General features: G+C 52.2%; 95 protein-coding genes and 1 tRNA gene. 44 read left to right on the forward strand and 52 right to left on the reverse strand.

The features are described 5' to 3' along the window. Window positions 1–917 precede the first annotated feature (917 nt). From FOE74_RS19115 to FOE74_RS19140, 6 genes are all read right to left on the reverse strand, one after another. Window positions 918–3,899, reverse strand: coding sequence for a PAS domain-containing sensor histidine kinase (locus tag FOE74_RS19115; protein ID WP_149100247.1), 2,982 nt, complete (start codon window positions 3,897–3,899; stop codon window positions 918–920). A gap of 351 nt (window positions 3,900–4,250) precedes the next feature. Next, window positions 4,251–5,549 (reverse strand): amidohydrolase family protein, encoded by a 1,299-nt coding sequence (locus FOE74_RS19120; RefSeq protein WP_149100248.1) that lies wholly within the window; start codon window positions 5,547–5,549, stop codon window positions 4,251–4,253. 57 nt (window positions 5,550–5,606) lie between these two features. Beyond that, window positions 5,607–8,660, reverse strand: a complete 3,054-nt coding sequence (locus tag FOE74_RS19125; protein ID WP_149100249.1) for an amidohydrolase family protein — start codon at window positions 8,658–8,660, stop codon at window positions 5,607–5,609. 212 nt (window positions 8,661–8,872) lie between these two features. After that, window positions 8,873–10,423 carry an amino acid permease gene (locus tag FOE74_RS19130; protein ID WP_149100250.1) on the reverse strand — a complete coding sequence of 517 codons (1,551 nt, stop codon included), beginning with the start codon at window positions 10,421–10,423 and terminating at the stop codon, window positions 8,873–8,875. A gap of 279 nt (window positions 10,424–10,702) precedes the next feature. Then, window positions 10,703–11,218, reverse strand: a complete 516-nt coding sequence (locus tag FOE74_RS19135) for a hypothetical protein (RefSeq protein WP_225840894.1) — start codon at window positions 11,216–11,218, stop codon at window positions 10,703–10,705. 360 nt (window positions 11,219–11,578) lie between these two features. After that, window positions 11,579–12,163, reverse strand: a complete 585-nt coding sequence (locus FOE74_RS19140; protein ID WP_188687003.1) for a hypothetical protein — start codon at window positions 12,161–12,163, stop codon at window positions 11,579–11,581. Window positions 12,164–12,346: 183 nt separating this feature from the next. Between FOE74_RS19140 and FOE74_RS19145 the strand changes: the two genes are divergently transcribed. The 4 genes from FOE74_RS19145 to FOE74_RS19160 all read left to right on the forward strand — a co-directional run bounded on the left by FOE74_RS19145 (window position 12,347) and on the right by FOE74_RS19160 (window position 18,293). After that, window positions 12,347–13,615, forward strand: a complete 1,269-nt coding sequence (locus FOE74_RS19145; protein WP_225840895.1) for an exonuclease SbcCD subunit D C-terminal domain-containing protein — start codon at window positions 12,347–12,349, stop codon at window positions 13,613–13,615. Window positions 13,616–14,297: 682 nt separating this feature from the next. Beyond that, window positions 14,298–15,905 carry a catalase gene (locus FOE74_RS19150; RefSeq protein WP_149100253.1) on the forward strand — a complete coding sequence of 536 codons (1,608 nt, stop codon included), beginning with the start codon at window positions 14,298–14,300 and terminating at the stop codon, window positions 15,903–15,905. A gap of 212 nt (window positions 15,906–16,117) precedes the next feature. Further along, window positions 16,118–17,053 carry a pyridoxal-phosphate dependent enzyme gene (locus FOE74_RS19155; protein WP_149100254.1) on the forward strand — a complete coding sequence of 312 codons (936 nt, stop codon included), beginning with the start codon at window positions 16,118–16,120 and terminating at the stop codon, window positions 17,051–17,053. 181 nt (window positions 17,054–17,234) lie between these two features. Then, a complete protein-coding gene (locus tag FOE74_RS19160; protein ID WP_149100255.1) occupies window positions 17,235–18,293 on the forward strand; it encodes an NAD(P)-dependent alcohol dehydrogenase in 1,059 nt (352 codons plus the stop codon). A gap of 106 nt (window positions 18,294–18,399) precedes the next feature. On the opposite strand, the gene FOE74_RS19165 is transcribed toward FOE74_RS19160, so the two are convergent. Both FOE74_RS19165 and FOE74_RS19170 read right to left on the reverse strand, forming a co-directional pair. Continuing rightward, a complete protein-coding gene (locus tag FOE74_RS19165; protein ID WP_149100256.1) occupies window positions 18,400–19,362 on the reverse strand; it encodes a WD40 repeat domain-containing protein in 963 nt (320 codons plus the stop codon). Window positions 19,363–19,622: 260 nt separating this feature from the next. After that, on the reverse strand, window positions 19,623–20,477 hold the full coding sequence (locus tag FOE74_RS19170; protein WP_225840896.1) for a M28 family peptidase: 855 nt from the start codon (window positions 20,475–20,477) through the stop codon (window positions 19,623–19,625). Between the two features lie 177 nt (window positions 20,478–20,654). Here FOE74_RS19170 and FOE74_RS19175 point away from each other — a divergent pair, with 177 nt between their 5' ends. Further along, window positions 20,655–21,446 carry a transporter gene (locus tag FOE74_RS19175; RefSeq protein ID WP_188687005.1) on the forward strand — a complete coding sequence of 264 codons (792 nt, stop codon included), beginning with the start codon at window positions 20,655–20,657 and terminating at the stop codon, window positions 21,444–21,446. A gap of 169 nt (window positions 21,447–21,615) precedes the next feature. Here FOE74_RS19175 and FOE74_RS19180 read toward each other — a convergent pair whose 3' ends face one another. The 4 genes from FOE74_RS19180 to FOE74_RS19195 form a co-directional block, all read right to left on the reverse strand. Beyond that, window positions 21,616–22,467, reverse strand: a complete 852-nt coding sequence (locus FOE74_RS19180) for a universal stress protein (RefSeq protein ID WP_149100258.1) — start codon at window positions 22,465–22,467, stop codon at window positions 21,616–21,618. Window positions 22,468–22,559: 92 nt separating this feature from the next. Then, window positions 22,560–22,958: a hypothetical protein gene (locus tag FOE74_RS19185; RefSeq protein ID WP_149100259.1), complete on the reverse strand. Its 399-nt coding sequence runs from the start codon at window positions 22,956–22,958 to the stop codon at window positions 22,560–22,562. 138 nt (window positions 22,959–23,096) lie between these two features. Continuing rightward, complete coding sequence (locus FOE74_RS19190; RefSeq protein ID WP_149100260.1) at window positions 23,097–24,155, reverse strand: DUF6687 family protein; 1,059 nt, start codon at window positions 24,153–24,155, stop codon at window positions 23,097–23,099. Between the two features lie 107 nt (window positions 24,156–24,262). After that, a complete protein-coding gene (locus tag FOE74_RS19195; RefSeq protein ID WP_149100261.1) occupies window positions 24,263–24,571 on the reverse strand; it encodes an HNH endonuclease in 309 nt (102 codons plus the stop codon). 125 nt (window positions 24,572–24,696) lie between these two features. Here FOE74_RS19195 and FOE74_RS19200 point away from each other — a divergent pair, with 125 nt between their 5' ends. Next, a complete protein-coding gene (locus FOE74_RS19200) occupies window positions 24,697–25,926 on the forward strand; it encodes an MFS transporter (RefSeq protein WP_149100262.1) in 1,230 nt (409 codons plus the stop codon). Window positions 25,927–26,052: 126 nt separating this feature from the next. On the opposite strand, the gene FOE74_RS19205 is transcribed toward FOE74_RS19200, so the two are convergent. Next, a complete protein-coding gene (locus FOE74_RS19205) occupies window positions 26,053–26,739 on the reverse strand; it encodes an ABC transporter ATP-binding protein (protein ID WP_149100263.1) in 687 nt (228 codons plus the stop codon). Window positions 26,740–27,427: 688 nt separating this feature from the next. Here FOE74_RS19205 and sucC point away from each other — a divergent pair. Beyond that, window positions 27,428–28,624 (forward strand): ADP-forming succinate--CoA ligase subunit beta, encoded by a 1,197-nt coding sequence (sucC, locus tag FOE74_RS19210; RefSeq protein WP_149100264.1) that lies wholly within the window; start codon window positions 27,428–27,430, stop codon window positions 28,622–28,624. 189 nt (window positions 28,625–28,813) lie between these two features. Here sucC and FOE74_RS19215 read toward each other — a convergent pair whose 3' ends face one another. The 6 genes from FOE74_RS19215 to FOE74_RS19240 form a co-directional block, all read right to left on the reverse strand. Next, window positions 28,814–29,497 (reverse strand): hypothetical protein, encoded by a 684-nt coding sequence (locus FOE74_RS19215; RefSeq protein WP_149100265.1) that lies wholly within the window; start codon window positions 29,495–29,497, stop codon window positions 28,814–28,816. A 148-nt stretch (window positions 29,498–29,645) separates the two neighbouring features. Further along, the gene (locus FOE74_RS19220; RefSeq protein WP_149100266.1) at window positions 29,646–30,833 is read right to left on the reverse strand and encodes a circularly permuted type 2 ATP-grasp protein; all 1,188 of its coding nucleotides are present in this window, start codon (window positions 30,831–30,833) and stop codon (window positions 29,646–29,648) included. Next, window positions 30,830–31,657, reverse strand: a complete 828-nt coding sequence (locus FOE74_RS19225) for a type 1 glutamine amidotransferase (protein ID WP_149100267.1) — start codon at window positions 31,655–31,657, stop codon at window positions 30,830–30,832. Before FOE74_RS19225 ends, FOE74_RS19220 begins: the two co-directional genes overlap by 4 nt. 85 nt (window positions 31,658–31,742) lie before the next feature. Beyond that, window positions 31,743–32,846, reverse strand: a complete 1,104-nt coding sequence (locus tag FOE74_RS19230; protein WP_149100268.1) for a carboxylate-amine ligase — start codon at window positions 32,844–32,846, stop codon at window positions 31,743–31,745. A 33-nt stretch (window positions 32,847–32,879) separates the two neighbouring features. Then, on the reverse strand, window positions 32,880–33,878 hold the full coding sequence (locus tag FOE74_RS19235) for an ATP-grasp domain-containing protein (protein WP_149100269.1): 999 nt from the start codon (window positions 33,876–33,878) through the stop codon (window positions 32,880–32,882). 17 nt (window positions 33,879–33,895) lie between these two features. Then, window positions 33,896–34,600 (reverse strand): esterase family protein, encoded by a 705-nt coding sequence (locus FOE74_RS19240; protein WP_149100270.1) that lies wholly within the window; start codon window positions 34,598–34,600, stop codon window positions 33,896–33,898. Between the two features lie 153 nt (window positions 34,601–34,753). On the opposite strand from FOE74_RS19240, the gene FOE74_RS19245 reads away from it, so the two are divergent. Continuing rightward, entirely contained in the window at window positions 34,754–35,566 is an 813-nt protein-coding gene (locus tag FOE74_RS19245) for an alpha/beta hydrolase (RefSeq protein WP_149100271.1), read from the forward strand. Between the two features lie 245 nt (window positions 35,567–35,811). Here the strand turns inward: FOE74_RS19245 and FOE74_RS19250 are convergent, their stop codons facing one another. Next, on the reverse strand, window positions 35,812–36,231 hold the full coding sequence (locus FOE74_RS19250) for an organic hydroperoxide resistance protein (RefSeq protein ID WP_149100272.1): 420 nt from the start codon (window positions 36,229–36,231) through the stop codon (window positions 35,812–35,814). A 174-nt stretch (window positions 36,232–36,405) separates the two neighbouring features. Between FOE74_RS19250 and FOE74_RS19255 the strand changes: the two genes are divergently transcribed. From FOE74_RS19255 to FOE74_RS19280, 6 genes are all read left to right on the forward strand, one after another. Continuing rightward, window positions 36,406–36,477 (forward strand) — tRNA-Arg (locus tag FOE74_RS19255). A gap of 554 nt (window positions 36,478–37,031) precedes the next feature. Further along, window positions 37,032–37,403, forward strand: coding sequence for a hypothetical protein (locus FOE74_RS19260; protein WP_149100273.1), 372 nt, complete (start codon window positions 37,032–37,034; stop codon window positions 37,401–37,403). Between the two features lie 104 nt (window positions 37,404–37,507). Further along, window positions 37,508–37,831: a hypothetical protein gene (locus tag FOE74_RS19265; protein WP_149100274.1), complete on the forward strand. Its 324-nt coding sequence runs from the start codon at window positions 37,508–37,510 to the stop codon at window positions 37,829–37,831. A gap of 462 nt (window positions 37,832–38,293) precedes the next feature. After that, window positions 38,294–38,626, forward strand: coding sequence for a hypothetical protein (locus FOE74_RS19270; protein WP_149100275.1), 333 nt, complete (start codon window positions 38,294–38,296; stop codon window positions 38,624–38,626). 371 nt (window positions 38,627–38,997) lie between these two features. Beyond that, complete coding sequence (locus FOE74_RS19275; protein WP_192576639.1) at window positions 38,998–39,312, forward strand: hypothetical protein; 315 nt, start codon at window positions 38,998–39,000, stop codon at window positions 39,310–39,312. A gap of 291 nt (window positions 39,313–39,603) precedes the next feature. Continuing rightward, window positions 39,604–39,855: a hypothetical protein gene (locus tag FOE74_RS19280; RefSeq protein WP_149100277.1), complete on the forward strand. Its 252-nt coding sequence runs from the start codon at window positions 39,604–39,606 to the stop codon at window positions 39,853–39,855. A 110-nt stretch (window positions 39,856–39,965) separates the two neighbouring features. Here FOE74_RS19280 and FOE74_RS19285 read toward each other — a convergent pair whose 3' ends face one another. After that, a complete protein-coding gene (locus FOE74_RS19285) occupies window positions 39,966–41,060 on the reverse strand; it encodes a PAS domain-containing sensor histidine kinase (RefSeq protein WP_149100278.1) in 1,095 nt (364 codons plus the stop codon). 163 nt (window positions 41,061–41,223) lie between these two features. Between FOE74_RS19285 and FOE74_RS19290 the strand changes: the two genes are divergently transcribed. Beyond that, window positions 41,224–41,658, forward strand: a complete 435-nt coding sequence (locus tag FOE74_RS19290; RefSeq protein WP_149100279.1) for a response regulator — start codon at window positions 41,224–41,226, stop codon at window positions 41,656–41,658. Window positions 41,659–42,478: 820 nt separating this feature from the next. Further along, window positions 42,479–42,970 (forward strand): ankyrin repeat domain-containing protein, encoded by a 492-nt coding sequence (locus tag FOE74_RS19295; RefSeq protein WP_149100280.1) that lies wholly within the window; start codon window positions 42,479–42,481, stop codon window positions 42,968–42,970. Window positions 42,971–43,156: 186 nt separating this feature from the next. Here FOE74_RS19295 and FOE74_RS19300 read toward each other — a convergent pair whose 3' ends face one another. The 5 genes from FOE74_RS19300 to FOE74_RS19320 all read right to left on the reverse strand — a co-directional run bounded on the left by FOE74_RS19300 (window position 43,157) and on the right by FOE74_RS19320 (window position 47,257). After that, complete coding sequence (locus FOE74_RS19300; protein ID WP_149100281.1) at window positions 43,157–44,491, reverse strand: NAD(P)/FAD-dependent oxidoreductase; 1,335 nt, start codon at window positions 44,489–44,491, stop codon at window positions 43,157–43,159. A gap of 218 nt (window positions 44,492–44,709) precedes the next feature. Continuing rightward, complete coding sequence (locus FOE74_RS19305; RefSeq protein WP_149100282.1) at window positions 44,710–45,618, reverse strand: YihY/virulence factor BrkB family protein; 909 nt, start codon at window positions 45,616–45,618, stop codon at window positions 44,710–44,712. A gap of 89 nt (window positions 45,619–45,707) precedes the next feature. After that, a complete protein-coding gene (locus tag FOE74_RS19310) occupies window positions 45,708–45,989 on the reverse strand; it encodes a hypothetical protein (RefSeq protein ID WP_149100283.1) in 282 nt (93 codons plus the stop codon). A 292-nt stretch (window positions 45,990–46,281) separates the two neighbouring features. Then, complete coding sequence (locus tag FOE74_RS19315; protein ID WP_149100284.1) at window positions 46,282–46,692, reverse strand: hypothetical protein; 411 nt, start codon at window positions 46,690–46,692, stop codon at window positions 46,282–46,284. A gap of 364 nt (window positions 46,693–47,056) precedes the next feature. Continuing rightward, a complete protein-coding gene (locus tag FOE74_RS19320) occupies window positions 47,057–47,257 on the reverse strand; it encodes a hypothetical protein (RefSeq protein WP_149100285.1) in 201 nt (66 codons plus the stop codon). 577 nt (window positions 47,258–47,834) lie between these two features. Between FOE74_RS19320 and FOE74_RS19325 the strand changes: the two genes are divergently transcribed. The 3 genes from FOE74_RS19325 (at window position 47,835) to FOE74_RS19335 (ending at window position 51,356) form a co-directional block, all read left to right on the forward strand. Beyond that, entirely contained in the window at window positions 47,835–49,064 is a 1,230-nt protein-coding gene (locus FOE74_RS19325) for a DUF2382 domain-containing protein (RefSeq protein WP_188687010.1), read from the forward strand. Between the two features lie 531 nt (window positions 49,065–49,595). Beyond that, the gene (locus FOE74_RS19330) at window positions 49,596–50,069 is read left to right on the forward strand and encodes a YsnF/AvaK domain-containing protein (RefSeq protein ID WP_149100287.1); all 474 of its coding nucleotides are present in this window, start codon (window positions 49,596–49,598) and stop codon (window positions 50,067–50,069) included. A gap of 81 nt (window positions 50,070–50,150) precedes the next feature. Further along, window positions 50,151–51,356 (forward strand): DUF2382 domain-containing protein, encoded by a 1,206-nt coding sequence (locus FOE74_RS19335; RefSeq protein ID WP_149100288.1) that lies wholly within the window; start codon window positions 50,151–50,153, stop codon window positions 51,354–51,356. A 336-nt stretch (window positions 51,357–51,692) separates the two neighbouring features. Here FOE74_RS19335 and FOE74_RS19340 read toward each other — a convergent pair whose 3' ends face one another. After that, the gene (locus FOE74_RS19340; protein ID WP_149100289.1) at window positions 51,693–52,832 is read right to left on the reverse strand and encodes a glycoside hydrolase family 26 protein; all 1,140 of its coding nucleotides are present in this window, start codon (window positions 52,830–52,832) and stop codon (window positions 51,693–51,695) included. A gap of 41 nt (window positions 52,833–52,873) precedes the next feature. On the opposite strand from FOE74_RS19340, the gene FOE74_RS19345 reads away from it, so the two are divergent. The 3 genes from FOE74_RS19345 to FOE74_RS19355 all read left to right on the forward strand — a co-directional run bounded on the left by FOE74_RS19345 (window position 52,874) and on the right by FOE74_RS19355 (window position 54,414). Then, window positions 52,874–53,188, forward strand: a complete 315-nt coding sequence (locus FOE74_RS19345) for a hypothetical protein (RefSeq protein ID WP_149100290.1) — start codon at window positions 52,874–52,876, stop codon at window positions 53,186–53,188. Window positions 53,189–53,405: 217 nt separating this feature from the next. Then, window positions 53,406–53,864, forward strand: coding sequence for a hypothetical protein (locus FOE74_RS19350; RefSeq protein WP_149100291.1), 459 nt, complete (start codon window positions 53,406–53,408; stop codon window positions 53,862–53,864). A 76-nt stretch (window positions 53,865–53,940) separates the two neighbouring features. Continuing rightward, complete coding sequence (locus FOE74_RS19355) at window positions 53,941–54,414, forward strand: hypothetical protein (protein ID WP_149100292.1); 474 nt, start codon at window positions 53,941–53,943, stop codon at window positions 54,412–54,414. A gap of 3 nt (window positions 54,415–54,417) precedes the next feature. Here FOE74_RS19355 and FOE74_RS19360 read toward each other — a convergent pair whose 3' ends face one another. Continuing rightward, window positions 54,418–55,311 (reverse strand): sulfotransferase domain-containing protein, encoded by an 894-nt coding sequence (locus tag FOE74_RS19360; protein ID WP_149100293.1) that lies wholly within the window; start codon window positions 55,309–55,311, stop codon window positions 54,418–54,420. A 205-nt stretch (window positions 55,312–55,516) separates the two neighbouring features. Here FOE74_RS19360 and cysC point away from each other — a divergent pair, with 205 nt between their 5' ends. From cysC to FOE74_RS19375, 3 genes are all read left to right on the forward strand, one after another. Next, a complete protein-coding gene (gene cysC / locus FOE74_RS19365) occupies window positions 55,517–56,143 on the forward strand; it encodes an adenylyl-sulfate kinase (RefSeq protein ID WP_149100294.1) in 627 nt (208 codons plus the stop codon). A gap of 82 nt (window positions 56,144–56,225) precedes the next feature. After that, a complete protein-coding gene (cysQ, locus tag FOE74_RS19370; protein WP_149100295.1) occupies window positions 56,226–57,017 on the forward strand; it encodes a 3'(2'),5'-bisphosphate nucleotidase CysQ in 792 nt (263 codons plus the stop codon). A 166-nt stretch (window positions 57,018–57,183) separates the two neighbouring features. Next, the gene (locus FOE74_RS19375; RefSeq protein ID WP_149100296.1) at window positions 57,184–58,653 is read left to right on the forward strand and encodes a M28 family peptidase; all 1,470 of its coding nucleotides are present in this window, start codon (window positions 57,184–57,186) and stop codon (window positions 58,651–58,653) included. Window positions 58,654–58,823: 170 nt separating this feature from the next. Here FOE74_RS19375 and FOE74_RS21505 read toward each other — a convergent pair whose 3' ends face one another. Both FOE74_RS21505 and FOE74_RS21510 read right to left on the reverse strand, forming a co-directional pair. Then, complete coding sequence (locus FOE74_RS21505) at window positions 58,824–59,021, reverse strand: hypothetical protein (RefSeq protein ID WP_225840897.1); 198 nt, start codon at window positions 59,019–59,021, stop codon at window positions 58,824–58,826. Continuing rightward, complete coding sequence (locus FOE74_RS21510) at window positions 58,976–59,233, reverse strand: hypothetical protein (RefSeq protein WP_225840898.1); 258 nt, start codon at window positions 59,231–59,233, stop codon at window positions 58,976–58,978. The genes FOE74_RS21505 and FOE74_RS21510 overlap by 46 nt, the downstream gene beginning before the upstream one ends. Window positions 59,234–59,514: 281 nt before the next feature. On the opposite strand from FOE74_RS21510, the gene FOE74_RS19385 reads away from it, so the two are divergent. Further along, window positions 59,515–60,360, forward strand: coding sequence for a universal stress protein (locus FOE74_RS19385; protein WP_149100297.1), 846 nt, complete (start codon window positions 59,515–59,517; stop codon window positions 60,358–60,360). Between the two features lie 417 nt (window positions 60,361–60,777). On the opposite strand, the gene hemA is transcribed toward FOE74_RS19385, so the two are convergent. The 5 genes from hemA to FOE74_RS19410 form a co-directional block, all read right to left on the reverse strand. Next, window positions 60,778–62,046: a glutamyl-tRNA reductase gene (hemA, locus tag FOE74_RS19390; protein WP_149100298.1), complete on the reverse strand. Its 1,269-nt coding sequence runs from the start codon at window positions 62,044–62,046 to the stop codon at window positions 60,778–60,780. 646 nt (window positions 62,047–62,692) lie between these two features. Then, window positions 62,693–63,754 (reverse strand): response regulator, encoded by a 1,062-nt coding sequence (locus FOE74_RS19395; RefSeq protein ID WP_149100299.1) that lies wholly within the window; start codon window positions 63,752–63,754, stop codon window positions 62,693–62,695. 2 nt (window positions 63,755–63,756) lie between these two features. After that, window positions 63,757–64,983, reverse strand: a complete 1,227-nt coding sequence (locus FOE74_RS19400) for a hybrid sensor histidine kinase/response regulator (RefSeq protein ID WP_149100300.1) — start codon at window positions 64,981–64,983, stop codon at window positions 63,757–63,759. Window positions 64,984–65,293: 310 nt separating this feature from the next. Further along, window positions 65,294–65,743 (reverse strand): response regulator, encoded by a 450-nt coding sequence (locus FOE74_RS19405; protein ID WP_149100301.1) that lies wholly within the window; start codon window positions 65,741–65,743, stop codon window positions 65,294–65,296. A 9-nt stretch (window positions 65,744–65,752) separates the two neighbouring features. Next, window positions 65,753–67,300 carry a sensor histidine kinase gene (locus FOE74_RS19410; protein ID WP_225840899.1) on the reverse strand — a complete coding sequence of 516 codons (1,548 nt, stop codon included), beginning with the start codon at window positions 67,298–67,300 and terminating at the stop codon, window positions 65,753–65,755. Between the two features lie 643 nt (window positions 67,301–67,943). On the opposite strand from FOE74_RS19410, the gene FOE74_RS19415 reads away from it, so the two are divergent. The 9 genes from FOE74_RS19415 to fbp all read left to right on the forward strand — a co-directional run bounded on the left by FOE74_RS19415 (window position 67,944) and on the right by fbp (window position 77,674). After that, on the forward strand, window positions 67,944–68,780 hold the full coding sequence (locus FOE74_RS19415) for a universal stress protein (RefSeq protein ID WP_149100302.1): 837 nt from the start codon (window positions 67,944–67,946) through the stop codon (window positions 68,778–68,780). 167 nt (window positions 68,781–68,947) lie between these two features. Then, complete coding sequence (locus FOE74_RS19420; protein WP_149100303.1) at window positions 68,948–69,823, forward strand: universal stress protein; 876 nt, start codon at window positions 68,948–68,950, stop codon at window positions 69,821–69,823. 42 nt (window positions 69,824–69,865) lie between these two features. Continuing rightward, entirely contained in the window at window positions 69,866–71,038 is a 1,173-nt protein-coding gene (locus tag FOE74_RS19425; protein ID WP_149100304.1) for a L,D-transpeptidase family protein, read from the forward strand. 517 nt (window positions 71,039–71,555) lie between these two features. Beyond that, window positions 71,556–72,143: an RNA polymerase sigma factor gene (locus FOE74_RS19430; RefSeq protein ID WP_149100305.1), complete on the forward strand. Its 588-nt coding sequence runs from the start codon at window positions 71,556–71,558 to the stop codon at window positions 72,141–72,143. Beyond that, window positions 72,130–72,756 carry a carboxypeptidase regulatory-like domain-containing protein gene (locus tag FOE74_RS19435; protein ID WP_149100306.1) on the forward strand — a complete coding sequence of 209 codons (627 nt, stop codon included), beginning with the start codon at window positions 72,130–72,132 and terminating at the stop codon, window positions 72,754–72,756. The genes FOE74_RS19430 and FOE74_RS19435 overlap by 14 nt, the downstream gene beginning before the upstream one ends. 24 nt (window positions 72,757–72,780) lie before the next feature. Beyond that, a complete protein-coding gene (locus FOE74_RS19440) occupies window positions 72,781–73,419 on the forward strand; it encodes an HD domain-containing protein (protein ID WP_149100307.1) in 639 nt (212 codons plus the stop codon). Window positions 73,420–73,521: 102 nt separating this feature from the next. Then, window positions 73,522–74,511, forward strand: coding sequence for a Gfo/Idh/MocA family protein (locus FOE74_RS19445; RefSeq protein ID WP_149100308.1), 990 nt, complete (start codon window positions 73,522–73,524; stop codon window positions 74,509–74,511). A 351-nt stretch (window positions 74,512–74,862) separates the two neighbouring features. Further along, window positions 74,863–76,509, forward strand: coding sequence for a UxaA family hydrolase (locus FOE74_RS19450; RefSeq protein ID WP_149100309.1), 1,647 nt, complete (start codon window positions 74,863–74,865; stop codon window positions 76,507–76,509). A gap of 175 nt (window positions 76,510–76,684) precedes the next feature. Further along, window positions 76,685–77,674: a class 1 fructose-bisphosphatase gene (gene fbp, locus FOE74_RS19455; protein ID WP_149100310.1), complete on the forward strand. Its 990-nt coding sequence runs from the start codon at window positions 76,685–76,687 to the stop codon at window positions 77,672–77,674. Window positions 77,675–77,828: 154 nt separating this feature from the next. Here fbp and FOE74_RS19460 read toward each other — a convergent pair whose 3' ends face one another. The 16 genes from FOE74_RS19460 to FOE74_RS19535 all read right to left on the reverse strand — a co-directional run bounded on the left by FOE74_RS19460 (window position 77,829) and on the right by FOE74_RS19535 (window position 102,464). After that, entirely contained in the window at window positions 77,829–78,506 is a 678-nt protein-coding gene (locus tag FOE74_RS19460; protein ID WP_149100311.1) for a LamG domain-containing protein, read from the reverse strand. 132 nt (window positions 78,507–78,638) lie between these two features. Beyond that, window positions 78,639–79,397 carry a rhamnogalacturonan acetylesterase gene (locus FOE74_RS19465; RefSeq protein WP_149100312.1) on the reverse strand — a complete coding sequence of 253 codons (759 nt, stop codon included), beginning with the start codon at window positions 79,395–79,397 and terminating at the stop codon, window positions 78,639–78,641. 226 nt (window positions 79,398–79,623) lie between these two features. Beyond that, the gene (locus FOE74_RS19470) at window positions 79,624–80,022 is read right to left on the reverse strand and encodes a VOC family protein (RefSeq protein WP_149100313.1); all 399 of its coding nucleotides are present in this window, start codon (window positions 80,020–80,022) and stop codon (window positions 79,624–79,626) included. Then, window positions 80,019–82,019: an alpha/beta hydrolase family protein gene (locus tag FOE74_RS19475; RefSeq protein ID WP_149100314.1), complete on the reverse strand. Its 2,001-nt coding sequence runs from the start codon at window positions 82,017–82,019 to the stop codon at window positions 80,019–80,021. Before FOE74_RS19475 ends, FOE74_RS19470 begins: the two co-directional genes overlap by 4 nt. A 588-nt stretch (window positions 82,020–82,607) precedes the next feature. Continuing rightward, the gene (locus tag FOE74_RS19480) at window positions 82,608–84,302 is read right to left on the reverse strand and encodes a FlgD immunoglobulin-like domain containing protein (RefSeq protein ID WP_149100315.1); all 1,695 of its coding nucleotides are present in this window, start codon (window positions 84,300–84,302) and stop codon (window positions 82,608–82,610) included. Window positions 84,303–84,481: 179 nt separating this feature from the next. Next, window positions 84,482–85,270, reverse strand: coding sequence for a rhamnogalacturonan acetylesterase (locus FOE74_RS19485; protein ID WP_149100316.1), 789 nt, complete (start codon window positions 85,268–85,270; stop codon window positions 84,482–84,484). 64 nt (window positions 85,271–85,334) lie between these two features. Further along, complete coding sequence (locus FOE74_RS19490) at window positions 85,335–87,101, reverse strand: glycoside hydrolase family 28 protein (protein ID WP_149100317.1); 1,767 nt, start codon at window positions 87,099–87,101, stop codon at window positions 85,335–85,337. Between the two features lie 277 nt (window positions 87,102–87,378). Further along, window positions 87,379–89,049, reverse strand: coding sequence for a glycoside hydrolase family 43 protein (locus tag FOE74_RS19495; protein WP_188687013.1), 1,671 nt, complete (start codon window positions 89,047–89,049; stop codon window positions 87,379–87,381). 154 nt (window positions 89,050–89,203) lie between these two features. Continuing rightward, window positions 89,204–90,190: a pectinesterase family protein gene (locus FOE74_RS19500; protein WP_149100318.1), complete on the reverse strand. Its 987-nt coding sequence runs from the start codon at window positions 90,188–90,190 to the stop codon at window positions 89,204–89,206. A gap of 8 nt (window positions 90,191–90,198) precedes the next feature. Then, window positions 90,199–91,446, reverse strand: a complete 1,248-nt coding sequence (locus FOE74_RS19505) for a glycoside hydrolase family 88/105 protein (protein ID WP_149100319.1) — start codon at window positions 91,444–91,446, stop codon at window positions 90,199–90,201. A 59-nt stretch (window positions 91,447–91,505) separates the two neighbouring features. Further along, window positions 91,506–92,453, reverse strand: coding sequence for a pectinesterase family protein (locus FOE74_RS19510; protein ID WP_188687018.1), 948 nt, complete (start codon window positions 92,451–92,453; stop codon window positions 91,506–91,508). Between the two features lie 6 nt (window positions 92,454–92,459). Further along, complete coding sequence (locus tag FOE74_RS19515; RefSeq protein WP_225840900.1) at window positions 92,460–93,890, reverse strand: pectate lyase family protein; 1,431 nt, start codon at window positions 93,888–93,890, stop codon at window positions 92,460–92,462. A 242-nt stretch (window positions 93,891–94,132) separates the two neighbouring features. Then, window positions 94,133–95,422 (reverse strand): DUF4861 domain-containing protein, encoded by a 1,290-nt coding sequence (locus tag FOE74_RS19520; protein ID WP_225840901.1) that lies wholly within the window; start codon window positions 95,420–95,422, stop codon window positions 94,133–94,135. A 190-nt stretch (window positions 95,423–95,612) separates the two neighbouring features. Further along, window positions 95,613–97,256, reverse strand: a complete 1,644-nt coding sequence (locus FOE74_RS19525; protein ID WP_149100320.1) for a DUF4957 domain-containing protein — start codon at window positions 97,254–97,256, stop codon at window positions 95,613–95,615. Between the two features lie 32 nt (window positions 97,257–97,288). Next, window positions 97,289–99,184, reverse strand: a complete 1,896-nt coding sequence (locus FOE74_RS19530) for a RagB/SusD family nutrient uptake outer membrane protein (RefSeq protein WP_149100321.1) — start codon at window positions 99,182–99,184, stop codon at window positions 97,289–97,291. 19 nt (window positions 99,185–99,203) lie between these two features. Then, window positions 99,204–102,464, reverse strand: a complete 3,261-nt coding sequence (locus tag FOE74_RS19535) for a SusC/RagA family TonB-linked outer membrane protein (protein WP_149100322.1) — start codon at window positions 102,462–102,464, stop codon at window positions 99,204–99,206. 306 nt (window positions 102,465–102,770) lie between these two features. Between FOE74_RS19535 and kduI the strand changes: the two genes are divergently transcribed. The 9 genes from kduI (at window position 102,771) to FOE74_RS19580 (ending at window position 114,650) form a co-directional block, all read left to right on the forward strand. After that, window positions 102,771–103,613 carry a 5-dehydro-4-deoxy-D-glucuronate isomerase gene (gene kduI / locus FOE74_RS19540; RefSeq protein WP_149100323.1) on the forward strand — a complete coding sequence of 281 codons (843 nt, stop codon included), beginning with the start codon at window positions 102,771–102,773 and terminating at the stop codon, window positions 103,611–103,613. A gap of 4 nt (window positions 103,614–103,617) precedes the next feature. Then, window positions 103,618–104,406, forward strand: coding sequence for a gluconate 5-dehydrogenase (locus FOE74_RS19545; RefSeq protein WP_149100324.1), 789 nt, complete (start codon window positions 103,618–103,620; stop codon window positions 104,404–104,406). Between the two features lie 61 nt (window positions 104,407–104,467). Further along, window positions 104,468–105,508, forward strand: coding sequence for a LacI family DNA-binding transcriptional regulator (locus FOE74_RS19550; protein WP_149100476.1), 1,041 nt, complete (start codon window positions 104,468–104,470; stop codon window positions 105,506–105,508). A 100-nt stretch (window positions 105,509–105,608) separates the two neighbouring features. Continuing rightward, window positions 105,609–107,033, forward strand: coding sequence for a tagaturonate reductase (locus FOE74_RS19555; protein ID WP_149100325.1), 1,425 nt, complete (start codon window positions 105,609–105,611; stop codon window positions 107,031–107,033). 155 nt (window positions 107,034–107,188) lie between these two features. After that, a complete protein-coding gene (gene uxaC, locus FOE74_RS19560) occupies window positions 107,189–108,586 on the forward strand; it encodes a glucuronate isomerase (RefSeq protein ID WP_149100326.1) in 1,398 nt (465 codons plus the stop codon). A gap of 3 nt (window positions 108,587–108,589) precedes the next feature. Then, complete coding sequence (locus FOE74_RS19565; RefSeq protein ID WP_149100327.1) at window positions 108,590–109,621, forward strand: sugar kinase; 1,032 nt, start codon at window positions 108,590–108,592, stop codon at window positions 109,619–109,621. Continuing rightward, window positions 109,611–110,270, forward strand: a complete 660-nt coding sequence (locus FOE74_RS19570) for a bifunctional 4-hydroxy-2-oxoglutarate aldolase/2-dehydro-3-deoxy-phosphogluconate aldolase (RefSeq protein WP_149100328.1) — start codon at window positions 109,611–109,613, stop codon at window positions 110,268–110,270. Before FOE74_RS19565 ends, FOE74_RS19570 begins: the two co-directional genes overlap by 11 nt. 36 nt (window positions 110,271–110,306) lie before the next feature. Continuing rightward, window positions 110,307–111,692: an MFS transporter gene (locus tag FOE74_RS19575; RefSeq protein WP_149100329.1), complete on the forward strand. Its 1,386-nt coding sequence runs from the start codon at window positions 110,307–110,309 to the stop codon at window positions 111,690–111,692. A gap of 381 nt (window positions 111,693–112,073) precedes the next feature. Continuing rightward, window positions 112,074–114,650: a phosphoenolpyruvate carboxylase gene (locus tag FOE74_RS19580; RefSeq protein WP_149100330.1), complete on the forward strand. Its 2,577-nt coding sequence runs from the start codon at window positions 112,074–112,076 to the stop codon at window positions 114,648–114,650. 157 nt (window positions 114,651–114,807) lie between these two features. On the opposite strand, the gene FOE74_RS19585 is transcribed toward FOE74_RS19580, so the two are convergent. Next, window positions 114,808–115,269 carry a hypothetical protein gene (locus tag FOE74_RS19585; RefSeq protein WP_149100331.1) on the reverse strand — a complete coding sequence of 154 codons (462 nt, stop codon included), beginning with the start codon at window positions 115,267–115,269 and terminating at the stop codon, window positions 114,808–114,810. Window positions 115,270–115,343 lie beyond the last annotated feature (74 nt).

Below are 115,343 nucleotides of genomic sequence, written 5' to 3' on the forward strand. Positions count from 1 at the left end.
GGAACAAATCTTCGTTTCCAAGCCCCTCGGCAACTTTTTCTCTCTTTTTTTTCCTTCCTCCGCTCTGCTAGCCAAGGCCTGGTGTCTCTGTTCGTTCCCGAAGCGGGTGCAAAGGTAAGAACTTTCTTTCTCTCCGCAATACGTTGGGGAAACTTTTTTTTTCTGCTCCCTCCCGCCCTGCCGGCTTCGGGAACCGCCTCAGTAAAGAGCGGTGAGGCTCTCCTCCCGGAGCGGGCTGCAAAGGTAAGAAGCTTTTCTTTCCCGGCAAGCCCGGAGGCGAAGTTTTTTTTCTCTCTTTTCCCTCGGCTCTGTTAGCCAGGGGCTTCCTTCTCGGAAGGGAGGGCAAAGGTAAGAAGAATTCCCCTTTCCGCAAGCGGCCCGGAGAACTTTTTCTTTTCCCGCCCGTTCGTAGTAAGTTCGTCCCTTGGTGATCCCCTTCCCGCCGAAGAGGCTGCAAAGGTAGGGAAAAGGGCCGGCTTTCCAAGGCCTCTCCCCCGGTTCTGCCCTTGGCAGGCGGTTATTGACCCTGGACTAGGACCTAACTGTGTTCAGGGCCAGCGAGTTCCAGGAGGGAAATATTTTTTACCTGAAGGGTTTTCTCGGTAGCAACCGGCTAGGAGCCTCCGGAAGAACTGGTATCGGGGTACTGGGAGTTCCTACCAAGAGATGGATTGCTGGTTTAGCCTAGTGTGCACCATATATTAAGTGCTTAGAGCAAATCTTTGATTTTTAAGTTCACATTTCAGCTTTACTTATAAAATGGGAAGATTGCAATGCTCGGCCATACTGCCTCCACTTCTTTATATCTTCCCCCTCCTTCCTCCTCTTTTTTTTAGGTATGCCTCCTATATAAGTATGTCTCCTTTTATAAATGCATGAAGGCAGGCACCTGATTTCCTCTCATACTGTCGTGTTTGTTAATTATTCTTTATCCAAACCTTAAAAGTTGATCCTTCATTTAATTTGCTTTCCACCTCCACATAACCCCCTAAAGCTTCTGCCTGGGTTTTTACTAAATACAGCCCTAAGCCTCTTCCTGACACATGGAAATGGAACCGCTTATAGAGGCCAAATAAGTTTTTGCCCTCTTTTTCTAAATTTATCCCTAAACCATTGTCTTGCACAGAAAGGCACAGCATTTCCTTTTCTTGATCAAGCTCCGCTTTTATAGTTAGGCTTAGGGGCCTTTCTGGCGATCGGTATTTCACGGCGTTCGTTAGAAGATTACTGATGATGCTTGTCACATAACTTCTGGTAGAACCAATCTCCTCAATTCCGTTTAACTGTACATTTATATTATCACAGCTCTCTGTTGGTAATACTTGCAAAGCTTGCTCCACTAGTTGAGGCAAGTTGAGTTTCTCTCTATTATCTAAGATGCCCGCCTGAAGACTCAACATTTCATTTAAGTCTCTTATGATATAATCTAGGTTCTGGGCCGTTTGCCTTAACCTCATGGTGAGCCCTTCCTGGTTTTCCTGGTTATTCTGGTTGCTGCACAACAAGGAAGTAAGGCCTAAAATATTGGCCACCGGGGATCTGAGGTTATGAGAGACAATGTAGGTAAACTGTTCTAAGTGGCGGTTCCGGCGCAACAGCTCCTCGGTGAGTTTTATCCTTTCCTCTTCCGCTTTCTTCTGCTCTGTGATGACGGTTTCAATCACTATGAATTTCTTTCCGCCGCCGCTCCCTTCATCAATGATAGGCGTCACATCCAGTTTAGACCAATACACTTCCCCATATTTGTTCTGGTTCTGGACTTCCTGCACAAAGGGTTCATCATAACTTAACTTCTGCCGAATGTGGGACACCGCCTCCGGCTGCGTGGCTGGGCCAGCCAGGAAATCACCTGGCCTTAGCCCCTTCACTTCTTCAATGGTGTAACCGGTAATACGGGTAAAACCTTCGTTTACCCATTCAATGCGGGCTTCCTCATCTGTGATGTACACAGAGTTCACCGTTTTACTGGCTACGAGAGAAAGTTTCTTTAACTCGGCCTCTACCTTCTTCCGCTCGTCAATCCGTCTAATGAATACGGTAAGCCCCTCCTCTGAAGGGTAAGCGCTTACATCAAGCCACTTGTTCAGTTTTTGGGAGAATTCCTCAAAATGGACCGGATACCGGGTAGTAATGGCCCGGGTGAATTTTGCCAGGAAGGAACCGAACTCCTCCGCGGCATACACCTTCCGGATGTCTTTGCCATACAACTCCTGCTTTTTCACCTGCATGGCCTCTTCAAACTCCTGGTTCAGATAGGTGAAGCACCAATTCTTATCTAAGGTGAAGAAGGCGTCTCTGATACTGCCCAAAATAGTGTTCAAGCGATTGGCAGTACTTTCCAGAAGCTGCTGCTGCTGCTTGTCTTGGGTAATGTCTTTGGCGATGCCGTGTATCCCTAACAGTTCCTCATTGACAATGACTGGTACTTTGGTGATGGCCAGGTCTAATTTCACGCCTGTGGCGGTAAGCACGGTTGTCTCTGAGGTGACAGATTCCCCCGCCAAAGCCCGTCTGAATTCCTTGACGGCTTCCTCCTCTGCTCCGGGCGGCAACAACTCCCCGAAATGCATTTGCAGCAATTGCTCCTCGGTATAGCCACTGCACGCTACCGTGGCAGCGTTCACAGAAGTGAAATACCCTTCTTTGTCTAGGGAATAGATACTGTCTGGGTTGTTCTCAAAAAGAGACCTGTACAGTTTTTCGCTCCGTTCTAATTTAAAGTGATCCTCAACCCGCTCAGTCACATCCCGGGAATTGATGATAATCCCGTTGATGGCTGGATTCTGAAAACAATTGACGCCTTTGGTTTCCATCCACTTCCATTGCCCTTCTTTTGACTTGAACCGGAAGGGCTGGGTTTGGACCGCAGGCCCAGCCACCACCCTTTCCAGATCCTTCAGCACCCTTAGCACATCTTCAGGGTGAATTAAATCAAAAGCGTTATAACCTAGCAAATCTTCTGGGTCATACCCAACTATTTGCCTGGCACTGCCGCTCACAAAGGAATAATAGCCCACCTGGTCAATGATACAGATCATGTCAAAGCCCTCCTGGAGCAGGGCCTTCATCTTGGCTTCGTTCTGGCGGTGTTTCTCTTCTACCGCGAATTCGGTGGTGACATCACGGGCAATGGCGTAGATTTTGTTTTCCTCCTCAAATAAGGAAGACGACCAGGAAAGGTGCACCACGGACCCATCTTTATGGAGGTAGCGGTTTTTAAAATTAAGAGTGAAATTGTTTTTGTACACCTGATCTGTTTCAGCTACTGTTTTGGCTAAATCATCGGGGTGAAGGAATTCCCGGAAGTGCTTGCCCAGCATTTCTTCTGGCGCATACCCAAGCCGGGCAATACAGGCCTTGTTTATCTGGAGAAGGTAACCCTGGGGCGTAAAGGTGCAAATAAGGTCTGCGGTGGAATCTAAAACCAACTGCAGGTCATGCAGGGCTTTTTCCAGGTCCTTTCGCTGCTTCATCAAAATCTGCTGCACCTCTTTTTCGGGCCGCAAATCACGGACATGGACACTCACATAGGAGCTTCCATCTGTTGCCGTAAAGGAACGGGTACTCATTTCCACAGGAATCTTGAAACCGGTCTTGTGGATCACGGTCACCTCTCCCTTGAAAAAACCTACTTCTTCTCTGGCCTGAACCGCTAAAGCCCAACGAGGGTCAGTAGAATCTATCACGGCTTTTTTCCCTTCCTGAAGGAGGTATTCCTTAGTATGCCCTACTAACTGGCACAAGGCTTGGTTCACGAACAGGACCGAATTGTCTGGCCCTACCAAAGCCATAGGCTCATGGCTATACTCAGCCAAAGCATACATCAATTCAAAGTTGAGAGAAGATGAAGCAGAATCTGAAAAAGGATACCTGGCGGTACCTTCTACTCTTTTTTCCATTTTAATTTTAGAGAGAATTCAATGTTTTATATCTAACTATTTGACTACTAGTAAGTGAATAATTACTAGATTTCAGGTAACCTTTCCTCTCCCCTCACCCCGTTTAAAGTTTCTTTACAATTAAATAATATCCAGTATGATTCCTCTAACACAGGAACAGATAGATGATTATTATTTAAATAGTTACAAAAATAACCTAAGGGTTGTTAATTACAATAGAAATTAAATAAAATTAAGACTGATTTTTAATTTATTCACAAAAGGTGTTTAAAGCCTAAAATTTCAGAAACTCCCATAAAACAGAAAGGCCATCTCATAGATGGCCTTTCTGTTTTATGGGAAGGAAGTTACTTATTTACCCGACTCATATTTACCGTTGAACTTCTGGTACAGGTACTGCTGCTTATCTGTGAGGTTCAGGTTCCGGCCTTGGATAAAGGCATGGCTGATCTTGTTGGACCGCATGTCCAGGAGATCCCCTTCAGAAACCACGAGCGTCGCATCTTTCCCTGTCTCCACTGACCCCACCTGCTTATCTACCCCCATAATTTTGGCGGCATTCAGGGTCATAGCAGAAATCGCCTGCTCCTTGGGCAACCCAAAGGCAACGGCAGTACCGGCAATGAAGGGAAGGTTGCGGGAGCCATGGAGGCTGGCGTCATAGTCCAGACAAAAAAGGATACCTGCTTGCTGCAGCAAACCCGGCATTTTGTACGGCAGGTACACATCATCACCGGCCCGGGCTGGCAAGGCATGGACCCCAGAGTAGATAACTGGAATATGGTTCTCTTTTAAGAAATCAGCCACTACCAGCGCATCGGCCCCGCCCACGATCACCATCTCTTTCACGCCTGCCTTTTGAGCAAACCGAATGGCCTCCACTATCTCTTTCCCATAGTTGGCATGGATAAAAAGCTTTTTAGAACCATCAAACAACCCGGTAAGGGAAGCCAGTTTCAGATTTTCGCGGTCCTGTTTTTGGTTCTTGTAGACCTTGGACTCGGCTAAAAGAGCCTCCAGTTCCTGTAACCCGGTTTGGCGTGCTTGCCTCCGCTGCACCACCATAGGAGAATTGTCGGTTGTTTGCTGCACCATGGCAGGCCACCGCAGGTGAACGCCCCCATCGGCTTTGACCAGGGCATCTTCCCAGTTCCAGGCATCTAACTGCACCACCGAGGATGACCCAGAAATCATGCCGCCCACCGGAGTGACCTGCGCCAATAACACCCCGTTGGAACGGAGCGTGGGGGTGATATCTGAATCTGTGTTATAAGCTACCACCGACCGTACGTTGGGGTTGAAGAGGCCTACCTCCTGCTGATCAAGGGTAGCCCTCACAGATTCAATCTCGTTCAGGCCAATCTGGCTGTTGGGCAAGATCAAGCCCGGGTAGATGTGCTTGCCGCTCACGTTCACTGTTTCATAGGCGGTGCCGCCGGCCGTGAACCCATTGGCAGGTCCGGCATAGGTGATTTTCCCGTCAGAGAAGGCAACGGTAGCGCCTTCCACCACTTGCCCGTTTCCTACGTGCAGGGTGGCACCGGTGAGGGCGATGGGTTTGGCTTGTTTAGCCGCTGGTACAGGCACTTGGGCCCAGGCCACAGACGTACTGACGAACAAGGCCGCGGCGAGCAATAGTTTATGCTGCATGTTTTTAGAAGCAAGGGTCACCACAGTTTTCGTTTTGGTTAACATAGAGTGGTCTCCTTATTTTTGATGGTACTCAGATTCCTGAAAATTCTCTTCGGCCCCGTTGTCCAGGTCTTCGCAGTGCAGGACTTGCTGCCCCCCGCGGCGCGATGGAGCGGCGGTTTGAGTGCGCTCCCCGCGGGCTTTGGCGGCCAGCATCTTGTTGATCAAACGCAAGCGCTCCTTCTCCTGCTCTTCCTGCAGTTGTTTGTCCTGCTCCAGGTCAAAGTAGGCGATACCATCCACAAAGGTTTTCTCAGGACGGGCATAGATGGAAAGCGGATGGTCGTTCCAGATCACCACGTCGGCATCTTTGCCGGCTTTCAGGCTGCCAATGCGGTTATCAAGGTGCAGAAGCTTGGCTGGGTTCAGGGTCACCATTTTCAGAGCGTCTTCCTCAGAGACCCCGCCGTATTTAATGGTCTTGGCGGCCTCCTGGTTCAGACGACGGGCCATTTCGGCGTCATCTGAGTTGATGGCGGTAACCACGCCCACGTTGTGCATAATAGCTGCGTTGTACGGAATAGCATCTTTCACTTCCATTTTGTAGGCCCACCAATCAGAGAAGGTGGAAGCACCAATGTTGCGCTCCTTCATTTTGTCGGCTACTTTATAGCCTTCCAGAATGTGGGTGAAGGTATTCACCCGGAAGCCCATTTGATCAGCTACCTTCATGAGCATGTTGATCTCAGATTGCACGTAGGAGTGGCAGGTAATGAAGCGCTGGTCTTTCAGGATTTCGGAAAGGGCCTCCAGTTCCAGGTCACGGCGGGGAGCGGCGGTCTTGCTTTTGGCAGACTTAGACAGCTTGTTGTAAGCAGCCCAGGCTTTATCGTATTCTTTAGCCCGTTGGAAGGCATCTACCATCACCTGCTCAACGCCCATGCGGGTCTGCGGGAACCGCACGTTGTACTGTGGCGAACGATTAGAATGCTTCACGTTCTCGCCCAGCGCGAACTTGATGAAAGGATCTGCCCCTTCCAGCATCAATTTCTCTGGCGCCTGTCCCCAGCGAAGCTTGATAATAGCAGATTGCCCCCCAATGGGGTTAGCTGAACCATGCAGCAACTGCGAGGTTGTCACCCCGCCAGCCAACTGACGGTAAATGTTCACTTGCTCGTGGTTTACTACATCGGCCATGCGTACTTCAGACGTTACGGCCTGGGTTCCTTCGTTCACGCCGTCCAGCGCAATGTGGGAGTGTTCGTCAATGATGCCGGGCGTTACGTGCTTGCCGGTACCGTCAATGACCTTTGCTCCGGTGGCCGACAGGTTCTTGCCCACCTGCGCGATCTTCCCATTTTTCAGGAGCACATCAGCGTTCTGCAATTTGCCGTCTTTTTCATTCGTCCAGACGGTGGCGTTTCTAATGAGGACCGTCTCGGCTTTTGGCAGTTCGGTTCTCCCATAGGAGGCGAAGGGATACGTCATTTTCCCCAGGTCCAGCGCCTCATTGGAGCGGGCCCGGGCGGTATCGCGCTTGGCTTGCTGGGAGGCGGCTTCCAGGAGAGCGGCAGACCATTTCACGGTTTGGGCATTGGGCAACTGGCCTTCGCCCTGGAACCCTTTGCCGGTGTACCAACCGCTTAACCTTATGCTTTCCTTCCCATTTTTAGCCGGGGCAAAGGCTAGGGTTAACATCTCCCCGCTTAAAGAAAGCGACCCTTTCAAGGTGTCAGCGGTCACCACTTTTACCTCTGGCTTTTCTGGGGTTCCGCTGATGAGCAAGCGCCTGTCGGGCTGGGAATCAATTTTAAGGGTATACACGCCCCTGAAGTCAGATGGGGTTTCGCTGATTTTGAAGCCCTGGCCCTGCACCCAGTTTTCCAGCAGCAAGGTAGTGGCGTCAAACAGGTTGCCGGAGGCCACCACAAAGTTAGCCTGCATGCCTTCGCGCAGGCTGCCCACATATTTATCGGCTTTCAGCAATTGGGCCGGCGTGTGGGTTAAGGCTTTTAGCGCCTCTTTTTCAGATAACCCGTACAAAGTGGCTTTGCGCAGGTTAGGCAGGAACTTGGATTTGTCTCTGAGGTCTGCGGTGGTGAACGCGATGGCTACGCCTTCTTTCACCAACAAAGCCGGGTTGGCGGGTGCCATTTCCCAGTGTTTCATGTCCTCAATGCCAATGCGGCGGGCATCATACGGATCCTCCACGCTGAAGGCGTCTGGGAAGTTCACGTTCAGGATGTAGGCGGCTTTGGTTTCCTTGATCTGGGGCAACATCTGATACTCATCGCCCTGGCCCTTGAAAATGTACTGGTGCCCAAACTCGTCGCCAACTTTATCTGCCCTAACGGCGTTCAGCTTGTTGGTTACCTCAAAAATCTGGGGCAGGCGGTTGGTTTCAGAGAAAGCTTTCAAAGAAAGATTCTGCTCTTTGTCTGGGTTCTTGCTGTTCCATTGGGCATCTAAGTACGTCTGGCGCAGCAAAGCCATAGATCCCATGAGCGAGCTTGGATACTCTTGCGTAGAGGAACCTTTGTCCAGGGATAGCGCCGCGGCGGCTTTGTCTAGCAGGATCACCTGGTTTTCGCGCTTGTTGGCCAAAGAAACCAAAGAAGCGGTACCGCGGGCAATGCCGTCTGGGTGGAGGGTCAACACCGCGCCAAAGCCCAGTTTCCGTAATTCCTCCGCTGCCTTGGCATCTACCTTGAAAATCTCTACGGCGTTGGTCTCTGGCCTGATGGCCTGGTTCCAGTTATAGGCGCCTTCTTTCTTGGTGTCTGCCTGGGGAGGGCTGTTGAAGCTGAAGGTGCGCGGCGCCACGGGCGGAACCCCGTAATGGGTATAGGGGTCCACAAAGCCCGGATACACGGTTTTGCCTTTCAGGTCAGTTACCATGGCGCCTTGCGGAACGGCCACCTTGGTGCCTACGGCCACCACTTTGCCGTCTTTGATGACCAGGGTGGCGTTCTCTAATTTGGTTTGGTAGTCCACGAAGATGGTGGCGTTGGTGAAGGCCCTGAGTCCGGAGCGTTCATCATACACCCCATTACGCGGAAAAGTCTCCTGTGCCCGGCTCTGCAGCGACAAGGCCGCCACCGCCAACACGGAGAGAAATACTTTTTTCATGGGAGCGTTACTAAAGGTTTGTTTGTGAGATGGATTGGAATAAGAGACGGAATGTAGCAAAAACTTAATGCTTATAAAAGACGCACCGCCAGAATCTCTGAATCTGGCCTGTTTTTCTGAAATCAGGCTCAAAAAGCCACCCCTTTGGCAAAGAAAAAGCCCGACCAAATGCTTGGCCGGGCTTTTAAAGAAATCAGTTTCAGAGATGATCTCTATAGGTTGTTCTCTTTGCGAAGCACGCTGTGCTTTTTGCCATAGAGGAAGTAAATGGCGACACCTATGGCCATCCATCCCAATAACCGGTACCAGGTCTCAGAAGGCAAACCAGCCATCATGCCCACGCATACCAGAATTCCCAGGATGGGTACCAACGGCACCAATGGCGTTTTGAACGGACGCGGACGGTCTGGTTCTTTCACGCGCAGGTACCATACCCCGCCGCAGACAATCACGAAGGCAAGCAAGGTACCAATAGACACCAGGTGCCCGAGTTCATCCACGGAGAAAGCACCGGCCACCAAAGCGCATACTACGCCAGTCAAGATCGTGCTCACGTGCGGCGTTCTGAACTTAGGGTGCAGCTTACCGAAGATAGGAGGCAGCAGCCCGTCGTTGGCCATGGTATAGAAAATACGGGGCTGGCTCATCAACATTACCAGCATCACAGAAGAAAGACCGGCAATAGCCCCAATCTTGATCAAATCACGCAGGAACGTATAGCCGGTTTTCTCAATACCCACGGCAATAGGCTCCGCTACGTTCAATTGGCTGTAGTGTACCATGGCTGTTAAGATACCAGATACCAGAATGTACAGGATAGTACAGATCACCAAAGAACCCAAGATACCGATAGGCATGTCTTTCTGAGGGTTCTTGGCTTCCTGGGCAGTGGTGGAAACGGCGTCAAATCCAATGTAGGCGAAGAAGATCACCCCTGCGGCTCTGATTACCCCGCTCCAGCCGTACTCGCCAAAACCACCTTTGTTTTCAGGCAGGAAAGGAGTCCAGTTGGCAGCTGCTTCTTCTTGGTGGCCAATAAGGTATTTGGCACCGGCCAGGATGAACAGGATTACCACCCCTACTTTGATGATCACGGCAATGTTGTTGAACCTGGCTGATTCGCTCATACCTCGAACTAACAGGATAGTTACCAAGGCAATAGCCAAGGCCGCCACTAAATTGAAGACACCGGTGGCATGCGGCAAGGTGGCAATATCCACGCCCTCGGCAGCCAGAGAAGAGGCTAACTGCTCTGTGATACGCACCCAAGAGCTAGTGCCGGGCAGCTGTACCAATTCCACGCCTGAAGCGTTGCTCCACTCCGGTGGCACGTTCACGCCCAGGTCGCGCAGGAAAGAGACCACATAGCCAGACCAACCTACGGCCACGGTGGCGGCACCAAAAAGGTATTCCAGGATCAAATCCCAGCCAATGATCCAGGCCACGAACTCACCCAAGGTGGCGTAGCCGTACGTGTAGGCAGAACCGGCAATAGGAATCATGGAGGCGAATTCAGCGTAGCACAGACCTGCGAACGCGCAGCCTAAGCCTGCCAGGATAAAAGCTAACACAATTGCTGGGCCGGTGTACTGAGCAGCCGCACTACCTGTTAACACGAAGATACCGGTACCAATGATGGCCCCTACCCCCAAAGCCACCAGATTGACCGGGCCCAAGGTTCGTTTAAGGTTGTGCGCCCCCTCACTGAAGGCGTCTGCGCTAAGCTTGTCAATGGACTTCCTGGCGAAAAGTTGGTTTGCCATATAATGCGTAGAAATTAGGGAATAGTTTGTTTGTAGTTTGTTTGTAAAAAGGCTTGAAGGGGCTAATATAAGTACTTTTCGCAAGAAGCAATGCAGGGGTGCGAATTTGAACAAAGGTATAAAAAGCCGGTTTGGCCCTCCGCCAGGGGCATTTTACGCCCGATTTTCAAAAAATAGGCTTAAAATGGGTTCCTATAAAAAGAAATCCTGCCTTCGCTACTAACACCTGTAAGAAAGAGGATTTCTTTCTGAAGCCGGTCTGGAAGCTCGGTCACCAGGCTACAATTTGAACGCGACGCCGCCATTCAGCACCCCCTGCACTCCAAACCCTAGCTCGCCATACACCCGTACCCTTTTCCCGTATTGAACGCCAATCAAATGGAGGTGGGCGGCCGGGATTACCTCGGTAAGTTCCTGCGGTGGGGTTCCTTCAAACCAGGAACGGGTCACCAGTTGCAAGGCTCCCAGCGAGGCCCCTGAATACAAGGTTACTTTCTCCTCTTGAATCCATTTAAAGGAAAAGACAGGCATCACGGCCAGATAGCGCCGCGTTTCACGGGCAATCACTTTCTCATAGTCCATTGGCGGGTAGTTCGGATTTTGAGGGGAATCGGGTTCAAAGTAGCGGCCCTGCAGCGCCAGTTGCGTCAAGGAGGCGGAGAGCCCAAGGTCTACCTTTTCACTGAGGGCATACGAGTAGCTCAACTGGATGGGACCGTATTCGGCTCTTCTGTTCCGTTCCCAGACTACATCGGAAAAAATCCCCCGGAGGAACCCGTATAGGATACCTTGCACCGGGGCTCTCCCGTATCCTGCTGATAAGGTATGTTTCCTGGTTTGGCCGTAGCCGGAAGAGATCTGAAAAAGCAGAAGGAATAATACAAGGCTTATGCGTTTCAAGTGATTGGACATGGATTTGGGCTACCTGAGGTTAATTTGAGATTATCTGCCTTTTTTGAAAACCACCGCCCAAACCCATGGCGGCCCCATCCTACTCTACACGTCTATGCTGATTTGGTATTCCAAAGGCTTGAGGCCGCTCCAACCTACCAAACCGTTTCCGTTCCATTTTCAGCAAATCACCTTAAAAGGAGCGGACCTGGTAGCCGCCTGCCTCTTTATTTTTGAGAATTTTTTCCTAAAGTTACTACTCGGCTATAATTCCAAAGAAAGCCCCCCGTTGACCACGCCGGCAATGCCTACCCCAAATTCCGCAAATCCCTTTAGCTTTTTCCCGTAAGTCACTCCAACCAGGTTAAGTTGATACGCTTCGCTGGTTTCTCTTTTTGTGCTTTTAAGAAAGCCTTTCTCAGACCTTGATTCTTTCCTGAAATTGATTCCCACCATGTAATTAGAATAGGCATACCATTTTCCTGACCACTTCCAGACAAAACCTACGTGCGGCATGATCGCCTGTGAGTGAAGGCGGTCTTCCCGCAGGTAAGAGGGGGTTTGCGTGGAGGTAAAGCGTGTGGTTTCCTTCACCATGGTCCACCCGAGTCCCAATTGCACGAATTTCTTGAAAGTGAAAGTATAGCTCATATTCAGAGGCCCCATCAATTTTTTGGTTTCCTGAACAGAACTGGATTGCCCGCCGCTAACATCAAGGTCTAACCCCTGAATAGAGACAAACCCATAGCCTACTTTAAGGGAATGTTGGCTAGTTTGTGCCTCTACCGGCAATAAGTGCAGGAAAAGGCAACACCAGAACAGGACAAGAATTCTAAGCGAGGCCATCATTAGGTATCAGTCCAAGTCACCTTCTAAATATAGCAATTTTCCTTTACTAAAAACTCTGATGGTTTAACAGAGAAGCCTGGTTTTCAGAAATCTACGCTTGCCCAAATGATTCCCTGTATTCCGCAGGAATAAGGCAGGCTTTCGTATCTTAGCGCGCACTATTCTAGAGCACTGGACAGCGGCATGATTCGGGTATTACACACAGCAGACTGGCATTTGGGGCAACGCCTCGCCAACCAAGAACGCACAGAAGAGCATCGGGCCTTCCTTACCTGGCTTTGTGAGACCATCTGTGACCAGAACATTGACCTCCTGCTCATTGCCGGCGATATCTTTGACACGGGTTTCCCCTCTAATACCGCCCTTAAGCTGTACTATGATTTCCTGCGGGAAGTAAAAGGCACCTGTTGCCGCGACTTGGTCATCATTGGCGGCAACCACGACTCTATCTCCACCCTCAATGCGCCGGCCGAACTTCTGCGGCACCTCAACGTGCACGTGGTAGGCGGCGCCCCGGCCAAACCAGAGGACCAGGTGATTGTGCTCTATAATGAAGAAAACGTGCCCAAAGCCGTAGTCTGTGCTGTCCCGTTCCTGCGCGACAAGGACGTGCGGCTTTCCGTGCCAGGTGAAACGGGTGAGGAGCGCGAGGCCCGGCTTAAGCAAGGCATCTGTGACCATTACACTCAATTAGTGCCCTTTATCCAGGAATACAAGGCCCAGGGGATTCCGGTGCTGGCTACCGGGCACTTATATGCCGCAGGCGGCAGCGCCTCTGAAAGCGAAAAAGAAATCCATGTGGGCAATCTGGGTCAAATATGCGGTGACCAGTTCCCACCCGAATTCGATTATGTGGCCCTGGGGCACTTGCACCGGCCGCAGGTGGTACACAAGATGCCCCACATCCGCTACAGCGGATCCCCTATCCCGCTCAGCTTCTCAGAAATCACCGACCGGAAACAGGTGCTGCTGCTGGACTTTGACCAAGGCAAGCTTTCCGCTATTCAGGAACTGCCGGTGCCGTGCTGGCGCAAACTGGTGCGCTTCAAAGGCACCATAGAAGAACTGTTCCCCAAGATCCTGGCTTTTGACAACGCTGATCTGCCTAACCAAGCCTGGGCTGAGGTACAACTCCAGTACGAGCACAACCTCCATGACCACACCTCGCGGCTACAGGAGGCGTTTGCGCTGCAGCCCCAGGTCCAGTTGCTCATCCATCGGCCTCAACGTACCATAGACCACCAATCGCTGGAACAGCAGGTGCCACAGGAACAAGATCTCGCAGACCTGAAACCCAAAGAGGTTTTCCTGAAAAAGTGCGAAGAAGCCCTGGAAGCCGATACTTACCAAAACTTGGTTTCCACCTTTGACGAGCTGTTGGAACTCATGGGCCAAGACCCGGCGGAACCCTTGGCCCTGATTTCTGCGGAAGGAAAACTGCAGGAACAATAAGCTATTCTTCCTTACCAGGTTTTGCCAGACTCCAACCTGGTGAGAATATTGGGAACCCTTTTTCCATTTACCAAAAGAAACAAGCTCCTAAACCCCAAGTGCCGTGGGTTTAGGAGCTTGTTTCTTTACAATAGCACAAAAAGAACCCTTATCCTGGAATAAGTTGGACTAAGTATCCGTCATTGACCCCATCTTTTTCAACCTTCGGCGGAAAAAGAACATCGGCGCTAGGCCGGCTTCTATAGGTTCCTTCTTCTACGGGTAGTTTGGCCTGTTCTCCCAAACTGGTTTAATTGTACTACTTGGGTCATCCCAGACAAGGTGGGTCGTGCTTTCTTTTGCCTGGGTTAAACTCCTGCTCCCCTTCTTACTTAAGCTAAAGGAGGCTTAATTTGCTCCTTCTCACCGGCTTTGCCGCCATTCCTAAAACTTCCTTCAAGGCAGAGGCTCTTAACCTTTCCTCGCTTCATAGAAAATCGTTATCAGGCTATTAGTATTATCAATTTGATTGATAAAAACAAAAACCTAACCTTTAAGGTATAAATCTTAGGAGAAACATTATAAATTACACATAACCTCTCCTCTTCCTGTTCTGGTTCTCTTGGGTGAAACCGTCGCAGGGAAGCACCTTCCTTAACAAGAAGCATACATGAAATTTACTAATCCCTAATCCTACCCATGCATGGAAAAAGATCAAGAAAAAACAAACGGTCAGCCCGGGGGCAATGGCCAGGAGAAACAGAATCTCACTACCCGGCAAGGCCATCCGGTTACCGATAACCAGAACATCCGCACCGTGGGCAACCGAGGTCCCGCCACGTTAGAGAACTACCATTTCATTGAGAAGATAAGCCATTTTGACCGGGAGCGGATTCCGGAGCGGGTGGTACACGCGCGCGGCGCCGGAGCACACGGAGTGTTTGAAGCATACGGCACTGTGGGCAATGAGCCCATTGCCAAATATACCCGCGCCAGGCTTTTCCAGGAAAAAGGAAAAGAGACACCGGTTTTTGTGCGTTTCTCTACCGTGGGCCACGGCGGCCACTCCCCTGAGACCTTGCGCGACCCCCGCGGTTTTGCGGTCAAATTTTACACCGAAGACGGAAACTGGGATCTGGTGGGCAATAACCTCAAGATCTTCTTCATCAGGGATGCCATGAAATTCCCGGACCTGATCCACTCCCAGAAACCAGACCCGGTGACCAATATCCAGAGCGGGGAGCGCATCTTTGACTTCATCGCCAATACCCCGGAATCCACCCACATGGCCACCTTCCTGTTCTCGCCCTGGGGAATACCGGCCAATTACCGCCAGATGCAGGGCTCCGGCGTGAACACCTACAAATGGGTGAACGCAGATGGCGAGGCGGTGCTGGTGAAATACCACTGGGAGCCGTTGCAGGGCATCCGGAACCTGACCCAGGCAGAAGCCCAGGAGATCCAGGGCAAGAACTTCAACCACGCTACCCAGGACCTGTTTGAGGCCATCAGAGACGGGAACTTCCCGCAGTGGGAGCTTTGCGTGCAGATCATGAGCGATGACGAGCACCCTGAACTGGACTTTGACCCTTTGGATGACACCAAACTGTGGCCCATGGAGCAATTCCCTTTCCTGCCCATTGGCAAAATGACCCTGAACCGCAACCCCGTTGATTATTTCAACGAGGTAGAACAAGCCGCCTTCGGGACCGGCGTGCTGGTAGACGGGCTGGAATTCTCAGACGACAAGATGCTGCAAGGGCGTACCTTCTCCTATTCAGATACCCAGCGCTACCGCGTAGGTGCCAACTACCTGCAGTTGCCCATCAACGCCCCCAGAAACAAGGTAGCCACGAACCAAAGAGGCGGCCAGATGTCTTTCCACTCAGATTTTGGCGAAGGCCAGAACCCGCACGTGAATTACGAACCCTCTACCCTGGGCAACATCAAGGAAGCCCCCAAAACCGGCAAAGACTACACCCCCCGGTATGAGGCCAACCTAGTGCGCCAGAAAATTGACCGCACCAATGACTTCAAGCAAGCCGGTGAGACCTACCGCAACTTCCAGGATTGGGAGCGCGACGACCTCATCACCAACCTGGTGAATACCCTGGCTACCGCCGATAAGCGTATCCAGGATAAGATGATTGAGCACTTCACCCTCGCCGACGAAGATTATGGCCGAAGAGTAAGAGAAGGCCTGGCCCTAACCACCAAGTCTCACGAGGATAAAGGCCCCAGCGGCTCTATCTCTCCGCAGGAAGGCATAGAACAAGCCAAGCAAATGTCGCATCCGGCAGATCCGTATTAATCAGTTGTTTTTTAGAAAAGACCCGAAAAGCCGCCTCCGTAGAGGCGGCTTTTCTTATTTTACCCCGGAGCTGCCCCATCGTTCTGGAGTTGCCCAACCTAACTGTTTCAAGCCTGTAATTTCATCAAGGCGAGGGCGCTCCTTTTCAGAGGTATTTGTTTCCTTTGCGTAAAAGATCACCCGCACCAACTACTTTCCCACTTACCCCTGCCATGCAAAAAGAAGATTTAATAGCCACTCAAACCCGCATTTCCCCTTACATTCACCGCACCCCTATTCTTACCTCCCGGCTGCTGAATGAGATAGCCGGGGCAGACCTCTACTTTAAGTGTGAGAACTTCCAGCGCATGGGCGCCTTCAAGATGCGGGGCGCCATGAACGCCGTGCTGCAACTTTCTGAAGAACAGAAAGCCCGGGGTGTGGTGACGCACTCCTCCGGGAACTTCGCGCAGGCGTTGGCCCTGGCGGCCCAGAGTGTAGGGGCGCCGGCCTATATCGTGATGCCAGAGAACGCCCCGCAGGTAAAGAAAGAGGCGGTGAAAGGCTACAGCGGGCAGATCATTGAGTGCGCCTCTACCCCCATAGCCCGTGAGGAAGTAGCGGCGCAGGTAGAGAAAGAAACCGGGGCCTTCTTCATCCATCCGTCCAATGACGAAGCGGTGATTCTGGGCCAGGGAACAGCCGCCCTTGAGTTACTGGAAGACCAACCGGACCTGGCCTATATTTTTTCACCCGTGGGCGGCGGCGGCCTGATAGCAGGAACCGCCTTGGCAGCTCATTTTTATGGGAAAAACTGTAAGGTGATTGGAGGAGAACCCTTTGAAGCCGATGACGCTTACCGGTCGCTCCAGAGCGGAAAGATTGAATCCAATACCAGCACCAATACCGTGGCAGACGGACTCAGGACCCAACTGGGAGATATCAACTTCCCCATTATCCGGCAGTATGTAGACCGCATCATACGGGTAGAGGAAACCGAGATCACCCAGGCTTTGCGCCTGATCTGGGAACGCATGAAGATCATTGTGGAACCTTCCAGCGCAGTAGCCTTGGCCGCCTTGCTGCGGGAGAAAGAAACCTTTGCCTGCCAAAAAATTGGGGTGATTCTTTCTGGGGGCAACATAGACCTAACCCGTCTTCCGTTTTAGGACCGTTTTCTGGAAAAGGCGTAGAAAAGGCAGTTTAATGGAACCCTGGGCTTCTTGGAGAGTAGACTCAGGCATCGTTTCAAGAATTGGGGCACCTCAGCAAGAAACTTTTACATCTCAATGCAGGACTTCCCGTATCTAGAAACTCACCCATCTACTTTGCACGATAAAGACTATAACTATGCTAGAAACAAAAGGGTACGCCGCCTTTGACCCAAACTCCCCCTTAGCCCCCTTCAATTTTGAGCGCCGTGACGTGGGTGCCCATGATGTGTTGATCCAAATCCTGTTCTGCGGGGTCTGCCACTCAGACTTGCACACGGCCAAAGGCGAGTGGGGCGGCGCCTTGTACCCGGTGGTGCCGGGCCATGAGATTGTGGGCCGCATTCTAAAAGTAGGAGACCACGTGAAGAAATTCGCCGTGGGCGAAATGGCAGGTGTAGGCTGTATGGTAGGCTCCTGCCAATCTTGCCCCAGCTGTGCCGATGGCCTGGAGCAATACTGCGAAAACGGGTTCATTGGCACCTACAACAGCCCGGAACCCGGCTTGGAAACGCCCACCTATGGTGGCTACTCCAACCAGATCGTGGTGTCAGAGAACTTCGTCTTGAAAATACGCGAAGACCAGGATCTGGCCCGGGTTGCTCCTCTCCTGTGTGCCGGTATCACCACCTTTTCCCCTTTGCGCCATTGGGGCGTACGTCAAGGCCATAAAGTAGGCGTGGTGGGATTAGGGGGCTTAGGTCACATGGCCGTTAAACTGGCCGCTTCCATGGGAGCTGAAGTGACCGTATTGAGCACCTCGCCCAACAAAGAAGCTGATGCCCAGGCGCTGGGAGCCCACAAATTTGTGGTGACCAAAGACCAAGAGGCCCTAAAGGAAGTGAGCAGCTACTTTGACTTCATCATCAATACAGTTTCTGCCAAGGTAAGCCTTGATATGTACGCCAGCCTCCTGCGCCGCGACGGCACCATGATTCTATTGGGCGTACCGCCCGAGGCACCTGAGTTGCATGCCGGAACCCTTATCTTCGGGCGCCGCCGCATTGCCGGGTCCTTGATAGGCGGCATTGCCGAAACCCAGGAGATGCTGGATTACTGCGCCGAGCACAACATTCTCTCTGACATTGAGGTCATCAACATCAACCAGATCAACACCGCCTATGACCGCATGCTGGCCGGCGACGTGAAATACCGGTTCGTGATTGACATGGCCTCGCTGGAGAACACGAACGCGTAAGCCCTTGCTTTTCCCAAAAAAGGCCTGAAACAGGAGCGCCGGTCATTAAGTTGACCGGCGCTCCTGTTTCAGGCCTTTTTTCTTGAAAACACTCAAGAAATGGGTTTTACTTGGTCACCGCCATCAACTGGATGGTAGAAGAGGCCTTAGGGGAAAGAATCACTTTGACGTCATCTTTGGCAATGGAGGTCTTCACCAAAGCAGTGCCTTTGAGAACGGTGGTATTGGTTCCGGTGGTCATGTCCAGCACCTTTAAGGTAGAGTTACCGGCCCCGGAATGGTAAAGCAAATGGTTGCTTTGGTGAAAGAAAGACAGGCCGTTGGCATAATCTCCCGTCCCGGTCTTCTTTACCGCCTTCACCTGCTTAAAATCCAAAGAAGCATATACCCTGATGATCTCCTCGGCCTGCCCGAAACCTACGGCTAAAAACGCATCATCTGCGGAGACTGCCAGATCAGTGGGGGTGGCGTAATTGGTATTGAACACTTTCAGCAGGGCTCCGTCTTTGGCAGCGATACAGGTAATGCGACTGGCGAACCACACATAGAACCGGTCGCCTTGGTTGTTGAACACGATGCGGGAATCTGGGGCGGCGTACCGGGGCTTGCCTACCAACTCCCACGTGTCTGTATCATAGATCTGCACCTCCCCTTTCTGCAGCAAGGCCACTAAGCGTTTTCCGGCTATGGCCAGTTCCCGCACCTGCCCTGAAACAGGAATGCTTTTCACCTCACTCAAATCTTTAGCCAGGGTTACTTTGATGGTTTTGTCTTCGCCCCCGGTGATAAGGTAGGTGCCATTGGGGGTATAGGCGCAGGAAAGTACCACTCCTTTATGCACCTGCTTGAAATGGACCGGATACGACTGCGCCGCATCCCAAACATAGACCATGCCCTGGCTGCCTACAGAGGCCAGTCTATTTCCGTCTGGGGAGAAAACAGCGTGGTAAAATTGGAGGTCCTTCTGGTGTTTCAGCTCAATAAGATCCCTGAACTTGGTTTGCCCGCTGGAAAAACTAATGAATGAACAGCTAACCGCCAGCAGGAGAATCCCTAAAATTTTCTTCATGTGATACAAATAATTCAATCTTGGCAAATCAAAGTTCAAATAAATAAAAGATTATTCCTATATAAATATAGGTAATTTTTATTCTTATCAAGTAATAGCCCGAGGCGGTTTCCTCCCACATCAGGTTTTGGCTTTTCTATGTTATGCCTGCCTTTGTCTATTCACCGGCTTTCTTGCTCAAAGAGCCTGCCAGAAACACGTAGTTCAACTAGTTAGGAAAGGAACTTCATCATTAGAGGGCCTGAACAGGGTCCAAATCCTTAGAAATTCAGCATGGCGGCATAGACACCTCTCACTACTTCGGTCATGCGGGCAAAGTCTAGGGTCTCAAGGGTATCTGACTTCTGGTGGTAGTGGGGGTTCCGGAGAAAAGAGGTGTCATTAATCATGACCGCCTGGTACCCTTGCGCCCAATAGTTCCGGTGATCTGATAAACCAACCCCAGATAGGTCAGGAGGGGCGGCAATGGACTGGACATCTACCCGGGAATGCTCTTTCATGAACTGCTGCACCCGCTGCACGGTGCGCTCCTGCCCCATCTTGCCCACCACGACAATAAAGTTACCGGTGGTTGGGTACAGCTTTTTGAGCGACTCGTGCTGGTATTCCTGGGAGTTTGGCTTATCAGTGAAATAACCGATCATTTCCAGGCAGATCATGAGCTTCACGTTCACCTTGTCTTTCTTCATGGCTTGGGCATGCACGGCGCTACCCATCTTCTCTGTGGCGAAATAAGGAGGTTCCTCAAAATTGAAGGCTACAAAGTCAATGCGGTGCTTGGTCTCAGGTTTTTCCTCATGCACCACCCGGGCCAGTTCCAGCAGGCCGGCCACCGCACTGGCGTTGTCATCTGCCCCGGGCGTATCGCCGCAAACATCATAATGGGCCCCAACAATCACGCGCTCGCCTTCTTCCGGACCATAGGAAAGGATCAGGTTGTGGAAGCCCTGGTGCAAGGGCTGCTTCTGCACCCGTCCGCTTAGCTGGCAGAACTGCGCTTCAATGTAGCTTTCAGCTTTCTTCAAAGACGCCGGGTACCCAATGCTACGGGGTGGTTGCAGGGTGGTGAGGTACTGGACATCCGCGTAAAGGCGATTCTGTTGGATAGGTATCATAGGTAGCAGCGGTTTTTGGTTCCTAATTGTACTGGTTACCGGTGGGTGAGTTACGCCACCCCCGCCAGAATTAATACGGATTATGGGGCATCTAGCCGCAAAGGCTTCTGGACGGGCAGAAGAAAACAAACTTCCCCCGGACCTTCCCGTATCATGGGCAGCTATAACCGTCCATTCATGAAAAAACCGTTACTTCTCCTTTCCATCTGTTTTCTTTCTTTCAAAGCTGTTTCCCAACAGGCTCAGCAAAATACCCCTGAATTTGAGACCGACCGCCCCACTGCCACTGAATCCTCCCGCGTGGTGCCCATAGGGCTCTACCAGGTAGAAACGGGCTTCAAATACCAGAAACAGAAACAAGCAGGCATTGAAAAGAAAGAATGGCTATACCCCCAGGCCCTGGTCCGGATGGGGGCCTTGGAATGGGCTGAAATCAGGGTAGAGGCTACTTTCCGCCGGGAGACCTACCGGGAAGGGGATGCGTTGCTACAAATGCAGGAAGGCTTGAGCATGGTGCGGGTAGGCACCAAGGTGAACTTGTTAACGCCGCAAGGAGCCAGACCAGAGATCTCTGTTCTGGCCATGCTGGAATTGCCCTGGGGCGAAGACGCCTTTGAACCCGAGCAAGTAGCCCCTGAGCTTATGCTCCTCTTCAGCAATGACCTCTCAGAGAAGATCAACCTCCAGTACAATGCAGGGTTCCAGCGCGAACAGGAAGAAGGGGAAATGGAGAACAAGCTCCAGTTCTCGGCCGCCCTCAGCGGCAAGGTGAGTGAAAAGATCATCTTGGGCGCAGAGTTTTTCGGGGAGAAAGCCCAGGGCAGTGCTGTGCAAAACCAGATAGACGCCAGTATCCAGTTCCTGCTCCTTCCAAACGTGCAATTAGATGCTATTGTAGGGACGGGGGTTTCTTCCCAGGCCCCTGACTTTTTCGCGGGCGGAGGGGTGAGTTTCCGGTTGCCCCGCTAATTCCCCTAAGTAAAAAACGGGCCAGCCCACCTGCCATTAAGGGTGGGCTGGCCCGTTTCAGGGTCGTTTTGCAGAAAAGCCTTCCAAAACAGAAAGCTGTTAAGCTTTACACTGCTCTTGCTTTGCCTGACCTAAATTCTAAGCCGAGAAATTCTTGTTCGAAGGTTCATTACGCGTCGGCGTGAAGCACCAGCAGCGGCAATTTGGTTTGGTAGGTCAGTTTTTCTGCCAGGCTCATGCCGAAAAGGTCTCTGAAGAAATTACGCCGCTTTTTTAAAATGGCCAGCATGTTGCTTTGGGTTCGGCTCAGGTACTCTTTGAGGCCGTCTTCCTCCTCCTCGTGTACCACCTCCTGGAAAGAAACCGGGAAACCGCCCAGGTCCGCCGACACCTTCTGGAGGAAGGCCTGCGCTTGCTGGGCTTCGGCGGAGCCGGGCTTCTTGGTCACGTGCACCACCTCCACCTCGGCCTGGAATACAGTGGCCAGGCTAATGACCTGCCCCAAAGCCTTTGAATCTTCCGGTTGGTAATCTGAGGCATACACAATGCGGTGGATGTCTGGGAAGCTGGCATTGGAGGGAATGGCCAGCACCGGGCATTTCACCTGTGAAATCACGCTCTCTGTGTTACTGCCAATCATGATCTCCTCCAGGGTATTGCCGCCGCCGGTGGTCCCGATCACGATAAAATCAAAGCCTTCTTCCTTGACCAGACGTTCTACGGCATCTGATAGAAACGCTTCCTGCACCCGGGTGTCCATCATGAAGGTGGGGCCACCTGTATTGCTGAAGGTGTTCTGCAAATGCAGGGTCAAGCCATGGAGTTTGTCAGAGGATACCCGGCGCTGCTCATCTAACACCTGGCTGGCCATCAAGGCAGACTCGGTGGTGTCCATCAAGGGCAGGTGCAGCACGTGCAGCAGCGTCAAAGAAGCTTGGGTACGTTGGGCTATCTGGGCCGCGTATTCAGCGGCTTTGTTAGAGGTCTTTGAAAAGTCAACAGGGCAAAGGATTTTTTTCATAGGGATGCAACGCTTTAACAGTGTCTCTTTGTAGAGAACCTTCCTTAAGAAACGGGAATATAGCGTTTTGGTTATGCTTCGCCCACCGGCTCCTACCTCTGCCGCAGTTCAGAGAGCCAGGCCCGGGCGTCTTGCAGGCAATCAAAGATATTGAGGGGAATGCCGGTTTCTTCGGCGATGGCCATGGAAAGAAGGCTCATTGTTTTGGAGAGATCATGCACTTCTACCAGCTGGCAGATACCGGCGCTCAGCATCAATTTCTGCGCCTCTACCCGGTAGAAACGCACCGCATGGGAAAACTCTTCCAGTTGCCGCAGGTCAAACAGGACAGAAAAGCCAGGTTGGACCAGAGAAAGGCTTTCCTTCAGGTGAAGTAAATAGAAGGGGATCTCCTCAGGGCTATTCCAACACCCTTTGGCTTCTATGATAATCAGATTTCTTTCCCTCTCAACCTGCATCTGATAAAAGAGATTCTGGGCAATAATACTCATGGGAATACCAAAATTGCTGTAGATGCTTGGTGGTTTAGGAAATGGATTCCGGAAAGAGGCATCGCGTCAGCTATTCATTTCTTAAATATAGCAATGAACTGGTATTCTCCAATAAATCAAGCCCTTAAATTTATATTTCTATGGTTGCCAGGCTTTCATCTGAGCCCAGGTCCAGTTCTTTTTGGGAGCAGTCTTTGAAAATGCATTCTTTAAATAGCCGGTTACCGTCTGCAGGAATTTTTCCTGGCTTATGGAGGAAGGATAGATGGTGCGCTCAAAGGGGTTTCCGTAGCGTTGCGCCTTGGTCAAGGGTGCCCCCTCCAGCCGAAGCAGCGGGCCGGTATCAGTGATTCCGTCTGCGGTCCAGACGAAGTCAGACGTTTCCAGGGTGGTGAGAAGACTGGCCAGAGGCCGAAAATCCGGCCTTGGAAGCGCAGGTCTGCTGTCCAGGTCTACCCAGGTGGTATATTTTGCCTCTACCTCATACCTTTGGCCAGGGTAACAGGAAACCACCAGGTCATACCCGGCCGTAGCGCTGAACAAGGCGTAGTAATGAACAGGCGCGGGCGTGTCAATGATGACCAACCCTAGGTCCCGGACTTGGATTATTTTAGATTCGCTGCCGTGCACCTGCCTGTACCCTTCCAAAACTTTAGAAACCTCCGCCTCCCACTCCGGTCGGAAAAGTGCAGGATTCACCAGAACCTGATCAAACTTCTCCAGAAAATAGTGAAATTTAGGGATAGAGGCGGTCACCTCATTCTCCTCTAATTCCTCGGCGCCGAAAGGTGGGTAGAACCTCTCCTTCTCCTGGCTATTGATCCAGCACACCAGCTGCAAGGCCTCCATGGCCTGAGGCGCTTCCAAATCCAGTTCCCTGAAATCCCCGATGATCGCCATTTGGCGTAGCGTTTCCTCGTGTGCCAAGGCCAGTTCAGGGTGCAGCAAGGCCCATACCCCTACCAAGGCATCAATGTCAAAATGGTTGGCCGTCACAAACTGGTATTTCTTCAGGTCGGGCCACTCCTGTTTCAGGGCTTGCAGTACCATGCCGGCACTGGTGTCTTCTCTTAGGGCGGCGGGTGTGGGGGCTTCTCGCCAGTGGGAAAGCACCAAGCCGTTTGGGTGAAAACTGTCTACCACCACGGCGGGAGTATTTTTTATCTGAGGAAAAGGAAGGTACGTGAACTGCTGCATAAACTCAAGGTTGGGATTTTGGTCCGGGAAGGACTGGACCTGACAAGTAGGTTAGGGCATTTAGAAGCTGTTTCTGGTAAAGAAGCCGTAAAACGCAAACCTAAGGTTTATTTTCTTTTGCCACGGCGGTTGGTGATTTTATCTAAACGTTTGGTGCGCACCCAATGGAGGTACGTTTGCAGACCTTCGGCGGCGCGCAGGGCTTGAATAGAGGAGTAGAGCACCGCCAGCTCCTTGTTGGAGAAAGTGAGGTGCACCGTGCTGTGGCACGGCTGGCATAGTGGAGCAGTTGGCCCATGTTTGCCTCCCTCCTCGCGGGGCACCAGGTGGTGCAGGGTGGTAAACCCTACCTCACGCTCACAGAGGGCACACACAGGGCTTGCGCTTTCCACAATCTTTTTGGTCTTTTTTGCCATGCTCTGCTTTGCTGCCAACGCCCAACAAACATCGTAACAAACTTTTAATATACCAGTCAGAAACCAACTCTGTATGTTTGAGGACCGTAAAGCTTTTGTCCCGGTGGGGCTATTTTATTTATAATATGACATCCTCTTCTTCTGCCACTCCTTCTGCCACCACGCCGGCGTTAAGCGAAAAATGGTTGCTGTTCATACTGGCAGCTATCCAATTTACGCACATCATGGACTTTGTGATCATGATGCCGTTGGGGCCACAGCTCATGCGGGTTTTCCAGATCAGTCCGCGGGAGTTTGGGTTTCTGGTTTCTGCGTATACTTTCAGCGCCGCCTTTTCGGGTATTCTAAGTGCTTTTTTCATTGACCGCTTTGACCGTAAAAACGCCTTGCTGGGCCTTTATCTGGGATTCACCTTAGGTACGCTGGCCTGCGCCCTGGCTCCCACGTTTTCGTTTCTGCTGATCGCGCGTATTCTGGCTGGCGCCTTTGGGGGCGTGCTGGGGGCGCTGGTATTGGCCATCATAGGCGATTCTGTGCCGGAAGAGCGACGGGGAGCTGCCACCGGTAAGGTGATGGCAGCCTTTTCCGTGGCCTCCATTGGTGGGATTCCAATTGGGTTGTACCTGGCCAGCCACGCCAGTTGGCACGCCCCGTTTTACCTGCTCACGGCCATCAGTGTGCTGGTGCTGGTGCTCACCTGGCGGGTGTTGCCTCCTATGCGCGAACACCTGCTGCACCACGTTCCGCAGCACCCGGCGCAGGTATTGGGCACTATTTTCAGGCGCTCCAATTGTTTATGGGCCTTCGCCCTGATGGTTACCCTGTCTTTGGCTGGTTTTACGGTGGTGCCTTTCCTGAGCCCGTACATGGTGGCTAATGTGGGTTTTGAGGAAGCTGAACTGAGTTATATTTACCTCTTCGGGGGATTGGCCACGGTGGTCACCTCCCAACTGGCGGGCAGGCTCTCTGATGCCTACGGCAAGAAGAAAGTGTTTATGATTGCCGCTCTTTTGTCGGTGGCGCCTATCCTAGTGGTGACCCACCTACCCCAGGTGCCGCACTGGCAGGCATTCGTCGTGACCACCTTCTTCTTTATCTTTTTCGGGGCTAGGTTTGTACCGGCCATGTCTTTGGTGACTTCCAGCATTGAACCTCGGCTGCGGGGCTCCTTTATGAGCGTGAACTCCTCGGTGCAGCAATTGGCCTCGGGCCTGGCCGCTTTCCTGGCAGGCTTGGTGATTTCCAACGACCCTGGTACCCAGCAACTGCAGCACTTTGGCACCGTGGGCATCATTGCCACCGTTTTCACCCTGGTTTCTATGTGGGTGGTGATGAAGTTGAAACAAGTGAGCTAGTCTAAAGTTCTGAGTCTTGAGTTCTGAGTCTTGAGTCCAGGTAAATCTATAAAAGCCGAAAAGCGCCTGTTTTCAGAAAACAGGCGCTTTTCGGCTTTTATAGATTCGTTACTTAGATAAAGTCTTCTATACTTCTTCGGGCTGTAACAGGAAACCGTCTTTCATGGTGAGTTTACGGTCGGCCATGTCGGCTAGCACGGGGTTGTGGGTGACCAGCACGAAGGTCTGGCCCAGGTCTTCGCGCAGCTTGAAGAAAATCTGGTGGAGTTCCTCAGCGTTTTTGGAATCCAGGTTCCCGGAGGGCTCATCGGCGAAAATCAGTTTGGGCGAATTGATCAGCGCTCTGGCTACGGCAGTCCGCTGCTGCTCGCCCCCGCTCATCTCAGAGGGTTTGTGGTCCAGGCGGTGGCCCAGGCCCAGCATGGTCAGCAGTTCTTTGGCGCGGGTTTCCACTTCCTTCTCCGGTCTATTGGCCAGGAAACCGGGCAAACACACGTTTTCCAGGGCAGTGAACTCGGGCAACAGGTTGTGGAATTGGAAGATGAAGCCAATGTTGCGGTTTCGAAAGCGGGCTACTTCTTTGTTGCTCATCCCGGAAATCTTTTGGCCGTGCAGGTACACGTCTCCGGCGTCTGGCGCGTCTAAGGTGCCCAATAAATGCAGCAGTGTGCTTTTGCCGGCTCCCGAGGCTCCTACAATGGAAACAATCTCGGCTTCGCCGATGGTCAGATCAATGCCCTTGAGTACGGGAAGCTTTCCGTACGCCTTGAACAGCCCGCGGGCCTCCAACAAAACTGGTTTCTCTATACTCATGTACTGCAAAACAATAAGGAAGGGGCGGCATTTGCAACCCAAAGGGAAAATAACCCTTCTGCGTCTCAACGTGACAAAGGTGGAATGGGTTCTTTGGGGGAGTTCTGAGTCTTGAGTCGTGAGTCTTGAACTCTGAGTTGTTGGGTAGTGGGTTTATAAAGCGTTTTCTGGAAAATGGCTTTGAAATGCTTTCTTTGGTATGGTTTGCTTGAGCTATTGGGAGTTTTCACCTCCATCTTTCTTTTTTTTCATCCGAAAAGGATCTTGCGCGCGATTGGTAGCGGCCATTCTTCCTGCCATTTGAGTTCCCTACAAACTCTTTTGAAAATGGCAAAAATGAGGTGGAAGCTTGGAACAGCACCTTCGGATAACCTTGCTGCACCAAGTGAAAGATTCTGCAGGCAAAACCAAAACCAATAGGGTGTACCTGGAGTACAACCAACTTAACTTATTAAAAAACCATCCTTCACTTGGCACAAGCAGGCAGTATACGCCAGGGGAAAGATTCAAAAGTGTATTTATGGCCTTTTTCCTGAAGAATGTGCCTGAAACAAGACGCTTTTATTTCAGAAAATTAACCCAGAACTCTCAACTCAGGACTAAGGACTAAAGACTGGGCGTGGGGCGGCCTTTGAAAAGTTACCCGTATACCTTACTTTCGTGCACCTAAAAACATCAACCTAACCTCATGAATATACACGAGTACCAGGCGAAAGACATTCTGAAACGCTACGGCGTTAGAATTCAGGAAGGCATAGTAGCAGAGACCCCTGAAGAGGCGGTAGCGGCGGCTAAGCGTTTAACCGAGGAAACCGGCACAGGCTGGCACGTTATCAAAGCCCAGATTCATGCGGGCGGTCGTGGTAAAGGCGGCGGGGTGAAATTGGCGAAAAACCTGGAGCAGGTGAAAGAGATTGCCGGCCAGATCATTGGCATGCAGTTGATTACCCACCAAACCGGCCCTGAGGGTAAAAAAGTAAACAAGGTATTGGTAGCCCAGGATGTATATTATCCCGGCGATTCTGAGCCAAAAGAATATTATCTGAGCATCTTGCTGGACCGCGCCAAGGCGATGAACGTGATCATGGCCTCTACCGAGGGCGGCATGGACATTGAGGAAGTAGCGGAGCACACCCCAGACAAAATCTTCAAAGAGTGGATTGACCCAGCCGTTGGCCTGCAAGGCTTCCAGGCCCGTAAAGTAGCCTTCGCCTTCGGGTTAGAGGGTGAGGCGTTCAAAGAAATGGTGAAATTCGTGACCAACCTGTACAAAGCGTACGTGGACACAGATGCCGCCATGTTTGAGATCAACCCGGTGTTGAAGACCTCTGACAACAAGATTTTGGCCGTAGACGGCAAAGTGGACCTAGACGATAACGCTCTGTTCCGCCACAAAGACTTGGCTGACCTGCGCGACACCGCCGAGGAAGATCCTTTGGAAGTGGAAGCCAGCAAAAGCAACCTGAACTATGTGAAGCTGGACGGTAACGTAGGCTGTATGGTGAACGGTGCTGGTCTGGCCATGGCTACTATGGACATCATCAAGCTTTCCGGTGGTGAGCCAGCCAACTTCCTGGACGTAGGAGGTGGAGCCAACGCGCAGACCGTAGAAGCTGGTTTCCGTCTGATCCTGCAAGACCCTAACGTGAAAGCCATCCTGATCAACATCTTCGGGGGTATTGTACGTTGCGACCGGGTTGCCAACGGCGTGGTGGAAGCTTACAAGAACATTGGCGACATCAACGTGCCTATCATTGTCCGTCTGCAAGGCACCAACGCCGAAGAAGGCGCCCGCATCATTGATGAGTCTGGCTTGAAAGTATTCTCTGCCGTTCTTCTGAAAGACGCTGCCCAGAAAGTAAAAGAAGTTCTAGCCACTGCTTAAGTTGTAGTTCTTCTTAAATCACCTAAAGAAAGCCTTCCTGTTTTCCAGGAAGGCTTTCTTGTTTTAAAGCAGATATTCTGAGAATTCCCTACTCCCTTTTTAACAAATTTAAAGGCGCGGAAGAATAAATGGATTTCCTTGGAGTTCTTTTGGCTTAAAACACCCTTTAAAAATAGGTAATGACAGAAATCACCGGTAAAATGGATATCCAAATTTCACACCAAGGGAAAGGTGGATTTTATAGAAAATTCCTTCTTCTAAATCACTGGTGGCAACAGACCAGTCGTCATGATCATAGAAGTCTTCCCGCTCCCCAACCGCCTGATGTTTGATGGAAAGTCGTCTAAGGCCTATACCAATGAATTTATCCAAGACTACTTTGCGGTACCTGGTCTCCTTTCCAAACTTGAGGCTAACCACCCACACAGGCCTAGTAACAGAAGAATAGTCGAACCTGTAATAGGTACCGCCCCTGTATACCCAATTATCCTCCCTAATATATTCTTGGGGAAAATACATTCCCTCAATGGAGAGATAAGGAAAGACTCTTGACCAGGCAGGTCTGCTATTTACCCCAAAAAAATACTTTAGCTCGGCTTTAGTTTTGGAATAAGAATGTTCCTTTTTTTCAGAAACACCCCACCTGAGAACCCTTAATTTAACTCCATGGTCTAAGGAGAGCGAAAACCTCTGGTGGAAGGGCTTCTGAAAACCAAGTTGCAAAACTCCTGAAGTGGGATCAAACAAATTCAAGGGTGCTAGATGGATTCGAAGCTTTTCTATTTCTACATCATCTTCCTCACTCTGGCAAAAAGCTTTTCCACTTTTCAAAAGCAAAGAAAATAAGACAAGTAGAATATAGGTAGCTTTCATAGCATCAGGTTTACAAACCAAAAGTAAAGGGAAGCCTAGGATTCACATACCACAAGACTTGTTTTAGATGAAGCTACTGAAACTTGAGCCTATTGCTACAGAAACACCTTTTCTGGTAAGCGCAGATTTGCCTTAAAGCTTCCGAGCCTTAAAACAGGCAAACCGTACCGCCTACCCAGTCAAAATCACTGTTGTAGCGCACGCCAATCATCTTGCCCCGGCTCAGGCGGGCCAGGTTGATGGCCAAGGTAGGTTTTTCATCACCATCCGGCCACAGGTACATGAGGCGTATCTCGCATTTCACCAATCCATCTGGGGCCTGGATCACAGGCTCATATCTGACTTTTTCCTGCAAAATCCAGTTTTCCGGGTCATTGACAGAAGCAATGTCAGAGGCAGTGACATCAATGATCACACCCTGTCCCGCAAAAGAGAAAAGCGGTTTAAGCACGTAGTCGGAGAGATTGGCAGGCAACGTTTCTACCTCTGAGAGAAACCTGGTTTTAGGCACAAATTCACTTTCCAGAAAAGGCATGGTGTATTTGCTGATGCGGTAAAACCAGTTAGGGTGCCCCACCCATTCCACCTGATCACTGGTCAAGAGGTCAGGCACGTTTTGGAAAGCTTCAGCCCGGTTCTCCACCTCATCAAAGATAAGCCGGTTATAGATTTTCCTGACTAGTTGGTCTTCACCCTCCCTGGTATAGAAGAACTGGTCCCCTACCTGTCTCAATTCCTCCAGAGCGATTATCTCTAACCCCAAATGCCGAGCGGTGATGTAGAAATCAACGGCCGTTTTTTGTTCTTTGGCGTTGATGTCCAACAAGACCACCTCCTGGGGCTGGTGGTGGCCTATGATAGTGCGTCTGAGCAAGTCAAAATACTCTTGCTCTGTCTGGTGCTGAAAAAAAGGCGTGAATGAACTAGTTACGGGGAAGTGGTTTTTGAACTGCTTGGCCAATTCTGCCTGAAAACCATACAAAGACGGAAAGCCCTGCAATTCAATCAGCCGGGGTGTGAGCTTTCCTTGGTCATCACGGCAAACGGCGAAGTCAAAGGTGAGGAAATGGGGCTGCTCGTTTTCATGGGCCGTCTTCCACTCCTGTGGGATGGCTTTTTCTGTGAGTTGCTTGAAATCTTCTCTAAGGATAGTGGAAACCAACGCATCACCGGCTGAAACCAGCTTCTGCGTAAACTCCTGGTCTAAGAAAACCGGAGTTTCGGCCACCCTGAACCCCAGAGGTTTCCCTTGTTGCCGGTTTAGTTCTTCCAGCAAAGCCTGGTATACCTCTGGAGTAAAGGCCGCGTTGTATTTCTCCCTTAGCGCTTTGATCATACTTCCTGGCTCAGCATACTGGTGATGGCATTGTGAATGAAAGACGGGATGATTTCTTTCCTGGTCAGTTCCAGTTCTACCGGGTTCTCCAGTAAGTGAAGCATCTCATAGTACTTTTTCTCGCCGTGGTGTTTGATGACCCGCTCCTTGTTTTCCTCTTCCAACAGATACGTGCGCATGCCAATAGGGTCTGCCTCGGGGTGGAACTGGGTGCCGAAGAAATAGTCATTAAACCGGATGGCCATCATGCAGCGCTCCAGGTCCACATGAGTCCGCTCTTTCTCAATGGCCAGCAATTTAGCGCCGGTTTTCTCAAACTGGGCCTCATCTGGCTCAATCACCTGCCAGTCACGGCTGTCTACTGCGTAAAAGGTTTCTTCAGTACCGCTGAAGATCTCTTCCTGGTCCCACTGGTCTGTTTTATAGATGGGGAAAATCCCGAAGGAGGTTGACCGTCTTTTTGCTACTTTGCCCAACTGATACTTCCGGCACATTAACTGGAAGGAATGGCAGATAAAGAACCCAAACTTTTTGTCGGAACGGTTAGGGTCACGGTTGATGGCCTCTAACTCATCTATGAAAGCAAAATAGCTGTTCTCCCAGGCAGACCCTTCACTCTCTACAGGGCTTCCGGGACCACCGGTAGAGATATAGATATCAAAACTGGTGTCGGGCAGTTCGTTCTTAGCCCGCACGTCAAACACCTCAAAGGTTAAATCAACGGAATGGTTGTTCCGGTACTTTTTCAATATATCCTTGATGCATTTCATGCCTTGGTTGGCATGACCGTCATACATATCAAGGATGGCTACTTTTATACTCATTTTATGGAAACTCAATTAAAACACAAAGCTACAAATTGTACTTCTTAAATAACAGTACAAAAACCTGTTTGTTTATTTTATCTACTTAAATATCAACCCCTTGCAAAGTCTGCGAGGTGATGTAGTCTACTACATCTGTGAAGCTTTGGTTTCTGTTGAAGACTTCTAATTGCCGGTCTGCGCCGGTGCCGTGCTCCAGGATTTGGTGCACATAGTTTATCTCATGGCGGCTGCCTAACTCATCTACCACATCATCAATAAAATCAAGCAACTCCAGGATCAGCGCCCGGGTATTCACCTCCAACTCCCGCCCAAAGTCAATCATCTTGCCATCTATGCCGTAGCGGGCGGCCCGCCATTTGTTCTCGTTGATGAGGGCCCGCGAATAGGTGATGAACTTCAGGTTCTGCATGCGCAGCTTGTACAGTTTGGCACAGATTGCCTGAAAAATGGCCGTAAACGCAATGGTCTCGTCCACTAGCATGGGGCAGTCGCAGATCCTGAACTCAATGGTGTCAAAGAAGGGATGCACCCGCACGTCCCACCAGATTTTCTTGGCGTTGTCAATGCAATTGGTTTTTACCAGCAGCTTGATGTAGTTGTCATACTCTTCAATGTTCTGGAAATAGTCTGGAATGCCCGTTCTGGGGAATTTATCGAACACCTTGGTCCGGAAGGACTTGTACCCGGTGTTACGGCCTTCCCAGAACGGGGAGTTGGTAGACAGGGCGTACACGTGCGGCAGAAAATAACGCACCCCGTTGGCAATGTTGATCGCCATTTCCCGCGACTGGAACCCTACGTGCACGTGCAGCCCGAAGATAAGGTTGGAACGGGCGGCCTCCTGCAATTCATTCACAATGTCAAAATAGCGCGGGTGGTCAGTGATGAGCTGGTGCTGCCAGTGCGAAAAAGGGTGCGTACCGGCGGCCCCAATGCGCAGCCCCAACTCCCCGGCCAATGAGGCCACGGTGCGGCGCAGTTTGGTGACCTCGGCCCGCGCTTCCTCTATGTTACGGCAGATATTGGTGCCCACCTCCACTACCGCCTGGTGCATCTCTGCTTTTACCTGGTCTTCATGAATTTTTTGAGCGGCATCTACAATCTTCTGGTCATGCGAGGTAAGCTCCCGGGTTACGGGATCTACCACCATGAACTCTTCTTCAACTCCCAGGGTGAAATCATTCATAGTACACCGGTTTTATAGTGTGGAGATGTGCGCTTATTTAGAGGCTTTGGCCATGCTTTTTCCATTGGTGGCTTCGGTTACCAAGGGGGCCTTGGCGGCACCGGAAGAGACATACTTGCCCCACGTAAGGTTATCTGCCCCTGGCTTGTGGTTTTTAGCCCTTTCAATGGCATAGGAAGCGGCTGTCTCTACCACCCATTCAAAGTTCTCCTCGCCCACGCTGGTGTATTCTGCATCGGGGGCCGGGTTACAGAAGTCAATGGCGTACGGCACCCCGTCTCTGATGGCAAACTCCACGGTATTGAAGTCATAGCCCAGGTACTGGTTCAGTTTGATCACGTAGTCTTTTACTTTGTCCAGCAGGGCTTTGGCGGCCGGTGCCTTGCCGTGCTCATAACGCAGGTGGTGCGGGTTGCGGGGCTCGTACTGCATGATGCGCACGTGCTCTCCGCCAATGCAATAGCACCTGAAATAATCATCAAAGATGATCTCTTCCTGCAGCATCATAACCAACTGACCCGTCTGGTTGTACTTGTCAAAGAAATCCTGAGGGTCGTGCAGTTTGTAGACATCGCGCCAGCCACCACCGTCATAGGGTTTCATATAGGCCGGGAACCCCACGTAGGAAAAGATGCTGTCCCAATCTAAGGGAAAGCTCAGGTTCCTAAAGGAGTTCTCGGTGGTATCGTCGGGCATGTCACGGGAGGGCAGCAAAACGGTTTTTGGCACCGGTACCCCCAGCTTCACCGCCAGGGCGTTGTTGAAGAACTTCTCATCGGCGCTCCACCAGAAGGGGTTGTTGATGACGGCGGTACCGGCCATGGCCGCATTCTTGAGCATGGCCCGGTAAAAAGGCACGCTCTGCGAGATACGGTCCACAATGACATCATAGCCGGGCCCTTCGCCCTGCACCACCTTGTCTATCTGCACGAACTCAGCCGTGATGTTTTGCCCACCTTTTTGATTCACCCGGTCCACGAAGGCCTGCGGAAAGGTTTTCTCCTGCCCGAAAAGGATTCCTATTTTTTTCATAGTGCTTACAGTTACCATTAGATCTGAGATAAGTAGTGCGGAAACATCTCGCGCCAGACAGACCAGTCATGCACGGCGTTGGGCCGTACGTCCAGCCAGTGAGAGATGCCCTTTCCGTTTAAGATTGCGGATAAGATTAAATTAGATTCTTTGCAGATGTCCTGATCAGAAGTACCCAGGATGATCTTCAGCTGCCATAAGGCCGGATCAGTGGCGTGCCTCAGAAAATCAACAGGGTTGTTGTAATAGGCGTCCTCATTGAAAAACCCGTCCAACTGGTCGCGGATGTCAAAGGCCCCGCTCATGCTGAACAGGTGGCTAACCCGGTCTGGGTGTTTAAAGGCGAAGTTGGCTGCGTGGTAGCCGCCAAAGCTACAGCCGGCCACACATACCTTAGCCTGGCCCGTTTCTTGCATAGCCCAAGGAGCCAGCTCCTGGTACAGCATCTGGTCATACCACATGTGGTTCCGGACCCTGTCTGCCGGTGAAATGTCTTTGTTGTACCAACTGAGGCTGTCAATGGAATCAATGCAGTAGATCTTTACCAACCCTTCATTGATAAACCAGGCGGCGCTTTCTATGAGGTTGAAATCTTTGTTCTCATGGTACCGGCCCTTGGACGTAGGAAAAAGCAAAACGGGATAGCCCCTGTCGCCGAATACCAGCATTTCTATGTCTTGGCTCAACTGTTGGGAGTACCATTTATGATATTGCTCTTTCATACGGTTATGATTTATTCTGCTATGTTACGTGGTTGATTTACAATAGGATATTCATTCTTTGCCCTTATTAATAAAAAAATGCAAAAAACCGGGAAGTTTTTATTTGGCCAGAAGGCCTAGTACCTTTGTATCAGAATCTTTTTTTGAATAAAAATGCTTTTAGAATATATAGTGTCCGAGGTGGGTATCCAGGTAGAGGAGTTCACGGTGAAATCGGAAATATTAGACAGAGAAGTAGAATGTGTGCTGTACCTTCCTCAATTAGAGGGCTTGGTAGAGCCCCCGCACCTGTTGCTGGTGAATGACGGCCAAGACCTGCCTGCCATGCAGTATGACCAGATCCTGCAGCAGCTGTACAAACGGAAATCCCTTTGCCCCATCCTTACCGTGGGCATCAAAGCGGGCGACCGTCTGCAGGAATTCGGGGTATCCGGTACTCCAGATTACAAAGGCCGCGGCGCTGAGGCTGAGAAATACCGTCAGTTTGTGGTGCAGGAGCTTTTGCCCGCCATCTCCGCGGAAACCAGCCTCTACTCGTTCTCCAGTACATCTATCATTGGTTTTTCCTTGGGAGCCGTTTCAGCCCTTGACATTGCCTGGCGCCACCCCCATATCTTTTCCCGCGTTGGGGCTTTTTCCGGCGCGTTCTGGTGGCGCAGCCAGGAAGCCAAGGCAGACGCCCCCGATCAGCACCGTATTGTCCATGACCTGGTCAGCAAGAGCCCAGAAAAGCCTAATCTGCACTTCTGGTTTCAGGCCGGCACGCAAGACGAGAAATCTGACCGTAACCAGAATGGCATCATTGACTCCATAGATGACACTACCAGCCTCATCTATGAGCTGTACCAGAAGGGTTACCAGAAGAACCAAGACGCGACCTATTACGAGTTGATTGGCGGCCGGCATGACGTAGCCACCTGGGGTAGGATGATGCCCGTGTTTTTGCAATGGGCTTTCGGTAAATAGCCTTATACCCAACGGGCTCTGATTTACCCCCAGTGGTTTACAGCCTGTTTATTAAAAAAGGAGCAGAAAAGGCCATTGCCTCTATCTGCTCCTTTTTATTTGTTATTGTACTTGAAAACAACCCCTTCGGCCTGCAGCCGATCAATTCCTTCGGATAGCAAAACTGCCTCTGCCTTATTGTTCAGCAGTGCTCCTGTATAGCCCCTGTTTTATTGAAAACCTGCCTGAAACAGCGAAGGCGCAGGTTAGTCCAGCACGTTCAACTGCACCTCAATGTTGCCGCGGGTACCCACAGAATACGGACAAACCTCATGCGCCTGGCGCACCAGCTCCTCGGCCTTGGCTCTGTCTACTCCGTCTACCTTCACGTCTAGCTGCACCGACAGGCCATACCCGCCGTTTTCGAATTGATCAAGCCCTACGTGGGCGGTAACCGTGGAATTCTCGTCTAATCTTATCTTCTGTTTACTGGCCACCAATTGCAGCGCACTCTGGAAACAGGCCGAATAGCCGGCAGCAAACAACTGCTCTGGGTTGGTGCCTCCCCCTTTGCCTCCCAAACCCTCTGGCAGGCGCACCGGCATGTCAATGGTTCCGTCGGTTGATTTCACTTGGCCGTTTCGGCCTCCGGTAGCGGTAACTTCCGCCGTATACACTCTTTTCATAGCGTTTCTTTAGAGTTAAGGAATGATTTTCTTATAAACTGTTTCACGCCGAAAATGTTAGCCACCAAGCTTCTACCCTCTCGTTTTAGACCCGTTTTATGAAAAGGGGCAAAAAACGGCCAGAGGCACTTTCTTTCTTGCGCGGCATTTCCTACATTTGCCCTCGCAATACCGGGCCGCGTAGTACAACGGATAGTATTGGAGTTTCCGAAGCTCTCGATCCAGGTTCGATTCCTGGCGCGGCCACAAGTTCAAAACTTTCGGAAAGAAAATTACCCAGAACCCTGCTAGATATCCTCTGGTGGGGTTTTTCTTTGCCTAAATTCTGGGTGATTACAAGATAAGGGAGCAAAATCAATTCCTTAACTCTAATGAGAATCCAACATTCTCTTGTTGCTTCTGATGTTGCTTCTGAAGAAGCCGAACTTTTTCTTATTGGCCAAAACCCCATATTTACTCTTTATAAAGGCAATTGAAGGCTACTTCATGCCAATACAACCTAGAATAGTTTTTTGTAGGCAATGGCAAAAGGCAAAATTATAGAGGTAGGAGGCTATCTTTCTAATACCTTTTCCAGCCCTACCTCTTTTGTGTAACAATAATGAGTTCAACCTTATTTGTGCCCATCTTTTTCTATCTTCAAGATGAAAGAATAGTTAAACTTCTACTTTTTGAATTAACAAGAGGAAATTCGGTTAAATAAATAAATATTTAAAACACTATTTATCTAAATTCGGCCCTTAAAGACGCTTACAGTGCTAATATACATTTATATAGTAAGCGGTTCATACAATTATTTCATGGAACTGGAACAAAGCAGTGATATACTACTGGAAATTTTGCTAAATTTTGTACAATTATCTACTCAAAATAAACTCAAGAAATCGGAAGTAAATTATCTAATAAACCAAGCGTATGCAGAATTAGGTCTTTTTGAAGAAAAACACCCCGAAGCCGTGGTCCTGCTACAAGCGCAGATTGGCGTGTTAGAGGCCAAGATTCTGGTCCTGAACCAGAGGCACCAGGAAGCGGTGTCAGCTTCTCGTATGGCCCTCAAGACGTTCCTCCTGGATCATACAAGCTTAAGAGAGAAGAGAACTGGTGCCAAGTGGCTAGCGGGCGGATTAGGGGAGATTTCTTTGTCAGATTTTTCCAGGTCGGCCTTCCAATAAAGCAGTTTCTCTCCCCATTCATGGGTAGGAAAAGCTACTTCCGGTTTATTCTGCAAAATATTTGCTTCTTTTATGGAATAGAATAAAAATAGATTGTATAAAATATGGAATCAAAAGAAACGGCTCTCCTTCGCTTAAAAGACTTGTACCTGGAATTGGAATCTTGCCAAGACGAAGGATTGGTAGCTTACACCTTCTCGTTGGCCGCGGTGAACGAGGCCAAAGACCTGTTACGGCACTTCCTGGAAAACCCCACAGAATACGGGCATACGCACAACCGGATCCTGTATTTCACCAAAATGCTGGAGTTAGCAGAGACCCAGATCAAAAACGGGGGAGTGCAGGAAGGGCTATGGTTTGGTAAATCAGTGATTTCCTTTTTTCTGGATGGCACCTCGGCCGGGCCTTCTTCCCTTAAAGAGAAATAATCCTTAACCTCCCTCCTGAAAGTGTCTAAATTAAACTAAAAAAGGTGGCAAAAGAACGTCTTCCAATACCCGGGCACCCTTGGGGCAGGGAAACCAGGCAGGCTTGGAACCCTGCCCCAGGAACGCTCCACCCTTTGGGGCAACCGTCTCCTGCTTAAAAGTTTAGTTTAGGGCTCCGCTGCTTTTTGAGGTCTAAGGATATTTTGAGGGGCGAATTGCATCTACCTATTTTCCTACCTTCTTCTCCTTTGCCAAATTTTCCTGAAGAATTTGAACAATCCCTTATTTATTAGCGGCCAATGTAGTTTCTTTACAGTCTAATAAACTGACCACCAGCGCCAAAACTCCTTGCCAAAAAGCAGGGCGAGTCGAAGGGCAGCTTAGCCTTGGCTGCTGGTCTTGAGAAAGAACAGTTTTGGTCTAATTACTGAAAAACAGCCTGTTAATAGGAAGCATTGAATTATGGAATTAAACGAAGAAACCACCCAGCGCCTTCAAAATCTGTTGGAGGTATTGGAAAACCACATGCCCGAGGCCTCAGACACTGTGCCTGTCATCTTAGAAGCCTTGGCAGAAACCAAGCAGGTACTTGGCCAGCTGGTGCAGGCCACTGCAGAAACCCACCCGTCTTATTCTCGCTTGGAGTTCCTCTCTAAAATGTTGGACCTCTCCAAAGAAGAGGTAGAGAATGGCGGTGTGGAAGACGGCCTTTGGTTTGGAAGATCAGTGCTCACGTTCTTGCTCAACGGAACCTCTGCGGGAACCGTACCAGTGGCGTCTGACAAATACAACTAACCCACCAAAAAAGAAACCGGCAGAGAAGATGTGTCTCCCCGCAAGGGCGCACCAAAAGCCCCTCCTGACTTAAGTATTTTAGGCTTGCCAAAATACCTAAACCAACGCCAGCAAAGCTCTAACAGTAGGGCCTTGCTGGCGTTGGTTATTCCACGGGAGCTTGTTGCAGGAGAACTTTTCTGGTCCAGGAAGTAATACGTACCTTTGGGCACGCATCTCGGCTTCGGCATTGGCCCTGGCAGGGCTTAGAAGCCGAAGCCGCCACCAAAGCACCTGTTTTACCTCCAGTACCACCCATGAAAAATCTCCTGCTATGTCTCCTGGTTATGTGTCTACTAAGCTGCTCCAATAAAAAGGGGACTTCTTTCCAGATGACCTCCTTTGAGGTTTTGGACCAGAAGACCTTTAAGATGTGTTTCACCGACGACGTGGAAGGCATTTACGCGCTGGTGATCAAGACCAAATCTGGGCAGGAAATCAAGAAGGCGGGTCGTTTGACTCAGGAAAACCAGAACTGTTTCCAGGAGCTCAAGATGCAGCACGCGGCCGACTCTTACACCACGGCCCAGACCCGTTTTTACCAGGATTCGCTCGTGAACCAGAACATAGCCTCAGTGAAATGGATGATCTCCCGCAGGTACTATGAAGAACCCATGGCCGAGGGAGAATTCGTGCCTTCCCATTGATAAACGATTGCCTTGCCTAGCTAAGGGTTCCTGAAAAACCTTACCTATTTGCCCTTTCTCCAGACCTCCCCTTCCTCTCCGTAAGGCTATATTGTTTGTCGCTGTTTTGCTTAAAACAGCAGGTAATCCTCCCTTCCGCCCGGTTCTCCAAAAGGCTAAGCCAATAAAGTAGCTGATTTGGGAAAAGAGGGCATGGTTGGCTGTAATATTTTCACCGTTCAAGAGACTAATCTTCTGTCATTACCGCTTTGGTGGTGGCCCCTGAACCAATTCTCGAAGAAACTGTCCTCTATGAACGTGTTAACCCTGCATATTTCAGATACTGCCAAAATTGAGGTAGATAATTCTTTTAATGGCAAAGAGACCATCAAGTACAACGGCGAAATTGTGTCAGAGAAGAAATCGCTGCTGGGCGAGAACCATACCTTTACATGCGAGGAGAACGGGGAACGCATCACCTATGAGGTGAGAATCAGCATTAAAAACCTGACCCGGGTGGGCATTGACATTTACCGCAATAACAAGGTGGTTTTGCTCAGCTAAAGCAGGCACTCCGGTAGGGAAACCCGAATCTTTGTCCCATAGCCTGTAAAGCGACACCCCTGGGCTATAGACCTTCTCTATCAACGCGCCTTGCTTTTAGGGCGGTTAGCTTAGCTTTTGGGAATCTGCACAAAGAAGGTGGACCCTTCGCCCTCTTTGCTTTCAAACCAGACAATGCCCTGGTGAAGCTCCACTATGTTCTTGATGATGGACATGCCCAGGCCCACGCTTTTCTCGCCGCGCACCCCTTTCCTCCTGGCCTTGGTGAACTTGTCAAACAAGAAAGGCTTCAAGTCCTCAGGAATACCTATGCCGTTGTCTGCGATGGAGACCAAGACGGTTGGGCCCTGGTCCTGCAGCGCGACAGTGATGGTGCCATGATCTGACGTGAACTTGATGGCGTTGGAGACCAGGTTGTTCAGCACCTGCATGAATTTCATCACATCAATGTAGGCGAAGACCGGTTCAGAGGGTACATTCAAAACAAAATTCTTCGTCAGCAGACTACCGCCTACCTGTTGGTAATTCTCCACCATGATGGAGATTCTCTGGGCCAGGTTTACCCGCTCCAGATGAAGCACTACCTGCGAGGATTCCAGAAACTCATTATCTACAAAGTCCCGGATCAGGTCTGAGCCTTTTTTGGCGTTCTCTTTGATGTAGGTGACCAGTTCCATCACCGCAGGGTTGGCTGCGGTCAACTCCAACTCCAGCAACCTCACCATTCCCTCAATATTGGCAAAGGGCGCAGCCAGGTCATGCGAGAGAATCTCCAGGGTGGAATTCTTTTTGGAATTAAATTTCAGGATATTGTTTTGGTACTCTTTCCGTTTGGTGATATCGGTGGCAAAGCCTGCCAGGTAACGGTCCTGGCCCTCGTCCACCCGGGTGCAGGAGACACATACCCATTTCAGGGCTTGACCGGGCACCTTCACCCGTATCTCAATTCCTTCCTGCGCCCCGGTGGCCATTATCTTTTGGTACTGCTCCCGCAGGAAGGCCTGGTCTTCTGGGTGCACCCTATCCAGCAGAAGAAAAGGGTCCTGTAAGGCAGCCTGAGCAGATAACCCAAACAACTGGGCGAAGGACTGGTTCAGGTACTGCAGCTTGCCTTGGTCGCAGTGGTAAAGGAAGTAGGCTTGTTCAAAGGCCTCGGCCGCCTTCTCTACCAAGGAAGCATGCCGGAGCGCTAACGTGTTATGCATATAAGAGAGAAGTAAGGAGCTGGGGGAGACTCAGGTAAACAGTATTATAAAGGTATCGCGTATCTACTATATATGCCTATACAAAGTTGCTCTTTGGTCGCTGTTTAGGTTATTTTAGTATCTTTAACTATTATTTTGAACCTTCAACCAAGCTCCCCCAGCCATGCCTACCCTATTCCCTATCCCTAACCACCAGCTAGATGCCGGAGAGATCCTGGTCATTGATGATGATTCGTCCAGCTTATTCCTCATCCAGGACTTACTCACCTCTATGGGACTTGGGGAGAAAGTCACCACGGCGTCTAGCGCCGAAGATGCCCTGGAGATTCTGGCTGAGCGGGAAGGTACCGCCCGGTATCCTGAACTTTTATTTCTGGATATCAGGATGCCCCACATAGATGGGTTCGGCTTTCTGGAGCGGCTAGACAAGCTGCGTTCCCCCAACCACCCAACCCCCAAGGTGGTGATTCTAAGCTACTATGGCAACAGGCTATACCAGGAACAGGCCGAAAAATACGGGGTCTCTGCCTATTTACGCAAACCCCTCACCCGCGAAAAGGTATTAGACCTGATTGAGTTCCGCAGCTATCCCAATTAAGACGTCAATGCCGGCTGCGCCCGGCGCGTAATTGCCTTTCACTCTTTTGCCATAGGGTAAAATCAAAGGTTCTCTCTGGCTACCGCGCCTGCCATAGGCCCGGACCAGGCTCAGGAGTAGTATGCGTACCCTTCCACCCACTTACCTTAAGGCAGTCGCGCCCCGCATATCTTCAGCTCCGCCTTGTGCAAAGAAGGCACCTCCGCTGGTATAAACCAGACGCTCCCTTTTCTTGCTTGCCAACACCGGTTTCCCCGCCAAAAGCGGACCAAGTCATTGTCCCCTCATCATAAAAAGACAGTTTGCCCTGGCAGATACCTTTAATGTCTTTTAAATTCTGTACCTTTAAACAAGTACCCCACACGTAAACATTACTGCTATGGCCAAAGGAAAGTCACCCTCCAAAGAAAATGCTAAAAAAGCACCTACCAAGAGCCTGAAGGAAAAAAGGGCGGAGAAACAACAGAAGAAGGATTCTAAAAGAGATTAATACGTTTCGCACTTAAAAGTACTGGCAAAGCCTCTGGGGCAGAGCCATCGGGTGAATTTCTTCCGGTGGCTCTGCCCCAGAGGTTTTGCTTTTGGCTTCCGCCCTATCCGTGGCAGAAATGCAGGCGGTGCTTTCATATCCGGCAAAGGGGAAGACCTTCTTTTTCCCTTACTTTTTTAGCCGCAGCCCCTCAATTCCCGTACCTAGCTAGACAGCCCTTTTATTTTTTCTCCCTCATATTCAAGCACTCCCTTTTAGGGAGCGTAAAAACATAGTCATTTTTGCATATTTAACGTAATAGGAGCCTCATTCATTCTAACCTATAGCTATATGGAATTTACATCGACTAGAATTGAAGATGTTCTGTTTGATGCGGCCCGTAAAGGAGACGTGGGCACCATACAGGAACTGATCTCAGAAGGTGTTGACATCAACATACAGAACGGCCGTGGCTTTACCCCCCTCATTCTGGCGTCTTATGAAGGCCATTATGAAGCCACCAAAGCGCTTCTGGATGCCGGCGCAGACGTAAACATGCAAGACCTGAGCGGCAACACCGCCTTGATGGGCCTGTGCTTTAAAGGCTACGCCGATATCGCGGAATTACTCATCGCGCGCGGCGCTGACCTGAACATCCAGAACTACAGCGGCGGTACCGCCCTCATGTTTGCCACTATGTTTGGCCGGCATGAACTGGTAAGACTGGTGGCCGAACACGGGGCCAACCAGGAACTGAGAGACAGCCGGGGATTTACGGCGTTGGAAATGGCCGAGAAGATTGGCAACGAGGAAGCCGTAAAAGTGCTTCACCACGAAGTCTGATTTCCCGGTATTTTTCTGAAACTAGCCAAAAAACCTATCCCCCACCTTCCTCCTAAAAATCTAGCTGCCCTTTCCGGGGTGTTTTACCTGAAACACCCCGGAAAGGGCAGAACTGTTTCAGCCCATCTCACTCTTCAATAAGCCGGGAAAACTGGCATTCCCTTCTGGATGGTTAGGCTAATCTTGTCAGATAACCGTTTTGTGGGTGATAGTTTCTGCCAGGGGGGCGTTCTCCTGTTTTTCACCCAAGATAAGCCGGTTCCCGGAGTCATAGGTGAAGTAGTTCCAGAACCAGTTGGTCATGACCAGCAGCCGGTTCCGGAAGCCCGCAATGGAAATCAAATGAATGAACATCCAGATAAGCCACGCCAGAAAACCCTGCGATTTGAATTCCTTCTTGAACAACCGCAGGTCGGCCACGGCTTTGTTGCGGCCTATGGTAGCCATAGTGCCCTGGTCTTTGTAGATGAAGGGCTGTAAAGGCTTACCCTCGTGCAGGTTTACCAGGTTCTGGCCCAATAAGGCTCCCTGCTGAATGGCGGGCTGGGCCAGCATGGGATGCCCCTGCGGGTTCTCTGCCGTGACCATGGCGGCAATGTCACCCAAGGCAAAGACGTTCTCATAGCCTTCCACCCGGTTGTATACATCTACCTTTAGGCGGTTCCCTTTGATAAAGCTTTCCGGACTCAGACCGGCTACCGGGTTTCCGGTTACGCCGGCGGCCCAGATAAGGGTACGGGTGATCAGGGTTTCGCCAGTGTCCAGGGTAACAGTATACCCGTCATACGACTTCACCCGCCGGTTCAGCAGCACATCTACCCCCATTTCCTGCAGAAACTGCAAAGACTTCTGGGAGGCTTCCGGTGACATGCCCTTCAACAGCTCTCCCCCGCTCTGGATCAGGTGAATGTCCATGGATTTGAAGTCCAGCTCTGGATAGTCCTTGGGGAAGACGTGCTTGCGCAGTTCACTCAGGGCCCCGGCCAACTCTACCCCCGTGGCCCCGCCCCCCACTATCACATAGTCCATGAGGCTGTTCAAGTGCTCTTCTTCATCTACCTGCAAGGCCTTCTCAAAGTTAGCCAGAATGGTGTTACGGAGGCTGATGGCGTCTTCAATGGACTTCATGGCGATGGCATTCTGCTCCATCTGCTCATCTCCAAAATAATTGGTGGTGGCCCCGGTGGCAATGACCAGGTAATCATACCTGATCAGGCCGATGCTGGTTTCCACCAACTGCTGCTGGGTGTCTACCCGCTGCACCTCGGCCAGCCGAAAGAAGAAGTTCTTCTGGTCCTCAAAGATCTTCCTAAACGGATGGATGATGGTGTCTGGCTCTACGCCCGCGGTAGCTACCTGGTACATGAGCGGCTGAAAGGTGTGGTAGTTCTGCTTGTCAATGAGAATAACCTGCACCGGGGCATTTTTAAGGGACTTCACCAGTTCCAGGCCGCCAAAGCCCCCGCCAATGATCACCACCTTGGGCTGACCGGTGGTGGCTATTCTTGCATAATTTACCATATTCTCCTATGTGGGGTTTCTCAGGACTGGACCTCCTATTCCCTGACCTGGAAAGGGGCGCCAGCCCCAGGTATACTGCCAGGTGAGCCTTGTGGTTATCTGGTAAAGCCCTTGTGCCTGGCATGACCCTAGTTTGTGCTGGCTTCAGGGAGAGGAAAGGGATGCGAGTTCCGGTTTAAAGGCCTTGAACTAAGACTTTGCTCAGGGGGTTTCAGCCTCTATTCTTCTTTTTCCACCTCGTGGTTCTCCACTTTCACGGCGTGCTCCACAGGTTTTACACCTTTGTCTTTCTCCCGTGAATACACGTAGGTGAACTCTGCACCCAGCAGAAAAATGATGGAAGTGTAATACACCCACACCAGCAGCAAGACCACGGATCCCGCCGCGCCATAGGTATCTGCCAAGGGGTCAAACTGGAGGTAGATATTGAGCAGGTATTTCCCTATCACAAAGAGAATGGCCGTGACCGTGGCCCCTACCCACACGTGCTTCCACCTGATCTTGGCGTCTGGCAAGACCTTGTACACCGTAGCGAATATGGCCACACTGATCAGGAAAGACACCAGCAGGTTGCCCGCATCAACAAGGTACACGGCCAGAAAAGAGAATTGCCTTTGCAGGAAGTCATGGAAAACGCCCAGGATAATCTCAATGCTCAGCGAGACCAGCAACAAAAAGCCCATGCTCACTACCATGGCCAGAGACAGCACCCGGCTCACGATCACGCTGAGCCAGGCTTTTTCTGGTTTCGCTTTCACGTGCCACATGGCATTGAGGGCGTCTTGCAGGGCCACAAAAACCGTGGTGGCGGTAAACACCATGGTACCCACGCCAATGATGGTGCCCAGGGTACTGGCCGAGGATTGGCTGGCGTTCCGGATAATGGTCTGGATCTGCTCTGCGCTGTCGTGTCCCACCAGCCCGCTGATCTGCTTAACCACCTGCCCCTGCACCGCATCCTGGCCAAAGGCTGCCCCGGCAATTCTGATCACAATAATCAGGACGGCGGGCATAGAGAAAATAGTATAGAAGCCAATGATGGCGGCGTAATCCAAGGGCTTGTCCTGAGCAAATTCCTTTAAAGTGGTTTTGGTCAGGTTCCAGGTGTACTTCCAGCGGGAGGCCATGGCAGGTAAACGTAAAGCGGTACTCTTACAAACGGGGGCGGTAAATGGAGTGGGCAATTAACACCCAGGAAATGGCGAAAGGGGCCAGATTAGCTGGATCTTCTTTTCGCTTCATTCTGGTACACCTTCAATTCATCTTGGGCGGCTTTCAGCCTACTTTTCGCGGCTCTTTCCCGCTGTTGCGCATCTTTGGTTTCTTGCTCTGCCCTTTTCACTTCTGATTTCAGTGACTCTACCCTATGCTGTTGTTCTACCACCATAGGATCATTGGAGGAACTTCCTGACCCGGAAAAAGAGGAACAACCCACCAGGAACGGGAAGAGAAGGACAAAAGCCAGAGGGGCTACATTTGTTTTGTATAAGGTCTTCATTTTCTTTATTTTAAGTGAACACTGCTGTTTCTTACGTCTTAGGCTTAAAAGTTGTTCCTAGGGGCCGCACGGCAACCCCGGCCATTTATCCCAACCCACGGCGCTGCCAACAGACCTTCTGATGAAGGTACTCTTCCTGGAACTCGGTGTAACCCAGGCAAGTGAGGCTCCTGCAAAAAGGGATAGCACAACCGCAAAGAAGCCTTTCCCCGTTTAGGGATTCTTTCAGAAAAAGAGGCCCTAAACGGGGAAAGGCTCGGAATAAGGAACCAGGAAGAGGTCTTTGAAGCCATTACATGGCTGGCAAGGCGTCTGCCCTTCTTTTCAAAGTGCGCACCCTTTCCGGATCCATTTCCTCGGGCCGTGACAACAACCCTACCACTAGTCCCGTCAGGCCCATGGCTAGAAAGGTATTGCGGGCTTTCGTGTTCCGGGAAAACCCGAAAACCCAAGGGGCCGCCAAACTAAAAACGCTGGTGGCAAAGTCAATGGCTAAGTGGGCCTTGTAGGGCATCACCTGTACCGCTCCCCACTCTGCCTTGGTCACCAACGCCGACACCAACGTGCCTCCGCTGATGGCCCTACACAAGGTGGTGGCAGTTTGCTCTTCGGTAAAGCCTACTGTTTCTGGGGCACAAGCCACCGCTGGAATATAGGCCACATCAGCAATGCCGTGCACTGGCCGGGAAATGGGTTGCCACATAATAGTAATGGAATTAAGGGGTGGAAAATAGCTTCTGCCTGACCACAGGCTTAGACGTTTCCGTTTTCTTACGGAAGCAGATGTGCTTTGTTCCTCCCCAAACACCTAAAAAGAGCTTCTGCCGCCCACGTGTTTTAAAGCCATTTTGCTATAAACGGCTGCAAAACTAATTTCCCAATTGCAGGAAGCACCCCCTTTCCATCCCGTAAAGGGACATTGGAATAAAACAATGACCGAGGCATCTTCTATAGTAGAAGATTGAAAAAAGGGAATCCCAAAGCAGAACCTAGACCCCAGAATGGGAGGTCCCACTGCCTTAGTGTTTTTAGACCTGGTTTGGGAAAAGAAGCCTGGAAAAGGAAACTCAGGATTTTCCCGGAAATGGCTCTAACCGGATGAACATGGAGATGCGCTCCGTGAGCACATCACTTATGTCCTTTAACTCTTCTTGGGAATATTGGTAAAAATCTAAGCTATTTATAAAATCCACGGCGCCTGAACAAACCGACAAGTCCGCCTTCTTAATGATATACAACACCGTCTCTACTGGTATCTTCCTCTTCATACAATTCAATTTTTTCAGCGTTACAAGACGTATCTAAAATAAGGAAATCAAATCAAATAATCATATTACCCCTTCAACATCAATGTTTTACCGTACAAACCGAAGTTGTTTCGTATTTTCCCCTAAGGGGCACCCCATCCGTTACGACAGGCATAATTATATTCTTAACCGGAGAAAGCTTACTAAAAACAACCTACTTAGGAGGACATTTTAATCTTATTTTATTTCAATTCAATCTAAAATATCTCCCAACAAGTAAACCATGCATAAATTTTACTACTATTCCAATTTTTAATATAATTCAGCAAACCTTTTTTCTTATTTATTCCAATAAATCCAAAGGATCTCCTACCTGCTATTTATTCTCCCCCTCCCGTTTATGTCCAAGACTTAGTCCAACCACTCCCTTCTCTGTCCGTAAACTTGTTCATTCACCGCATCAGGAGTTTTGAAGGGCAAGGGGCAGGTAACACACGTTCTAATTTCTATCCTTTAGCAGAACTGGTCAACTGCCTTTCTCTTTCAGGAGGCATAAGAAGCAAAGGCAACCACTATGGAAAACAAGGGAAACGCAAAAATGGAATATCATCTACAGGAGCTTGGCCACAGTGATTTTTCGGTAGCCAAAGGGGAAGAAGACATCAGGGGTTGGAAAGTGAGCGATAGGCAAGGCAACCTGTTGGGCAATGTGAAGGAGCTTCTCTGTGACCCCCAAGCCAGAAAAGTCAGGTATGCGGTGGTAGACCTCACGGGAAATGCCCTGAACCTGGACCCGCGTCCGGTTTTAGTTCCCATTGGTTTGGCCCAGTTACACGCTGCGGAAGACGTTGTCACGATTCCTGAAGCAGAGGCCACTCAATGGCAAGCCCTGCCCACCTACCACAGACACACGTTGAACCAGGAAATGGAAAGGGCGGTGCAACGGGTGTTTTCCGGAGAAACCAGACCAGAGAACGCACCCGTACCCCAGGGGGAAACCCACAGCCCAGAATTTTACCGCCAGGAGCAATTCAACCAACGCAACCTGTACCGGAACCGAGGAGCTAAAAACGTAATAGGTCTTTTCCCTGACGCGGAAAGCGTGGCCAGGGTCACCAGGGAATTAACGGCCAGCGGCTTTTCTGAGGAAGACATAGATGCGGCAGTGCGACCGGCCCCTGGCGCAGCCGGAAGAGGAGATACCGGGACTGCGTTTGATGACTTCTTTTACTCCCTGTTCTCTACCCAGGAAGAAGCGGCCACCTTTGAAGAGAAACTACACCAGAGCCAGGCCCTGGTAGTGGTGCGAGCCTTTTCCCCAGAGGAAGCTAACCGGGCGGCGGCCATCCTCAACACCCGCCGAGGAGCTGAACTGGATATTCAGGTAGAGAAAACGGCAGCCCAGACCCAAACCACTCCTAACTTTGCGTCCTCCCCTGTTTCCATTCCCGTGGTACGGAACCAGGATGCTTTGCCTCAGCAGGAAACGGGCCTAAATAACCAGGAGCACCCATTTCCTCAGAGAGAAAGCCTTCACCAGGAGCCCCAGTCCCCTACCCAGGAACACGTGCACCTAGAACAGATTCCCTTTGACAGAACAACTACGGAACCCGGTTTTGGCTTCTTCCAGGAGGGCACTTTGGAGTTAAAGGAATTCGCGGAAGTTCCTGTGCTTACCAAAGAGGCGCACGTGGTAGAGGAAATCACCATTGCCAAAGATGTGGAGATACAGGAAGAAACCATCTATGAAACCGTCCGGAAAACAGATATCCAGATAGAAGGCATTTCTCCCCAACACAACCCCTCAGAACCAACACCTCCTTCCTAGGCTTATCCAGACGGACACTTCTATTAACTGCGGCATCTCGCCTCTGGGCCTAAAGCTTAGATTGCCTTTTGCTGGCATTTTGAAAAAAGGGGAGGTAAATCGCTGGCCTCAGCTTAGCCATTTGTTCAAAGGGAAATCAACGGGCGTTTGTCTGCTTTTTTTCTCAGCCCTCAAAAAACCTTGGACATTCCTGGTTTTCTTTAGCAGGGCATCCCTTGGCGAAACAGATCACCCCTATTCCTGCCAAATGAAATTATATTTTTACCTTTTTAGTATAATAAATATTAAAGATATACATTTTACATATATTCAAAATTTTACACAAGGCACACAACCTCTGCCCTTCCCCCTTCACCACTACTCAATCCACACACTACTGCATATCAGCATTTTGTAAACTATTTTTAGTCAACCACGGTTTAGAGAATCTTTTTTTATAGCTTCTGACAAATTAATTAAATACAATTTTTTTTACCATTTTAAGAAACCTCCTTTCTACAAGCTCGTTAAGGTTAGCAAAGAAGAAAACAAATGAACCAGGAACGGCACCCAGAGAATGAATCTTATGGAAGGGCCCACCCTTCTCCAGCAGACCCCACCCCTCAGAACCAGACGCAGCCCATCACCATTCCGGTGATTGAGGAGCGTGTGCACTTAGAGAAAAAAGTGGTGGAAAAAGGGAGTGTCCGGCTTACCAAAGTCATCAGTGAACAGGAAGTACCGGTCAACATACCCTTGATCCAGGAAGAACATGACATTCAACGGGTGCCTGTCAATCAATACGTTGACTCGCCGCCGCCGCCCATCAGATATGAAGGTGATACCATGATCATTCCTATTGTACAGGAGGTAATGGTAGTAGAGAAACGCCTGATGGTGGTGGAAGAACTGCACATCACTAAAAACAAGGTGCAAACCCAGAACGTGCAACAAGTCAACCTCCGCAAAGAGGAGATAAGGATTGAGCGGCTTTCCCCAGACGACTCAGATACCACCAGCTATTAACCAGATTCCGTTGCTTTTCGGCCCCGGAGCCAGGCCCCGTTTTACTATTCATTATCCATAACTAACACAAAAACTAAAACTATGACAAAGACAGTAATAGGCATCTTTGATAGCTCATCTGAAGCAAATCAAGCGGTACGTGAATTGAAAGACATGGGCATCTCCGAAGACCGGATTGATGTATCCAGCGCTAGTTCCTCCTCTTCCAGCGGGTCAGACTACGGCTCTGGCTCCACTTCCTCTAGTTCCTCTAGCACAGGCTATGGCAGCGGCACTTCCTCTTCGGGCGGTTCTTCTTCCAGCCGGGACAAAGATGACAATGACGGCATTGGCGGCTTTTTCCGGTCTTTGTTCAGTGATGATGATGACAGCGCCACCACGTACTCCAACGTGGCCCGGCATTCAGACTGCATTGTGACCGTACATGCCCAGACAGACGAAGAAGCCCGCAGGGCAGCCACCATCTTAGACCAATACGGGTCTGTAGACGTAGACCAACGGGCCGAGCAATATGGCTACCGGAGCAGTTCTACAGGTAGTGGAACGTTAGGTAGCGGGGCTTTTGCCGGCAGTGCCATGGGCAGCGGAACAATGGGCAATGATATTACAGGCAGCGACTCTGACCGAAGCAATTCTTCATTAACCGGTACTGGCGCAGATTCCACCTTCTCCGGAGGTACTGACAATACCTACGCTGGAAGCACTACTAACACATCCCTTTCAGACTCCACCTCCTCTCTTACAGGTGGCACCTCAGACACCACCCGTTCTGATCTCACAGATTCCACTTCCATTCCTATTATTGAGGAAAACCTGCAAGTAGGGAAACGTGAGATTGAGACCGGTGGCGCCCGCCTGCGCAGCAGAATTGTAGAGCGTCCGGTGGAAGAACACCTACGCCTGCGTTCAGAGCACGTGCGGGTAGAGCGCCACGCAGTAGACAGACCAGCCACAGAGGCAGATTTCAACGGATTCAGAGAAGGCGAGATTGAATTGACCGAACATGCAGAAGTACCCGTGGTCAACAAAGAAGCCCGCGTGGTAGAAGAAATCTCCCTGGGCAAAGAGGTGGAAGAACGCGACGAGGTTATCAGAGACACCGTTCGTTCCACTGAGGTAGACATAGATGACCTGCATTCAGATGCCTCCCGGAACCGCCTCAACAATGACCTGGACTCTGACGTAAACCGCGACCGTACCGGCCTGGATCCAGACCGCGACCGTGACCGCGATAACCTGAACAACGATCGGAATAACCTGAACAACGACCGGAACCCCTTGCTATAGGGCTCTGCTCCACCATTGCTTTATATGGAAAAGGCGGCCTCTAAAAACAGAGACCGCCTTTTTCATCTTTGATTACCAGGGAAACTAAGGCCTTTTTTTTAAATCAGCCCTAAAACGCATCCTCTCACATGGAGCCCTTGGCAGCTTTAATCTCTTTTTTCTCTACCTGCCAAGCAGGATTCCTTCCTCTAGGTGAACCCCCTGGGCACTTCCATTCTTCCCTGCCCTTTTGTGATACTTGCGTATTTTCTCTCACCTTCCTTTCAGGCCTATTTCTTTGAAAACACGCCTGAAAGAGGTTATTAGGTAGGGAGTGTTCAAGCCAATTGTTTAGACTTAAAAGATTCCCAGGAACCGTTTGCGGTGGTAGATGTTTTTGAGGTCGTTTTCAAAAAGCGTGTACGGGTCCTGGTAGAATTTCAGGAAGTCTGGCACGCTTACCTGGCCGGGGAATGGGGCATAGTAATGGGTGGGGCTGCGCGAATCATTGCGCCACACCAATACATAAGACAAGCGCATGGGGTATTTCCTCATGGTGGGCAACAAGGTTTTGGTCCACCAGGTGGGGTCTGGGATTGATTCCAGGCCGGTTTCTGTGAAGGCGGCCAATTTCTTCGCCTTTTGGGCATAGTCTGCCACTATCTTGAGTTTGAAGGCGGCCGTATCCAGGGCAAAGCGGTCGCGGCCCATGTCCCCATAGTTGTCCATGCCCACCATGTCCACCCATTTGTCTCCGGGGTAACGCTCCAGGAACTCCGCTTCAGAGGAGAATCTGTTATCCGGGGAAAAAGCGTACAGGAAATTGTGCACCTGCAGGCTGTCTCTGAGGTAAGACACCGTGAATTGCCACAGCGAGATAAAATCTTCGCGGCTGGTATAGGGCTTGCCCCACCAGAACCAACCGCCGTCAAATTCATGGAAGGGCCTGAAAATCACCGGCGCCAGTTTCCCATCGGCTCCTTTCACCGTGTGGGCCCAATCCCCGATGCCCTGCAGAATCTCTTTGTATTGCTCATGGGCTGCCCCGCCTGGAATAAGATAACTCACCGCCGGCAGGGAAAGGGAATCCACCCAGTAGAAACCGCCCTTGGCCACCGGGTTTGAGAAATGCCATGCCGCCGTGGTCACTCCCCCGCGGTTGTAGGTATCTACCACATTCTGGCGCACCGCCTCTTTGGCAATCTGGATTTCCTCTGCTGAACGCCCAGAAAAACCGCTGAAGTCTACTCCCACCACGGCCGGATGGGACCCTGTCACAGATTTCACGTCGGACCGGTTTCTTTGGCCAGACCAGCCGTGCCCATACTCGGTGGCGTGCTGGTGCCCGAACAGGGTATGTTTCTTGGCTAGTTTGCCTAAGTTTCGGTACAGCGCCTTGGTTTCAGCGCTGGCTTTTCTATCTATGGGTTTTGACCCGGCGCAACCAAAGAGGAAGGAAAGAGCCAGTAATAACAACACAGTGCTTCTTGCGTGCATAATGAAAATTTAAGAGACACGTAAAGAAGCAAGATAACACCTTGCCCCAGGTTTTTCTTGTCTGGAAAGGTAATTTTCTGCCAGAACTTTGTCCTACTCCCATTCCTTTCTTCAGCCTTCCATTGACGGCTCCCTTTTTAGGGTATCTGGTGCTTTCCACTATCAGGGAGAATGGCAAACCCGGCACTTCCCGAATCTATCTGGAAAAGCAAAGCGGAGTTGCCATGGCAGGGAAAGAGCTTCAACAAACAGGGGTTCCTGCAGGTGAAACCAGCCGTTCCCCAGCTCCTGCAAGCCCAAATTTTCAGGGAGTAGTGCCTGCATTTCCACCAGAAAACCGCTTTTGCGGCACCTAATCCTAGTTATTCTCAACAGGTGAAGCAAAAAAAGTGACGGCAAGGAAAAGCCTTAGCTCCTTAGAAACCAATCAATTGTTTCAAGCACCAATATATTTTTTTACCAGTTTAACATAAAGAGGATGCTATCTTTTCTGTTTTTACATAACTTGCTTGAGCAGACAGACACAATATCATGTAGCTACCATTTGTTCTCCGTAAGAGACTTAGGCTTATTATGCATATTGATCTCCAACCCCAACTTGTGTACCAGGACGATTTTCTCCTGATCGAAGTTGACTTAAATGTAAAATACATCCAGTTAGAGTGGGTTTCTTCCCCTTCTACGACCCAGTTCCAGGAATCCTTCCGCACGGCTGCTACCATTGCGCTTGATATAAAAGGGGAATACTGGTTGAGCGATGCCAAGATTATCCCTTTCCTGGAATTCTCGGCTCAGAACTGGGTCATGCGTGAAATGGCGCCTCTGCTCCAGATTTCCCCCCTCAAGAAGTTTGCCCGCCTTTCCTCCAAAGAAAGCATTGCCTTGCTTGACATGCACCGCATCTACAATACCCTGGCCAATCTGCAAGAGGTGAGTTTGAAAACCAAATTTGAGTCTTTTACCACCAAGGAGGCAGCCCAGGAATGGCTTTTCTCTGAATACGAGTTAGACCACGCTTTTTCCCAGGATTAAGCCCAGCCGTAAACCCAAGCACGCAGATTCCCGTTTCTTCCCCCTGGCAAGCGTCCCTATTCCCTTGCCGTTACCTATGGCTGAAGTTGACATCCCCCACTCCCTGATCCGGGAACACATGGTTGAGCTTTTACGCGGCGGCTTTGCCCCCAATGTGATCCTGCTACGCGAGTTTCACTATGACAAAGCGGGCATTCTATTGCCCGGCCTCCATTTCTCCGCCTGGATTCTGCTGGGCCACATGCAGGCCCGGCAACACACCCTGCTGCAGTTCATGAAAGACCCGCTCAGCAACCTGGAGATCTGGCCAGATGCCCACTGGCCTCCTAACCATGAGCCGCCAACAGCCCACGAGTGGAACACCGCCATAGATGCCTTTGAGCAGGAACAGGAAGAAATGGTGCAACTGGTGCAGAACCCCTCCACTGACTTATTCCAGGTGTACCCGAACGGCAAAACCTTGGCCTGGGCCGCCATGACCACTTTGCACCACAACGGCTACCACATTGGCCAGTTGAAAACCGTGGGCCGGCAGGTAGGCGTTTGGTAAAAATCAGGCATATAACGGCGCCTGCGAGGCAATGATCTCCTGCTTCAGGTCCTCGAAATCAATAGCGGGTAACTGGTTCGCATACGCCATCGGTTCCCCTTTCTGCAGAGGGTAGTTCAGGTAGCGCAGCAAGGGCCCTGCAATAACGGCGGCTCTTTCGGTCTGCTCCTGGGTAAGTTGCTCCATCCAGTAACCGGCCTGCCCTTTTTTCAGGTGCTTGGGGTTTTTCTGCTTCAGGGTAGAGAAACTCATGGCCACCTCCATCTCTTCCTGCTGCCGCTGATCCAGCTCAAGGCCTAAATAAGCTAGCAAGCGGTTCAGTTCCTGCCGGAAATCCAAAAGGAAGGCCTCATATAAGGTGATGTGGATTTGGTGCTGCTGGCTTAGCTTAAGGTGGTCAAACACGTGCCAGACCCATTCCTGCATGAGCGCATCAAAGTGTTTCTCCAGGTATTCCTCAGGGTCCCGGATGGGCTGGGGATAATACTTGAGCATGTACTCTGAGCAGTAATACTTGGCCGCCGAGATGGCCCGGTCCCGGGGATCCCGCAGAATGTACACCTTTTTGTCAAACAACCCGAAGACGTCGCCGCTGCGTTTACAAACCGGTGAATGGGTCCAGACGTGGTTCGTTTGCTGCACGTACTGGGCCAGGTTCTCTATGGGCATCCTGAAAATGCTGCTGATGCGGTAACTGTCCTGCAAATCCGTGATGTCCAGCACGTCAATGCTGGGCTGGCTGGGGTAATTGAGGTCCCAGGTCTGGGCCAGTTCATAGATGGGGTGGCGCTGGATAAAGCTTTGGGAGGGGTGGCCAGACCTGATCAGGACTTCCTGGATGATCTGGTACAGCCAGAAGTTTCCGCACTTAGGTGCGCCGCCTTGCAGAATATGCATGTGCCTTGGGTTTTGGATGGTTCCCCTACCTGACGGAATCCCCGGCCAAAGGTTTTACCCGCCCCTTCCGTTCCCAGTTAGAACCAGGCTAAGAGTTTGGTCTCCTTGCAGTATCTTGTGAGGCAAAAGGAAAGGGCAGCTTCCGGGCCGTTTTTGGCGTAGAAGGCTAAAAAAGCACCTAAAACCTTCACCCTTTTCGTAGATCATGAAAAACCTGTTCCCCTTTGAATCTAAGATAAACATCCGGCAACGAAAGGAAAGGATGGGGCAGGAACCCAAACTGGTATGGCTCACCGGGCTTTCCGGCTCGGGCAAAACCACCCTGGCGCTCCGGCTGGAGCATTACCTGTTCCACCAAGGCGGCAAGGTGTTCCTGCTGGATGGCGACAACGTGCGGCAGGGGCTCAACCGGGACTTGGGTTTTTCAGAAGCAGACCGTAAAGAAAACCTGCGCCGGGTGGCTGAGGTAGCCAAACTCATGCTAGACGCCGGCATGTTGGTCATCTGCGCGTTCATCTCGCCGTATGAAGAGGAGCGCCAACTGGTAAAGGAAATAGTGGGCGAAGACCGCTACCTGCAGGTGTACGTGAATGCTTCCCTGGCCACCTGCGAAGAGCGCGACACCAAGGGGCTGTACGCCAAAGCGCGGCAAGGCCTTATCCCAAACTTCACCGGCATCAGTGCCCCGTATGAGGCGCCGCTCTATTCAGACGTAGAGGTACGAACCGCAGAAGAGTCTATTGAGGAATCATTGCGCAAGATCATTGCCCTGGTAGAGCCCCTGGTGCTACCGGCCAACGTTGTGACCACCGCTTCCTCCCACGAGGTCTGACGCGTCATTTCAATCCTCCTTCTTCCAGCCTTTAGCGGGTCTTTTTCTAAAAACCCCTCCTTTTCTATTTTCCCAACAACGCATGATTTCCCCTGAACTCCACCTTCCTGAATTGCTGAAAACTGCCCAGACCGCAGCCCTAGAAGCTGGCCAGGCTATCTTGTCTATCTATGCTTCCGCTGACTTTGAAGTTGAATACAAAGACGACGCTTCTCCCCTCACCCGCGCGGACCAGGCGGCGCACTCGGTGATTAACCGGCACCTGGCCCCCTTGGGGTTACCCATTCTCTCTGAGGAAGGGGCGCAACTGGCGTATGACCAAAGAACCTTGTGGCCCTGGTACTGGCTGGTAGACCCTTTAGACGGTACCAAGGAGTTTATCAAACGCAATGGCGAGTTCACTGTGAACATTGCGCTCATGCAGAACACCAAACCGGTGGCCGGCGTAGTCTATGCCCCCGTTCTGGACACCCTGTATGCCGGCAGCCTTTTCACCGGGGTTTACAAAATAGAGAGAGGAATCTCCCAACCCCTGGCTCCCCTGGCCCAGAAGAGAACTTTAGATGCCTTGCGCCAGCTCCCATCGGTCAGAATCATTGCCTCCCGCACCCACAGCACCCCAGAGACAGAGGCCTTCATCCAGCAGTTTCAACAGGTGGAGTTGGTGAGCATGGGCAGCTCGCTCAAGTTCATGCTACTGGCCGAGCAGAAAGCGGATCTGTACCCGCGGTTTGCACCCACCATGGAATGGGACACCGCCGCTGCCCACGCGTTGCTTTCGGCTTTGGGGCAGGGCATTTACCTGCCAGACCTTTCCGGAGAGTTAACCTACAACAAGCCTTCTTTGCTCAACCCTTCGTTCCTGGCCTTTTAAAAAGGTACGGTTCCTGTGGTTCTGGCTGGCAGTGGGATTTCTTTTGCGCCTGTTTTCTGAAAACCATGCCTAAATCAGGATAGCTCTCCTGGGCTGGGAAAGCTGGGTTGGTAACTAAGCGGCAAACTTATATCTTCCGGCTTCCATCTATCAAACCAATTCCCGCATGTTGCAGAAGAAATCCGTGGCGCTGGCTGCCTTGGCCGTATTAACTTCCTTTTACTCCTTTGCCCAGGACAAGGCCTGGCCTGCTATTTTCCAGAAAATCAATGCCGAGGTGCAGGCCCATTCAAAAGCCTACTCTTCCCTGAAAACAGCCTCAGAGACCATTGGCCACCGCATGACCGGCTCGGAGAACGGGAAAAAGGCCGAGGAATTCGCGTACCGCCTCTTCAAAACCTACGGCTTTTCTGATGTGCGCTACCAGCCCTTTGAGGTGGAAAGCTGGAGCCGCGGTAAACTAACGTTACAGGTAGGCTCTGAGGCGGCGCGCCTGCAACCCATTAAATCCGTGTCACTGGCCCATTCGCCTGTGAAAATAAATCTAACCGGCCAGGTGGTAGACATGGGCAACGGACTGGAAGCGGATTATAAGGCTAAGCCCAACGCCGTGAAAGGAAAGGTGGCCCTGGTGTACCTAGGCGTGTTGCCGGGCTCGCCCGAAGGCACCCGCAGCCTGCACCGCTCTGAGAAAACCGCGCTGGCCATCAACAACGGTGCCACCGGCATCATCATTATCAACACCGTGGCCGGCGGTACGCTGCTCACCGGAACGGCCTCTGTCACGGGCAAGCTGATTCCTATTCCGGCGGTGTGCATTGGCCGCGAAGACGGGATGCGCCTCAAAGAACAGCTGCAGTCACAGCCGCTCACGGCCAAGATAGACATGACCAACTTCTCAGGCAAGATAAAGGCCCGGAACGTAATCGCCACCCTCAAAGGCACCTCGCTTCCGCAGGAGAAAATAGTGATAGGAGGCCACCTGGACACCTGGGATTTGGCTACTGGTGCCATTGACAACGGCATAGGGTCTTTCTCCGTGCTGGACATGGCCCGCACCTTTCAGGCGTTGAAGCTGCGCCCCAAGCGCACCATTGAGTTTGTCATGTTCATGGGCGAAGAGGAAGGTCTGCTGGGCTCAGAGGCCTATATTCAGGAGGCCCAGAAAAACAACACCCTGGCCCAGATGGCCTTCATGCTCAACTATGACATGACCAATGACCCCAAAGGCTATACCGCCAGCCAGGAAGCCTGCCGCGAGCTGTTCCAGTCTATTGGGGCCATCGCGGCCAAGATTGATACCACTTTCCTGAACAGCTTCAGTGCCCGGGCCGGGCTGCACTCAGACCATCAGCCGTTCATGCTGCACGGCATTCCTACGGGCGGGTCCTCGGGCGGAAAACTGCCTACCGGGGCCGGTGACTGCTACCACGCCGACTGTGATTCCTTTTCCCTGGTCAACGAGCAGCAGCTCAAGAACACCGTGCGGTTCAGCACCATGTTGTTGTACGGCCTCGCCGATGCAGCCACCATCCCGGCCAAGCGCCTCTCAGACGCTGAAACCAAAGCTTTCCTGCTCCAGAACAACCTCAAAGAACCCCTCAAGATAGCCGGCGAATGGCGCTGGAACGACTAAGCTTCAGGGAATAGCTTCAACTACTTAACCATTTATCCCCGCTTTGGGCCTGTTTTTTGAAAACAGGTCCAAAGCGGGGATAAATGGTTTTATGCAAAAAGGAAGCACTATTCAAGACGGACTTCCCTGGGCACTTTAACAACACCCCTTTAGGATAAAGGAAATCTAAGCTAGGAAATTTGCAGCCATTGGGCCGCCTCTGTTTCCTGTGAAAAGTTACGGACTTCAAATTTAACGGTTCCCGTGGTCTGCGCCCGCGTGACCACTGATTCCAGCCCCAGTTGGTGGAACAGGTTATCCGGCAATACCCGGGCTAGTTTCTTTAACCGCGTCTGCGAGAGCAGGCCATAGAAAACTCCCGCCACCATTCCTTCGCCTCCGCAGATAAGGCCCCTATGGCCTTGGCGTTGGCCACGGCGTTTTGCACCCCAGAATCACGCAAGGTGTTAAAGAGCATGGTGCCCCCTGTGATCATTTCTTTCTCATCTACCGGCCGTAGCCATTCTGCCCTCAGCAGGTCTTTCTCCTCATCTACCTCTATGCGGTAAAAGTCAGATTCATAAAATAGGTAGAAGGCCATGGCAGCGACAATTGGTAATTAGGTAGGCCAAAGGTAGAGTTTATATGACAGTTTCCTCGCCCCTCAACTCTTTGGGCCCTAACGTGGTAGGCACCTGAATTGGACCAAGCGCCAGGATTCGCCTTTCTTTTAACCCAGTTTGGCAAAATAAAGGAGGTAAACTATCAGAAAAGCACATTTTCTTCACCTTCCTTGCCAAATTTCTATTATTTCCTTATAAAAATCATTTTTTGGGAACATTTTACCGCTGAAATTACTTCCTTATTAAAAGCTAAATTTTTATGGGAACCTTTATATGTGCCACCGATTTTTCTTCCCTTGCTGAGAACGCAATTCATTACGCTGATGAGATTGGCCAGCGCATGCAATCGCGCATGGTGGTGATGCATACTTTATCTGAACCGGTAGAGGCAGAACTGGTGATGGCGGGTCAGGAACAAGGGGCAGAGGAAGGCAAGGGCAAAAAGAAAGCGGCCCGCACGCAACTGAAGCGCCTCCTGAGCTACCTGGAGCAGAATGACCACTTGGCTACCTATGACACCAAACTGCGGCAGGGAGAGATTGTCCCCTCTATCATCACTTTAGCAGAAGAAGAGCGGGCAGATTTTATTGTGCTTGGTTCCGCCTCTAAAAGAGGTGGCAGCATCAGTGAAAGACCGTCTGTCAGGGCCCAGGTGATTCAGCAGGCACCCTGTCCGGTTTTGGTTGTTCCGGCCCACACGAGCTTTAAGCCCATCAGACGTATGGTGCTGGCCACGGATTTGCGCGGCTTCTCTCCTTCTGACATGGCCTTGGTTCTACAGTTGGCTTCTTACTTTGGGGCGCAACTGCAGGTGTTGTATGTACTGCCTAAAGAAGAACCCACTACCCGGCAGTTTGTGCAAGAAGAACTGGAAAGGATCTGTAAACGCCTCCCCTACGCCCGCACCAGTCAGCACATAGTGGTCAACGCTTCGGTAGAGGAAGGAATCACAGAGTTCTGCCAGAGCCAGAGAACCGATTTGCTGGTGGTGGGCGCCCACTCCACCCCTGCCTGGCAACAGCTGGTGGGGCCAGAGTTCCAGGAGCCCACCTATCCGGCGCAGGTGCCCCTGCTGGTGATCCATCCTAAAAAAATCAGATTCTAAACGGTAACAAGACTTAGAACATCAAGGTCAAACACCAGGCGCTGCCTCAAAAGCCGGGGTAATAGGCCTACCTTACCCAGAGAGCAGGATTAATAGCCCGGCCCTCTTTTTTTTTGTAAGGATCTAATCTTTGATTTAATTTTCAGTTGGGGTGAAAGGTATTCAATCTGGGATGAAAAACTTGTCAAAATCCATCCATGCCTCAAAAACCTATCAAGTTCCTTGAACCGCTTCTGGGAAAGGCAAGGTTTGTTCCTGCCCAATGCTCCTTATTATAAGTTGGCCAAGCAAAGGCCAAGTGAGGCTGTCGCCACAAGAGAGTTTTAGACTTCCAGAAAAGGAGGTCCACGTTGGAAACCTGCACTCTATATTTCTTACTTCAGTGAAGAAAATAATCCAGCCTGAAAGGGAAAGCTTCTACACAGTCTGAGGCTCCTTCTCCAGGTTGAACAAGGCACTTAGGCCCTCCATCAAGGCTTCCGACTCCCCGCGCTGGCAGGCGGCCTTCAGTTCCAGCGCCGGCATCTTCACGATCTTGTTCAGGATGTTCCTGGTAATGGTCTCTACCAGTTCCTTTTCCTGGTGGCTGAGTTGCTTTACATACCGGGCCAGTTCGCGCTGCCGGATTTCCTCTAACCGGTTCTTGAACTGTTGCAAGGCCGGAGACATGCCCATTTCCTGGGTCCAGGCTGTAAATTCCACCATGGCCTCAGAGATAATTTCCTGCACGGCGGGTATGGCCCCTAAGCGATTGTCCAGGGCCTCAGTAGCGCGGTTTTTGATGTTGTCCACGTTGTAGACCTTGGTGCCGGCCAGTTGTTCCAAGGCGCTGTCTATGCTGCGGGGCATGGACAGGTCCACAAAAAACCGGGGGCGTAGGTCTCCTAATTTGGCCACGGCTTCCTTGCTGATAAAGAAATAATCGCCGGGCACCGAGGAAATCACCACTTCGGCCGTGGCCATCTCTTCCCAGACGTTCTCCCAGTAAATGGCACGGGCCTGGCATCTCTGGGCCAGGTCAAAGGCTTTGTGGTGGGTGCGGTTAGCAATGGTGATGTTGCGCACCCTTGATTTCTGGAAGTTGTCACAGACATTGGCTCCTATCTCTCCTACCCCCAGCATGAGTACCTTGGGGTTGTCCAGGCCTCTGGTGAGTTCTTCCACCAGTTCTACCGTGGCATAAGAGACCGAGGCAGCCCCGTCTTTGAAGCCGGTCTTGTTCACCACGCGTTTGTTCGTGAAGAAAATGGTGTGCAGCAGTCTGTGCAGGAACGGGCCTACCAAATTAGCCTCCGTAGCCCACTGGTAGGCGTTCTTCACCTGGTTCAGGATCTGCATGTCCCCTACCACCTGCGACTCCAGGCCCAGGGCCACCTGAAAAAGATGCCGCATGGCGTCCTGGAGATTGGTCAGGTGCTGGAAATAAGGGGCAATCTCCCGGGTGGCAATAAAGCCTTTCTCTAACGCAATGAGCTTGATAATCTCCTGTGAATAGTCTTTCTCCGCGGCATAATACACCTCTGTGCGGTTGCAGGTAGAGAGCACCAGCACCTCCTGGGCCGAGGTGAACTCCCTTATTTTATCCAGAAGATTCCGGCATCCTATCTCATTGAGCGCTACTGCTTCACGAACTGCAATAGGGGCGTGCTTGTACGATAAAGTAAGGGCTTTGAATACGTTCTGCATTGTTTTGACTAAAACCCAAGGCAAATTTCAGCAGAAGCAGCCGCCCTAACTATGATATTCGTCAGTTTTGCGGCTAGGATATATCAGTCTATTGGGATGTTTTGAGCCTGATTGCTGGAAAAAGGCCTAAAAACGGCTGGTGGCAGAGACACTCGTAGGACCTCCGGACACTACGAGGTCTTTGGAGCAAGCACTATGGCTGAGGCAGCAGCAGCACCTACCTTTTTTATCACCTCACTTGTTTGTTGTCAAATCCGGGTAGATTAAGGACTTGGTTTAATGGCGAGGTCTTAGTCCCCTTCTAAAACATCTTCTCTAAAGTTAGACCAGTAAATCAAAAGACCTCGTAGTGTCCGGAGGTCCTACGAGTGTCTCTGCCAACAGCCTTCCAAAGCAAACTGTTTTCCGGCGGTTTTCTATAAACCAGCCGGAAAACTACTGTCACGGGTACAGATAAGCTGGCTTCAAAAGCAGGTTCCTCCAGGCGGCCGCACACGAATTGAAGGCTCGCGCCAGTGAAAGCTGCTACATAAATCAAAAGCAATAAACTAGTTTTAAGCCTGTTCTCTTGAAATCAAGCCCAAAACACATTCACTCATTCTCTCCATCATTCAATCTCTCAATCATTCATTCTCTCACTGAACACTTAGTTCCGCATTTTGGCCAGCTTCTGGGAGTTCAGGATAAAGATCTTGCTGCCGCGGGTGTCAATGAGCTTTTCGTCTTTGAAGTCGGCGAGGGTACGGATGACGGTTTCTTTGGAGGCGCCTACAATGCTGGCCAGGTCCTCTCGGGAAATAGACATCTCGGTTACGATTTCCCCTTCTTGCTGGTACTGTTTCTCCAGCAGAATCAACGCCTCAGCCACCCGTTTGCGCACGGAATTATAGGCCAGTTTCAGGAGCCGGTCTTCGCGGTCGGCCAGGTTATCAGAGAGGATTTTGATGAACTTGTTAGCCACGTCGCGGTTCTGGTGCAGCAGCGTGAAAAAGTCCTCTTTGGGAATGAGGTACACCTCTGAGTCTTCCAGCGCCATGGCAGATTCACGGTAGGCGTTTTCCTCCAGTAGATCAAGATAACCAATGAAATCGCCGTCTTTGTAGAGGTTGGTGATGTACTCGCGGCCGTCTTCGTTGGCTTTGTAGGTTTTTACCTTGCCTTTGCTCAGGAAGAACAGCGCGTTGGGGTATTTGCCCTCTAAAAACAGGTTGTGCTTTTTCTTGAACACCGTTACCCGGCGCTCGTCTGAGATCAGCTTGTTCAGGTCTTCATAGCCTTTGGCCTCCTGAATGAACTGATCCAGGCCCTGCACGCTCTTCTGGAACTCCGCTTTCAGGAGTTCGTTTTTCTTGAGGCGCATTTCCACCGCGTCCAGCAATTCCAGGTCATCAAAGGGCTTGGTGAGGTAATCATCAGCGCCCAGTTTCATCCCTTTCCTGAAGTCGTCCTTCTCAGATTTGGCGGTCAGGAACACGAAGGGAATACTGGAAGTCTCTGGGCTTTTACTCAGCAGGTGCAGTACGCCGTACCCATCCAGCTGCGGCATCATGATGTCACAGATAATGAGGTCCGGCTGATCCCGGCGGGCCAGGTCTACGCCCACTTTCCCGTTCTCGGCTTCCACCACCTGGTAGTTGGCGAGCGAAAGAATCTCAGCGGTATTCTCCCTGATTTCCTGGTTGTCTTCTATGAGCAGTATTTTCTTCATGGCTAGGCGGGTTGCGGAAATGAAAGGTGAAAGGTGGTGCCCTGGTCCAGTGCACTCGTAAAGGTGAGCGCCCCTTCCATGACTTCTACGTATCTTTTGACAATGTTCAGGCCCAGGCCGGTGCCCTGGATGTTGGTGGCGTTCTGAGCCCTGAAAAACGGGGTAAACAAATGGGTGTGGTCTGGGGTGGGTATCCCGATGCCCTCATCCTGTACCGTGATGGCCACGGAACCGGGGGTAATGGCGGTGGTGAGGTGTATGGTCTTGCCCTCTGCCGAATATTTGCTCGCGTTAGAAAGCAGGTTGATGAGGATGTTCTTGAGCAGTTGCTTGTCCAGTTGCACGAATTCCTCGGAGCCCCGGTGCTGGAACTTAATCCTTTGCCCTTCCTTCACCAGCGCCTGCATGTCTTCCACCACCTCTTTGGTAAAGCCTACCAGGTTGAACCTGGACGGGATGTTGTACACTTTCCCTTCCTCAATGCGGCTCATGGACAGGAAGTCATTCAGGATCACGGTAAGGTTCTGTACAGCAGATTTGATGCGTTCTACGTGCTTCAGGCGCTTATCGTCTTCCTCAGTGGTTTTGTAGCGCGAGATGATGGAGGCCGAGGACAAGACCGTACTCAATGGTGTGCGGAACTCATGCGAGGCCGTGGTCACGAACCTGGACTTGAGCTCGTTCAGCTCTTTCTCTTTCTGCAGCGCTTTCTCAATATCCAGTTGCGCCTCATACAGAATGCGGTTCGTCTGCTCCAGTTTCTGGATGGCCTCGGCCAGCTCCTGGGTTCTTTCCTCTACTCGTTGCTCTAATTGGGCGTTGAGGGTCTGAATTTCACAGAGGCTTTTGGCGTGCTCTATGCTGTAGCGGATGGACCGCTCCAGATCATAGGGGTTGAAGGTACCTTTCACCAGGTAATCCAAAGCCCCGGCCCGCATGGCTTTCTCGTCCGTCTCACGGTCGGTTTGGCCGGTGAGCAGGATAAACGGGGCAGTGGTGCCTTCCGCCACCGCCTGCGTGATGAGTTCCAGCCCGTCATGTGCGCCCAGGAAGAAGTCTACCAGGTACACGTCATGCTTCCTCTTCCGGATGAGCCCGAGGGCTTCAGGGAAAGAAGCCGTCCAGTCCAGGTGGTAATGCCGGCCCGGTATGTCCTGAATGATGTCACGGGTGATCACGAAATCGTCTTCATCATCGTCCACTAACAAGATTCGTATTTGATCGGCCATGGGGTAAAGGTTATCGCCGTTTAAGCGGCAAATGGGTCATGTATTACGGCTGTTTTCTGAAAAACAGGCTAAAAACAGGTGACGGCAAAAAGTAGATCTACTGAAAAACCCTTGTTTCCCTCTTGCCTTCCCCATTTTGTCATTTTGAAAAGATCTTTTGAGCAAACTGGAAAGGCGGCGAAACAAACGCTATTACCGTTCGCCCACAAAATCCTTTCAGGATGACAGAAGGGGAAGGAAAACTCCACTTGGATGCCTACCCTAAGCGCAATCAATCAATCAATCAATCAATCAATCAATCAATCAATCCCTACGCCTTGGGAAGTTCCACTATCTCAAACCAATACTTGGTGAGGGTTTTCATCACGTCTACCAGCGCCGCGAAGGTCACGGGTTTGGTGATGAATGAGCTCACCCCCAGGTCATAAGTGCGCAGGATGTCTTCCTCGGCTTTGGAGGTTGTGAGCACCACCACCGGGATCACGCGCAGATGCTCATCGGCTTTTATCTCTTTCAAGGCTTCGCGCCCGTCTTTCTTGGGCATGTTGAGGTCCAGCAAGATGAGGCCGGGCGTAGGGTACTGGGTCTTGTCAGTGAACCGGCCGCGGTTGTGCAGGTAGTCTACCAATTCCTCGCCGTTTTCCACAAACTGGATTTCGTTCGTCAGGCGGTTCTCCTCTAAGGCGTCTTTGACCAGCATGCGGTCTTCGGCGTCATCATCGGCAATCAGAATCACAATGGTTCTTTTGTTGCGGCTCATAGTGTCAAGCTATTCCTGTAGGTGTCTGGTGGCAAGCGAAATGATAAACGTAGTGCCCACGCCGGGCGTGCTGCGGGCGGTGATATCTCCGCCGTGGCGGATGGCGATCTTGCGGCAAATGGCCAACCCGATGCCTGATCCCTCGTATTTCTGCCCTTCCAGACGCTGAAAGATATTAAAAATCCGGTCAAGGTACTTTTCGTCAAACCCAATGCCGTTGTCTGCCACCTCAATCTCCACGTGCTCATCTCCGGGGGTGGACGTTAAGTGGGCGGTACGTTGCACGTTACGCGCGGCAATGCGCACCACCGGGGTGCCAGAGTCTTTCCGGAACTTGATGGCGTTGCTGATCAGGTTCTGGAACAACTGGCGCATTTGGGTGGGTTCGGCCTCAATGGTGGGCAGCGGGGTGCGCTCAATCACCGTTTTGGTTTGCTCAATGGTGATCTCCAGGTCAGACAGTACCCCGTTCAGCACCGCGTTGAGGTCTACTTCCTCAAAGGGCTTTGACTTGGTGGTCACGCGGGAGAAAGTGAGCAGGTCATTAATGAGGTTCTGCATCCGCACCGCGGCGTTCAGCATGCGGTCTACATAATCCTGCCCCTGTCCACTGAGGTTAGCCTGCTCCTTGGTTTTGAGCCGGTCCCCGAAGGCCTGGATCTTGCGGAGCGGTTCCTGCAGGTCATGCGATGAGACATAGGCGAAATCCTGTAACTCGCCGTTGCTGCGCTCCAATTCGGCCGCGTACCGGCGTAGGCGTTCCTCGCTTACTTTCTGCTGCGTAATATCATGGATAAACCCGGTATAGACCTTGCGGTTGGTGAGCTGCACTTCACTGATGCTCAGGTACAGCGGAAAAACGGTGCCGTCTTTCTTTAAGCCAGAGACCTCGCGGCCAATGCCTATGATCTTGCGCTGGCCGGTGCGGTGGTAGTTTTCTATGTAGCCGTCATGCCGGCTGTGGTCGGGCTCGGGCATGAGCACCGAGATGTTCTTGCCTAGCAGCTCTTCCTCCTGGTACCCGAATAACCGGGCCGCAGACGGGTTGACCATTTCCATAATACCGCGGTCATCAATGGTGATAATGCCGTCTACCGCCGCCTGAATAATGGATTTGATTTTGTTCTCGCTTTCGCGCTGCGACTGCTCTGCCTTTTTCTGCTGGGAGATGTCATGCACAATGCCCGTGTAGATGACCTTGTCTTGCAGTTTCACCTCACTGATGCTGAGCAGGAACGGAAACAGGGAACCGTCTTTGCGCATGCCCACCACCTCGCGGCCTTTGCCTATGATCTGGCCTTCGCCGGTGCGGTGGTAATTTTCCAGGTACCCGTCATGGCGGCTTTTATCAGGTTCCGGCATCAGGATCTTGATGTTCTGCCCAATCACCTCTTCCGGGGCATACCCAAAAATGCGGGCGGCGGCCGGGTTCACGGTCTCAATAATACCGCGCTGGTCAATGGTGATGATGCCGTCAATGGCGGTGTCAATGATGGCTTTAAGGCGGGCCTGGTCATCCAGGTTCATCTGGCGGGGGGGCTGCAACGGTTCTTCCAAGTTCAGGTATTTTTATAAAAGTAGGCACTCTGGCCTTTTTTTTCAATGATCTTCGTCACTTCCCAACGAACGGAAAGGGATAGGAGTCTTATTTACGGCTTGTTGGCAGAAAAACAGGCTTAAAACAAAAAAGCTGTTTAGTAAAGCTGAAGGATTGACCACCCCGCTACCCTGGTTGGTATTTTCACCAACTACCTAGACGCAGGCCCCTTTTCGCTTGCTGGTGAAAACACGCAGCAAGGGCTAGGGTACTTTGTTTTGCCTTTACTAAACAGGTTCATCTTCCTGCTGCCCGGTGCAGAAAAACCCTTCTTTTGAAAATATGGCCTGGAAACCTGGGAATGGGTTGATCCTCCAGATGCACAAGGATTGGTCCTAGGTATTCTTCTCAGGTATCTCAGAAAACCTCCCAAGCCATCTTCTACGGGTGAATGGGGACTCAACCTTGAGGTGTTTTTAGGCTTCTTTTTCAAAACGGGGTTTGAAATGGCGGGGGCTTCCTCTGCTTTGTCCTTTCCTCCTGGCAGCCAGCACTTACGCTACCACCTCCCAAGCACCCACCTTTTCATAAAGAATCTTATTAAGGCGAAACGGAGTAAAAGGAAATAAGAACCACGTTCCCAACCCTTTAAAACCTACCCCTATGGAAAAGATTCTCTGCCTCACAGATTTCACCCCTATCTCAAAGGTTGCCATGGACTTCGCGCAGCAGTTGGCGGGCAGCTTGAAGGCCCAGTTGGTGTTGTTCCACAGCGTTCCGCAGGAAGAGCCGGTGCGCCACATGCCGGTGGGGGGCGTACCCTTCATGGAACCCATTCCAGATGTGGAGGAGCAGAAAAACAGGGAGACACAGGTAAGGCTGGCCAAGGAAAAGCTGTTCTCCTTTTCCCAAAACGTTCCCGGGGTACAGAGTGAGTTGCGGGTGGGCCCTATTACCACCACCCTGCCCCAGGCCGCCGCTGAGACCGAGGCAGATTTCATTGTGCTGGCGCACGAAGGGCTGGAGATTTCCTTTCCAGGCTCGGTGACCTCCAAGATCATTGGCACTGTGCCCTGCCCCGTGTTCGTTCTTCCGCCCCAGGCTACGTTCCAGCCCCTGCGCAAAATCGTGTATGCCACCGACCTGAAAGCGGACTCTTTCACTGACGTGAGTTTTGTAACGCAACTAGCCGCCGCCTTCAACGCAGAGATCCAGTTTCTGCACATTCTCATGGACGACGCCCTGGACACCCGTGCCCAGGCAGAGGCGGAGCTACGCTTGATCTGCCGGCGCTCAATGTACCCGCATATGAGCTACTTCCTGGAAACTGCCAAGAAAGTAGAACTCGGTATCCAGCACTTCTGCACCGCGCAACACGCAGACCTGTTGGTGATGGGCTCCCGCAATAACAATTTCTGGCAACTTTTCTTCCAGAGCAAAACCCAGACCATCAGCTCGCACCCGCTTCTGCCGTTGTTAGTACTGCCTTACAAGAAATAGCCCGGTAGACCAGGCAGCCCCGCGCAGCGGAAAGAGGACAGGAAGAGCCCAGACTGACAACCATCATTTTAGGCTTTGACCAAGGTCATTTCGGTTGCATAGGGGCCAGGGTACTTTTGTTGCAGAAATCAGCTCCTTTTGTTGGTTTTCCTTAACGTGACACGCTTATGGCTACCCTTCTAGTTCCCACCGATTTTTCAAAAACCGCTACCAATGCGGTGCATTATGCCGCCTCGCTGGCGGTAAGCACCGGTAGCAGGTTGCTGGTGGTGCACACCGTGAGTGTGCCCACCTCTGCTTTACCAGAGAGCATGCCTCTGCTGGCCATAGATACGCACCTGATTGAGTATTCTGAGGAGGAACTGCAGAAGCTGGCCTTGCAGCTGAAGCAGACGTATGCGCTGGAGGTGGAAACGTTCTGCCTTTACGGGCCCTTTATTCCGCTGGTCAATGACCTAGTGAAGACGCAGGCCGTGGACCTGGTGGTCATGGGCACCAAAGGAGCCAGCAATGTCCTGAGCAAACTGGTGGGCACCAACACCTCCACCTTCATCAAAGAGGCTCCCTGCCCCGTGTTGGTGGTGCCTGGCCAGGCCACCTTCCGCACGGTGCGCCACATAGCGTACGCCTCTGACTTTGAGACCGAGGAGACCGTGTACCTGAAACAGCTTTTCCAGGTGGCGGCGGGGTTGGGCGCTGAGGTGCACATCATCAACGTGACCAGTGAGACGGAGCTGAATATTGTCCCTGATGAACAGGTACTCAAAAGCATCGCCAAGAACTTTCCCCGGCAGAACTATAGCGTGGCGCAACTACCACATGAAGACGTGGTAACCGGTCTCAGGGAATTTGTGGAGGAGAACCAGATGGATTTGCTGGCCGTCTCCATCCAGGACCGCGACCTGCTGGAAAGCCTTTTCCACCACAGCATCACCAAAGAGCTGGCGCTGCAGGCTTTCACGCCTTTGTTAACGCTGCCCGCCAACCCGTACCATTATCAGGCGCCCCGCCCTACCCTCCCCAAAGGGGTTCCGGTAGGATAGTTTCCCCTTGCCCGTTGTGCAACCTTCGTGTGTTCTTTTCGCATGAAAAAGAGAACCTTCTACGTGCTGAGTCTGGCGGTTTGGGTTTTAATGGGACCAAGCGCTTTCCAGCAAACCACCACCTTTGCCCCTGCCGTTCAAGTGGCCCGTTTACAGCAGGCCATCCTCAAATACCAGGCGCTGGCCCAGCAGAACCAATGGGTTTTCTTTAAGGAGAATGTGTGCTTCAAAGCCGAGGAATCCGATACCTGCCACGTTGACTTAAGGCAAAACCTCCTGCTTACCGGTGACTTACCGGCCACCGTGGCGCCAGAAGACAGCACCTATGACGCCCACCTGCAACAGGCTGTGAGGTGGTTCCAGCGCCGGCACGGCCTCCCGGCCGATGGCGTGGTTGGAAACCAGACGCTGGAAGCCCTGAACGTTTCGCCCGCCCAACGCCTCCGGCAGCTCCAGGTTAACCTGCAACGGCGGCAGGAAGCTGCTGCCCAGGTACCTGAACGCCAGGTCTTGGTCAACATCCCCAACTTCACCCTGCACCTGCTGGACTCCACGGGCCGGGAAGCCTGGCAGACGCGGGTGGTGGTAGGCCAACCAGGAGAAGCCTACCAGACCCTCCCTCTGGAGAGCCGCATCGGGTATCTGGTCCTGAACCCTACCTGGACGGTGCCCCAAAGCATCTTCCGGCGTGAGATCATCCCCCTCATGCGGAGAGACCCGGCCTACCTGGCCCGGAACCGGATGCAGCTTTTCCGACTCTCTGGCACCACCCGCACGTTAGTCTCTCCGGCCAGCGTGAACTGGCACCGCCTAGACCCGGCCAAAGAACCTTATCTGGTGGTGCAGTCGCCGGGGGCAAATAATGCCTTGGGCCGCATCAAGTTCATGTTCGCTAACCCACATGACATCTACCTGCATGATACCCCGGCCAAGGCCCTTTTTCAGCACCCAACCCGGGTCTACAGCCATGGCTGCGTACGCGTGCAGCACCCAGAAACCTTGGCTACCTACTTATTGAACCACCACTGGCCCCAGAATTTACCGCCCGCTCCGCTTCTGAAACAAACCTCCCCAGAAAAAGCCATCTTCTTGCCCACACCAGTCAAGGTGAAATTGGCCTATTACACCAGTTGGGTAGATGATGCTGGGCAACTCCACTTCAGGAAAGACCTCTACGGCTTAGACAGAAATGCCCTGCTGTGGTTTGGGTTGTAAACGGCCGGACCCTTCACCTGATCATCGCTTTATAGGTATTCCCAGCCTGGCGTTAGGGTTGAAATATACCAGCGTTTTTCCTACTTTATCAGGAAAAGGCCCCTGAATCACCTTTCTGAGCAAGTGGTGTTTCAGGGGCCTTTCTATAAAATCTGCTGGTAAACAGGTTGCTTCTTTGAGCTTTACACCACCTCAACCAGGACCTCAGGAAAGGATGGCAGGGCTCCACACCAGGCAACTGCGGGTGGGTAAAACGGAGGGAGAGATTGGCAATTTGACCCACCACCTGGCTGCTCCTTTTACGCCTGGTTTTCCAGAAGTAGCCCTCAAATAACCCACCTGAAAAAGCAGGACAGCGGCGGCATCTGCTAGGAGCAGCGAAGAAAATCCTAGGGTGAGTTTATGGATTCAGGGGCCTTGCCGCATCTTGTGGTAAAAGAAGGAGGCCCAGCAGGACGCCAGGGTTTCAAACTTTCCTTTAAATCAGTTTCTTTAGGCAAGCATACCGGTCTACTCTATGTTTCTAAAACTGTTCTCCCGCGCCAAACCGCCCCAAGACCTGGACCTGATCCAGCAGTACCGCGACACGGGCGAGCTGGCGCTGGTAGGGCAATTGTTTGAGCGGTACACTGAGATGGTGTACCTGGTGTGCCTGAAGTACCTGAAAGACGAAGACGAAAGCAAAGATGCCACCATGCACATCTTTGAGCACCTCATCACAGCGCTGCATAAGCATGAGATCACCAATTTCAAGAGCTGGCTGCACGTGCTGGCCAAGAACCATTGCCTCATGTACCTCCGGACCAAGAAAAGCCGCGGCGTGTCACCCTTGGATGATACCTTGCTGCCGGCCGTGGAGAAAACGGCTTTTGCTGAACCAGACCCTGACCAGGACCAGGAACAGCAGGTGCAACTCCTGGCCAAAGCCCTGCAAGAGCTGGGTCCGGAGCAACGCGTGTGCGTAGACCTCTTTTACCTGCAGAAAAAAAGCTACAAAGAAGTAGCCGACCTGACCGGATATGACCTTGGCCAAGTGAAAAGCCACATCCAGAATGGCAAACGAAACCTGAAAAACTTCATGAACAAAAACTATGAGCAGGAGTAACCACCAACACGCTTGGGAAACCGAGGAGCATCCATCGCTGGAGGAGCTGCGGCACTACCAATCCGGTGACCTATCCGCTCCCCAACGGCACCAGATAGAACAGCACCTGGTTTCCTGTGAGATGTGCGCTGACCTTCTGGAAGGCATGCACCTGGCCCAACCTGCCCGCGTGGCACGGGCGGTGCGGGAAACGCGGGGCCGGCTGAAAAACCTGCTGGCCCAGAAAAAGCGCAAAAGGAAAGCGTTTCACTTACCCCTCTGGCAAATTATTGCCCTGCTGTTCGTGCTGGTCTTCGCCTTAGCCGAGGTGGTGTACCATCATTATTTCAACCGACCTGCCTCTCATTCCGCTCCGCAGACCCAGGAAACTACTGTTCCCTGGAAACTGAAGGGGAAGGTGTTGTCCCCTGAGGGTATTCCCTTACAGGGAGCCAAAGTGCAGGTGATGGGAGACACGGCCAAAAGGGAGACAGATGCCCAAGGTTTCTTTGAGATGGACCTAACCTCAGGGAAGGCGGAGCTGACGATCAGTTATCCAGCATATCCTCCTAAAGGTGCCTATGTTGCTCCTACCAATGACACCCTTCAGTTTTCCATGGCAAGGTCTAAATAGATTACCTGCTTATTCCTGCACCTGATGAACCAAAACCTCTTCCAGACGTGGCAAGCCGTGGCTTCTCAGTATACGCAGAACGATTCTCTGATCAGGCAATTCTGGGAAGAATTGGAAAAGGCGTATTCAGCTAAATCATGTTACTACCACAACCTGCATCACCTTGAGGCCATGTGTTACTTAGCAGATGTGCATCAGCAGCAGCTTTTGTCCTTGCCTATGGTGGCGCTCGCCAATTTCTACCATGATGTGGTATACAGCGCCAGCAGTAAAGTGAATGAGGAGAAAAGTGCCGAACTCGCGCAGCGCAGGTTGCAGGCCTTGGGGGTGCCGCAGGAGGAGATTGCCTTGGTGGAGGAAATGATCCTCGCCACTAAAAATCACCAAACCCACGCTAACGGAAACCCAGATGTTCTTTGGCTGCTGGATTTTGATTTGGCCATTTTGGGTGCCCCTTGGGAAAAGTACCTGCTTTACAGCCAGCAGATCAGGAAAGAATATAGCTTGTACCCGGACTTCCTCTACAACCCGGGCAGGAAAAAGGTCCTTCAGCGCTTTCTGGAGAAAAAGACCATCTACCTGACAGGGGTCTTCCAGGCGGAATATGAGCCGTTGGCACGAATAAATCTGGAAAAAGAATTTCTTCTATTAAACGCATCCTAAGCCCTTCTTGTAAATTGCCTCCGGAGCAGGTGGATTTCAGGCTTGTTTTAAGAAAAGCACACCTAAACGAGCTGGCTCCCTCTTTTAATAGGCAATCTAAAAATGGCAGAAACATTACGCAACCCCATCCGCTGGGGCATTATTGGCTGCGGAGACGTAACCGAAGTCAAGAGCGGCCCCGCCTTCCAGAAGGTTCCGCACTCCCAACTGGTGGCCGTCATGCGCCGCGACGCGGCCAAGGCCCAGGATTACGCTAGGCGCCACGGCGTGCCCAAATGGTATGACAATGCCCAGGCCCTCATCCAGGACCCGGAGGTAGATGCCGTGTACATTGCCACCCCGCCCGGTTCCCACGCCGAATATACCCTGCAGGTGGCTTCGGCCAGGAAACCGGTCTACGTGGAGAAGCCCATGGCCCTGAACTTTGCGCAGTGCCTGCAGATGGTTACTGCCTGTGAAACTGCCCAGGTGCCGCTGTTTGTGGCTTACTACCGCCGGTGCCTGCCTTCCTTCCTGAAAGTGAAAGAACTGGTAGACGGCGGGGCCATTGGGGAGGTGAAATTCGTGAACCTAAAGCTGTACCACCCGGCGCAGGAAAACCTGTCCCCCGAGAACCTGCCCTGGCGGGTACAGCCTGAGCTCTCGGGCGGAGGCCTCTTTTTTGATTTAGCCTCGCACCAACTGGATTTCCTGGACTTTCTGCTGGGACCTGTTATCTCCGCCTCTGGGCAGACCGCCAACCAGGCCGGCCTTTATCCCGCCGAGGACATTGTGACCGGGCAGTTCAGGTTTGGCAACGGCGTGTTGGGCACCGGCACCTGGTGTTTCACCGTACCGCCAGCCCAGTTCACAGACCAAACCGAGGTCATCGGCACCAAAGGGAAGATCACGTTCCCCTCCTTCGCCTTAACGCCGGTCATTTTAGAGACCGCCGCCGGGGTGGAAGAGTTTCTGCTGCCCCCTCCCCCGCACGTGCAACAACCCTTCATTGAAACGGTGGTGCAGGACCTGCTGGGCAAGGGCACCTGCCCTAGCACCGGAGCGTCTGCCCTGCGCACCGCCTGGGTCATGGACCAGATAGTAGGCCGTTGATTCCCAGACAGGAAGAAGTGATTTTCCATGTTTTAGATGCTGCCGGTGTTTAGCGGCTGTTTCACCCAGAATAGCCACTAAACGCCAGCAGGAATTTTTCTCAGGCTTTCTCCGTTTACGTCTTGTAAACAAGTCCTCCTTCTCCTTCCCCTGGAAAAAGAAGGTGCCCCAAAGAGCCACAAAAAGGACACGCTTTGGGTTGATTTTTTCCGGAATTAGGAACCAGAACTGGGTTTGGGGAAGGACTTTTAAAAAACTTTAATTTTCCGCAATATTTTGTTCTAAATTTTTCAATATCAGATAAATATTGATATCTTGCGCAATCGATTGCACATTCTACCTGTTTTAGATATGTTACACAGATTTTTGAAAATCCATCCGAATGACAATGTGCTGGTAGCACTCACGGATTTAAGAAAAGGCGAGACCGTAGAATTCGAAGGTTCTCAGATTGTTTTGGTGGATGACATCCAGGCCAAACACAAGTTCGCCCAAACGCCCCTGGCCGCCGGTGACGAGATCCTCATGTACGGCTCCCTGGTGGGCAAGGCGGTCTATGACATTCCCCAGGGCGGTGTGCTGTCCACGGCCAACGTGCAGCACCAGGTACACGGCTTCACCGGGAAAACCAAAACCATTGGCTGGACTGCCCCAGACGTGTCTAAGTGGGTGAACAGGACCTTCATGGGCTACCACCGCGAAGACGGCCAGGTAGGAACGGGCAACTACTGGCTCGTGATCCCCTTGGTGTTCTGCGAGAACCGCAACGTAGACATCATCAAACAGGCGTTCTTAGACGAACTGGGCTTTGGCCAGCGCGATGTCTACAAATCATACGTGCAACAGATGGTGGACCTGTACCAGTCGGGCAACACTGAGGCCATTGGCACGCTTACGTTGCAAAAAACCACGGCCCCGGTGCAGCGCCGCGTGTTTGAGAACATAGACGGCATCAAGTTCCTGACCCATGAAGGCGGTTGCGGCGGTATCAGACAAGACTCTGATATGCTGTGCGCACTGTTGGCGGGTTATATCCACCACCCCAACGTGGCCGGTGCCACCGTGCTGAGCCTGGGCTGCCAGAACGCGCAGGTGAGCATCCTGGAAGAAAAGATTAAAGCCTTGAACCCCAACTTCTCCAAGCCCCTGATTGTGCTGGAACAGCAGAAAGAAGGCACGGAGGAGGAAATGATGTCCAAAGCTATCCGCCAGACGTTCCTGGCCTTGATAGAGGCCGATAAACTGACCCGCAAACCCGCCCCGTTGAGCAAGCTCTCCATTGGCTTGGAGTGCGGCGGCTCAGACGGTTTCTCTGGAATTTCCGCGAACCCCGCTATTGGCCATACTTCTGATATTCTGGTGGCCCTGGGCGGCAAGACGGTTCTTTCTGAGTTCCCGGAACTGTGCGGCGTGGAGCAGGAACTGATCAACCGCTGCGAGAAAGAAGAATCTGCTGACCGTTTCGTGTCTCTCATGCGCGCCTATGCCAAGTCGGCTGAGGCGGTAGGCTCTGGCTTTGACATGAACCCCAGCCCGGGCAACATCCGGGACGGCTTGATCACCGATGCCATCAAGTCAGCGGGGGCAGCCAAAAAAGGAGGAAACTCCCCTATTGTTGACGTGCTGGACTACCCGGAATACGTGACCAAGCCTGGCTTGAACCTGCTGTGCACCCCGGGCAACGACGTGGAATGCACCACGGCCCTGGTAGGCTCAGGCACCAACATTGTGCTGTTCACCACCGGCTTAGGCACGCCCACCGGTAACCCCATCACTCCGGTTATCAAGATTTCCTCTAACACCAAACTGGCGCAGCGCATGCCAGACATCATTGACATTGACACCGGTGCGGTGATCTCAGGCGAGAAAACCATTGAGGAGATGGGCGAAGACGTACTGGACTTCATCATTGAGGTAGCCAGCGGCCGCATTGAGACCAAGGAGAAAACCCTGCAGCAAGACGACTTTATTCCGTGGAAACGCGGGGTATCCTTGTAACACCTCCTCTGGAAACAGGCCCCGGTTTAAAAAGGGCCTGTTTCTTATTTACCTTAGGCCTTGTCTTTTTACCGCTGCAGTTGCCTGGCACCTGCGGCCATGGAGACAGGGCCTTCTTTTTTCACGTATCTTTCCACCAAACTATAGAGATAAATCACCTAACTCCTGTTACCGTATGAATGATGCATTAGCCCTGCCCGTAGGCACCACCCTAGACCGATTCATCATGCGAAAGCAAGAGCAGTTCCCGTATGCCACGGGCGAACTGTCACAACTGCTGCGCGATCTGGCCCTGGCCGCCAAAATAGTGAGCCGTGAGATCACCCGCGCCGACCAGGATACCATGGGCTCTAACGGGGAGCAGAATGTGCAGGGCGAGGAGCAGCAGAAGCTGGACCTGATCGCCAACATCAGGTTCATCAGGGCCTTGCGCAACGGCGGCGAGGTCTGCACCATAGTCTCTGAGGAAGATGAGGACATTATCCATACCGGCAACCAGAACGCCAAATACATTGTGGCCATGGACCCGCTGGACGGTTCCTCCAACATCTCGGTGAACATTCCTATTGGCACCATCTTCTCTATTTACCGCCGCATCTCTGAGGTAGGGCAAAACGGCACCCTGGAAGACTGCCTCCAAAAAGGCACACAGCAAGCCGCCGCGGGGTACATTCTCTATGGCGCCTCTACCATGCTGGTGTACACCACCGGCCATGGGGTGAACGGTTTCACCTATGAACCGTCTTTAGGGGAGTTCTTCCTCTCGCACCCAGACATCAAGATCCCGGCCAACGGCAACCAGTACTCCTGCAACGACGCCAACGTGAGCAATTTCCCCTTGGGAATCCAGAACTACCTGGCATTCTGCCGAGAGCAGAAATACTCCTCGCGCTACATAGGCTCTTTGGTGGCCGACTTCCACCGCAATTTGCTCAAAGGCGGCATTTACTTCTACCCTGCCTCAGCGAAAAACAAAACCGGGAAACTGCGCCTGCTCTATGAATGCAACCCCCTTGCGTTTATTGCAGAACAGGCCGGCGGACAGGCCACCGACGGGATCCACCGTATTTTAGACAAAGTACCCACTGAACTCCATGAGCGCTGCCCACTGGTGATTGGCTCCTCTGAGATGATTGAGAAAGTAAAGAAATACATGACGCTGTAACCGCGCCATCTACCCTCAAACAAAGTATGCGTTCCGGGCCTGTTTTCTGCAAAACAGACCCGGAACGCATACTTTGTTTGAGGGTTTTCCTAGAAAGAGGTTGGAATCAGAGGAAGAAACCAGCGGCAGAATAGTTTGCCCTCGCTCCTTCTTTCTATAGGTAATCAGAATATTTCTTGGGTTGCAGGGCTCTTTTCCAGAACCGGATGCGTTTGATTTCCCCGTTGAACCAGGAACGTTTATCCATGCGGGTACCAATAGAGGTTTTGGCCGAGGCAGGGAGAGGCATATACTCTATCTTACCTGATAGTTCCAGTTGTCCGTTCACGTACCCTCGCATTTCTTTGTCTTTGTAGGTAAGCGTCATGGTAGCCCACTCCCCTACCGGATGGGTTTTGCTGGAATCAATGAGCGTGAGCGAACCATTATCGGTGCTCATGAAAAAATCAGCGTACCATTGGTTCCGGTTGTTCAGGCGAAGTTCCAGCAGGATCCGGCGCTGCCTGGTGGCTGGGTCTTCCAGGTGCAGGAACCGTTGCTCCACGTTGTTGGGCCAGGCCGCATGGGGCTTGAATACGACTTCAATGGAAAACTCTTCGGCTCCGGCAATGGGGTTATGGTCTACCAACAACCCGTCATCTACGCCATCAAAAGAAACTACCCGGGCACCGCCTTTGCCTTGAATGACCTTAGGCTCACCCAAGACAGTGGTAGGATGTCCGCCCACGGTGGGGAATCCAGCGAAGTTCCACCTAATGGGTTTCTGCACCGAACAGGAGCAAAGACAGCTCAAGACCAAGCCCCAGGACAAGAAGTAGAGAAGGATTTTCATAGAGCCGGGAGTTATATGTTTGATTACAGCCTCTTTTCAAGGAATCACGCATGAAACAAAACCAGAACCGTCTTTTTCTTTAACGAGAATGGGGCGGAAAGGACTTATTTTTAGGCATTTATCCCGCAGATACTACTGCTTTACCTGTGGTCTTACAATTCTATCCGCTAATCCCACTTTTTGGGCTTTCATCTCGGCTAAGACAATCTGGGCCATTTCGCGCGCTCCCAACTCATTGAAATGGGTATCATCCACTTTGCCTTTGGGGTAGTTGGGGTGTTCTTCGGGCTGGAGGTGCACGAACAGGAGTTTAGAGGCCTCGGGGCCCAACTTCCGAAGCAGTTCCTGACTTTTGCCGTCCAGGTCAAGCAAGGCGACCTTCTGCCTTTTGGCCACCGACCGCACCAGATTGGAGTACACGGCGTGGGTGTCTTCCAGCTTGCCGGTTGCATCAAACTTACGGCGGGCGGCGGGCGTGATCAGCACCGGAGCCACGTTCTTCTTTCTGGCCTCGGTGATGAAACGCTCCAGGTTGGTCTGGAATTCGGCTTCAGTGGTCGCGCTTTTCTTGGTGGGTATCTCGTCATTGTGCCCGAACTGGATAAACAGGTAATCTCCGGTCTTCATGGAAGAGGCCACGGGTTGCCAAAGCTTGCCATCTATGAAGGTGCGGGTGCTTCGGCCGTTTTTGGCATGGTTTTCCACTTTCACGGTAGAATCAAAGAAGTACTTGAAGGGCATGCCCCACCCCGTTTCAGGGTAGTGCCTGGTTTCTTTGATAGACATGGTGGAGTCTCCAATGAGATAGACGGTGACAGGCGCATTTTCCCGGGCTAGGAAAGACATCAGCCCCAGGCAGCACAACAACAGAAGAGTGAAGGTAATTTTCATAGGAGAAAGGGTTTCTAAAAAGCGAATTTTGAAGGAAAAGAATCGGTTACTGCCTTTGGTGTCCCACCCTTGCCGGCCCTGGTTTTGAGTTTGTAAAGGTAAGTCCGGTCCAAAAGGCTGCTGTTACAGGATAAGAATCGGCTTGCCGCTAGAGGCAAGGAAACACCGGTACCTGATGGTTTGAGCCGATCATCTTAAAAACAGGGGCTAAATGACCGGGCGTGGCTTACCATTCCTGTCGGGCCAGCATGGGCGCCCCGCGTTTGCAAAGTTGCAGGGCCAGGCCCCAGGGGTCCCGCAGCATGATGAGGTGCGAACCGTCTTCCAGATGCTGGTTTGTTACCTCAGTTGCCCCGGCGGCGCAGAGGCGGTCTTTGTCTAGGGTAGGATTCTCAGAGACGAAGGCCAGGTGCACCAGCAATGGGTTCATGGTGCGGTAGGGCGGAACCTCATGGGCGGGATTCAGGTAAATTTCTACCATGATACGCCCGCTGTCATCAGCAAGGAAAGTGGTGAACGGCGCTTCCTTCATTTGGCGTACCACACGCAGGCCCAGGTGCTGCACGTACCAGGCCGACATGGCCACTGGGTCTTCTACGTTGAGGGCGAAATGTTCTAATTTCATAGAGAGGTTTGTTTGATGCGGCCGCCGCTTTTCTTTACCAGATCTGGTAGGTCATAATACTGGAGAATCCCCTGCACCACGTGAGAGAACATGTCTTGTTGCAGGGGATTGGTAAGGAAGGTCTGGTAGGTGGTAAGGGTATTAGACAAAGTGGCCTGGGTTATGCGGTGATCCAGGAAAACCGCGTGCGTCACCACCGGACCATACACGCCCTCGGCCTCCACGTGCACCGGCAGCTTTGCCAAGCTTTTCTGGCTTTTGAGGAAATCCAGCACCGAAGTCAGGTCTTGCACCCGTTGGGCCAGGAGCGGCCGTTTCAGGTGAAGGCTCAGCACGGCGTTGCGGTATTCACTGCTCCAGTACTTGGCGTCATTCAGTTTGGGGTCATCTTTGGTTTCGCCAATGCCCCGCAGATCCGCCAGCACCAGCACCGTACCGGCCGCCATTTCCTTCTGGATCAGGGCTTCGTTTTTGGCCAGCGTCTCCATGCCTTTGCCGGCATCGGTTAACCGGAGTACGATCCTGGAAGGCGCCTTATTCCCCACCGGTGCATACACCATCACCGGAACCGGCAATTCGCTCTGGCGCATCACCACCCTTTTCTCCAGCCGGTACTGCCCCGTCTGGCTTTCGCCGCTCAGGTCCGTGAAAACAGGGGCCTGGTTCAGCTGCAACCCGATCACCTCCCGTACTTTTGTTTTCAGTTTGCTTTCGTTCTGCTCGTTGAGGAAGGCTTGGCGTTTAGGGGCTAACTCCTGGAAAAGGGCGAAATTCAGTTTCTGAATGGTGGCCTCGGTGGAGAAGGCGGTGTTGACCTGCCCGGTTTTGGTGGCCAGCAGGTCTTTCTCAGGGAGCGCCCCTACCTGCCCTTCTTTTACCGGGCGGCTGTCCTGGTACAGCCACTTCCTGAACCAGGTGACGGCTTCCTCGCGCTTGGGCTGGGTAATGCCATGGCCGTCTGGCCACACAAAGAGCTTCACCTTCTCGGGCTCCTGCAGGGTATGGTATACCTTTTGGAGTTCCTCAAAGCCTTTGAGGGTGCCGTAATGGTCCACGAAATCATTTTCCGCAGCCAGGATAAGCACCGGTTTGGGCGCCGCCGCGATGATGAAATCCGCCATTTCTAAATTCCCTTCGCCAGGCATGTACTGGCAGCCGTCCTGCGAGCCGGCAACTTCAATGTAGCGGTCGCGCTGGGTAAAGTAGCTGCAAGGGGCGGCCACCTTGATGCGGTCATCATAGGCCATGAGGTACATGGTTTGGGTGCCGCCCCCTGAGTTGCCCAAGGCGCCTATCCTGGTTTTGTCCACCTCAGGCCGGGACTCCAGGTAATCAAGGCCCCGAACGTTGTCCCAAAGCATGTATGCGGCCACGCTGGTACCTACCAAGGTGGCGCCGGCGTTGAGTAAGGTATGTTCAGTGGTAGAGCCGCGGGTAAGGCTTTTGCCGGTGGAGTCCGTGAGTTGCACCCGCTCCCCCTGTGAAAAGGGATCAACGGACAGCACCACAAACCCGTTTCGGGCGAAGAGGCGGGCGGTTTTCTGGTAAGACTCAGTGGCCTTGGCCGTCATTTCATGGCCGTTCATCAGAATCACCCCCGGAAATGGCCCCTTGCCCTCCGGAAGGTACAGGTTAGCGGTCACGTGGTGGTTAGGCCGGCTCTCATAGACCAGGTTCTCAATGCGGTAACCGTCTTGTTTTGTCTGGCGCGTGATCTTGGCGTTTAGCGGCTGTTTTTGCGGAAACTGCCCCACCACGCGCAGGTATTCTTTTTTCACATCGGCCTGGTAAGCGCGTAAACTTTCTTTGGACGCCAAAGCCTGGGTAAGTTTCTCGTGCCGCTGGTCATACGCCCGGTGCAGGTCCCGTACCAGATAGGCATTGTACACCGTCTGCCCCTTGAAGGGCAGCACCTGGGCCTCTAGCTTCAGGGGGAGAGCCAAGAAGCACGCCAAAGCCGAGGAAAGGATGATATTTTTAGACTTACTATCTTTCATTTAAACTTCCTCATCATCATCTAAGAAGGCCTTGGCGCCTGTGCACAAAAAGATAACATCCCCTCCTTCCCTGGGCCGGCAAGCTTTGAATCTTCTATAGCACCACGGTTTGCACCCGCTTGCGCCTTCTTATATCCTCTTTGAACTTCCTCGCGCAATCGATTGCGCTTTCCTTTCTAAAAAAAGGCAGTTTTCCATGCCTTTTCAGAAAACAGCCCGTTTTCCTTTTGTTTTAAGGGCGTTATTTCTTCTTCAAGATGCGGTTTTTTTTCACGAATAGCAAGCGTATTTCCAGCCACTTATTTACAGACCAAAGACCAAATCTATTTTCTACCGGTCCCGCTTTTCACACAGACCTAACCTGCTTTTGGTCAGTTTATATTCTTCTTCCGGGTACCGGCAAATTCCAACACCAGGATACTCTTGAAGCTATCGTCTCTAAGAAGTTGGAAACTTCTGCGCATTTCAGGTCCAAGTTAGAAACTTGAACCCGAGAATAGTAGAAGAGCTAGGCCTGCCCTTTCAAGGGTCTTTTTAGAGAAACCAGTTTAAAGTACCAAGGGCTCCTCCTGGGGAATTTGCTGCTGCTTACTTTTTGACAAAGGCGACCCTTTTGGTTTGCTTTCCTTTGCCCAGCTGCGCGGAGATAAGGTAGAGGCCACTGGGCACGTACTGCCCCGCCTGGTTTGTCCCGTTCCAGGTTACGCTATGGGAGCCGGGAGAGACGGAGGCGTCTAAAAGGGTGGTCACTTTTTTTCCCGCCAGGTCGGTTACCTGTACTACCGCCTGTCCGCGCTGTCTGGCTACAAACGTGAAGGTAGTTTCCGTGGTAAAAGGATTAGGAATAAGGCCGGTACTCCCTAACTGGGAGTCTTCCGGTGAGCTGGTGAGGTTGGAGGCCAGTACCAGGCCGTTCAGGTACTCTTCCAGGTTGGTGTAGCCGTCGCCGTTCCCGTCCAGATTGCGGTCTTCAGCGTTGTTGGGGTTCAGGCCCCGCTGCGTTTCCCAGGCATCGGGCATGCCGTCTTTGTCAGTGTCTACGGGAGCCGGAAGCGACTGAAGCGTAGGCCAACCGCCCACATCCTGCTGGCTGTCAATAATGCCGTTGGTGCTTCCGCGCGAACCGGGGGCAGTGAAGGTTCCCTGGCGTACATTCTCTATGACCCGGACATCTACCGCATCCCGTTTCAGAGAGGCACCCGCCTTTTCAAGGACCTGGGTGTAGGCTTCGGGGGCGGCATGGGTGACTACGTTGTTTTGGATAGGGTGCGGGGCGTTGCGCCGAAGAGAGGCTTTGTCCGCCTCAGACACCGTGCCGTAGCTGCTGTGGAATTGGTTCAGCACCCCGTAGGTCCAGTTGTCTGCCGTGGTGCGGGGGCTTCCTTCCACAAAATTGCCGTCTATGTAAAACTTGCCCCATTGATCATACACCTCGGTGCCGGGGGTCTTGTTCTTGTCCAGGGAAGCGATGCGCTCTTTCTTGGAAGTGGCCGGACCGGGCTTGTAGTAATTGTTCACGATGTTCACGTTCATGGCCTCACCGCCGTAGATGCTGTTCTGGCCCCAGTTGTAGAACACATTGTTGCGCACATCCACCAGATCAGTGAGCGCGAAGGCTTTACCGGCCTCCTCGCCCAACCTGGGGTTGCGGCTGTCATGGTGGGCCATGAGGTTGTGGTGGAACGAGGCGTTCTTGCCGCCCCAGATGCCGCCGTATCCATGGGCGCCCTTGGCGTGGGCCGAGTTCCGGAGGCTCTCCGAGATAATGCTCCACTGCAGGGTGAAATTCTCATTGGCGTAAAAAGAGACGCACTCATCCGTTGACCAGCTCATGGAGCAATGGTCAATGATGAGGTTCTTATGGAACCTTCCCCCCAAGGCATCTCCTTCCTGCTGGGCCTCATCGCCCATCCTGAACCGGAGGTACCGGATGATCACATTGTCCGCGTCTACCGTGACCGGGTAATTTTTAAGGGTGATCCCATCACCCGGGGCGGTTTGCCCAGCAATGGTGATACCAGGATTCCTGATGGTAAGGCTGGAGGCCAGCGCAATGGTGCCGGACACCCGGAACACGACGGTTCTGGGTCCTGCAGCAGTGATTGCGGCCCGCAAACTACCAGGCCCTGCGTCATTCAGGTTGGTCACTTCTAGGACCGCCCCTCCTCTTCCGCCCGTGGCGAAACGCCCAAACCCTTCGGCTCCCGGGAAAGCCAGTTGCTGCGCCACCGCCTGGAGCCCCAGGCAACAGCACGCGATTAGTATCAGTAGGTTTTTCATCATGGTCACATTAACTTATTGATGTAATGCCGTTACGTCCGTCCTATCTATTCTATGCGGTCCAATTTCTCTTAGATGAGAAGAACCTCCTCGGTGTTCCAATTTGAAGGCATTTCACCCTTTCTTTCACACTAATTAGGGCAAAACACATTTTACTTTCTTTTCTTTCAAGAACTGGGCTTCTACTTCAGGGCCTTCATTCCTTCAAACACCAGCCGGGCCACTTCCTTCGCTCCTTCGGGTTGAAAGTGGGTGTTGTCTTTCTGGCCCTCGGGGTAGTTTTTGTATTTGCCAGGGGGTAGGTTCATGAAATAGGTGTTGGTCACGTACTCCTGGCCTTTGGCCGAGAAGGAATCTATGGACCGCTGTTGCAGGTCGATCAAACGCACGTTGAGCTCTTTGGCTACGTCTTTGACCGCCTGCGGATACTCGCCGTGCACGTTCCCAATCTTGCCGTCTTTCCAGGGGTAGTTGCGGGTGACAGGCGTGAGCAGAATGGGGAGGGCGCCTTTCTCGCGGGTTTGGGTTACGTACAACCGAAGGAACTCTTTGTAGCCCTGGAGGGTGACGTACCGCTCCGGCTTGTCTACGGCGGCATCATTGTGGCCGAACTGGATCATGACCACATCATTCTTTTTCAACGCTTGGTACACCTGCGCCCAGCGGCCTTCCTCAAAGAAGGTGCGGGTGCTGCGGCCGCCCCGGGCTTTGTCCAGGAGTTGCACACTGTCGGCTTTGATGAGGTTCCTGAGTTGCGAAAGGCTGTCGGGCCGAAGAAATGGCTGAAATACCTGTCCCCAGCCCATGACCGGGTAGCGTTTGTTCAGGTAATCCTCGCCGTCATAGTCAGAGTAATCGGCCACGGTAGAATCGCCGATCAGGTACACCCGCACGATCTTCTTTTTGAAAGGGGCAAATGACATGGCGCCCACGGCCATCATCAGCAGCAGGAGGATGGATCTTTGGTACATTTTACACGTGTTTTTGAAAAAAGGAAGGGTAAACCGTATGGCCTACCCTTCTTATGACTTCTCTTTATTGCAGCAACACCGCCGCTTTGTTCAATTCTTTACCTTTGGAGATCTGGGTGGCGGCACTGGCGAAGTCTTTGCTTTCCAGCTTCACGTTCTTGGTGAGCGGGCCCATCACTTTGACCGCCGGTTCCTTGGTCTGGTTGAAAGTCAAGCCTTGCACCTTGACATCTTTGCTGTTGTAGATGGTCAGGGCCGGGCCTTTCTCCGTGATCACTTTCACGTTCTTCAGGGTGATGCCGGTGGCGTCTACCGCCGAGATGCCTCTGGTGGCTTTGAGGTAGGAGTTCTCAATGTTCACGTTTTGCAGGTTCATCTCCGGAAGGCCTTGCAAGGCCACCGCTTCGGCGGCGCCGGAAACCGTGATATTGCGCATCCAGATGTTCTTGAACGAAGGGGTTTCCTCGGTCACCGCCACCAGTTTCTCCACCCGCGCTTCATCAGAGGCGCGCTGGTCATCTTCCAGCACCGGCGAGTTTCCGCCGTAGAACAGGTTGAAGCTGATGGCCTGGGTAGGGATGTTCACCATGTCAATGTTGGAGATCCAGATGTTCTCAACCAAGCCTCCGCGGCCGCGGGTACTCTTGAACCGAAGCCCAATGTCGGTGCCCATGAACGTGCAGTTAGACACGTGCACGTTGCGCACGCCGCCGCTCATCTCGCTGCCCACCACAAAACCGCCGTGGCCGTGGTACACCACGTTGTTTTTCACGATCACATTCTCCGTAGGTACGCCCCGGTCCCGTCCGTCTTTGTCTTTACCCGACTTGAAGCAGATGGCGTCATCGCCTACGTCAAAGGTGTTGTTGTAGACCAAGGCGTTCTTGCAGGATTCCAGGTCCAGGCCGTCGCCGTTCTGGGAGTACCAGGGGTTACGCACGTTCAGGTTCCGGATGATGATGTCCTGGCACATGAGCGGGTGCAGGTTCCAGGCCGGGGAATTCTGGAAGGTAGGTCCGTCCAGCAACACCCTTTTGCAGTTCACCAGGCTCAGCATTACGGGGCGCAGGTAATCTTTGATGGCTTCAAACTCGGCGCGGGTTTTCAGGTCAGGCACGTTGAAGTTGCTGCCCTGGGTGTCGCCTTTCAAAGCGTTCTGGGTAGGGTACCACATGTCGCCTTTGGCGTTGAGCACCCCGGTTTTGGTCAGTTCCTTCCACTGACCGGCCGTCATCTTGCTTTTCTTCACGGGGCGCCAGGCATCCCCGTTGCCGTCAAAGGTACCCTCGCCGGTTATGGCAATGTTTTCCAGGTCGCGGCCTGAGATGGGCGACTGGCACCGGAAGGTGTTCAGGCCCTCAAAGCTGGTTTCTACCACGGGGTAATCGTCAAAGTCCCGGCTGAAGATGACCATAGAACCCGCCTCGGCGTGCAGGTCAATGTTGCTTTTCATCACGATGGGGCCGGTAAGCCACAGGCCGCGCGGAATTACCACGCGTCCGCCGCCCTTGGCGGCTACGTCGGCGATGGCCTGTTCAAAGGCTTTGGTGTTTTTGGTGATGCCATCGCCCACGGCGCCGTATTTGGTGATGGGCACACGGTAGTTGGGGAACTTGGTTTCCTTCACTTTGGGCATGTCAAACTCAATGCCCTCATAGATGGTGGCGTCTACGCTGGCGTTAGAGACATTCACCCCTGCCGTGGGGGCGCTGCCGGAAGAAGCAGAACTGGCCGCCGGCGCGGAGGTTTCGCGCTGACAGGCGAATTGGAACACGCTCACCAAGCCTAGGGTAAGCAAGAACTTGCTGGAAAGACCTTTTCTGATTTTCATATCGTTACTCGTTTTACTTCTTTTTGAACTCTTTTGCCAACGACAGCCGTGGAAAAACACAAATGCATTGACAGAAGCAACTATACCTTATTTCATTGTCATCCTGAAAGGATCTTATGGGCAAACAGTAGTGGCCATCAATAAATGCTTATTTAGTTCGCTTACAAGATCCTTTCAGGATGACAAAATATATTGTTTAAGCTGTCCTTTAGTTTGTTTATGCTTACTTCTGTTGTTTCAGATCCCTTTTCTTAGAAGCACCCCTGAAACGCCTGCCCTACTTCGAAATCCTGAACCAGTCGTAATCGGCGAAGCCGGAGTCATTGGTTTTGTCATCCCGGATGGCAAACAAACCTACTTTGGCGCCAATCCATTTACCGGGAACGCCGGTAAAGGGGCTGCCGGCATTTTTGAAGGTGTTGCCGTCTTCTGAGTAGCTGAACTGGCACTTGGCCCCTTTGCCGACCTGCACCCGGAACTGTACTTCGTTTCCGGTCAGTTTTCCGAGGATCTGCTCTTTTTCAGGGGTGCCTTTGTCGGCTTTGAGGGCTGTGTTGTAGGTAAGGTACAAGCCGTCTTTCTTGCTGACCACCGAGACAAAGCCATAATCCATGCCCATGACCACTAAGCCCGTGCGCTCATTCTCTAGTTTGGGGTTGGGCGTGAACTTGAGTTTGGTGGTGACGGTGAAGGTTTCCCCGGGGAATTTCTGTAGCAGCAGGTTAGGTACGTCCCAGAGGTTTTTGCCGCCTTCGGGCTTTTGGTCGGTGAAGAGGCGCAGTTGGCCTTTGTTGGACGCGAAGGCCCAGGTGGCTTTGGGGTTGGCGTGCCACTGCCACTGCAAGCCCAGCAGGTGGTTGCTGAATTCGTCTGACTCAGCGGGCGTCATGACAGGGTAGGTCTTGCCCACATTAGGCTTTTTGTAGGTCAGCACCGGCTGGCCTTTGCCGTCGCCGTCGGGATCTTCCCCAATCACGGGCCAATCGTTCACCCACTTCATGGGTTGCAGGTGTACCACGCGGCCGTAGGCTTCCTTGTCCTGGAAGTGGAAAAACCAATCTTCGCCGGTTTTGGTGTCTACCCACGCGCCCTGGTGCGGACCGTTGATGGGCGTTTTGCCCTGGTCCATCACGATCTTCTCCTCATAAGGACCATAGATGTTCTTTGACCGTAGCACCAACTGCCAGCCCGTGGCCACCCCGCCCGCGGGTGCCATGATGTAATAGTAGCCGTTGCGTTTATAGAATTTTGGTCCCTCCACGGTTGGGTGCGCATCATGACCGTCAAACACCATAACGCCCTCGTCCAGCACCTTGGTACCTTCGGGGTTCATGCGGTTCAGGGTGAGCACGCTTTTGATGCCCGCCCGGCTGCCGGCCCAGCCGTGCACCAGATAGGCTTTGCCGTCTTCGTCCCAGAACGGGCAGGAGTCAATGAGACCCTTGCCTTCTTTCACCAACACAGGCGCCTCCCAGGGACCAGCCGGATTCTTGGTTTTCACCATGTAGATCCCAAAATCTGGGTCGCCCCAATAGATGTAGAACTCGCCTTTGTGGTGCCGGATGGAAGGCGCCCACACGCCGTTGCCGTGCTGCGGCTTGCCGAAATGGTCAAAGGGCGCCAGGCGGTCCAAGGCATAGCCGATGATCTGCCAGTTGACCATGTCTTTGGAATGCAGGATCTGCAGACCCGGGATAGAGCTGAAACTGGAGGAGGTCATGTAATAATCATCCCCTACCCGCACCACGTCGGGGTCTGAATAGTCTGCGTCCAGGACCGGATTTTGAAAAGTACCGTCTCCTTTGTCAGAGACCCACACTTTAGAGATGTCAGAGGAAGCCACTCCGGGGGAAGCGGCAGCGGAGGAGAAGGAAAGCTGGGGGGCGGTTTTCTCCGTTTGGCAAGCCATCAGGAAAAGCAAGCCAGCGGTGTAATATCTTATTTTCATGGGCAATGGTACTGGTAACATGGTGGACGTTTACAAATCTGGCAGCAGCTCCCAATTTGCCTTTCCTATGCACTTTCCTATTTCGGCCGAATGGCCTTGGTCTTTTAGGCTTGTTTTCATAAAAACAAGCTTGAAAGCCTCTTCGGTGGTTGCCTTACTTCCCTGCCTGGGGCGCTGGTTTTACGGCCAAAGGGTTCCAGTCCCGGAAGATCTTCTCCAGGGTATAGTCTTTGGCCTGCTCCGCATTGAGTTGCCGCGACCATTTCACGCGTTCTGTTTTGGAGGCGCCGGGTCCGGTGGAGTTGAATTCAGCATACAGCACCTGTTTCTCGGCTTCGGGTTTGTTCCAGTTGTGCCAACCTTCCGGCTTGATGTGCTTGCCCAGGTAGGTGTTCAGAAACACGGTTTTGGCAAAGGGTCTCCAGGGGCGGCCCAGGTAGTAGGACTTCTCCGGGGCATCACCGGTGAGGCGGCAGTTCAGGAACACGAACCCGTAGGGCGCACCTTCTATGGTAGAGGCGGCGGTGATGAAGCTGCCCCCTTTCTTGGCGAAGATCTCGCAGTTCTCGAACACGACAGTAGACCATCCGAAGATAAAGTCCGTAGTGCCTTCTATGTAGCAGTTTTTGTAATACTGGCGGCTCTTCTCGCCGTGCGGGTACAGGGTGTCCTGGAAACCCAGGAAGCGGCAGTTCTGGAACATAACCTTGTCCCCGTCAATGCGCACGGCCACCGCCTGCCCTACCGGCCCGGCCGAATTCTCAAACGTGAGGTTCTCGGCGGTGAAATCATCGCCGAACACAAAGAAACTGGTGGAGCCGGTGGTGCCCATCTCCTCACCGAAACGGTTCTTCTTAGCCGCGTAATCGTCAAAGGTGAGAATGGTTTTCTTCACATCTTCGCCGATCATCTTCACCATGGTTTTGGTGGCCGGCAAGGTGAGTTTCTCTTTGTAGACCCCGTTTTTGATGTAGATGGTGGTGGTGTTCTTCCGGAAGTCCGGCACGGCGTTGATGGCTTCCTGCACGGTTTTAAAGGTACCGCTGCCGTCTTTGGCCACCACGAAATCATACTTCTGCGCTTGCGCCAGGAACGTCCAGAAAAGCAAGGTCAGCAGGAGGAAAGGTTTTTTGAACTCCATGGCGCGTTTTATTTAGAAGCCGATTTGGAAACTGAGGTCTTGCCGCCCATTTCCTCAAACTCCAAAGCGGCCATGATGAACGGCGACACGGCCTTGGGGTCATTGTCGCGCTTCTCCTCGTTGATGTAGTACTCATAAGTACCATCACGATACGGCGTGCCGCCCAGGCCTGCCACCGCGCACACGTTGGTGATGCTGATGGTGCCGTCGGCCTCTTTCCGGATCAGGTTTTCCAGGATGCCGTTGTAGCCGCGGCGGGCGTTGTCCATATATTTCTGGTCTATGTAGCCTTTCTTTGCCGCTTTCACCAGAAAGTACGTGAACATGCTGGAAGCCGACCCCTCACGGTAGTTGCCCTCACGATTTGCCTGGTCTACTACCTGCCACCAAAGGCCGGTTTCCCGGTCCTGGTACTGGGCAAGGGAACCCGCCATTTTCTGAGTGATTTTCAAAATATCGGCTCTTTCTGGGTGATTCACCGGCATGAAATCCAGGGCGTCTACCAGGGCCATGGCGTACCAGCCCATGGCGCGGCCCCACACGTTAGGGGAAAGGCCGGTCTTCGGGTCGGCCCATTTCTGCTCGCGTTTCTCGTCCCAGCCGTGGTAGAACAGGTTCTTTTCCTTCACATAGGTGTATTTGTCCACCAATTTGATTTGCTTGGCTACCTCGTTGAACAACTGGGGCTCATTGTAGGTGGCCGCATATTGGGCCAGGAACGGAGAGGCCATGTACAGACCGTCCAGCCACATCTGGTGCGGATAGATTTTCTTGTGCCAATAACCGCCTTCCGAGGTTCTGGGGTGCGTACGCATCTGGTCCCGCAAATCATCCAGGGCAATCTTGTACTTCTGTTTCCCGGTTTCGCGGTGCAGCGCGATCAGGAATTTGCCGGGGTTCACCCGGTCAATGTTGTAGTCGGCTTTCTTGTAGGTCTTGATGGTGCCATTCTCGGTGATCATGGTATCAGCGAACGCCTTGATGTAGGTGAAGTACTTTTGGTCACCGGTGCGTTTCCAAACCCGCTCCAGCGCACTCGCGAACAAGCCTTGGGTATAGTCCCATTTCGGCTCTGGCCGGAAGTCAATCATCCAGCCCTGCGGACTGCGTTTCATTTCAGAGTCTGCCATCCAGACGGAATACGGTTTGCCCGACGGCGACTTGGAAGGTACACCAGAGGAAGAGGTCTGCTTGCTAGTGCTGCAGGCCAGGGTAAACAGGGCAAGGGCGAGAAAGGCAATATTAGAAAGCTTCATATGGATTAAAGATCTGATACGGTGGTAAGGGGGAATTCAGGTCTCCAGGCGGAGGCGCGTTACTTGTGGGGGTTCCATTTGTCCTGCCCGGCCAGCACCAGTTCAGGTTTGTATTTCCGGGCTTCTTTTCTGGAAAGCTGCTTAGACCAGGCTACCCGTTTTTCCGGTGCGGCGCCCGGCCCTGATGACCTGTACTCGGCGTACAGGGTGGTTTTCTCGGCGTCGGGTTTGTTCCAGTTGTGCCAGCCCTCAGGCCTGATGTGCGTTCCCAGCCGGGTATTCAGGAATACCGTCTGTGCGTACGGGCGCCAAGGGCGGCCCAGGTAGACCTTGGTGGCTTCCGGGGCGGCCGTGGTGATATTACAGTTCAGGAACACAAACCCGTAGGGCTGGTTCTGCGGCGTGGAGGCCGCCGTGATGTAGGAGTTCTTCTTGCAATGGATGGTGCAGTTCTCAAACACCACCGTAGCCGGCCCGAAGATAAAATCAGTGGTGCCTTCAATGTAGCAGTCTTTGTAGTACTGGCGGCTGTTGTCTACCCCTGCATACACGGTGTCCTGGTCGCCCAAGATGCGGCAGTTCTGGAACACGCAGCGGTCGGCCTCCACGTGCAGCGCCACGGCCTGCCCTACCGGCCCCGCATCATTCTGGAACGTGAGGTTTTCGGCCCTGAATTCATTTCCCTGCACCAAAACGGTATAAGAGGTGAAGGTATTGATGTTGCCTTTGCCCGAGTAGTCGTTCCAGACGATGATGGTTTTGTCGCGGTCTTCGCCGATGAAGGAGAGCTTCGTCTTCCAGGAGGAGATGACCAGTTTCTCGCGGTAGGTGCCGTTTTTGATGTGGATCTCTATGCGTTCATTGGGGAACGCCGGAATAGCGTCCACCGCCGACTGGATGGTGGTATGGTCACCGCTGCCGTCCTGGGCCACCACCAGCTTCTTCTGCTGGGCCAGGGCCAGAAAAGGAAGACAGATCAACAGCAGAAAGGGCATCCACTTCTTCATGGGGGTCTATTTTACAAGGCTATTCAAATACATTTCCACGTTGGTGTATTGCTTGTCCAGCGTAAATGCCGCCGCATCAGAGGCGCTGGCCGGGTTCAGCTTCTGGGCCACCTCCCAGGCATCAGGCATACCGTCCTGGTCTTTATCGGCTGGGGCCGGCAAGGATTTCAACACCGGGTAACCGCCCGCTTCTTCCGGGGTGTCAATGATGCCGTTCTTCTTTTTGCCGCCAGCAGACTTGCCGGTTCTTACCTCCTGCACCAAGCGGGTATCCACGGCATCCCGCTTCAGACTGGCCCCGGCACTTCTCAGCACCGCTTCAAATGCTGCCTGAGGCTCCTGGATGTTGATAGAGGTAACCGTGAAAGGAGTAGCCGCCTTTAGAGCGCTAAGAGAATCCTTGTTTTCTATCTGCACGCCCCCGGCCCAATTGTCTTTGGTGATGGCGGGGAAACCATCTATAAAATTACCGGCCACATAGAACTTCCCGAACGGAGCCGACGGGTTCACCAGCCTATCTTTCTTGGAGGCAAGCGTGGCAGGCCCAGCCTTGTAATAATTGTTGACCATGTTGTAACGGCCTTTCTCCCCGCCATAGGTGTTGTTCTGGCCCCAGTTGTAGACCACATTGTTGGTGAAATCTACCAGTTCATCCGGGGAGTTGGGCGTGGTGCTGGAACCGCTGAACCGGGGCATCCGACTGTTATGGCTGGCCAGCAGGTTGTGGTGGAAAGAGGCCCCCATGCCGCCCCAGATGCCGCCGTAGCCATGTTCGCCTTTGGCGTGAAGCGAGGCATTCAGGCTTTCAGAGATGATGCTCCACTGCAGGGTAAAGTTCTTGTTACGGTAAAACGACGCACTCTCATCGGTGGCCCAGCTCATGGAGCAGTGGTCAATGATGATGTTGCTGTTTCCTTTGTTGGCGCCAAACGCATCTGCTTGTTGGGCCGCCTTGTTGCCCAACCGGAACCGGAGGTACCGCACGATCACATTATCTGCCTTGATGCTGACCTGGTAATTCTTGAGGCAGATTCCGTCTCCGGGCGCAGACTGGCCGGCAATGGTCAGGTCGCCGTTGTTGATGTCCAGCGCAGACTCCAGTTCTATATTCCCTGAAACCGCGAACACGATGATGCGCGGCCCTTTCTTCCGGATGGCCTCCCGCAGACTGCCGGGCCCGTTGTCATTCAGATTGGTCACCACTACTACCTGACCTCCTCTTCCACCGGTGGTGAACTTCCCGAACCCTTCCGCCCCGGGGAACGCCAGTACCTGGGCGGCCGCCGCAGGAGTGGCTACCGGAGCCGACGTTTGCACTGCGGGAGGCGTTGGCGAAGCCGGAATAGTGGTTGCTTTTTGGGCACACCCTGAAAACCCTAGTAACTGTAGGGCCAGCGCAAGGGAGGTACTGGTGACAATGGTGTTTCTTACTTTCATGTATTTCTTCTACTACTTGTCTATGTTGCCCGCCTAGCCTATCAGGCCTTTGCCGGTACTGGTTGGGCTAGAATCTTTATCTTAAATCCTGGCCCTTTCGGAGCCGTTTTTGGCGAATCGGGAGGAAAACAAGCCGGCATCCCTTCTTCACAGGCTGCCTCCGTTTTCAAGGCCTTTTCAAGAAATAACCCCGTAAATGCAGTTTGATTCTTTTGGCCTCCTGCCTCTCTTGGGCCGGTGCTTTACTTAGATACTTTCACCCGCACCGGTTGCGCGAGCTCTTCCGCGGTATCCTGGATGTATTGCTTGAACTGTTCTTCCGTCTTGATGCCGTTCTGCTCCAGTTCCCAGGCGGCCAGAAAATAATAGCTGGCCCGGCCGTTGGAAGGTTTCAACTGAACCACGTGGCTCAGAGGGTCTTCCGGGAAGGACATGAAATCATTAGGGTGGAAAAGCACGGCAATACCTATGTGGTCGGGCGGCGTGTTCAGGCTCTGCTTCCCGTAGGTGTACAGGAAGCCAAACCGCTTACCGGCTTCGCCTTTGTCACTTACCAAAGGCGCATTTTTGTCTTTGATGAGGCCAGTGGCCAGGTTCTCCGGCTGTCCGCCCGCTAGCCTAATCTGGTGGTGGGTCAACCTGGTTCCGGCATGGATGCTGAGCTGCGACTGCACGTTCAGTTTATGGCTTCCCACTTGCCAGCCGTAGTAGTCGGTGAGAATGGAAGAGTAGACCGGCCCGTTCTGGGTGATCTTGCTGTAGGTACTGTCGGTTTTCTCAACCCGCACCGCTTTGCCCTCATGGTACATGGCCAGCGAACCCACGCCCAGGGCTTTGCCCACCTTGAGCACATCCATGCCCCAGGGCTGCGGGGTATGGTAGGAGTCATACCCGTCTAAGCCTGCACTTTGCAAAGCCATTTCCGGCGTCTTTTTCCCGAACACATCTATGGCGTTGCGCCAGTCCAGGTAAAAGCGGTAGCCTACCTTGTCAGATTCCCAACCTGGGCCTTCGTAGCGCAGGTAATAGGAATGGTCGGTGAGTTCGGTGGGCACGCGCAGGGAGTCAATGTTCTGGAAGTCGCCTCCTATGTATTTGCGGTTTTCCCAGAGGCCGCCCACTTTCTTGGACAGCTCGGCCTGGGTGCGTTTCGGGTACGTTTTCGGTGAATCGCCTTCGGCTAGCGGCCGGATGGTCAAGGTACGGGTTTCGCCGGCTTTCATCTGGTCCAGCACGAACACCACTCCCCGGTTCTCAGCGTCTTTCGCATTATACTGGCTCGGGATCTCCTGGCTACCGTCCAACACCACCAGCCTTTGGCGAGCGGCAGCCGTGAGTTGCCGGGGCAGGTCTTCTTCTTTGACCACCACTAGTACGCTTTCCCGCTCCCGTTTCAAGGGGTTGGAGACTTCCACGGTAAAAGAGGCAGGGATAGTAGAGGAGCCGGTATTCTGGCTGGAAGTACAGCCAGCGCTTAACAGTAGTGCTAAGCTTGCTAGTCCGTTCATCCAGAAGGGGGATTTCTTGATCATAGTAAAGGGGTGAATCTTGTAGAGAAACTGCCAGTTTCTAATAGAAATAGACAACTCCTCTTCTTTCAATACTTGTAAGACAAAAACCTGAAAAGAACATAGCCATCACCTTTAGGTGGTATATTCCCTTTAGATTAGTAGGGATAAGTACAGTTTATAAAGCTGCACTTATCCCTAGTTTAATATTTGACTACTTCACCCATCTAGGGTCACCAATGGAAGTACCTCCTACTCCTGCCGTTCTTAATTCAGAGCCAGCCGGCAAAGAAAAATCAGTAGTGGCGTGGGTCCAGCCCAAATCAATGGTTTTGTTATTGGCAAGCTGCACATAGGCTGGGAAAGTAAGCGGGGCCAAAGGTGAACCTCCTTCTAACTTGAAAAAGTTGTTGTTCATGAACTGCACCTCAGATCCGGTACCGGCCCGTAAAGCACTTGCTAGAACCGTTTGCCCTGCTTTAGGGGAATTCGCAATAATGCTGTTCTGCACAGTGAATATGACCGGAAGAGCATTTGCATCAAGAATAATATTGTCTCTGCCTCCAGACCCAAAACTGTTCAGGGTAACTTTATTGATGAGAATGGTAGGTTTGACAGCTGGGGTATAATTGGTAGCCCAACTGATCAACCCTCTACCAGCCTCATTGAAAGTAGAATTGGTCACATCAAGACGATTGAAATCCAGCCTATCTAGCATAAAGGTCTGGTAGCTGGAGACTGCATTTCTAGACACGATGGAATTGTCTACCTTGATGAAGTTTATTTTCTGAGATCCTCCAGCGGCCCCACGGTTAGCTCTCAAGAAAGTGTTGATAATATCATGGATATTAGAGTTTTCTACGGTGATAGAAGAAAGAGTTCCTGCCTCTGCATCAATATTGATAAAGTAATCACCTACCGTGGTCCCAGCTGCATTTTTGCCGTCAAATTCAATGCCACTAACCTTTACCCCTGCCCCAGTTCCTTTCAGGGTGATTTCCTTGAAATGTACTTTGGTATTAGCCGGATTACCAGAGGTAGACTGTAATGTGACCATTTTACCTGCTATCAAAATGTTTGATGCATTGGCGGTGTACACTCCAGGCTCCAACCCAATCACATCTCCGTTTGCCGCACTCGCTACAATGGCCACCAGATCATCAGATGGGGAAACGGTGTACGTAAAGAGGCTTGGTTCTTTGGTAGTGAAGGTGATGGTTCCTTTACTTAGGGTTCCTGCAAAGATCTCAGCAGTATAGGAAGTGGTGGCGGTTAGATTGGTAACCAACAGTTGGTTCGCAGCTAAATCAGCGGGTGTAAGATTAATGGTTCTTGCCGTTCCGTTGGCAGGAGTGATGACGATTCGGGTCAAACCTGCAGAGGGACGCCAGTTCAGAAGGACCGTTTTATCCTTTATTTCAGAAGAAAGAGGCGTGTTGAAAATTTGCTCCCCTCTGATACTGAAACGTGAGCTTACCAACCACTTTGATTCAGGGGAATTACCCTTCGCATTGGTTTTAACCCTTGCAAAATAGTTTTCCTTGATGTTCAGTTGCTGGTTTGTGAAGGTGATCTTAGCCGTATCAGCCTGAGCCGTTAAGATCACAGGTGTTTGAAACAAGGTATCCTTGGCTACTTCCACGGTGTAAGTGGATGTCCCGGCTACCGTGTTTGGCGGAGTTTTCCAGGTTAAAGTAACTTCTGTTTCGCCTGCATTGGAAGAAATCTCCCCACCGGGAATAAACATTCGCATGGGCTCCAGGTTCTCGTCATCTTCTTTACAGGAAGCAACCCCCAGGCCAACCAGAAGCACCGCCGGATATATCATCTTAAAAAACTTTGATTTATTGGTTTTCATGTCTTTATCTGATTTTAAATCAAAAGCTGGGATTAATTTCCGAAGTCTTGGCTTAACCTGAAGTTTGAGTTCAAAGCCGCAGTTGGAATTGGGAACAGTTCAGACTTGTTTTCCTTGAACTGGCTGCCGAAAGCTCTCAAAGCACCACCTACACCACCAGCAGGATCTACGAATGAAGTATTGTAATGAGCTTCTGTGATAGCGGCAGCCCAATTCACCCGGGTGTATCCTGTCACAGTGGCCGTGGTAGGAGACGGTTTATACATCACCTGGTTCACGTTCCCGCTGATTGGAGTTCCGTTAGCACCCAAACCAGCCAGCAGGTCAAAATTCATCATTTCCTCTCTGGCAGTTACGCCCCTCCCCTGTAATACATTGGGCTTGAAATACACGTACTGAGGAACATTTGCGTATCGACCTGTTCTGGTCATCATTTGCTGCATTTTAGCCCTGGTTTCCAGAATAACGGGGCCAAGCAGCTTCCAACGGTACAAGTCATACTTCCGGATTCCCTCGCCTCCAAACTCCAGAAGTCTTTCTTTGACGATAGTGTTGAAGAATCCTTCTTTGGTGGTGGGAATAGTTCCCATTCTGGCTTCATACCCCACGAAAGCTCTTTTTCGCACCTGTTGTAAGGCATCTATTGCTTGAGGGGTAGGTCCGTTCAATTCATTTTCAGCCTCGGCAAACATGAGCAAAACATCTGCATATCTGATCAGAGGCCAATTGATGCCCAGCGTCTGGTTTGTTCCGGCAATGGTGGTCCAGTACTTTCTGAACTTGCCTTCCCGCATCACCAGCGGGGTGGTGAGGGTTTTGTTGTTGTTGGCCTCCACCTGGAAGTACGCAATGGTCACGTCTCTTCTGGCATCACCAATTGAGTCAAACTCATAGAAATAGGTGGGTACGGCCTCAATCAAACCATTGGCCTGGCCATACGTGGTGTTGGCGGCGTTGATTCTAGGCCCGTTTCCATACCCCAACTTTGTATCAGTTCTGGCGTTACCTCCAAAGGCCCCTACTTCCCAGATTAACTCAAACGTTGGGTCCACCCTGGTTCCCCCGTGAATGGTACGGAACACGTTCTCATACACCGGGTTCAGGCGGTGATCTCCCTTCTGGATGATATCACGGGTTTCATTTCTGGCAATCTCATAGAATTCACGGTAGTTGCTTCTACGCTCCATCATCTTGGATTCTCTGCGCAAGGCATATCCTCCTCTGGCCAGTGCAATTCTGGCCCGCAGAGCTTTCACCGCTCCTTTTGTAACCCGGGTGGTTGGGTCTCCCGACTCTGATCTCCAGGGAACCAACGTAGCCGCTTGCGCCAGATCCGCTAACAAGCGGTCATAGATCACATCCTGGTTTGTTTTCTCAATGAACAGATCCGGAATATCAGAAGAAGGCTCAAACTGTGCGGGCACGTCTCCCCAGTTACGAATCAGTTCATGGTAGTACTGTGCCCGAAGGGTCAGGGCTTCGCCCAGGAACTTCCTCATCAAGGCCTGCTCTTCGGCTGACCCATTGGTGTAAACTTCAGACAGCGGAATATTTTTGATGCAGATGTTCGCCCGCTCAATCCCTCTGTACAATTGGTTGAATGGTGCCTCAATATCCGGGTTTCCAGGGGCTACGCTGAAGTGGGCAATACCTGTGCGGCTTTGTGGGTTATGGTCACCGCTCACCCTAAAGTCATCAGCAGCATTAGGGAAAAGAGTGGAGATCCTGCTACCGTATCCGTTATCGCCGGGCAGCATGTTATATACGCCGGTTAAGGCAGAGTGGGTATTGGAGACGCTGGAGAAAACGGCACCCTGGTTGAGCACAGAATCATTCTCTATATCCAGAAAACTATCGCAGGCCGAGAACGTGAGGAAGCCTCCTAATGCGGCCGAAAACAGCAGGGACTTGATATATCTATTTTTCATTACTTGGTCAGTTAAAAAATTAGAAAGTAATATTTACACCACCCACAACATAGCGGCTGCGCGGATAAGCAGCGTAGTCTACCCCTGGGGTTAAGGCACTGCGTCTGGTGTTCGCCTCAGGATCGTATCCAGAGTAGCCCGTGATGGTAGCCAGGTTATTCACCGTTCCATACACCCTAAGTTTAGAGATCACGCGCGTTCTTTTCACCAGTGTCTCCGGCAAAGTATAGCCAAGAGTCAGGTTAGAGATCCTCAGGAAAGAACCGTCTTCAATCCCGAACGAGTGCAGGAAGTACTGCCCTCTTCCTGGAGTCCAATACTTAGTGTCTTTGTTCATTTCGGCCAACACCTTTGGGTCTGTTACCAGTGCCCCGTTGTTGTCATACCATTTCCAGCGGTCATTCATGAGAGTAAGCATGTTGTTGTCTCTTTGCTCATACAGCGTGGTAAATTCAAGCCGGTTGGCATTGTAGACTTTGGCACCCACAGAGAAATTCATGAACAAGCTCATATCAAACCCTTTGTAGGTTACCTGCTGGTTCAACCCTCCAAAGAACTTGGGCTGGTTGTTCCCCAACACTTTTCTGTCATCTAAGCCAATCAATGAAGTTCCGTTGTCTGGCGTAAGGTCTTTCAGTTTCAAGTCACCAGGTTGCGGCACTCTGTTACCCAGGGCAATGTTCTGACTATTGGCTACCCCTTCTTTCAGGACATAGGTATAGACGTTGGTGGTGGGGTTAAAAGTAGTAGTGAAGTCATCAAGGGTGTAGAAGCCATCTGTTTCATAACCGAAATACTGACCAACCGGGCCACCTACTTCCACCAGGAAGTCTTGGTAAGAGCTGGTAATCCAGCCAGAAGAAACAGTGTATGATTTTAAGGGCTGACCTTTGGTGTCAATACCCAGGCTCACAATTCTGTTCTTTTGAGTAGTGATGTTGAAATTGGAAGTCCAGGTGAGATCTCCCTTGTCAATAATCACTCCGTCCAACTGCAGCTCTATTCCTCTGTTGCGGGTGCTTCCTACGTTTTGTTGTTGTGTTGGGTATCCGCTGGTAGAAGGGATCTGGGCTAACAACAAAAGTTGTTTAGAGGAGTTCTCATAGAAATCTATGCTACCGTTCAATCTTGAGTTCCATAAGGAGAAGTCAAGAGCCAGGTTTTTGGAAACGGTGGTTTCCCATTGCAGGAACCTATTCGCCAAAACAGGAGGCACTAGGCCAGGGGTAACCGCCTCTGTGTAAGCATATCCATCATTGGTGGTTGTGCCAAAAGTGGTTCTCCACTGGTCGGCATCTATGCCGTTATTACCCACTGCCCCAAAACCGAAGCGGAACTTCAGGTCGTTCAACCAGCTTTTTGTACCGGCCATGAAAGCCTCATCTCCTATGTGCCAGGCGAGTGACATTGTGGGGAAGAAACCGGAGTTCCTTTCAGGGGCAAACAAAGAAGAAGCATCACGTCTGAAGGCTACATTCAACCGGTATTTTTCTTTGTAGTTGTACCCCACGCTTCCGAAAAGAGAGAACAAAGAGGCCCCAAATTCACCGGTGGTGGCTGGGCTCTGGATCAAACCCGCCGGAGGTGTGGCAGACTGAATATTAGAGAACGCTTGATCAGGTGTGATATCAATAGGCAACCATCTTACCTGTACCCCACCCACGTAACCGGCTCTTTTCCAGATTTCCTGCCCTAAAAGCACATTCACGCCATGGTCTTCTCCAAAGTTGGTGCGGTAGTTAAGGGTGTTTGAGTTAGTGATGGCGTATTGCTCTCTGGAATTCTGGTTCACCACGGGCTGGGCGTTGTTCTGACGGGCCACTGCGGTTACCACTCCATTGAATTCATTTACCCTTCTGTCTGTGGTATTAATCCCGAATACACTTTTGAAGGAAAGGTTTTTGATCAGTTCAATGGTACCATAGCCGTTAAAAATCAGATCATTCCGTCTATCATACCGCAATTCCTGGTTCGCCAACAACACCGGGCTGGTCAGGTTGGTCAAGGCAAAGTAGTTAGGATCAAACTCATCTACCTGGTCTTCAAATCCTGGCGCTACAAACGGTCTGAAACGAACAGAATTTCGCAAGCGGTTGGTGCTTTGCGTTCCAGTGCTGGAGGTCCCAACCCCTTCTATCTGCTGACGGCTATAACGGGTAGAAAAACCAACTTTCACCCGGTCATTGATGGAATGGTCAAATTTAAGCGAGGCCAGGGTACGGGTGTTTCCTGAGTTGAGCATGATTCCCTCTTCATCTACATGGTTCAAGGTAAAATTGAAGGAAGTCACTTTAGAACCTCCGGTCACCGCTACCACGTGGGTTTGGCTCAATGCCGCCCGACCGAAGACTTCTTCCTGCCAGTCAGTGGCAGGCATGTTTCTATAAATATCCAAATCCTCAAACCGTCCGTACCGGTCCCTGAAACTGTTCCTTACCTCCTCGTTCTGGTTGTAGTTATACACCTGGTACTGGTATTGCACAAAATCATAAGGGCTCATCACCGGGAGCTTGTTCACGATCTGGCGCACCCCAGCAAACCCGTTATAGGTTACTTGGGTAGGCATCTCGCGGCCACCTTTGGTGGTAATCACCACCACCCCGTTTGATCCTCTTGCCCCATAAATAGCAGTAGAGGCTGCATCTTTTAACACATCAATGGTTTGGATTTCCTGGGGGGAGATGAATGACAGGGCGTTCTCCACCTGAATACCATCCACAATATATAAAGGCTCATTGCTTTGGGTGATAGAGTTACCGCCCCGCACCCTAATGGTGATTTCCGCACCAGGCTGCCCTTCTGAGGTATTCACCTGCACCCCGGCTAACCTACCGGCCAAAGCCTCGGCGGCCGTACTTACCGGCACATCCTGCAACTGTTTCGCATTTACTGACGAAACTGAACTGGTCAATTCTTTTCTGGTTACGGTTTGATATCCTACCACCACCACTTCCTCAATGGCTTTAGCATCGGTGGTCAAGGCTACGTTGATGGTGGTTCTGCCATTGATGGGCACCTCCTGTGTCACGAAACCTATGTAAGAGAATACCAGGGTACCGGCACCGCTGGGTACCGCCAGGGAGTAGTTTCCGTCAATGTCGGTGGCATTGGCGGTGGAGGTACCCTTTAAGAGCACCGTCACGCCCGGCAGACCTTCCTTTTTCTCATCGGTTACTTTCCCTGTGATCGTAACAGTCTGAGCAAAGGCACCCACTACCGCCGTGAAGAAAAAAGTCAGCACCAGCAGGCACCGGCTCTTCTTAAGTAATGCTTGTCGCATAGGTAACAATTAGGTTTTTGATAAAACGAAAGGAAAATGGAGCAAAGCGGCTTCTGCGGATTAATCTGCGCAACCGATTGCATATTTACTATTATTTGAAACCAATAACAAAATTTACCCTCGTTTTTTTGACACTTTTTCAAACAAACCTCCTAAACAGGCTTGTGTTTACCATTTTTTCAGAAACAATACTCCCTCTTATTTTTATTAGAAAGTGACCACTCAAATTTTTTTCTTCCCTATCTTAGTCCAACCCATTGATAAATTTGTAATTTGCGCAAACGATTACACCTATTACCCAGAACCATGACCAATCACCAATCCACCCGGCATGCCATTCACCCCGCGGATTTCAAGGGGTATGACACCTCTAAACTGCGTGATGAATTCCTGATCGAGAACCTCTTTCAGGCAGACACCATCCAGCTCACGTACACCCTGTATGACCGGCTGATCGTAGGCGGCGTACATCCGGTGGCAGGCCCGGTCAGATTAGACACCTTCCCCACCCTCCGGTCAGAGAATTTCCTGGACCGCCGGGAAATCGGGATCATCAATATTTCCTCGGCCAGCACCATCACGGTAGACGGCCAGGAGTTCACCCTGCAAAACAAAGAAGCCCTCTACATAGGCAAAGGCGTGAAGGAAGTGCTTTTCCATCCGGCCGCCGACGGTGCTGACACCCGCTTCTACTTCAACTCGGCCCCGGCCCACCACACCTTCCCCACCAAAAAGGTAACCCTCGCAGAGGCGGAGACGGTGGAACTGGGTTCCCTGGAGACGGCCAATGCCCGTACCATCAGAAAAGTGTTGATCAACTCGGTGGTGGAAACCTGCCAGCTGCAGATGGGCGTGACCGAGTTGAAGCCCGGCAGCGTCTGGAACACCATGCCGGCCCACACCCACGACCGCCGCATGGAGGCCTATTTCTATTTTGACCTGCCCCAGGATCAGACAGTCTGCCATTTCCTGGGCGAACCCCAGGAAACCCGCCATATCTGGATGCAGAACCAGCAAGCCGTACTTTCTCCGCCCTGGTCTATCCATAGCGGCGCCGGCACCTCCAACTATACCTTCATCTGGGGCATGGCCGGGGAGAACCTGGACTACAACGACATGGACAAAGTAGCCACCACTGACCTTAAATAGCGCTATGACCCACTTATTCGACTTAACCGGCCAGGTGGCCCTGGTCACCGGCGCCACGCACGGACTGGGCATGGCCATGGCCACCGCCCTCGGCAAGGCCGGCGCTACCCTGGTGGTGAACGGCAACACCCCCGCCAAGATGGAGAAGGCCCTGGAGCAATACCGCCAGGCGGGCCTTGAGGTGAGCGGCTTTCTTTTTGATGTGACCAATGAGGAAGCTGCCAAGGAGAACGTGGCCCGCATAGAAGCGGAAGTAGGCCCAATCTCTATCCTGGTAAACAACGCGGGCATGATCCAGCGCACCCCCGCCCTGGAAATGGAAGTCGCCGACTTCCGTAAGGTGCTGGATGTGGACCTGACCGGCCCCTTCATCATGAGTAAGACCGTGGGCAAGTACATGGTGCAGCGTCAGGCGGGCAAGATCATCAACATCTGCTCCATGATGTCTGAATTAGGGCGCGACACGGTCTCCGCCTACGCGGCGGCCAAGGGAGGCCTGAAGATGCTCACCAAGAACCTGGCCACCGAGTGGGCCCGTTACAACGTGCAGGTGAACGGCATCGGGCCGGGCTACTTCGCCACGGACCAGACCGCCCCCATCCGGGTAGATGGGCACCCTTTCAACGAGTTCATCCTGCACCGCACGCCCGCCGGGCGCTGGGGAGACCCTGAGGACCTGAGCGGCGCCACCATCTTCCTGGCCAGCAAGGCCAGCGATTTCGTGAACGGGCAGATCCTGTACGTAGACGGCGGCATCCTAGCTACCATTGGCAAACCCAGCAACGAGCGCTAAGCCGCCCTACCAGAAGGAATAGTGTTGAAGATTAAAACGGCTCCACATGGCAACAAATAAAATGGCCAGTAAACCCAAGGTGACCATTCACCACATAGCTGAGAAGCTGAATATCACGGCCTCCACGGTCTCCAGGGCGTTGAACGACAACCCCCGGATCAGTGAAGTGACCAAGAAAGCTGTCTTGAAGGCGGCCAAGCAGCTGAACTACCAACCCAACAACATCGCAGCCGCTCTCCGCAACGGGAAAAGCTACATCATCGGCATTATTGTGCCTACGGCTGACCGGGCCTTCTTTGCCTCGGTGGTGCGCGGGATTGAGGAGATTGCCAACAAGCTGAATTACAAAGTGATCATCTGCCAGTCGTATGACAACTATGAGAAGGAGGTGCAGACCATAGACGCCCTGCTCAGCGCCCGGGTAGACGGCATTATCGCCTCTATTGGTAAAAACACCGAGAACTTTGACCATTACAAGCGCCCGCAGGAAAAAGGTATTCCGCTGGTGCTGTTTGACCGCACCACTGATGCCCTGGAGGTAAGCCAGGTGGTGATTGACGATTACCTGGGGGCCTATAAAGTGGTGGAGCACCTGATTCAGCAAGGCTGCCGGCGCATTGCCCACTTCACCAGCCCCAAAAAGGTAAGCGTGTTCAAAGAGCGTCTGCGCGGCTACACCGATGCCCTGCGCGACTACAACCTGCCGTTTGACGAGGACCTGATCATCAGGAGCAACCTACAGTTGGAAGACGGCCGGGCCAGCATGGAGAAACTTTTGGAATTGGAGATAAAACCAGACGCTGTTTTCTCCGCCTCTGATTACGGTGCCATGGGCGCCATGCAGGTTTTGAAGGAACGTAAGATCCGGATTCCGCAGGAGATTGCGTTGGCCGGTTTCGGGAATGAGCCGTTCACCTCGTTCTCAGACCCTACCCTTACCACCGTGGACCAGTTCAGTTTGACCATGGGCCGCATCACCGCCGAACTCTTCTTTGAGCATTTCAAGGCCGGTGACAAAAAGCTGGTGCCGCAGAAAACAGTACTGAAGCCAGAGCTCATCATCAGAGGCTCCACCTTACGGAACCCAGAACAAAAGGACTAACCCGGTTACCTCTTTTACCAATACTAGCTCTAAGCAGGATTCTCTCCTCCTTTTTCGGGCCTTTTTCCAAAAACGATCTAAAAACGCTAAGACTTATCTCATGCAACCACTCAACCGAAACACCGCCCAGATCACCCAGGCCAGGCCTACCAAAGTTATCCAGTTTGGCGAAGGCAACTTCCTGCGGGGGTTTGTGGACTGGATGATCGACCTTTTGAACGAGAAAACCGACTTCAACGGGGGCGTGGAGATCATCCAACCGCTGGACAAAGGCATCTACAAGTTGCTGAACCAGCAAGACGGTTTGTACCACGTGGTGCTGGAAGGAATCCAGGACGGCCAGACGGTGCAGGAGAAACGGTTGATCACTTGCGTGAACCATTCCCACAGCCCTTACGCAGATTATGAGCAATACCTGCAGTTGGGCGAAAACCCTGACCTAGAGTTCATCATCTCCAACACCACGGAAGCCGGCATCGCCTTTGAGCCCGCAGACGCCTCGCCTGAATCCACACCGGCTTCTTTCCCCGGTAAGTTAACTGCTTTGCTGCACCGCCGGTTCACGCATTTCAACGGCGCCCCGGACAAAGCGCTCACCATTATCCCGTGTGAGTTGATTGAGAAGAACGGCGAGAACCTGCGCGCCACGGTGCTGCAATTCGCGCAGCACTGGGATTTACCGGCAGATTTCATCAACTGGATCCAAAACGACACCACCTTCTGCAACACCCTGGTAGACCGCATTGTGCCAGGCTTCCCGAAAGACACCATCAATGAGATCCAGCAGGAACTAGGGTTTGAAGACACCCTGGTGGTGAAAGCCGAGCCTTTCCACCTGTGGGTGATTGAGGCCCCGGAGTCGGTGGCCAAGGCATTCCCTACTGAGCAGGCAGGCCTGCAGGTGAAGTTCGTGGAAGACCTTACCCCCTACCGCACCCGCAAGGTGCGCATCCTGAACGGAGCCCATACGGCGCTGGTGCCGGTGGCCTACCTGCAAGGCCTGCGTACGGTGCGGGAATCAGTGGAAGACGAGACCACGGGACCCTTCATCCGCGAAGCCATCTTTGAGGAAATCATTCCTACCTTGGACCTTTCTACCGAAGAACTGAACCAGTTCGCCAATGATGTGATAGAGCGCTTCCAGAACCCGTTCATCCACCATGAGCTGCTTTCCATTGCCTTAAACTCAGTGTCAAAATACAAGGTGCGGGTGTTGCCCTCGGTGCTGGAATACCACAAGCGCAAGGGCCAGTTGCCGCAGCGACTGCTCCGGTCGTTGGCCGCTTTGATCTTGTTCTACAAAGGAGAATACAATGGCGAGCAGATTCCGTTGAACGACACGCCAGAGGTGTTGGACTTCTTCCAGAAAGCCTGGCAAAAGGAAAACGCCGCTGAAACGGTACAAGCCGTGCTGGCGAACCAGGACTTCTGGGGCACCGACCTTACCCAGTTGGACGGCCTCACGGCACTGGTCACCCAGGAGGTGGAGAAACTACAGGCCCAGGCGCAATTGCGCCCCGTTTAACTCCTTTTATCTCACCTATTTAGAAAGCAAAAAATCGCAGGTTCTGTATTGGGCTTGCCGGTTTTTGGCCTATTTTCACAGAATCAACGGAAAAACGCAGCAAGGCCTACTCCTGCTGCCTGTTCTCCTTCCTTTTCATTTAATTCCACACGTACATGTCCTTTCTAGACGATAATTTCCTCCTCCAGACCAAAACGGCGCAGACGTTGTACCATGAGCATGCCAAGCACATGCCCATCATAGACTACCACTGCCACCTGAACCCGGAGGACATTGCCAACGATAGAAAATTCAACAACCTGACCCAGATCTGGCTGGAAGGTGACCATTACAAGTGGCGCGCCATGCGCACCAACGGCATACCCGAGCAATTCTGCACCGGCGACGCCGATGACTATGCCAAATTTGAGAAATGGGCTCAGACCGTTCCCTTCACCATGCGGAACCCTTTGTACCACTGGACCCACATGGAGCTCAAAAGACCCTTCGGGATTGAGAAAGTCCTGAACCCTGAGAGCGCCCGTGACATCTATGACGAAGCCACGGCTCTTTTGCAAACCCCGGAGTACAGCGTGCGCGGCATCCTGAAGCAGATGAACGTGGTGGTGATCTGTACCACAGATGACCCGGTTGACAGCCTGGAGCACCACCAGAAGATTGCTGCCGATGATTTCGGGATCAAGGTATTGCCTACCTTCCGGCCAGATAAAACCATGGCCATTGAAGACGCCGGCTACCTGACCTATCTGCAGAAACTGGAAGCTGCTTCGGGCGTTTCCATTGGTTCCTACCAGCAACTGCTGGAAGCCTTGCAGAAGCGCCATGACTTCTTCCACGCCCAGGGCGGACGTTTGTCTGACCACGGTCTGGAAACCATGTACGCCGAGGAATTCACTGGTCAAGAGATTAGCCAGATTTTTGAAAAAGCACTGCAGAAACAGGCGCTCACGCAAGACGAGGTACTCAAGTTCAAATCTGCCATGCTGCTGGAATTGGCCTTGATGGACCACGCCAAAGGTTGGACGCAGCAGTTCCACCTGGGCGCCCTGCGCAACAACAACACCCGCATGATGCGCGAATTGGGCGCCGACACCGGGTTTGACTCCATCGGGGATTTTGACGTGGCCCGTCCGCTTTCCCGCTTCATGGACAAATTGGACAACTCCAACCAACTGGCCAAAACCATTCTTTACAACCTGAACCCGAGCCAGAACGAGCTGTACGCTACCATGATCGGGAACTTCAACGACGGCAGCACGCCGGGCAAGGTCCAGTACGGGTCGGCCTGGTGGTTCCTGGACCAGAAGCAGGGCATGGAGGCCCAGATGAACGCCCTTTCTAACATGGGCTTACTGAGCCGCTTTGTGGGCATGCTCACAGATTCGCGCAGCTTCCTTTCTTACCCGCGCCACGAGTACTTCAGAAGGATTTTGTGCAACATGCTGGGCAATGACGTGGAGAACGGTGAGCTACCAGCCTCTGAGATGCCCTGGATTGGTCAGATGGTAGAGAACATCTGCTACAACAACGCCAAAAACTACTTTAACTTCTAAGCCATGGCCACCGGGAAAGTGTTGTCTTTTGGGGAGCTGCTGCTCCGCATCAGCCCCGACGGGGAGGGCCAATGGCTGGCCGAGAACAAGCTGCCCTTCTTCGTGGGCGGGGCGGAGCTGAACGTGGCCACGGCCCTGGCGCTGTGGGGCGTGCCCTCGGCCTACCTCACGGCCCTGCCGCAGAACTTCGTCTCTGAGCAACTCATGGGCTACCTGCAGGAGCGGCAGATTGACACCGGTCCGGTAGTGCTGCAGGGAGACCGCATCGGTCTTTATTACCTCCCCAAGGGGAAAGACCTCAAAAACGCCGGCGTGATCTATGACCGTGCGGGCTCGGCGTACGCCGCCCTCACGCCTAGCACCCTTGACTGGGACGCTGTTTTCCAGGGCGTAAGCCAATTCCATTTCAGCGCCATCTGCCCGGCCATCAACCAAAACGTGGCCGACGTCTGCGCTGAGGCGTTGCAGGCGGCTGCCGCGAGAAACATCTTCATTTCCCTGGACCTGAACTACCGCGCCAAGCTCTGGCAGTACGGCAAAGACCCGGTGGCCGTGATGCCAACGTTGGCCGCCTCCTGTGACCTGATCATGGGCAACATCTGGGCTGCGAACAAGATGCTAGGCATGCCCCTGCACGAGGACCTGGTGGACAACCCCGAGGACAAGGAGAAACTGCTACGGCACGCCACCCTCTCCTCTGAAGCTATTTTGAAGGAATTCCCCAACTGCCAGACGGTGGCCTTTACCTTCCGCTTTGACCACGGCGCCAAGGGAATCCGGTACTTCACCACCTTATACACCCAGGGCAAGTTGCATGTCTCGCAGGAGTATGTGGTAGACCAGATCCTGGACAAGGTGGGCAGCGGTGACTGCTTCATGGCCGGCCTCCTCTATGGGTTCTACCACGAGCACTCCCCGCAGCAGACCCTGGAGTTCGCCACGGCGGCCGCCTTTAAGAAACTATTCATTCTCTCAGACGCCACCACCAGCACCGTGGCTGAGATAGAGGAAACCATAAAAGCCTATGCCAACTAAAGAAACCGCCCTACAGGCCATTGTGGACCAGGGACTGCTGCCCCTCTTCTTCTATGAAAACCCAGAGGTTAGCCTGGAGATCATCAAAACCCTCTACAAGGCCGGCGTGCGAACGCTGGAGTACACCAACCGGGGCCCGGCGGCCCTGGAAAACTTCACGTTTCTGAAATCGGAGCTGAAAACGTACCAGGACCTTCACCTGGGGATAGGCACCATCAAAACCGTGCAACAGGCCAATGACTTCCTGAAAGCCGGCGCTGATTACGTGGTGGCCCCCATTGTGGACCCACAGGTGGGCAACTTGGTGCACGAGGCGGGATTGCTCTGGATCCCGGGCTGTTTCTCTCCTACGGAGATCCACACGGCCCAGACGGCAAAGGCCGGCCTGATCAAGCTCTTTCCAGCCAACATCCTGGGACCGGCGTTCCTCTCGTCTATTAAGGAGCTTTTCCCGGGCCAGCCGTTCATCCCCACCGGGGGCGTGGAGATGGAGGAGGAGAACATCCGCACCTGGTTCAAAGCCGGGGTCTGCGCCGTGGGCATGGGCTCCAAGCTCATCGGCAAAGACATCCTGGCGGGCCGGCAATACGACCGCCTCTCTGACCTTACCCAACAGGCCTTACAACTGGTGAAAGCTAACCGTTCATAGACTACCTCATACCCAAACTAACAAACAAACGTCTTTATGCAACAAACCACACCCACGGCCATTGTCCAGGAGAAGATAGGCGGGTACCGATGGACCATCTGCGCCCTCTTGTTCTTCGCCACCACCGTCAACTACCTTGACCGCCAGGTACTCAGTCTGCTGCAGCCCCTGCTGGCCGAGAAGTTCAACTGGTCCAACACTGACTATGCCAACATAGCCGCGGTGTTCCAGTTTACTTACGCCATCTCCATGCTCTTCGCGGGCCGCATCATTGACAAGCTGGGCACCAAGACCGGCTACGCCTGGGCGCTCATCATCTGGTCACTGGCTGCTATCCTGCACGCCTACGCTGAGCCTCTGGGCCGCGCGGTGAGCCCTTTGTTCACGGCCATCGGCTTTGCCGTGCCCGCCTCGGTGCTGGGGTTCATGGTTTCCCGGGCCTTTTTGGGTTTTGGGGAATCGGGGAACTTCCCGGCGGCCATCAAGGCCACGGCCGAGTATTTCCCCAAGAAGGAACGCTCGCTGGCCACCGGTATCTTCAACTCCGGCTCTAACGTGGGCGCGATTCTGGCACCGCTCACTGTGCCCTGGATCGCCTCGCACCTGGGCTGGGAATACACCTTCCTCATCATTGGGGCGGTGGGTTTCCTGTGGCTCATCTTCTGGTTTATCTACTACGAGGTCCCAGACAAGCAGAAAAGGCTTTCTGAGGCGGAAAGAGCCTACATCAGCAGCGACAGCGAGCCTGTGCTGGAGCAGGACTCCCCTGCCGCCGCTGAGAAGGTGTCCTGGTTCCAACTGCTGAATTTCAAGCAGACCTGGGCGTTCGTCTTCGGTAAGTTCATGACCGACGGAGTGTGGTGGTTCTTCCTCTTCTGGCTGCCCGCTTACCTCAAGGCGCAGTACGGCCTTACCGGCACCGACGTGATGCTGCCACTGGGGGTACTCTACTCCATGACCATGGTGGGTAGTATCTTCGGGGGCTGGTTCCCCATGTACTTCATCAACAAAGGCTACAATCCTTATGAAGGCCGTATGCGGGCCATGTTCGTGATCGCACTCTTCCCATTGGTGGTGCTGGCGGCGCAGCCCCTGGGCCATCTCTCCTTCTGGTTCCCGGTCATCCTGATCGGGATCGGGGCCTCGGCTCACCAGGCCTGGAGCGCTAACATCTTCACCACCGTTTCTGATATGTTCCCCAAGAAATCCGTAGCCTCGGTGACGGGTATCGGGGGCATGGCCGGCGGTCTGGGCGGTGTGGTGGTGACCAAGGTAGGCGGGTACCTCTTTGACTACTACGAGAAGAGCGGCAGCGTGGAGACCGGCTACACCATCATGTTCACCTTCTGCGCCCTGGCCTACCTGCTGGCCTGGGCCGTGATGAAGTCGCTGGTGCCTAAGATGAAACCGGTGAATATCTAACAGACCACTTCAGGCTGGGAAGCAGGTTCTTCTATTCCCTCTCGGAAGGGAAGAAAGAAGTAACCTGGAAGCTTTTGCTCCCCTAGCTTTTCCACCTTCTGCCAAGGGCCTTCAAGTTGACGCTTGAAGGCCCTTTGTTTTTATCCTTGTCTGTTTCCAGCCTGTTTCCAGGAAAAGGACCCAGAAAAGGTTTCTGTTTGACGGGTGAATTTTTAATAATCCATAAAAAACAAACAGTATATAAACATTTTACATAGAAAGCCTTATTTTACTGCCTCATTTACATTTAGCAGCTATTTTCATTAAAAGGTCCTGAAAACTGCCTGCCAGTAACCCTGGCTGAGTCTTTCCAGTACCTCGTCTATGCTTAACCCACCATCTATGGACAGTTCTTCTAACAGCGCCCTGCAAACCTATGACAAACACGTTGGCCTCAAGTTCCAGTTGTACAATAGTCTGTTTACCGCCCTGCCATTCCATAGGGTAGAGAAAACCGGGGTGCTGCTCTCCATTTTCCTGCTGCACTGTGAAGAAGGATTTGCCAAGGAACAGAGCCCCCAGGAGATCATCACCACGTTCTTTAGCCAGTACACGCCCTACCGCACCGAGCAGGAGCAATTGGACCTGCTGTTCCGGTTTGTGCAGTATGCCGAGCGCCAGGTGGTGCTCTTTGACGCGTTGGAAGATGCCTCTTTCCGGGAGACGCATGACATGGCCGGCACGGGTACCTTGAAGCACCTGCAGACCGAGGTAGAACAAACCCAGACCCAGGCCCAGTTGCAGGAAAAGCTGAAGGATTTCTCGGTGCGCCTGGTGCTCACGGCCCACCCTACCCAGTTTTATCCCAGCGAGGTGCTGGGTATCATCAATGACCTGTCCAAGGCGCTGCTCCATGACAATACCTCACAGGTCAACAGCTACCTGCGGCAGTTGGGCAAGACCCCTTTCTTCAAGAATGAGAAACCCTCGCCGTATGATGAGGCCGTGAGCCTGATCTGGTACCTGGAGAACGTGTTTTACCAGGCCGCCGGGCAAATCATGTCAACCCTCAAAAGCCAGTTCCCCAAAGCCGTGGCAGAAGACCACGCGCTCATCAGGCTGGGGTTCTGGCCGGGCGGCGACCGGGACGGTAACCCCTTTGTGACCGCCAGCATCACCTTGCGCGTGGCAGAGGCTCTGAGAGGCGCCATCATCAAGTCGTATTACCAGGACGTGCGCCGGCTCAAGCGCCGCCTGACCTTCAAGGGCGTCTTGAACGAGTTGATCGCGCTGGAGCAGAAGCTGTACAACAACCTGTTCCTGCCCGGGTATAAGGCGGATATCACCAAGGAAGACATCCTGGTTCCTCTCCAGAAAATACGAGAAACGTTGATCACTGAGCACAATGGCTTGTTCCTGAACCACGCTGAGAACTTGATCCGGAAAGTGGAATTGTTCGGGCTGTTCTTCGCGTCTCTGGATGTGCGGCAAGACAGTTCTGCCCATACCGAGGCTCTGGAAGCCATTGCGGCCACCACGGATGCCCTGCTCAAAAACTACGCTTCGCTTTCCGCAGAGGAAAAGATAGCCGCCTTGCTCGGGGCAAACACCACCGTGTCACCAGCTTCCCTGGAAAACGAACTGCACCGCGACACCCTGGAATCCATGCAGGCCATGAAGACGATTCAGGAGATAAACGGCCCCGAAGGCAGCCATCGCTACATCATCAGCCACAGCACCAGCGCTCTGGACGTGATGGAAGTCTACGGGCTCTTCCTGCTCAGCGGCTGGCATCCCCAGGAACTCACCGTAGACATTGTACCGCTGTTTGAGACCATTGATGACCTCAAGAACGCGCATGATGTGATGGAGGCCTTGTATACTTCTGACGTGTACCGGCAGCACCTGCACCGGCGCGGCAACATCCAGAGCATCATGCTGGGGTTCTCAGACGGTACCAAAGACGGCGGCTACCTCATGTCTAACTGGAGCATCTACAAAGCGAAGGAAGACCTGAGCCGCCTGGCCCAGCAGCACGACCTGCAAGTGGTCTTTTTTGACGGCCGGGGCGGTCCGCCTGCGCGGGGGGGCGGAAGAACCCACCAGTTCTATGCCTCTATGGGACCCAACATCGCCAGCAAGGAAATCCAGTTGACCATCCAGGGCCAGACCATCAGCTCCAACTTCGGGACCATTGACTCGGCGCAGTACAACATGGAGCAGCTTATCCACGCGGGTATCCGGAACACCCTGTTCAGCTCCCGGGAAACCACTTTTTCTCCGCAGGAAGAAGCACTCATGCAACGCCTGGCCCAGGAAAGCTATACCGCCTACGGAACCCTAAAAAACCACCCGCATTTCCTGGAGTACCTCAACTACGCCAGCCCCCTCCGCTACTACGCGGAGGCCAACATCGGGAGCCGTCCGGCCAAGCGCAAACCGGGCAAACTCAACCTCAACGACCTGAGGGCGGTGCCTTACGTGGGCTCCTGGAGCCAGTTGAAGCAGAACCTGCCGGGTTATTACGGGGTGGGCGCCGCCATGGAGAAACTGGAGGCCGAGGGACAATGGGAAGCCATTGAGGCCCTGTATGCCCGTTCCCTGTTCTTCCGGACCTTGTTGGGCAATTGCGAGATGGCCATGACCAAATGCTTTTTCCCGCTGACCGCGTTTTTGGCAAAACACCCCAAATACGGTGAGCTGTGGAACATGATCCATGAGGAGTTTGAGCGCACCAAACAATACGTGCTCCGGCTCACCAAGAACACGCACCTCATGGAAGACAAACCCGTGAACCTGCTCTCCATCCAGATGCGCCAACGCATTGAAATGCCGCTGCTTACCATCCAGCAATTTGCCCTCACCAACATCAGGGAAATGGAGGAGCAGGCAGCCGACACCCCGGGCAAAGGAAAATACGAGAAACTGGTCATGCGCTGCTCCTTCGGGATCATCAACGCAGAACGGAACTCGGCTTAGCAGAAAAGGCCTCAGAACAAAAAAAGGGTAGCTTCATTCTAGAGTCTACCCTTTTTTGTTCTGGGGCCTTTTTGGGAAAATCAGGCTTAAAACCCTGTTTCAATAATACTGACCGGCCTGTTTTCTTGAATGTTGATATGGATTTACCTCATTTGGGTTACTTTTTCTTGAGTATCACTTCTATTTGATTTTGAGTAGGACCTTGATTGCTTTCTAAACCCGATTTAACTGCTTCTATAGGTCTAAAGAAATTACCTGACACCAGGTTTAAAGTGTTTTGACTTAGCTCGTACCCACACAACCAGATCATGTCATCCTTGATAATACTGATGATCTTATCAGAAACCTTGTAAGGAAAAACATCACAAGGCGTTCTGGATCCTTCTAAATAAACGTTGAGTGTATCCTCGCTAAAATGGAAGGTAGTACCTGCTTGAATGGGTTTACAAAGCGGGACAATGACAAGCGGTGAAATGGTTTGCCTGACTACCACCCACTCTCCCTTCAAGGGTGAGGTAGGGTTACTTTTCAGATGGAGACCTTTAGAATCAGAGCACCCTACCATAAACAGGAGGAAAAGAGAAATAAATACATTTACCTTATTCAAATAACTTTTCATGTAGTCAATCTGGTTAGTCAGTGATTTAGGGTAAATAAAAAGCCATATGTATTAAACAGCCAATACCTGGCAAC

The organism is Rufibacter glacialis (assembly GCF_008271745.1).
Taxonomy (GTDB): domain Bacteria; phylum Bacteroidota; class Bacteroidia; order Cytophagales; family Hymenobacteraceae; genus Nibribacter; species Nibribacter glacialis.

Excerpts from the sequence above, each read along its gene's own strand:
- FOE74_RS19125 (WP_149100249.1), bottom strand. The coding sequence starts at position 8,660 with ATGAAAAAAGTATTTCTCTCCGTGTTGGCGGTGGCGGCCTTGTCGCTG.
- FOE74_RS19495 (WP_188687013.1), bottom strand. The coding sequence starts at position 89,049 with ATGAAAATAAGATATTACACCGCTGGCTTGCTTTTCCTGATGGCTTGC.
- FOE74_RS19195 (WP_149100261.1), bottom strand. The coding sequence starts at position 24,571 with ATGGCAAAAAAGACCAAAAAGATTGTGGAAAGCGCAAGCCCTGTGTGT.
- FOE74_RS19290 (WP_149100279.1), top strand. The coding sequence starts at position 41,224 with ATGCCTACCCTATTCCCTATCCCTAACCACCAGCTAGATGCCGGAGAG.
- FOE74_RS19385 (WP_149100297.1), top strand. The coding sequence starts at position 59,515 with ATGGGAACCTTTATATGTGCCACCGATTTTTCTTCCCTTGCTGAGAAC.
- FOE74_RS19190 (WP_149100260.1), bottom strand. The coding sequence starts at position 24,155 with ATGCAGCAGTTCACGTACCTTCCTTTTCCTCAGATAAAAAATACTCCC.
- FOE74_RS19570 (WP_149100328.1), top strand. The coding sequence starts at position 109,611 with ATGCCAACTAAAGAAACCGCCCTACAGGCCATTGTGGACCAGGGACTG.
- FOE74_RS19230 (WP_149100268.1), bottom strand. The coding sequence starts at position 32,846 with ATGAATGATTTCACCCTGGGAGTTGAAGAAGAGTTCATGGTGGTAGAT.
- FOE74_RS19260 (WP_149100273.1), top strand. The coding sequence starts at position 37,032 with ATGGAACTGGAACAAAGCAGTGATATACTACTGGAAATTTTGCTAAAT.
- FOE74_RS19575 (WP_149100329.1), top strand. The coding sequence starts at position 110,307 with ATGCAACAAACCACACCCACGGCCATTGTCCAGGAGAAGATAGGCGGG.
- FOE74_RS19215 (WP_149100265.1), bottom strand. The coding sequence starts at position 29,497 with ATGAAAGCTACCTATATTCTACTTGTCTTATTTTCTTTGCTTTTGAAA.
- FOE74_RS19330 (WP_149100287.1), top strand. The coding sequence starts at position 49,596 with ATGAACCAGGAACGGCACCCAGAGAATGAATCTTATGGAAGGGCCCAC.
- FOE74_RS19130 (WP_149100250.1), bottom strand. The coding sequence starts at position 10,423 with ATGGCAAACCAACTTTTCGCCAGGAAGTCCATTGACAAGCTTAGCGCA.
- FOE74_RS19520 (WP_225840901.1), bottom strand. The coding sequence starts at position 95,422 with ATGATCAAGAAATCCCCCTTCTGGATGAACGGACTAGCAAGCTTAGCA.
- FOE74_RS19115 (WP_149100247.1), bottom strand. The coding sequence starts at position 3,899 with ATGGAAAAAAGAGTAGAAGGTACCGCCAGGTATCCTTTTTCAGATTCT.
- FOE74_RS19320 (WP_149100285.1), bottom strand. The coding sequence starts at position 47,257 with ATGAAGAGGAAGATACCAGTAGAGACGGTGTTGTATATCATTAAGAAG.
- FOE74_RS19555 (WP_149100325.1), top strand. The coding sequence starts at position 105,609 with ATGCAACCACTCAACCGAAACACCGCCCAGATCACCCAGGCCAGGCCT.
- FOE74_RS19415 (WP_149100302.1), top strand. The coding sequence starts at position 67,944 with ATGGAAAAGATTCTCTGCCTCACAGATTTCACCCCTATCTCAAAGGTT.
- FOE74_RS19440 (WP_149100307.1), top strand. The coding sequence starts at position 72,781 with ATGAACCAAAACCTCTTCCAGACGTGGCAAGCCGTGGCTTCTCAGTAT.
- FOE74_RS19355 (WP_149100292.1), top strand. The coding sequence starts at position 53,941 with ATGGCTGAAGTTGACATCCCCCACTCCCTGATCCGGGAACACATGGTT.
- FOE74_RS19375 (WP_149100296.1), top strand. The coding sequence starts at position 57,184 with ATGTTGCAGAAGAAATCCGTGGCGCTGGCTGCCTTGGCCGTATTAACT.
- FOE74_RS19285 (WP_149100278.1), bottom strand. The coding sequence starts at position 41,060 with ATGCATAACACGTTAGCGCTCCGGCATGCTTCCTTGGTAGAGAAGGCG.
- FOE74_RS19120 (WP_149100248.1), bottom strand. The coding sequence starts at position 5,549 with ATGCAGCATAAACTATTGCTCGCCGCGGCCTTGTTCGTCAGTACGTCT.
- FOE74_RS19535 (WP_149100322.1), bottom strand. The coding sequence starts at position 102,464 with ATGCGACAAGCATTACTTAAGAAGAGCCGGTGCCTGCTGGTGCTGACT.
- FOE74_RS19315 (WP_149100284.1), bottom strand. The coding sequence starts at position 46,692 with ATGTGGCAACCCATTTCCCGGCCAGTGCACGGCATTGCTGATGTGGCC.
- FOE74_RS19160 (WP_149100255.1), top strand. The coding sequence starts at position 17,235 with ATGCTAGAAACAAAAGGGTACGCCGCCTTTGACCCAAACTCCCCCTTA.
- FOE74_RS19445 (WP_149100308.1), top strand. The coding sequence starts at position 73,522 with ATGGCAGAAACATTACGCAACCCCATCCGCTGGGGCATTATTGGCTGC.
- FOE74_RS19420 (WP_149100303.1), top strand. The coding sequence starts at position 68,948 with ATGGCTACCCTTCTAGTTCCCACCGATTTTTCAAAAACCGCTACCAAT.
- FOE74_RS19235 (WP_149100269.1), bottom strand. The coding sequence starts at position 33,878 with ATGAAAAAAATAGGAATCCTTTTCGGGCAGGAGAAAACCTTTCCGCAG.
- FOE74_RS19475 (WP_149100314.1), bottom strand. The coding sequence starts at position 82,019 with ATGAAAGATAGTAAGTCTAAAAATATCATCCTTTCCTCGGCTTTGGCG.
- FOE74_RS19275 (WP_192576639.1), top strand. The coding sequence starts at position 38,998 with ATGACCTCCTTTGAGGTTTTGGACCAGAAGACCTTTAAGATGTGTTTC.
- FOE74_RS19360 (WP_149100293.1), bottom strand. The coding sequence starts at position 55,311 with ATGCATATTCTGCAAGGCGGCGCACCTAAGTGCGGAAACTTCTGGCTG.
- FOE74_RS19140 (WP_188687003.1), bottom strand. The coding sequence starts at position 12,163 with ATGATGGCCTCGCTTAGAATTCTTGTCCTGTTCTGGTGTTGCCTTTTC.
- FOE74_RS19335 (WP_149100288.1), top strand. The coding sequence starts at position 50,151 with ATGACAAAGACAGTAATAGGCATCTTTGATAGCTCATCTGAAGCAAAT.
- FOE74_RS19185 (WP_149100259.1), bottom strand. The coding sequence starts at position 22,958 with ATGAGTATTATTGCCCAGAATCTCTTTTATCAGATGCAGGTTGAGAGG.
- FOE74_RS19305 (WP_149100282.1), bottom strand. The coding sequence starts at position 45,618 with ATGGCCTCCCGCTGGAAGTACACCTGGAACCTGACCAAAACCACTTTA.
- FOE74_RS19280 (WP_149100277.1), top strand. The coding sequence starts at position 39,604 with ATGAACGTGTTAACCCTGCATATTTCAGATACTGCCAAAATTGAGGTA.
- FOE74_RS21510 (WP_225840898.1), bottom strand. The coding sequence starts at position 59,233 with ATGGCCTTCTACCTATTTTATGAATCTGACTTTTACCGCATAGAGGTA.
- FOE74_RS19435 (WP_149100306.1), top strand. The coding sequence starts at position 72,130 with ATGAGCAGGAGTAACCACCAACACGCTTGGGAAACCGAGGAGCATCCA.
- FOE74_RS19565 (WP_149100327.1), top strand. The coding sequence starts at position 108,590 with ATGGCCACCGGGAAAGTGTTGTCTTTTGGGGAGCTGCTGCTCCGCATC.
- FOE74_RS19150 (WP_149100253.1), top strand. The coding sequence starts at position 14,298 with ATGGAAAAAGATCAAGAAAAAACAAACGGTCAGCCCGGGGGCAATGGC.
- FOE74_RS19225 (WP_149100267.1), bottom strand. The coding sequence starts at position 31,657 with ATGAGTATAAAAGTAGCCATCCTTGATATGTATGACGGTCATGCCAAC.
- FOE74_RS19200 (WP_149100262.1), top strand. The coding sequence starts at position 24,697 with ATGACATCCTCTTCTTCTGCCACTCCTTCTGCCACCACGCCGGCGTTA.
- FOE74_RS19550 (WP_149100476.1), top strand. The coding sequence starts at position 104,468 with ATGGCCAGTAAACCCAAGGTGACCATTCACCACATAGCTGAGAAGCTG.
- FOE74_RS19425 (WP_149100304.1), top strand. The coding sequence starts at position 69,866 with ATGAAAAAGAGAACCTTCTACGTGCTGAGTCTGGCGGTTTGGGTTTTA.
- FOE74_RS19300 (WP_149100281.1), bottom strand. The coding sequence starts at position 44,491 with ATGGTAAATTATGCAAGAATAGCCACCACCGGTCAGCCCAAGGTGGTG.
- FOE74_RS19175 (WP_188687005.1), top strand. The coding sequence starts at position 20,655 with ATGAAAAAACCGTTACTTCTCCTTTCCATCTGTTTTCTTTCTTTCAAA.
- FOE74_RS19580 (WP_149100330.1), top strand. The coding sequence starts at position 112,074 with ATGGACAGTTCTTCTAACAGCGCCCTGCAAACCTATGACAAACACGTT.
- FOE74_RS19490 (WP_149100317.1), bottom strand. The coding sequence starts at position 87,101 with ATGAAAATCAGAAAAGGTCTTTCCAGCAAGTTCTTGCTTACCCTAGGC.
- FOE74_RS19205 (WP_149100263.1), bottom strand. The coding sequence starts at position 26,739 with ATGAGTATAGAGAAACCAGTTTTGTTGGAGGCCCGCGGGCTGTTCAAG.
- FOE74_RS21505 (WP_225840897.1), bottom strand. The coding sequence starts at position 59,021 with ATGGTGGCGGGAGTTTTCTATGGCCTGCTCTCGCAGACGCGGTTAAAG.
- FOE74_RS19145 (WP_225840895.1), top strand. The coding sequence starts at position 12,347 with ATGATTCGGGTATTACACACAGCAGACTGGCATTTGGGGCAACGCCTC.
- FOE74_RS19430 (WP_149100305.1), top strand. The coding sequence starts at position 71,556 with ATGTTTCTAAAACTGTTCTCCCGCGCCAAACCGCCCCAAGACCTGGAC.
- FOE74_RS19525 (WP_149100320.1), bottom strand. The coding sequence starts at position 97,256 with ATGAAAACCAATAAATCAAAGTTTTTTAAGATGATATATCCGGCGGTG.
- FOE74_RS19270 (WP_149100275.1), top strand. The coding sequence starts at position 38,294 with ATGGAATTAAACGAAGAAACCACCCAGCGCCTTCAAAATCTGTTGGAG.
- FOE74_RS19295 (WP_149100280.1), top strand. The coding sequence starts at position 42,479 with ATGGAATTTACATCGACTAGAATTGAAGATGTTCTGTTTGATGCGGCC.
- FOE74_RS19405 (WP_149100301.1), bottom strand. The coding sequence starts at position 65,743 with ATGAGCCGCAACAAAAGAACCATTGTGATTCTGATTGCCGATGATGAC.
- FOE74_RS19400 (WP_149100300.1), bottom strand. The coding sequence starts at position 64,983 with ATGGCCGATCAAATACGAATCTTGTTAGTGGACGATGATGAAGACGAT.
- FOE74_RS19170 (WP_225840896.1), bottom strand. The coding sequence starts at position 20,477 with ATGATACCTATCCAACAGAATCGCCTTTACGCGGATGTCCAGTACCTC.
- FOE74_RS19220 (WP_149100266.1), bottom strand. The coding sequence starts at position 30,833 with ATGATCAAAGCGCTAAGGGAGAAATACAACGCGGCCTTTACTCCAGAG.
- FOE74_RS19485 (WP_149100316.1), bottom strand. The coding sequence starts at position 85,270 with ATGTACCAAAGATCCATCCTCCTGCTGCTGATGATGGCCGTGGGCGCC.
- FOE74_RS19505 (WP_149100319.1), bottom strand. The coding sequence starts at position 91,446 with ATGAAGCTTTCTAATATTGCCTTTCTCGCCCTTGCCCTGTTTACCCTG.
- FOE74_RS19350 (WP_149100291.1), top strand. The coding sequence starts at position 53,406 with ATGCATATTGATCTCCAACCCCAACTTGTGTACCAGGACGATTTTCTC.
- FOE74_RS19395 (WP_149100299.1), bottom strand. The coding sequence starts at position 63,754 with ATGAAGAAAATACTGCTCATAGAAGACAACCAGGAAATCAGGGAGAAT.
- cysQ (WP_149100295.1), top strand. The coding sequence starts at position 56,226 with ATGATTTCCCCTGAACTCCACCTTCCTGAATTGCTGAAAACTGCCCAG.
- kduI (WP_149100323.1), top strand. The coding sequence starts at position 102,771 with ATGACCAATCACCAATCCACCCGGCATGCCATTCACCCCGCGGATTTC.
- sucC (WP_149100264.1), top strand. The coding sequence starts at position 27,428 with ATGAATATACACGAGTACCAGGCGAAAGACATTCTGAAACGCTACGGC.
- FOE74_RS19500 (WP_149100318.1), bottom strand. The coding sequence starts at position 90,190 with ATGGAGTTCAAAAAACCTTTCCTCCTGCTGACCTTGCTTTTCTGGACG.
- FOE74_RS19515 (WP_225840900.1), bottom strand. The coding sequence starts at position 93,890 with ATGAAAGTAAGAAACACCATTGTCACCAGTACCTCCCTTGCGCTGGCC.
- FOE74_RS19250 (WP_149100272.1), bottom strand. The coding sequence starts at position 36,231 with ATGAAAAGAGTGTATACGGCGGAAGTTACCGCTACCGGAGGCCGAAAC.
- FOE74_RS19545 (WP_149100324.1), top strand. The coding sequence starts at position 103,618 with ATGACCCACTTATTCGACTTAACCGGCCAGGTGGCCCTGGTCACCGGC.
- FOE74_RS19265 (WP_149100274.1), top strand. The coding sequence starts at position 37,508 with ATGGAATCAAAAGAAACGGCTCTCCTTCGCTTAAAAGACTTGTACCTG.
- FOE74_RS19510 (WP_188687018.1), bottom strand. The coding sequence starts at position 92,453 with ATGAAGAAGTGGATGCCCTTTCTGCTGTTGATCTGTCTTCCTTTTCTG.
- FOE74_RS19240 (WP_149100270.1), bottom strand. The coding sequence starts at position 34,600 with ATGAAAGAGCAATATCATAAATGGTACTCCCAACAGTTGAGCCAAGAC.
- FOE74_RS19480 (WP_149100315.1), bottom strand. The coding sequence starts at position 84,302 with ATGATGAAAAACCTACTGATACTAATCGCGTGCTGTTGCCTGGGGCTC.
- FOE74_RS19180 (WP_149100258.1), bottom strand. The coding sequence starts at position 22,467 with ATGAAAAAAATCCTTTGCCCTGTTGACTTTTCAAAGACCTCTAACAAA.
- FOE74_RS19245 (WP_149100271.1), top strand. The coding sequence starts at position 34,754 with ATGCTTTTAGAATATATAGTGTCCGAGGTGGGTATCCAGGTAGAGGAG.
- FOE74_RS19465 (WP_149100312.1), bottom strand. The coding sequence starts at position 79,397 with ATGAAAATTACCTTCACTCTTCTGTTGTTGTGCTGCCTGGGGCTGATG.
- FOE74_RS19585 (WP_149100331.1), bottom strand. The coding sequence starts at position 115,269 with ATGAAAAGTTATTTGAATAAGGTAAATGTATTTATTTCTCTTTTCCTC.
- FOE74_RS19530 (WP_149100321.1), bottom strand. The coding sequence starts at position 99,184 with ATGAAAAATAGATATATCAAGTCCCTGCTGTTTTCGGCCGCATTAGGA.
- fbp (WP_149100310.1), top strand. The coding sequence starts at position 76,685 with ATGAATGATGCATTAGCCCTGCCCGTAGGCACCACCCTAGACCGATTC.
- FOE74_RS19155 (WP_149100254.1), top strand. The coding sequence starts at position 16,118 with ATGCAAAAAGAAGATTTAATAGCCACTCAAACCCGCATTTCCCCTTAC.
- FOE74_RS19470 (WP_149100313.1), bottom strand. The coding sequence starts at position 80,022 with ATGAAATTAGAACATTTCGCCCTCAACGTAGAAGACCCAGTGGCCATG.
- uxaC (WP_149100326.1), top strand. The coding sequence starts at position 107,189 with ATGTCCTTTCTAGACGATAATTTCCTCCTCCAGACCAAAACGGCGCAG.
- FOE74_RS19165 (WP_149100256.1), bottom strand. The coding sequence starts at position 19,362 with ATGAAGAAAATTTTAGGGATTCTCCTGCTGGCGGTTAGCTGTTCATTC.
- FOE74_RS19460 (WP_149100311.1), bottom strand. The coding sequence starts at position 78,506 with ATGAAAATCCTTCTCTACTTCTTGTCCTGGGGCTTGGTCTTGAGCTGT.
- FOE74_RS19310 (WP_149100283.1), bottom strand. The coding sequence starts at position 45,989 with ATGAAGACCTTATACAAAACAAATGTAGCCCCTCTGGCTTTTGTCCTT.
- FOE74_RS19325 (WP_188687010.1), top strand. The coding sequence starts at position 47,835 with ATGGAATATCATCTACAGGAGCTTGGCCACAGTGATTTTTCGGTAGCC.
- FOE74_RS19450 (WP_149100309.1), top strand. The coding sequence starts at position 74,863 with ATGTTACACAGATTTTTGAAAATCCATCCGAATGACAATGTGCTGGTA.
- hemA (WP_149100298.1), bottom strand. The coding sequence starts at position 62,046 with ATGCAGAACGTATTCAAAGCCCTTACTTTATCGTACAAGCACGCCCCT.
- FOE74_RS19340 (WP_149100289.1), bottom strand. The coding sequence starts at position 52,832 with ATGCACGCAAGAAGCACTGTGTTGTTATTACTGGCTCTTTCCTTCCTC.
- cysC (WP_149100294.1), top strand. The coding sequence starts at position 55,517 with ATGAAAAACCTGTTCCCCTTTGAATCTAAGATAAACATCCGGCAACGA.